Origin of the sequence: Bradyrhizobium sp. CCGUVB1N3 (genome assembly GCF_024199925.1) — a bacterium.
In the GTDB taxonomy this organism is placed as follows: Bacteria; Pseudomonadota; Alphaproteobacteria; order Rhizobiales; family Xanthobacteraceae; genus Bradyrhizobium.
Genome location: NZ_JANADR010000001.1, coordinates 7906033 through 8021375 on the forward strand (window position 1 = coordinate 7906033; position 115343 = coordinate 8021375).

Annotated in this window: 103 protein-coding genes, 11 pseudogenes and 1 other annotated feature (2 of these 115 only partly in view); of the genes and pseudogenes, 78 read left to right on the forward strand and 36 right to left on the reverse strand. The window is 58.6% G+C overall.

Features of this window, described 5'->3' with window-relative positions:
* From NLM33_RS37460 to NLM33_RS37490, 7 genes are all read right to left on the reverse strand, one after another.
* Positions 1 to 191: the 5' portion of a hypothetical protein gene (locus tag NLM33_RS37460; protein ID WP_254103446.1), read on the reverse strand. Its footprint begins 490 nt before the window's first position; 191 of the gene's 681 nt are visible here — the first part of the coding sequence; it begins with the start codon at positions 189 to 191; its stop codon lies beyond the left edge, outside the window.
* Positions 192 to 206: 15 nt separating this feature from the next.
* A complete protein-coding gene (locus tag NLM33_RS37465; protein ID WP_254103447.1) occupies positions 207 to 956 on the reverse strand; it encodes a hypothetical protein in 750 nt (249 codons plus the stop codon).
* A gap of 433 nt (positions 957 to 1389) precedes the next feature.
* A complete protein-coding gene (locus NLM33_RS37470; RefSeq protein ID WP_254103448.1) occupies positions 1390 to 1578 on the reverse strand; it encodes a hypothetical protein in 189 nt (62 codons plus the stop codon).
* Between the two features lie 243 nt (positions 1579 to 1821).
* Entirely contained in the window at positions 1822 to 3429 is a 1608-nt protein-coding gene (locus NLM33_RS37475) for an acyl-CoA carboxylase subunit beta (RefSeq protein WP_254103449.1), read from the reverse strand.
* A gap of 1 nt (position 3430) precedes the next feature.
* Entirely contained in the window at positions 3431 to 3934 is a 504-nt protein-coding gene (locus NLM33_RS37480) for an acetyl-CoA carboxylase biotin carboxyl carrier protein subunit (protein ID WP_254103450.1), read from the reverse strand.
* Position 3935: 1 nt separating this feature from the next.
* Positions 3936 to 5471: an acetyl/propionyl/methylcrotonyl-CoA carboxylase subunit alpha gene (locus NLM33_RS37485; RefSeq protein ID WP_254103451.1), complete on the reverse strand. Its 1536-nt coding sequence runs from the start codon at positions 5469 to 5471 to the stop codon at positions 3936 to 3938.
* A 571-nt stretch (positions 5472 to 6042) separates the two neighbouring features.
* Positions 6043 to 6450: a hypothetical protein gene (locus NLM33_RS37490; RefSeq protein WP_254103452.1), complete on the reverse strand. Its 408-nt coding sequence runs from the start codon at positions 6448 to 6450 to the stop codon at positions 6043 to 6045.
* Between the two features lie 626 nt (positions 6451 to 7076).
* On the opposite strand from NLM33_RS37490, the gene NLM33_RS37495 reads away from it, so the two are divergent.
* Positions 7077 to 7469 (forward strand): hypothetical protein, encoded by a 393-nt coding sequence (locus tag NLM33_RS37495; protein ID WP_254103453.1) that lies wholly within the window; start codon positions 7077 to 7079, stop codon positions 7467 to 7469.
* 388 nt (positions 7470 to 7857) lie between these two features.
* On the opposite strand, the gene NLM33_RS37500 is transcribed toward NLM33_RS37495, so the two are convergent.
* The gene (locus NLM33_RS37500) at positions 7858 to 8496 is read right to left on the reverse strand and encodes a hypothetical protein (RefSeq protein ID WP_254103454.1); all 639 of its coding nucleotides are present in this window, start codon (positions 8494 to 8496) and stop codon (positions 7858 to 7860) included.
* A gap of 760 nt (positions 8497 to 9256) precedes the next feature.
* Positions 9257 to 10150: pseudogene (locus tag NLM33_RS49885) on the reverse strand (acyltransferase family protein).
* A gap of 704 nt (positions 10151 to 10854) precedes the next feature.
* Between NLM33_RS49885 and NLM33_RS37510 the strand changes: the two are divergent.
* Together NLM33_RS37510 and NLM33_RS37515 are read left to right on the forward strand one after the other, a co-directional pair.
* Complete coding sequence (locus tag NLM33_RS37510) at positions 10855 to 16443, forward strand: trifunctional serine/threonine-protein kinase/ATP-binding protein/sensor histidine kinase (protein ID WP_254103456.1); 5589 nt, start codon at positions 10855 to 10857, stop codon at positions 16441 to 16443.
* Between the two features lie 952 nt (positions 16444 to 17395).
* A complete protein-coding gene (locus NLM33_RS37515) occupies positions 17396 to 17593 on the forward strand; it encodes a hypothetical protein (RefSeq protein ID WP_254103457.1) in 198 nt (65 codons plus the stop codon).
* A 706-nt stretch (positions 17594 to 18299) separates the two neighbouring features.
* Here the strand turns inward: NLM33_RS37515 and NLM33_RS37520 are convergent.
* On the reverse strand, positions 18300 to 18776 hold the full coding sequence (locus tag NLM33_RS37520; protein WP_254103458.1) for a hypothetical protein: 477 nt from the start codon (positions 18774 to 18776) through the stop codon (positions 18300 to 18302).
* 1258 nt (positions 18777 to 20034) lie between these two features.
* Between NLM33_RS37520 and glmS the strand changes: the two genes are divergently transcribed.
* A complete protein-coding gene (gene glmS / locus NLM33_RS37525; RefSeq protein ID WP_254103459.1) occupies positions 20035 to 21861 on the forward strand; it encodes a glutamine--fructose-6-phosphate transaminase (isomerizing) in 1827 nt (608 codons plus the stop codon).
* A 312-nt stretch (positions 21862 to 22173) separates the two neighbouring features.
* On the forward strand, positions 22174 to 23448 hold the full coding sequence (locus NLM33_RS37530) for a glycoside hydrolase family 28 protein (RefSeq protein ID WP_254103460.1): 1275 nt from the start codon (positions 22174 to 22176) through the stop codon (positions 23446 to 23448).
* Between the two features lie 272 nt (positions 23449 to 23720).
* Here NLM33_RS37530 and NLM33_RS37535 read toward each other — a convergent pair whose 3' ends face one another.
* A complete protein-coding gene (locus NLM33_RS37535; RefSeq protein ID WP_254103461.1) occupies positions 23721 to 24719 on the reverse strand; it encodes a pectinesterase family protein in 999 nt (332 codons plus the stop codon).
* A 614-nt stretch (positions 24720 to 25333) separates the two neighbouring features.
* On the opposite strand from NLM33_RS37535, the gene NLM33_RS37540 reads away from it, so the two are divergent.
* Positions 25334 to 26647, forward strand: coding sequence for an LLM class flavin-dependent oxidoreductase (locus NLM33_RS37540; protein WP_254103462.1), 1314 nt, complete (start codon positions 25334 to 25336; stop codon positions 26645 to 26647).
* 96 nt (positions 26648 to 26743) lie between these two features.
* Positions 26744 to 27100, forward strand: coding sequence for a 6-carboxytetrahydropterin synthase QueD (gene queD / locus NLM33_RS37545; RefSeq protein WP_254106091.1), 357 nt, complete (start codon positions 26744 to 26746; stop codon positions 27098 to 27100).
* Between the two features lie 652 nt (positions 27101 to 27752).
* Here the strand turns inward: queD and NLM33_RS37550 are convergent.
* On the reverse strand, positions 27753 to 28931 hold the full coding sequence (locus NLM33_RS37550; protein ID WP_254103463.1) for an aminotransferase class V-fold PLP-dependent enzyme: 1179 nt from the start codon (positions 28929 to 28931) through the stop codon (positions 27753 to 27755).
* A 313-nt stretch (positions 28932 to 29244) separates the two neighbouring features.
* Here NLM33_RS37550 and NLM33_RS37555 point away from each other — a divergent pair.
* Positions 29245 to 29532, forward strand: a pseudogene (locus NLM33_RS37555) (zincin-like metallopeptidase domain-containing protein); the annotation flags it as partial.
* 1168 nt (positions 29533 to 30700) lie between these two features.
* Here NLM33_RS37555 and NLM33_RS37560 read toward each other — a convergent pair.
* The 3 genes from NLM33_RS37560 to xopAG form a co-directional block, all read right to left on the reverse strand.
* The gene (locus NLM33_RS37560) at positions 30701 to 30883 is read right to left on the reverse strand and encodes a hypothetical protein (RefSeq protein WP_254103464.1); all 183 of its coding nucleotides are present in this window, start codon (positions 30881 to 30883) and stop codon (positions 30701 to 30703) included.
* A 507-nt stretch (positions 30884 to 31390) separates the two neighbouring features.
* A complete protein-coding gene (locus tag NLM33_RS49395) occupies positions 31391 to 31522 on the reverse strand; it encodes a hypothetical protein (RefSeq protein ID WP_256570582.1) in 132 nt (43 codons plus the stop codon).
* Positions 31523 to 31765: 243 nt separating this feature from the next.
* Entirely contained in the window at positions 31766 to 33319 is a 1554-nt protein-coding gene (gene xopAG, locus NLM33_RS37565; protein ID WP_254103465.1) for a XopAG/AvrGf1 family type III secretion system effector, read from the reverse strand.
* A gap of 602 nt (positions 33320 to 33921) precedes the next feature.
* Here xopAG and NLM33_RS37570 point away from each other — a divergent pair.
* A pseudogene (locus tag NLM33_RS37570) lies at positions 33922 to 34239 on the forward strand (IS701 family transposase); the annotation flags it as partial.
* Positions 34240 to 34957: 718 nt separating this feature from the next.
* Here NLM33_RS37570 and NLM33_RS37575 read toward each other — a convergent pair.
* The gene (locus tag NLM33_RS37575) at positions 34958 to 35263 is read right to left on the reverse strand and encodes a hypothetical protein (protein ID WP_254103466.1); all 306 of its coding nucleotides are present in this window, start codon (positions 35261 to 35263) and stop codon (positions 34958 to 34960) included.
* A gap of 928 nt (positions 35264 to 36191) precedes the next feature.
* Between NLM33_RS37575 and NLM33_RS37580 the strand changes: the two genes are divergently transcribed.
* From NLM33_RS37580 to NLM33_RS37590, 3 genes are all read left to right on the forward strand, one after another.
* A complete protein-coding gene (locus NLM33_RS37580; protein WP_371930038.1) occupies positions 36192 to 36917 on the forward strand; it encodes a hypothetical protein in 726 nt (241 codons plus the stop codon).
* Positions 36918 to 37102: 185 nt separating this feature from the next.
* A complete protein-coding gene (locus tag NLM33_RS37585; RefSeq protein WP_254103467.1) occupies positions 37103 to 37441 on the forward strand; it encodes a hypothetical protein in 339 nt (112 codons plus the stop codon).
* 231 nt (positions 37442 to 37672) lie between these two features.
* Positions 37673 to 38095 (forward strand): hypothetical protein, encoded by a 423-nt coding sequence (locus NLM33_RS37590; protein ID WP_254103468.1) that lies wholly within the window; start codon positions 37673 to 37675, stop codon positions 38093 to 38095.
* A 122-nt stretch (positions 38096 to 38217) separates the two neighbouring features.
* On the opposite strand, the gene NLM33_RS37595 is transcribed toward NLM33_RS37590, so the two are convergent.
* On the reverse strand, positions 38218 to 39465 hold the full coding sequence (locus tag NLM33_RS37595; RefSeq protein WP_254103469.1) for a sedoheptulose 7-phosphate cyclase: 1248 nt from the start codon (positions 39463 to 39465) through the stop codon (positions 38218 to 38220).
* Positions 39466 to 40288: 823 nt separating this feature from the next.
* Here NLM33_RS37595 and NLM33_RS37600 point away from each other — a divergent pair.
* Both NLM33_RS37600 and NLM33_RS37605 read left to right on the forward strand, forming a co-directional pair.
* Positions 40289 to 40684: pseudogene (locus tag NLM33_RS37600) on the forward strand (DNA methylase); the annotation flags it as partial.
* Between the two features lie 137 nt (positions 40685 to 40821).
* Positions 40822 to 41229, forward strand: a complete 408-nt coding sequence (locus NLM33_RS37605; RefSeq protein WP_254103470.1) for a cupin domain-containing protein — start codon at positions 40822 to 40824, stop codon at positions 41227 to 41229.
* Positions 41230 to 41356: 127 nt separating this feature from the next.
* Here the strand turns inward: NLM33_RS37605 and NLM33_RS37610 are convergent.
* From NLM33_RS37610 to NLM33_RS37630, 5 genes and pseudogenes are all read right to left on the reverse strand, one after another.
* Positions 41357 to 42300: pseudogene (locus NLM33_RS37610) on the reverse strand (IS630 family transposase).
* Positions 42301 to 42498: 198 nt separating this feature from the next.
* Positions 42499 to 42822 carry a hypothetical protein gene (locus tag NLM33_RS37615; protein ID WP_254103471.1) on the reverse strand — a complete coding sequence of 108 codons (324 nt, stop codon included), beginning with the start codon at positions 42820 to 42822 and terminating at the stop codon, positions 42499 to 42501.
* A gap of 868 nt (positions 42823 to 43690) precedes the next feature.
* A pseudogene (locus tag NLM33_RS37620) lies at positions 43691 to 44104 on the reverse strand (IS701 family transposase); the annotation flags it as partial.
* 419 nt (positions 44105 to 44523) lie between these two features.
* Positions 44524 to 44895 (reverse strand): annotated as a pseudogene (locus NLM33_RS37625) (Fic family protein); the annotation flags it as partial.
* Between the two features lie 21 nt (positions 44896 to 44916).
* Positions 44917 to 45759, reverse strand: a complete 843-nt coding sequence (locus NLM33_RS37630; protein WP_254103473.1) for a leucine-rich repeat domain-containing protein — start codon at positions 45757 to 45759, stop codon at positions 44917 to 44919.
* A 95-nt stretch (positions 45760 to 45854) separates the two neighbouring features.
* On the opposite strand from NLM33_RS37630, the gene NLM33_RS37635 reads away from it, so the two are divergent.
* Positions 45855 to 47086, forward strand: a protein-coding gene (locus NLM33_RS37635; RefSeq protein ID WP_254094988.1) for an IS3 family transposase whose coding sequence is annotated in 2 segments (ribosomal slippage) — positions 45855 to 46146 and positions 46146 to 47086 — 1233 coding nt in all. Because the reading frame shifts where the segments join, the coding sequence is not laid out codon by codon here.
* Positions 46139 to 46255, forward strand: a sequence feature (AL1L pseudoknot). It overlaps the preceding gene by 117 nt.
* Before the next feature lie 332 nt (positions 47087 to 47418).
* On the opposite strand, the gene NLM33_RS37640 is transcribed toward NLM33_RS37635, so the two are convergent.
* A protein-coding gene (locus NLM33_RS37640; RefSeq protein ID WP_254106093.1) for an IS5 family transposase occupies positions 47419 to 48185 on the reverse strand; the annotation gives its coding sequence in 2 pieces (ribosomal slippage) (positions 47419 to 47843 and positions 47843 to 48185; 768 coding nt in all).
* Positions 48186 to 48255: 70 nt separating this feature from the next.
* On the opposite strand from NLM33_RS37640, the gene NLM33_RS37645 reads away from it, so the two are divergent.
* The 5 genes from NLM33_RS37645 (at position 48256) to NLM33_RS37665 (ending at position 52702) form a co-directional block, all read left to right on the forward strand.
* Positions 48256 to 49385 (forward strand): IS3 family transposase gene (locus NLM33_RS37645; RefSeq protein WP_254095161.1). Its coding sequence is split into 2 segments (ribosomal slippage): positions 48256 to 48508 and positions 48508 to 49385, totalling 1131 coding nucleotides; the frame shifts between segments, so codons are not numbered across the junction.
* 745 nt (positions 49386 to 50130) lie between these two features.
* Positions 50131 to 50352 carry a hypothetical protein gene (locus tag NLM33_RS37650; RefSeq protein WP_254103474.1) on the forward strand — a complete coding sequence of 74 codons (222 nt, stop codon included), beginning with the start codon at positions 50131 to 50133 and terminating at the stop codon, positions 50350 to 50352.
* Positions 50353 to 50546: 194 nt separating this feature from the next.
* Positions 50547 to 50918 carry a hypothetical protein gene (locus tag NLM33_RS37655; protein WP_254103475.1) on the forward strand — a complete coding sequence of 124 codons (372 nt, stop codon included), beginning with the start codon at positions 50547 to 50549 and terminating at the stop codon, positions 50916 to 50918.
* A gap of 102 nt (positions 50919 to 51020) precedes the next feature.
* On the forward strand, positions 51021 to 51248 hold the full coding sequence (locus NLM33_RS37660; protein WP_254106232.1) for a hypothetical protein: 228 nt from the start codon (positions 51021 to 51023) through the stop codon (positions 51246 to 51248).
* A gap of 635 nt (positions 51249 to 51883) precedes the next feature.
* On the forward strand, positions 51884 to 52702 hold the full coding sequence (locus tag NLM33_RS37665; RefSeq protein ID WP_254103476.1) for an N-formylglutamate amidohydrolase: 819 nt from the start codon (positions 51884 to 51886) through the stop codon (positions 52700 to 52702).
* Between the two features lie 408 nt (positions 52703 to 53110).
* Here the strand turns inward: NLM33_RS37665 and NLM33_RS37670 are convergent, their stop codons facing one another.
* On the reverse strand, positions 53111 to 53395 hold the full coding sequence (locus tag NLM33_RS37670) for a hypothetical protein (protein WP_254102515.1): 285 nt from the start codon (positions 53393 to 53395) through the stop codon (positions 53111 to 53113).
* Positions 53396 to 53564: 169 nt separating this feature from the next.
* On the opposite strand from NLM33_RS37670, the gene NLM33_RS37675 reads away from it, so the two are divergent.
* Complete coding sequence (locus NLM33_RS37675; RefSeq protein ID WP_254102513.1) at positions 53565 to 54890, forward strand: transposase; 1326 nt, start codon at positions 53565 to 53567, stop codon at positions 54888 to 54890.
* A 1067-nt stretch (positions 54891 to 55957) separates the two neighbouring features.
* Here the strand turns inward: NLM33_RS37675 and NLM33_RS37680 are convergent.
* Positions 55958 to 56140: a hypothetical protein gene (locus tag NLM33_RS37680; RefSeq protein ID WP_254103477.1), complete on the reverse strand. Its 183-nt coding sequence runs from the start codon at positions 56138 to 56140 to the stop codon at positions 55958 to 55960.
* A 25-nt stretch (positions 56141 to 56165) separates the two neighbouring features.
* Here NLM33_RS37680 and NLM33_RS37685 point away from each other — a divergent pair, with 25 nt between their 5' ends.
* Positions 56166 to 57002: an SDR family NAD(P)-dependent oxidoreductase gene (locus tag NLM33_RS37685; RefSeq protein ID WP_254103478.1), complete on the forward strand. Its 837-nt coding sequence runs from the start codon at positions 56166 to 56168 to the stop codon at positions 57000 to 57002.
* A 513-nt stretch (positions 57003 to 57515) separates the two neighbouring features.
* Entirely contained in the window at positions 57516 to 57710 is a 195-nt protein-coding gene (locus NLM33_RS37690; protein ID WP_254103479.1) for a 4Fe-4S binding protein, read from the forward strand.
* Positions 57711 to 58320: 610 nt separating this feature from the next.
* Here NLM33_RS37690 and NLM33_RS37695 read toward each other — a convergent pair.
* Positions 58321 to 58758 (reverse strand): response regulator, encoded by a 438-nt coding sequence (locus NLM33_RS37695; RefSeq protein ID WP_254103480.1) that lies wholly within the window; start codon positions 58756 to 58758, stop codon positions 58321 to 58323.
* Between the two features lie 158 nt (positions 58759 to 58916).
* Between NLM33_RS37695 and NLM33_RS37700 the strand changes: the two genes are divergently transcribed.
* The 10 genes from NLM33_RS37700 to fdxB all read left to right on the forward strand — a co-directional run bounded on the left by NLM33_RS37700 (position 58917) and on the right by fdxB (position 67805).
* Positions 58917 to 59102, forward strand: a complete 186-nt coding sequence (locus tag NLM33_RS37700; protein ID WP_156944580.1) for a hypothetical protein — start codon at positions 58917 to 58919, stop codon at positions 59100 to 59102.
* Positions 59103 to 59133: 31 nt separating this feature from the next.
* Positions 59134 to 60024, forward strand: coding sequence for a nitrogenase iron protein (gene nifH / locus NLM33_RS37705; RefSeq protein WP_254103481.1), 891 nt, complete (start codon positions 59134 to 59136; stop codon positions 60022 to 60024).
* 77 nt (positions 60025 to 60101) lie between these two features.
* Positions 60102 to 61604, forward strand: coding sequence for a nitrogenase molybdenum-iron protein alpha chain (gene nifD, locus NLM33_RS37710; protein ID WP_254103482.1), 1503 nt, complete (start codon positions 60102 to 60104; stop codon positions 61602 to 61604).
* Between the two features lie 47 nt (positions 61605 to 61651).
* Positions 61652 to 63211 (forward strand): nitrogenase molybdenum-iron protein subunit beta, encoded by a 1560-nt coding sequence (nifK, locus tag NLM33_RS37715; RefSeq protein WP_254103483.1) that lies wholly within the window; start codon positions 61652 to 61654, stop codon positions 63209 to 63211.
* Between the two features lie 115 nt (positions 63212 to 63326).
* On the forward strand, positions 63327 to 64994 hold the full coding sequence (gene nifE, locus NLM33_RS37720) for a nitrogenase iron-molybdenum cofactor biosynthesis protein NifE (protein ID WP_254103484.1): 1668 nt from the start codon (positions 63327 to 63329) through the stop codon (positions 64992 to 64994).
* 23 nt (positions 64995 to 65017) lie between these two features.
* Positions 65018 to 66400 carry a nitrogenase iron-molybdenum cofactor biosynthesis protein NifN gene (gene nifN / locus NLM33_RS37725; RefSeq protein WP_254103485.1) on the forward strand — a complete coding sequence of 461 codons (1383 nt, stop codon included), beginning with the start codon at positions 65018 to 65020 and terminating at the stop codon, positions 66398 to 66400.
* Between the two features lie 22 nt (positions 66401 to 66422).
* Positions 66423 to 66818 carry a nitrogen fixation protein NifX gene (gene nifX / locus NLM33_RS37730; protein ID WP_254103486.1) on the forward strand — a complete coding sequence of 132 codons (396 nt, stop codon included), beginning with the start codon at positions 66423 to 66425 and terminating at the stop codon, positions 66816 to 66818.
* Positions 66819 to 66829: 11 nt separating this feature from the next.
* Entirely contained in the window at positions 66830 to 67300 is a 471-nt protein-coding gene (locus NLM33_RS37735) for a NifX-associated nitrogen fixation protein (protein WP_254103487.1), read from the forward strand.
* 8 nt (positions 67301 to 67308) lie between these two features.
* On the forward strand, positions 67309 to 67518 hold the full coding sequence (locus NLM33_RS37740; RefSeq protein ID WP_254103488.1) for a CCE_0567 family metalloprotein: 210 nt from the start codon (positions 67309 to 67311) through the stop codon (positions 67516 to 67518).
* A 2-nt stretch (positions 67519 to 67520) separates the two neighbouring features.
* A complete protein-coding gene (gene fdxB / locus NLM33_RS37745; RefSeq protein ID WP_254103489.1) occupies positions 67521 to 67805 on the forward strand; it encodes a ferredoxin III, nif-specific in 285 nt (94 codons plus the stop codon).
* 267 nt (positions 67806 to 68072) lie between these two features.
* Here the strand turns inward: fdxB and NLM33_RS37750 are convergent, their stop codons facing one another.
* Both NLM33_RS37750 and NLM33_RS37755 read right to left on the reverse strand, forming a co-directional pair.
* Positions 68073 to 68387, reverse strand: a complete 315-nt coding sequence (locus NLM33_RS37750) for a hypothetical protein (RefSeq protein WP_254103490.1) — start codon at positions 68385 to 68387, stop codon at positions 68073 to 68075.
* A 464-nt stretch (positions 68388 to 68851) separates the two neighbouring features.
* A complete protein-coding gene (locus NLM33_RS37755) occupies positions 68852 to 69442 on the reverse strand; it encodes a hypothetical protein (protein WP_254103491.1) in 591 nt (196 codons plus the stop codon).
* A 335-nt stretch (positions 69443 to 69777) separates the two neighbouring features.
* Between NLM33_RS37755 and NLM33_RS37760 the strand changes: the two genes are divergently transcribed.
* The 16 genes from NLM33_RS37760 to NLM33_RS37835 all read left to right on the forward strand — a co-directional run bounded on the left by NLM33_RS37760 (position 69778) and on the right by NLM33_RS37835 (position 80056).
* A complete protein-coding gene (locus NLM33_RS37760; RefSeq protein ID WP_254103492.1) occupies positions 69778 to 70098 on the forward strand; it encodes an iron-sulfur cluster assembly accessory protein in 321 nt (106 codons plus the stop codon).
* 41 nt (positions 70099 to 70139) lie between these two features.
* Positions 70140 to 70433 (forward strand): NifU family protein, encoded by a 294-nt coding sequence (locus NLM33_RS37765; protein ID WP_254103493.1) that lies wholly within the window; start codon positions 70140 to 70142, stop codon positions 70431 to 70433.
* A 12-nt stretch (positions 70434 to 70445) separates the two neighbouring features.
* Complete coding sequence (nifS, locus tag NLM33_RS37770) at positions 70446 to 71642, forward strand: cysteine desulfurase NifS (protein WP_254103494.1); 1197 nt, start codon at positions 70446 to 70448, stop codon at positions 71640 to 71642.
* Complete coding sequence (gene nifT, locus NLM33_RS37775; RefSeq protein ID WP_027527695.1) at positions 71639 to 71863, forward strand: putative nitrogen fixation protein NifT; 225 nt, start codon at positions 71639 to 71641, stop codon at positions 71861 to 71863. The genes nifS and nifT overlap by 4 nt, the downstream gene beginning before the upstream one ends.
* Positions 71860 to 72726, forward strand: a complete 867-nt coding sequence (locus NLM33_RS37780) for an SIR2 family protein (RefSeq protein ID WP_254103495.1) — start codon at positions 71860 to 71862, stop codon at positions 72724 to 72726. Before nifT ends, NLM33_RS37780 begins: the two co-directional genes overlap by 4 nt.
* A 333-nt stretch (positions 72727 to 73059) precedes the next feature.
* Positions 73060 to 74604 carry a nitrogenase cofactor biosynthesis protein NifB gene (gene nifB / locus NLM33_RS37785; RefSeq protein WP_254103496.1) on the forward strand — a complete coding sequence of 515 codons (1545 nt, stop codon included), beginning with the start codon at positions 73060 to 73062 and terminating at the stop codon, positions 74602 to 74604.
* 12 nt (positions 74605 to 74616) lie between these two features.
* Positions 74617 to 74841, forward strand: coding sequence for a 4Fe-4S binding protein (locus tag NLM33_RS37790; protein WP_254103497.1), 225 nt, complete (start codon positions 74617 to 74619; stop codon positions 74839 to 74841).
* 336 nt (positions 74842 to 75177) lie between these two features.
* Entirely contained in the window at positions 75178 to 75708 is a 531-nt protein-coding gene (locus tag NLM33_RS37795) for a hypothetical protein (RefSeq protein ID WP_254103498.1), read from the forward strand.
* Positions 75701 to 76444, forward strand: coding sequence for a 4Fe4S-binding leucine-rich repeat protein (locus NLM33_RS37800; protein WP_254106094.1), 744 nt, complete (start codon positions 75701 to 75703; stop codon positions 76442 to 76444). Before NLM33_RS37795 ends, NLM33_RS37800 begins: the two co-directional genes overlap by 8 nt.
* A gap of 26 nt (positions 76445 to 76470) precedes the next feature.
* The gene (locus NLM33_RS37805; RefSeq protein WP_254103499.1) at positions 76471 to 76791 is read left to right on the forward strand and encodes a nitrogen fixation protein NifZ; all 321 of its coding nucleotides are present in this window, start codon (positions 76471 to 76473) and stop codon (positions 76789 to 76791) included.
* Complete coding sequence (locus tag NLM33_RS37810; RefSeq protein ID WP_254103500.1) at positions 76784 to 77023, forward strand: nitrogen fixation protein NifZ; 240 nt, start codon at positions 76784 to 76786, stop codon at positions 77021 to 77023. Before NLM33_RS37805 ends, NLM33_RS37810 begins: the two co-directional genes overlap by 8 nt.
* A gap of 12 nt (positions 77024 to 77035) precedes the next feature.
* Complete coding sequence (locus NLM33_RS37815) at positions 77036 to 77389, forward strand: DUF3024 domain-containing protein (RefSeq protein ID WP_254103501.1); 354 nt, start codon at positions 77036 to 77038, stop codon at positions 77387 to 77389.
* An 11-nt stretch (positions 77390 to 77400) separates the two neighbouring features.
* Complete coding sequence (locus NLM33_RS37820; protein WP_254103502.1) at positions 77401 to 77670, forward strand: hypothetical protein; 270 nt, start codon at positions 77401 to 77403, stop codon at positions 77668 to 77670.
* Positions 77671 to 77720: 50 nt separating this feature from the next.
* A complete protein-coding gene (locus NLM33_RS37825) occupies positions 77721 to 78878 on the forward strand; it encodes a DegT/DnrJ/EryC1/StrS aminotransferase family protein (RefSeq protein WP_254106095.1) in 1158 nt (385 codons plus the stop codon).
* A gap of 428 nt (positions 78879 to 79306) precedes the next feature.
* The gene (locus tag NLM33_RS37830; protein WP_254103503.1) at positions 79307 to 79561 is read left to right on the forward strand and encodes a BolA/IbaG family iron-sulfur metabolism protein; all 255 of its coding nucleotides are present in this window, start codon (positions 79307 to 79309) and stop codon (positions 79559 to 79561) included.
* Positions 79562 to 79717: 156 nt separating this feature from the next.
* Positions 79718 to 80056 (forward strand): ferredoxin, encoded by a 339-nt coding sequence (locus NLM33_RS37835; RefSeq protein WP_254103504.1) that lies wholly within the window; start codon positions 79718 to 79720, stop codon positions 80054 to 80056.
* A 628-nt stretch (positions 80057 to 80684) separates the two neighbouring features.
* Here NLM33_RS37835 and NLM33_RS37840 read toward each other — a convergent pair.
* Both NLM33_RS37840 and NLM33_RS49890 read right to left on the reverse strand, forming a co-directional pair.
* Positions 80685 to 81098, reverse strand: a complete 414-nt coding sequence (locus NLM33_RS37840) for an ArsC/Spx/MgsR family protein (protein ID WP_254103505.1) — start codon at positions 81096 to 81098, stop codon at positions 80685 to 80687.
* Between the two features lies 1 nt (position 81099).
* Entirely contained in the window at positions 81100 to 81360 is a 261-nt protein-coding gene (locus NLM33_RS49890) for a hypothetical protein (protein WP_371930039.1), read from the reverse strand.
* A gap of 574 nt (positions 81361 to 81934) precedes the next feature.
* On the opposite strand from NLM33_RS49890, the gene nifH (NLM33_RS37850) reads away from it, so the two are divergent.
* From nifH (NLM33_RS37850) to NLM33_RS37890, 9 genes are all read left to right on the forward strand, one after another.
* Complete coding sequence (nifH, locus tag NLM33_RS37850; RefSeq protein ID WP_254103481.1) at positions 81935 to 82825, forward strand: nitrogenase iron protein; 891 nt, start codon at positions 81935 to 81937, stop codon at positions 82823 to 82825.
* Positions 82826 to 82925: 100 nt separating this feature from the next.
* On the forward strand, positions 82926 to 83615 hold the full coding sequence (locus NLM33_RS37855; RefSeq protein ID WP_254106096.1) for a nitrogen fixation protein NifQ: 690 nt from the start codon (positions 82926 to 82928) through the stop codon (positions 83613 to 83615).
* Between the two features lie 103 nt (positions 83616 to 83718).
* Positions 83719 to 84114, forward strand: coding sequence for an iron response transcriptional regulator IrrA (gene irrA / locus NLM33_RS37860; protein ID WP_254103506.1), 396 nt, complete (start codon positions 83719 to 83721; stop codon positions 84112 to 84114).
* 138 nt (positions 84115 to 84252) lie between these two features.
* Positions 84253 to 85431: a homocitrate synthase gene (gene nifV / locus NLM33_RS37865; RefSeq protein WP_254103507.1), complete on the forward strand. Its 1179-nt coding sequence runs from the start codon at positions 84253 to 84255 to the stop codon at positions 85429 to 85431.
* 141 nt (positions 85432 to 85572) lie between these two features.
* Positions 85573 to 85899: a nitrogenase stabilizing/protective protein NifW gene (gene nifW, locus NLM33_RS37870; protein ID WP_254103508.1), complete on the forward strand. Its 327-nt coding sequence runs from the start codon at positions 85573 to 85575 to the stop codon at positions 85897 to 85899.
* Positions 85900 to 86577: 678 nt separating this feature from the next.
* Positions 86578 to 87708, forward strand: a complete 1131-nt coding sequence (locus NLM33_RS37875) for an electron transfer flavoprotein subunit alpha/FixB family protein (protein WP_254103509.1) — start codon at positions 86578 to 86580, stop codon at positions 87706 to 87708.
* A complete protein-coding gene (locus NLM33_RS37880; protein WP_254103510.1) occupies positions 87705 to 89012 on the forward strand; it encodes an FAD-dependent oxidoreductase in 1308 nt (435 codons plus the stop codon). The genes NLM33_RS37875 and NLM33_RS37880 overlap by 4 nt, the downstream gene beginning before the upstream one ends.
* 38 nt (positions 89013 to 89050) lie before the next feature.
* A complete protein-coding gene (locus NLM33_RS37885; protein WP_254103511.1) occupies positions 89051 to 89347 on the forward strand; it encodes a ferredoxin family protein in 297 nt (98 codons plus the stop codon).
* A gap of 179 nt (positions 89348 to 89526) precedes the next feature.
* Positions 89527 to 90339, forward strand: coding sequence for a class I SAM-dependent methyltransferase (locus NLM33_RS37890; protein ID WP_254103512.1), 813 nt, complete (start codon positions 89527 to 89529; stop codon positions 90337 to 90339).
* A 430-nt stretch (positions 90340 to 90769) separates the two neighbouring features.
* Here NLM33_RS37890 and NLM33_RS37895 read toward each other — a convergent pair.
* Positions 90770 to 91381: pseudogene (locus NLM33_RS37895) on the reverse strand (transposase); the annotation flags it as partial.
* Between the two features lie 75 nt (positions 91382 to 91456).
* Between NLM33_RS37895 and NLM33_RS37900 the strand changes: the two are divergent.
* Entirely contained in the window at positions 91457 to 92482 is a 1026-nt protein-coding gene (locus tag NLM33_RS37900) for an IS110 family transposase (RefSeq protein ID WP_254103513.1), read from the forward strand.
* A gap of 244 nt (positions 92483 to 92726) precedes the next feature.
* Here the strand turns inward: NLM33_RS37900 and NLM33_RS37905 are convergent.
* The 3 genes and pseudogenes from NLM33_RS37905 to NLM33_RS37915 form a co-directional block, all read right to left on the reverse strand.
* Positions 92727 to 93728, reverse strand: a pseudogene (locus NLM33_RS37905) (IS66 family transposase); the annotation flags it as partial.
* A 74-nt stretch (positions 93729 to 93802) separates the two neighbouring features.
* Positions 93803 to 94147: an IS66 family insertion sequence element accessory protein TnpB gene (gene tnpB / locus NLM33_RS37910; RefSeq protein ID WP_254097333.1), complete on the reverse strand. Its 345-nt coding sequence runs from the start codon at positions 94145 to 94147 to the stop codon at positions 93803 to 93805.
* The gene (locus tag NLM33_RS37915) at positions 94144 to 94491 is read right to left on the reverse strand and encodes a transposase (protein WP_254103514.1); all 348 of its coding nucleotides are present in this window, start codon (positions 94489 to 94491) and stop codon (positions 94144 to 94146) included. Before NLM33_RS37915 ends, tnpB begins: the two co-directional genes overlap by 4 nt.
* 963 nt (positions 94492 to 95454) lie before the next feature.
* Between NLM33_RS37915 and NLM33_RS37920 the strand changes: the two genes are divergently transcribed.
* The 19 genes and pseudogenes from NLM33_RS37920 to hypE all read left to right on the forward strand — a co-directional run bounded on the left by NLM33_RS37920 (position 95455) and on the right by hypE (position 113649).
* Positions 95455 to 95940, forward strand: coding sequence for a hypothetical protein (locus NLM33_RS37920; RefSeq protein WP_254103515.1), 486 nt, complete (start codon positions 95455 to 95457; stop codon positions 95938 to 95940).
* Between the two features lie 878 nt (positions 95941 to 96818).
* Entirely contained in the window at positions 96819 to 96998 is a 180-nt protein-coding gene (locus NLM33_RS37925; protein WP_254103516.1) for a hypothetical protein, read from the forward strand.
* Between the two features lie 103 nt (positions 96999 to 97101).
* Positions 97102 to 98427, forward strand: a complete 1326-nt coding sequence (locus NLM33_RS37930; protein ID WP_254103517.1) for a DUF3422 family protein — start codon at positions 97102 to 97104, stop codon at positions 98425 to 98427.
* A 1517-nt stretch (positions 98428 to 99944) separates the two neighbouring features.
* Complete coding sequence (locus tag NLM33_RS37935) at positions 99945 to 101036, forward strand: hydrogenase small subunit (protein ID WP_254103518.1); 1092 nt, start codon at positions 99945 to 99947, stop codon at positions 101034 to 101036.
* Positions 101037 to 101058: 22 nt separating this feature from the next.
* Positions 101059 to 102849 carry a nickel-dependent hydrogenase large subunit gene (locus NLM33_RS37940; protein WP_254103519.1) on the forward strand — a complete coding sequence of 597 codons (1791 nt, stop codon included), beginning with the start codon at positions 101059 to 101061 and terminating at the stop codon, positions 102847 to 102849.
* A 14-nt stretch (positions 102850 to 102863) separates the two neighbouring features.
* A pseudogene (cybH, locus tag NLM33_RS37945) lies at positions 102864 to 103601 on the forward strand (Ni/Fe-hydrogenase, b-type cytochrome subunit); the annotation flags it as partial.
* Positions 103602 to 103616: 15 nt separating this feature from the next.
* The gene (locus tag NLM33_RS37950) at positions 103617 to 104198 is read left to right on the forward strand and encodes a HyaD/HybD family hydrogenase maturation endopeptidase (RefSeq protein ID WP_254106097.1); all 582 of its coding nucleotides are present in this window, start codon (positions 103617 to 103619) and stop codon (positions 104196 to 104198) included.
* 30 nt (positions 104199 to 104228) lie between these two features.
* Positions 104229 to 104516 (forward strand): annotated as a pseudogene (locus NLM33_RS37955) (HypC/HybG/HupF family hydrogenase formation chaperone); the annotation flags it as partial.
* Positions 104517 to 104816: 300 nt separating this feature from the next.
* Positions 104817 to 105164 carry a hydrogenase accessory protein gene (locus tag NLM33_RS37960; protein ID WP_254103520.1) on the forward strand — a complete coding sequence of 116 codons (348 nt, stop codon included), beginning with the start codon at positions 104817 to 104819 and terminating at the stop codon, positions 105162 to 105164.
* Positions 105161 to 106012, forward strand: a complete 852-nt coding sequence (locus NLM33_RS37965) for a hydrogenase expression/formation protein (protein WP_254103521.1) — start codon at positions 105161 to 105163, stop codon at positions 106010 to 106012. The genes NLM33_RS37960 and NLM33_RS37965 overlap by 4 nt, the downstream gene beginning before the upstream one ends.
* Before the next feature lie 55 nt (positions 106013 to 106067).
* Positions 106068 to 106205: a rubredoxin gene (locus NLM33_RS37970; RefSeq protein WP_254103522.1), complete on the forward strand. Its 138-nt coding sequence runs from the start codon at positions 106068 to 106070 to the stop codon at positions 106203 to 106205.
* A 94-nt stretch (positions 106206 to 106299) separates the two neighbouring features.
* Positions 106300 to 106653 carry a [NiFe]-hydrogenase assembly chaperone HybE gene (gene hybE / locus NLM33_RS37975; RefSeq protein ID WP_254106098.1) on the forward strand — a complete coding sequence of 118 codons (354 nt, stop codon included), beginning with the start codon at positions 106300 to 106302 and terminating at the stop codon, positions 106651 to 106653.
* Positions 106654 to 106666: 13 nt separating this feature from the next.
* The gene (locus NLM33_RS37980) at positions 106667 to 107746 is read left to right on the forward strand and encodes a hypothetical protein (protein ID WP_254103523.1); all 1080 of its coding nucleotides are present in this window, start codon (positions 106667 to 106669) and stop codon (positions 107744 to 107746) included.
* Positions 107739 to 108080 (forward strand): hydrogenase maturation nickel metallochaperone HypA, encoded by a 342-nt coding sequence (gene hypA, locus NLM33_RS37985; protein WP_254103524.1) that lies wholly within the window; start codon positions 107739 to 107741, stop codon positions 108078 to 108080. The genes NLM33_RS37980 and hypA overlap by 8 nt, the downstream gene beginning before the upstream one ends.
* Positions 108080 to 108979, forward strand: coding sequence for a hydrogenase nickel incorporation protein HypB (gene hypB, locus NLM33_RS37990; protein ID WP_254103525.1), 900 nt, complete (start codon positions 108080 to 108082; stop codon positions 108977 to 108979). The genes hypA and hypB overlap by 1 nt, the downstream gene beginning before the upstream one ends.
* Positions 108976 to 111237, forward strand: coding sequence for a carbamoyltransferase HypF (gene hypF / locus NLM33_RS37995; RefSeq protein ID WP_254103526.1), 2262 nt, complete (start codon positions 108976 to 108978; stop codon positions 111235 to 111237). Before hypB ends, hypF begins: the two co-directional genes overlap by 4 nt.
* Positions 111237 to 111473: a HypC/HybG/HupF family hydrogenase formation chaperone gene (locus NLM33_RS38000; protein ID WP_254103527.1), complete on the forward strand. Its 237-nt coding sequence runs from the start codon at positions 111237 to 111239 to the stop codon at positions 111471 to 111473. The genes hypF and NLM33_RS38000 overlap by 1 nt, the downstream gene beginning before the upstream one ends.
* Positions 111470 to 112612 (forward strand): hydrogenase formation protein HypD, encoded by a 1143-nt coding sequence (hypD, locus tag NLM33_RS38005; RefSeq protein WP_254103528.1) that lies wholly within the window; start codon positions 111470 to 111472, stop codon positions 112610 to 112612. The genes NLM33_RS38000 and hypD overlap by 4 nt, the downstream gene beginning before the upstream one ends.
* A complete protein-coding gene (gene hypE / locus NLM33_RS38010) occupies positions 112609 to 113649 on the forward strand; it encodes a hydrogenase expression/formation protein HypE (RefSeq protein ID WP_254103529.1) in 1041 nt (346 codons plus the stop codon). The genes hypD and hypE overlap by 4 nt, the downstream gene beginning before the upstream one ends.
* Positions 113650 to 114431: 782 nt before the next feature.
* Here the strand turns inward: hypE and NLM33_RS38015 are convergent.
* Positions 114432 to 114857, reverse strand: coding sequence for a hypothetical protein (locus NLM33_RS38015; RefSeq protein ID WP_254103530.1), 426 nt, complete (start codon positions 114855 to 114857; stop codon positions 114432 to 114434).
* On the reverse strand, positions 114814 to 115343 hold the 3' portion of the coding sequence (locus NLM33_RS38020) for a GNAT family N-acetyltransferase (protein WP_371930040.1). It continues 130 nt past the right edge of the window; only the last 530 of its 660 coding nucleotides appear in the window; its start codon lies off the right edge, out of view; the stop codon is at positions 114814 to 114816. Before NLM33_RS38020 ends, NLM33_RS38015 begins: the two co-directional genes overlap by 44 nt.

Consider the following 115343-nt stretch of genomic DNA (forward strand, 5'->3'; position numbering starts at 1 on the left):
GTCTCAGTGACAGTGGGGAGGTAGTCGAGCAGCGACGGCTCCCTCAAATTGAGGTCGAAGGAGAGCACTGTACCGTTCTTCAGCTGCAAGAACTCGCTCAAGAGCCGTGCGATCAGCGTCTTGCCGACCTGCGGGCTCGCAGAGCAGATGATGTAGACCGGGGTTACCAAAACTGCGATCCAGCGCTGCATTAAGTCCTCGATTGACTACCTCTCGCCCGCGCGGGTCACCGACTTGGCGCCGGCGAGGTCTGTCAAGTTGATGCGGTCATACTCGCTCCAGACATTGGCAAGCCAATGTCTGACGTAACCGCGCAGCACGAAAGAGTAGTCGGCGGCGTCATCGTGCGGTCCTTTGTTCGCGACAAAATTGACGAACGGGACGGAAGCGACTTCGACCTGTTCATAGGCCATCTCGTTGAGCTTCGGGATCGTTAAGTCAGTGGCGTCTTTGATGCGGCGGAAATAGGAATTGTACGTCGCTTGGTCCCATTGAAAGAACTGCGTGTCGTTGATGAAGTTCTTAACCAGGTAGTATTTTGCACCGGCCATGAAATTGCTCGTTTCGGCGATCTCGTCCAGCGAGGCGATAGACGATCCCAATACATGGAATACGGCAAAGGTGATTTGCCCCGATCGCGCGGCGTCCAAAAAACCTATATCGCGCAGCGACGCGAGCGCTGGGGACATCAGTCCTGCGCGCACGTCGATCACGCTGACGGATAGGCCGGAGTTCAGCGTGTCGAAAATCTTCATCTGGTCCGCGGTCCTCGTCATATCCACGATTTCGGTGATCGCGGGATGAAAGCGCTTGAGCGTCCCGCGCGGGGACTCGGTGTCAAATGCGCGTGTCTGCACATTATTCGCGCCGAAATAATCCAGAAGCGTCCGAGACACGGTCGTTTTTCCGACCCCTCCCTTGTCCGCGCCGATCACAATAACAACTGGCTTTACCATAGAAGTCCTCTCAAGATGCTCGTTCAATCCATGCGACCGCGAAGCGCGCGGCCTGCGTGTCTGCGGTCGTGCCTTCGACGCAATCATGGCCCAATGTGGAGTTCGTTCGATTTGTGAGAATTGACAGCCGCTACTGTTGAGGATGCGGCTGTCCATCGTCGCTCTGGAAGAGATGGCGTCCTAGTTCATGTTTGCGTTTCCATCTCCGAGTGGCTTACTGAGGCGATAGCGACTTCGCGTTGTCATACAAACCTCCGGACGAGCAGCATCATCGGACCAATCACAACCGAAAGCACGATTGCGACCGCAGCGACAGAAGTACGCTTGTCCCAACCCCTGCCTTCTCGAAGACCACGATGCGCCAACAACAACGACTTCAGGTCGCGGCTGAAGGTGCTGGAAAGAGCGGATGCGCATGGGTCGGTCCTACTAGTCAGGTGAGACGGATCGCCAGACCGGCATTCTCGAGCGCTTGTAGGATCTCACTTGCAACATGTTGAGCGCCGCCCTTGTGCTCGCCGATCTGGCTAGATGCCACGACGCCGGTGATTATGGAGTACGCTTTCTGCCGCTCGGCGAAGGTGTCTACAACATAGTCGCCGCATGCCTTGCAATCGATCACAGGACGGCCGCTCCATGGGTCATGTGATGCGGTTTGATCTCTGGCATGACATTTGGGGCATTGCATGTGTGAGGCTTTCGGCGTGCTTTGGTTTGCGCGTGATCTCTGTCGGTGAAAACAACTGTGCTTCCGGAGGAAGTGAGTTGCGCGTCGGAAGGCTCGTCCAGGTGAGTTGGAGTCATCGTTTTTGTGAAGCGTAGGTCGGGGTATCTCTTGTCCAAGTCGTCGCGCGCGCAGCGCGACCTACATTCTGAAGATGCCATAATGTGGCACTTCGATTGGAGTATTAAGCGAAGCACTCAATGCGATTGAGAGTGCGTTTCTGGTGTCTATGGGATCAAGAATGCCGTCATCCCAAAGCTCGGATGTTGCATAATAGGCACTCGATCGCTCCCGATACTCTTCCAAAAGTGGCTCTCGAATGGCCGCTAGTTCTTGGTCGGACAAACGCCCGCCGTCGCGGGCCAATTGCCTCGCCTTGACATGGGTTAGCACGCCAGCCGCTTGCTCCGCCCCCATGGCCGAAATCTGAGAGTGTGGCCAAGTAAACATAAAGCGTGGATCGAAGGCTCGACCAGCCATGGCGTATGTCCCCGCTCCATGAGAGCCGTTGCAAATCACTGTAAGTTTCGGGACCTCCGCTCCGGAGACGGCCATGATGAGCTTGGCACCGTCCTTCGTGATGCCGCGCTCTTCGTATTCCCGTCCAACCATGAAGCCGGTGGTGTTCTGCAGGAAGAGCAAAGGCGTCCGGTTGTTGTCGCAGAGTTGTATGAAGTGGGCGCCCTTCAGAACACTGTCGTTCTGCAACACGCCGTTGTTTGCGATAACCCCGATCTGGTATCCATGGAGTCGCGCGAAACCGCATACCAGGGATTGGCCATAGCGGGCCTGGTACTCGTGGAACCGGCTGCCATCAACGAGGCGCGCGATGATCTCTCGCATGTCGAACTGAGCGCGAGGATCCTTTGGAATAATGCCGTATAGTTCGGCTGGACCATAGGCGGGAGGCTCCGGAGCAGATTGAGCAATCGCTTCTTTCGTTGGACGCTTCATCTGAGCAATGATGTCCCGCGCAATGGAAATTGCATGCATCTCGGAAGTCGCGAAATAGTCACTCGTTCCCGAAACGCTCGTATGCATGCGAGCGCCACCAAGCTCTTCTGCAGATACCACCTCTCCGGTGGCGGCCTTTACGACTGGAGGTCCGCCGAGAAAGATGGCCCCGGTCCCCTGCACGATGATATTGTAATCGCTCAGCGCCGGAACGTAGGCTCCTCCCGCGGTACAGTGCCCCATTACGATGGCAACCTGCGGCACCCCCATCTTGGAGAGGACTGATTGGTTACGCAGAATTCGACCTGCGTGATAGCGATCAGCGAAGAACTCTGCCTGCAAAGGCAAGAATCCGCCGGCGCAGTCACAAAGATGAACCACCATCAGGCGGTTCTCAATTGCGATATCCAAGGCGCGTACGATCTTCTTCACCGATAGTGGATACCAAGCGCCGCCCTTCACACTGGCATCATCCGCATGAACAATGACCTCGCGACCCGCCACTATGCCGATGCCGACGATCTGCGCTGCACACGGCACCTCGCCCGCGTAGGCCTTGTGGGCAGCGAGCGTCGAAAGCTCGAGAAACGGAGTGTGGGGATCAAGCAACGCCTCGATCCGATCACGAACGAATTGCTTGTTTTGCTGCCGCAGGCGCCCGAGGTCTCGTGCCGGTCGGTCGAAGCGAGCTGAACGCTGGCGCTCCTTCAATTCGGTCGCAAGTCGTCGGTTATGGAGCTCGTTGAGGCGAAATTCTTGCGACTTGGTGTCCACCCGGGAAACAATCCGCTGCACGTCAGCGCCCTTCCTCGGAAAATGTAACCAGCGCGGAGTCTCGCTCGAAACTGTCGCCTACGCCAAAATGAATGCGCTCGACCACACCGCCCCGAGGAGCGCGTACGACGAATTCCAATTTCATGCTTTCGACCAACATCAGCGTCGCGCCTGCAGACACGACATCACCACGCGAAACCTTGGTTGCAATCACGACTCCAGGCATCGGTGCGCGAGCCACAAGATGGCTCGCCTGATCATCCAAGCAAGCGAGCGTTCGCAGTTGATCGCGATATCGTAAAATGTACGTCCTGCCGCGGATATGCAGGTAAAGCATATCGCCGTCGATTGCGAATTTGACCGGAATGGTGGCGCTCGCAATGACAAGGGTACCGCTGCCGTCAAATTCGTGTGAAAACGACACCGGCGCAAATACCTCGTCGTCCAGGTGAAGACGATAGCCGTGTTGGCTGGGTGAAAGCCATAATTCATGGTTCTCGGCATCAAGCGCAAAGGAGTGCTTCACCTCAATTTCTCCACTTGCCGATCTCTGCGTGGAGCGTGGGCACGGCGTCTGCTGAATCGCGAACGGGCCTCGTCAGGAGCGCGGCGGCCGCTAGGACGGCGGGTAGGTCGCTCGCACATTGGCCAGCCGCCACGTGCGGGTTTTCATCGAGATAGCCGGTATGAATCTGTCCGCTCAAAAACGTCTCGTCAGCGAACAGACGCGCAAGGAAATCTACGTTTGTCTCGCAGCCAAGAAGCACAAACTCGCGCATTATGCGTTCCGACGCTAATGCGGCGTCACGGCGCGTAGACGAATGTACAACGACCTTTGCGAGCATGGGATCGAAAGCCGTCGTGATCTGCTGACCTTGAACAATGCCGCTGTCGATTCGTACCCCCTCGCGCTGAGGGTACTCCAGCATGAGTATCTTTCCGGTCGTCGGAACGTAGTCGCGTTCAGGAGCTTCAGCGTATATTCTGGCCTCAATCGCGTGGCCTTTTGAGACGATATCGGACTGTGAAAGGCGAAGCGGGCGACCTGCGGCGATATGAAGTTGCTCGGCAACGAGATCGACGCCGGTGACCATCTCGGTTACAGGATGCTCAACCTGAAGCCGAGTATTCATCTCGAGGAAGTGAAATTCACTCCCATCGAAGATGAATTCGACGGTTCCAGCATTTCGATAGTTAGCACTACGAGCGATGCCGACCGCGATTTCGCAGACCTCTTTGCGCAACTCTGGCGACAAGGCAGGTGAGGGTGTCTCCTCAATGATTTTCTGGAAGCGGCGTTGCACCGAGCACTCTCGTTCGAAAAGGTGGATCACGTTTCCGAAGGAATCGCCTAGCACCTGCACTTCGATGTGGCGTGGGGTTTCGGCATATCGCTCGACATAGAGCCGGCCATCATCGAAGTAACGTAGCCCCTCACGGCGCGCGTGAGCGATCGCGTCATCAAGGGTGTCGAGATTGCGAACAATCCGCATGCCCTTGCCGCCGCCGCCAGCGGAAGGTTTGACCAGTAAAGGTAGGCCAAGGGCCTGCGCTCTGGAATGGAAGGTCTCTGGATCGTCTTCCTCGACGGCGGAAGGCGCGACGGGAAAACCACTCCGCTGAACAAAACGGCGGGCGCGAATTTTATCGCCCATCAGTTCGATGCTTTCCGAACTCGGCCCGACGAATGCAATGCCTGCCCGTTCAACAGCTCTCGCAAACTCCGCGCTCTCCGACAGAAATCCATAGCCGGGATGCAAGGCGCCGACCCTTGCTCTACAGGCGCAGGCGACGATTTGATCGGCATCGAGATAGGCCGCGATCGGGGAACAACCGTCGATGGCGATCGCGGTATCCGCCATGGAAACCGCTGGCGTGTCTGCATCGACATCGTGATAGACGATTGCGGAACGTAACCCCAATTTGCGCAACGTCTTGATGATGCGCACGGCTATCTCGCCCCTATTGGCGATCAGGACCGTATCGAAGGGTAGTGTCTGCATCGCGTATTCGTCCGAGGAGGTCGGAATTCCGACGTTCGATAGCTGTTGGTCGACGAGCAAGTGCACGCGATCGTCACGCAAAGGCGAAATAGCAGCGATGCCCTTTGGATCGGGCTCGAGCGAGGCCGACCCGGACCAATCGAAGCCGCGCCGAAGTCATTTCGAGCCTGCTTTTGCCTTTGCGCTATCATGCGTTGACATCACGTAGCGACACGGATCACTCAAGCTGGTGAACTTCGTTCGGAGACAAGCAGTGATTGCGTCCGCATCCGGTATGACGCTGCTGCAGAGCCGAAACACGTCCGGCGTGCAAGCCCTCTGCTCCTCCTCCGTTGCCGGTTTATCTCGGGCGACGGCGCGCTCGAAGGTGAGAGAGAGCATGGTCGCAAACGCAACGAAAGCTATTGCATTGCAACCGGTTCTATAGGCCCAGAGAGCGAGGGGACACAGGCTTCGAGTCAAGAGATCCTCTTTGATGGTAGATTGGCGCCGTATTGAGCGTCGTGCGCGACGGTCAACGGCTCCTGCAAGAGAGAGTTGGCTAAGGGGTCAGATCAGCGACTACCGCGACAAGGCCACGCGGCTTAACTCACGGGACGGGGCGCTGCTCTGAGCCATAGTGACGGTGACTTCAAGTGAGCTCGAATGCATCCGAAAGCGACAGATGAGGGGCAATTGCAACGCGCGTCTCGGAACGGAGGTGATCTGCACGTCGCGCATTGTCATCAAAGTGTCCCGTGTCGGACACCCTGGTGACGCGCAGGAGGGGTGCTGTATCGGACATGTCGGGTTTGTGACGATGAGCACGAACCACGATGCGAGATCGAATTGGCAAACTGAATGGATTGCTCTTGCGATGGGCGACAAAGAGGTGCGCATGCTGGGCATCGAGTTCGGAGTCCCCGCTCTCTTTCGCCTGACTTGGCCAAAAGGTGGCAAGCAATTCGAGGTCTAAAGGAATTCGGCGATCGCTTTTTCGGGCGAGAGTGTCCGGATCCTGATAGCGTCGTTCGCGGTGAACAAGAAAAGGGTGGGACATTGGCGATCCTTGGATTCCTTGGAGACGTTGGCCTCGTCGGAGACCACCATCACTTGTTCGAGATCGTACAATTTGACGCCACGTGCGATTCAAGCCCTCCGAGCGGTTGGTTTGACGAAATTGTGTGAATTCGTATGGCGGCGGCAGGCACCTCATTCGCGACAATGTTTAGCGGGCAACGCGACAAGAAAGATGGAGGGTGAAACGATCTCGCGGCTCAGCCCACCAAATCGCAAAGTTGATCGTGGCCGATCCTGAGTGATTGCGAGGCAGAAGCTGACGTCAGTCGCCAAACCGGACCACTCGTCGACAAAAGGCAAAAAAGGCCCGTTCGCCGTCCACCCACGCGGAGATGACGCGAGCGGTCAAGCAGGCAAAGACGGTGGCATGAGAAGGGGTAGCGCGTCCGAAGCGAGCCGAACAAGCAGCTGTCAGCCCAACTTCGACATGCTCTATTGCTGCGTTGCGAATTGAAAGCCCATGTCCTCAGGCTCAATAAGGAGAGCAGGGTCGCGGCTGCAGCCCACTAGATTTGGTAGGCACCAAAGGAATAGCTTGAATCTTACGTAACGTCACATTGTAGGCGTGGAGAGCAGAACATGAACGGAATATGAAAGGTATGCACCATGCATGAATGGCGCGTTTTTCAATTGAATACGCTCCCCACTTACGTGCTCGGCAGAGAGCATGGCATCGTGACGCCGGCTGCCGACTATCCTCTCGCCAATAATTGCGGCCGGTCTAAGGAAGACGAGCAAGAGCAGGCCAAAAATATATGGGCGGACTGCTTCGCACCTCAGGATCGGATCAAGTACATCCGCAAAAATCGCTCGCAGTTTGAGTTCCGCGACTACAATCAGATGACGGACGTCGTGCGGGGCCGCTGCTTCACCGGTTGCGCATGGGAGCTAGTCAACTCGCGCAATCGATTCAGGGTAAGGGCGTGGCGCGTCGTCCTATTGTTCTGCCTGGCCACATGGTTGGCCATTGTCTTCGCCGTGGTTCGAGCAGTCAGTTGAACGTTGGCACGCGAAGCCATCACAAGCAGAGGGACCTGAGCATTGGTTCGGACCGAGAAGTGTCGAGGAGCGTGCGAACATCTGCGAGTCCGGCACTCGCTGGCAATCCGTCGAGCCAAGAGTTCGTCAAACGAGGTTGTCGTCCGCCCATCGGTGCAGAGGCCGGCATGGGCGATGCGTTGGCTTATGTGAGCGCACCAGCGGTGCCGGAAATCGGTCGGTCTGGCGCGACTTCGACGATCGAGTGATGAGACCAGATATCGGCGATCTGCCGAAAGTCGCCTCGGACGCGTCGAGCCGCCCACGCTAGGGCGAAAGCAGCTCGAGTTCTCTTTTTGGAATTGTGATGACTGTTCGTGTTACAACGAGGGGCGAGGTCTATTAGTATTCAAGTGGCAGCCACAAGGGCGATAATCAACTTAACGAGAAGACCAAGTTCGATTTGAGTAAAAGATGCACGTCCTAGGATGAGTTTGGCGATGTCTGTCCGGTTGGAAGGAGTTCGCAAGCTTGGGGGTAACGCCAAGACTGCTTCATCAAAAAGCCGTCCCAGCTTCAAAAGCTGTTCCGGCTCGTACAGTGTGCCGTACTCCTGCTCGATGCGGTTCGCTTTCCCTCCTGTGACTGCACTATCAGTTTGTTCGTCAACTTTCGAGTTCATGTCGAGCTTCGCCGATACCAGCTCGTTTGTAAGTGCATTGAGGAGCCGAGTTGCTTCAAGCGCGCTCTGGTCCTCGCAGATCAGTCTTGCAATCTCTTCGATTTGTAACTCGATCCTCTGTTTAAGGTGTTGAACACGGGAATTGCAGCAACGTGAGAGCGCAGCACGCTCTCCAGGCGGCGCAGTGGAGATATGTGGGTCAGCATCAGCTTTCAGTCGAACGGGAGATGAATTGGCGAAAGCGAGAAAAGGAAGAGCGAAATATCGAAGGAGCTGCGTAAAAAAACCAAATGCCATCACCCGATATGCTTGGTTCAGGCGCTCAACTGCCCTCGATTTTCGAGATACGTACACTGTCAAAGTCATAGCTGCCTCATGCATCGTTCTGGTACACGAATCTTCTATTGCGACGCGCTGGCCTCCAGCGCGCGGGAGGATGCTGCCCGATAAGACCTGCTGATAACCGTTCGAAAGGCCTTCCTGGAGCCTTACCGTTGAACAGGTGGCGAATGAGTCCACCTGGAGCAACTGCCCTCAACAGTCGACGATTAATCCTCACGACCAGCTCCATCTCCGAGCTCAAGCGCTGCGTTGACTAGCAGCATTCATTGGGATTGGTAAAATAGATTGTTGTGATGCAGCGCATTCACCCCATGGATAGAATGAGCGAGCAATGGCGTAGTCCGGATTACGTCCGCGGCAATTGAAATGCCGTTGATGCCGCGCTACGACCACGATTCTTTCGCGCCTGGTCGAGCTTGGCGCTGCGGAGTTGCCGAACGGTGGGCCAAGGAGCGAGTGTTCTCGCGCTACGACACAGACTAGGTGAAGCAGAGGAAATGGTCGCCTTCGAATAAGTCTGACTTCGAATCGAGGGGGAGAGCTGACCGGCGGATTGAGACAGAATTTCGGCAGCAAGCCCCTCGATCACGGAATGCGGAATCCCTGCACGTTGGTCAGGGCACGATGCAATTCCGAGTAATCACTGGTCGTTCGATCGCCGCTCGTTGACGCGATGGCGCCGCGCCCTCGAAGCATAGCTGGGTCGGCAGCTTACGTTCGAGGCGCGGCGTATGGCTTTGACAAGTGGTTCTGTCGAACGTCTGGCGAAACGTGCCTTACAAGGCTAGCCGGACGCAGGGTGAGTTTTCAGCAAGCCTGAGCGTGGCGGGCGTTCCGAGAACAATTCGCGACATGAATCCAAGGTCGTGCACAATCCAGCGGATGCCTGTCGCAACCACAATGATCGTCACGCCAAGCGCAATCGCGACGGCAATTCTGGTCGGGAGATCCCAGAGTTCTCCGAACTGGACCAGGTCCATAAGACGGAAGACGCTCGCTTGGAGGAGGTAAAGGAGCAGCGTGCTCTGACCCAGGTCCATTGCGATAAAGCGAGCGACCCGACTTGAACCACAAAAGTTCCAGCATCGCAGCACAAGTCCCGCGGCGACAGCAGAGGCAGCTGCAGAGCTAACGAACATTAGCAATACTTGTTTGGCCGACTGAACATCGTCAATCAGAACGAGATTGTTGTACGCATAAGTCTCCTTGCCGCAAGCAAGAAAGCACGCGCAAGCCAGACCAAAGAGCAAGAGGAGCGAAAGAGAATTGTAGCGCACGGGGGCGCTCGTCCGCCAGTCAGAAGACCTGGCAAGCAAGAACCGAGGCAGAAGAATGGGTAAGTGTACCTGATCAGGGGGACTATCGAAAATGTGACCGGTGCGAGTGCGATCAGAACAGCAGACATGGCTATCATCCATGTCGATCGCAGATTGGCGACGATGAGAAGCCCAACGAGAACAAAGGAAGCAAAGGTTGCCCATTTTCGCAAAAGTGCGCCCGAGGAAAGATATCCGCTGATTGCCATAAAGAGAGGCATATGAAACATGTAGGTCGACTTGAAATATGCCGAATACCAATACTCATGATCTCTGTAGATGACATATTGTAATAGGTGTCCAACGATCACCGGAATAATGAGAATCCCTTTGGCAAAATCAAAACTCAGATCCCCTGTCAGCTGAGCGCGAGCTACGTTCTGTTGACGCTGTTGCTATCTGATCAGTCATCAAGCCTCTAACCGCTTCTTTCCAGCATCCGTTAACGGATTGGCCGGTTCGGTTCTGCCCTATTTCCGTTCTCAATGGAAGATGACCGCGACTCTCGATGTCGCTTTGTAGATTTCAACGCTCTTCGGATGCAGCCGGATCGACGCAATGAGTCCATTGTCGATCCGGAACGTGCGTACAATCTACAACGTTAGGTAATCGGATTCCTGGCGCACGGCTATCTGCTTCAGATGCCTAGCAATAGAACGTTCGTGGAGTCGTTAGGATTGAATTCGCGGATCGCCCATGTTCAGCAACTCTCGATCGTACCCGCCGCCATTTTGAAAGTGGTATTAGGGCCTCGTCGCGCGATTAGATTGTGCACGCTTGGCATGTCTGTTGAAGACGCGTCACTGCAACCGGCAATGCAAGCGATCATAGCCTCTTGCGGGCGGCAATCGTCTCAAGGTTGTATCTGGTAAGATGCGGTAAGTGGGGACATGCCGGGCTCCTACATTTCCCGCGGCCGCCCCACGAGGGTTCGAAGAGCGTGCCCCCGATACGGATCGCTCAGACAAGCGGAAATCTGAAACTCCCGCCAATGCGCGGAAATTGTCATGTTGCGGAATATATGGCAGGTTCTATCTAAGCGTAGTTTAATCGACCGGACGGTCGAATGTCGCAGGACCCTCTCAAGCCGCCTCAGTTCGACATGGAAAGACATGAGGATTCGGTGGTCCTTTGGGAAGACGATGATTGGGTCTTCTGCCGCGCGTGGCGTCCGAACGCCGACGGTGACCGGCAACTAGTTTTGATTGTGCGACCCACTCCAGCGCACCCTCCGCGTGCTGCGCACGACCGCCTGGCCCATGAGTATGGATTAAGGGACGGGCTCGACCGCGAATGGGCGGTGCGGCCTCTGGAGCTACTCCGCGAAGCTGGCCGAGCCACTCTGGTTCTGGAGGATCCGTCCGGTGAACCCCTGGCTCGCCTGCTGGGCGTACCTTTGGAGCTGGACTGCTTTCTGGATCTGGCCATTAGCATCACTGCAACTCTAGGTAACATTCACCGGAATGGCTTGGTGCATAAAGACGTGAAGCCAGCTCATATTCTGGTCAATTGCCCGGACGGACAGGTTCGGTTCACCGGATTTGGCCTTGCTTCGCGCCACCCGCGCGAGCGGCAGGCGAGCGAGCCGCCCGAGTTCATCGCGGGCACACTGCCCTACATGGCGCCAGAACAGACCGGGCGGATGAATCGCTCCATCGATTCTCGCAGTGACCTCTATTCACTCGGTGTCACGTTCTACGAGATGCTTACAGGCGCACTGCCGTTCGCCGCGTCAGATCCAATGGAGTGGATCCACTGTCATATCGCCAGAAAGCCAATATCACCGCGAGAGAAAGCAGAAGGCATTCCGGAGCCGGTTTCCCGAATAGTGATGAAGCTACTCGCCAAGGCTGCGGAGGATCGTTACCAAACGGCCGCCGGTGTTGAGCACGATCTGCGGCGCTGCCTCGTCGAATGGTCGAGCCGGCAACGTATCGCCCCCTTTGTGCTAGGCGAACAGGATACGCCGGATCGCCTGCTGATCCCCGAGAAGCTCTACGGGAGAGGCGCCGAGATCGGGGCGTTGCTCGCCGCGTTCAATGGCGTGGTCAAGACCGGCGCCCCGAGGTTAGTACTTGTCGCCGGTTACTCCGGCATCGGCAAGTCATCCGTTGTCCACGAGCTGCATAAAGCTCTGGTGCCCTCGCGTGGGGTCTTCGCGTCGGGCAAATTTGATCAATTCAAGCGTGACATTCCCTACTCGACGCTAGTTCAGGCATTTCAGGGTGTTGTCCGGCCTCTTCTCGGCAAAAGTGACGCCGAGCTCGCGAATTGGCGCAACGCACTCCTGGATGCGCTCGGTCCGAACGGACGATTAATGATCGACCTGATTCCCGACCTAGGGCTGATCATCGGCGAGCAGCCTGCCGTTCCGGAGCTTCCGCCCCAGCAAGCACAAACTCGCTTCCAACTGGTCTTTCGCCGGTTTGTCGGCGTCTTCGCCCGCCAACATCAGCCGTTGGTGATCTTCCTTGACGATTTGCAGTGGTTCGATGCGGCAACTCTTGACGTGCTGGAGCATCTCCTGACCGAGGCCGACCTGCAACTGCTGCTCATCGGTGCGTACCGGAGCAACGAGGTTGATTCCAGCCATCCACTGAAACGCAAGCTCGATAGCATTAGTAGCACCGGCAGGAACGTCGAGGAGATCACGCTGCTGCCGCTGACCCCCGGGCATGTCGAGCAGCTGATCGCGGATGCATTTCGCTGCGAGCCAAAGCGCGCAGCGCCACTTGCGCGGTTGGTTCACCAGAAGACTGTGGGCAATCCGTTCTTTGTCATTCAATTCGTTTCTGCTCTCTCCGCAGAGAAACTATTGAGCTTCGATCACAGCGCGGCGCGCTGGACTTGGGATCTCGAACGCATCCACGCAAAGGGATACACCGATAACGTAGTGGACCTGATGGTCGGGAAACTCACCCGCCTGCCAGCCGCAACGCAGAATGCGCTACAGCAGCTTGCCTGTTTCGGTAACACCGCCGAAACTTCGGAACTTTCAATTGTTTTCGGGACTTCAGAGGCGCGGGTACACGCGCTGCTGTGGCCAGCCATCCATCAGGGTCTAGTCGAGCGGCACGCACACACAACTTACAGTTTCATTCACGATCGAATTCAGGAGGCGGCCTACTTGTTAGTCCCGGAGGTATCGCGCGCTCCGGCTCATCTGCGGATTGGCCGGATGCTCGCCGCGCATACGCCTCCGGAGAGCCGTCGAGAGGCTATCTTCAATATCGTTAATCAACTCGATCGAGGTCTGTCCCTAATAACCTCCAGTAAGGAACGAGAGCAGCTCGCAGAGTTCAACCTGATCGCCGGCCAGCGCGCCAAAGCGTCCGCAGCTTATGCATCTGCACTCACCTACCTGATTGCCGGTATTGCGCTGCTTGCGAATGACTCGTGGCAAAATCAACGCGAGCTCACCTTCGCGCTGGAGCTGAACCGGGCCGAGTGCGAATTCCTGATCGGCGAGCTGGATGTCGCCGAGGAGCGCCTATCCGCGCTTTCCAAGCGCACTATGCATGCGGTCGAGCAAGCAAGTGTAGCATGTTTGCGCGTGGACCTGTACCTAACGCGCGGCCACAACGCGCGTGCGGTGGCGGTAGGTCTCGAGTATTTGCGCTGCGTCGGGATTGAGTGGTCGCCACGTCCAACGCAGGAGGAGGCTCAATCCGAATATCAGCTGATGTGGTCAAAGATCGCTGATGGCCAGATTGAAAAAATTGCAGATTTGCCTTTAATGAAGGACGAGACATGCCTTGCTATTTTAGCCGTCTTGACTCGGATCCTGCCTCCGGCCGCGTTTACTGACGCCAACCTGCCTACCTTGGTAATATGCCGAGCGGTGAATCTTAGCCTCGACCACGGCAACTCTGACGCTTCGTGTGCGCACTACGCTTGGCTTAACCGGGTCTTAGGTGGCCGGTTCGGTGACTATCAAGCCGCTTATCGTTTTGGTCAGCTCGCCTGCGAACTGGTCGATCGTCGTGGGTTGGTCCGTTTTCAGGCTCCGGTCTACCTGGCCGTCGGATCCACCGTGATCCCTTGGATCAGACACATCCGGGCCGGTCGCGACTTGATAACGCGGGCGTTCAAGGCGGCCACCGAAGTCGGCGATCTCGTTTATGAGGCCTATAGTCTGGCGCATTTGACCTCAAGCATGATCAGCGCGGGCGATTCTCTGAAAGACGTACAGAGCGAAATAGCGAGAAACCTCGCTACCGTTCGTAAGATGAAGTTCCGCTTTGCGGCCGACATCATCGGTCTGCAGCTCGGATTCGTTCGTATCATGCGTGGCCTCACGCGCACATTCGGCTGCTTTGATGATCACGAAATTGACGAACTGGCCGTCGAGCGGTCGCTCGAGCAAGGTCCAGAAGTAGCCGCTCTTGGAGCCATCTATTGGACCCGTAAGCTTCAGGCGCGTTTCTTTGCGGGTGACTACGTCGCCGCGATCAATGCGAGGTCAAAGGCAGAACCTCTAATATGGACCGTACCGACGGAAGGCTCAACAGCGGATTTCCACTTCTACGGTGCGCTGGCTCACTCTTGTGATTGCGACGGTGCAGTCGCGAGTGAAGAGCAAGAGCATCGAGGTATCATAGACGCCCATCACAAACAGCTTCTGGCGTGGGCGACGAATTGCCCTCAGAATTTTGAACACCGAGCTGCTTTGGTTGCGGCCGAAATGGCAAGGCTTGACAATCGCGATGTAGAAGCAATGCGGCTCTACGAACACTCCATACAATCCGCAGCGGCCGATGGTTTTCTTCACCATGAGGCGATCGCCTGCGAGCTTGCGGGGCGATTTTACGCTGCGCGTGGGTATGAGAGGATCGCAAAGACTTATCTGAGAGATGCACGGCACAACTATCTGCGTTGGGGAGCGGATGGGAAAGTGCGACAGCTCGGCGAGTTGTTTCCTTATCTGAATGAGGAGGATGACGCGCGAGCGCTGTCCGGCACGAGCATAGGAGCGCCCGTTGAAAATCTAGACCTTGCTACGGTCATCAAAGTCTCGCAGGCGGTCTCCGGTGAGATCATTCTGCAGAGGCTCATTGATAGACTCATGCGCACCGCCATTGAGCAGGCCGGTGCCGAGCGAGGTCTGCTGATCTTGCTCCGTGGCAATGAACCGCGGATCGAGGCAGAAGCCACAACCGCCAGTCAAGCGCCCGTTGTGCACATGCATGAGCAATCGGTGACCGCGGCTGCCCTCCCAGAATCGGTGCTCCACTACGTCATGCGCACCGGTGAAAACGTCATTCTCGAGAATGCTGCTGTCCAATCTTCATTTGCTAACGACCCCTATATCCGCGAACACGGGTCGCGTTCGGTTCTGTGCCTGCCCCTCATCACTCAATCCAAGCTCATCGGTCTGCTCTACCTCGAAAACAACCTGGCGCCCGGCATCTTCGCGCTGGCGCGGAGTTCGGTGCTAAAGCTGCTCGCCTCGCAAGCAGCAATAGCCCTAGAAAATAGTCGTTTGTACCGTGATGTTCAGGAACGTGAAACGAAAATCCGCCGCCTGGTCGACGCCAACATTATCGGGATCTTTATCTTTAGCGATGAGGGGGAAATTATCGAGGCCAATCATGCCTTTCTCGAGATCGTTGGATACGACCGCGAGGATCTCGTCGCAGGCCGGGTGCGCTGGAACGAGCTAACTCCGCCAGACTGGAAGGAGCGCACTGCGCGCGCCGAGACGGAGATGCGAATGACTGGAGCTGTCCAAGCTTTCGAGAAGGAGTACATCCGCAAGGATGGTACCCGCGTGCCCGTGCTGATCGGGGCAGCCGGGTTCGATGTGCGACAGGATCAAGGTGTTGCGTTTGTGGTTGATTTGACTGAACGCAAGCGGGCGGAAGCCGAAGCCTGCGAAAGCGAGCGGCGGTATCGCGAGACCCTGATCGAGCTCGCACACGCAAATCGCGTCACCACAATGGGGCAATTGACGGCCTCGATCGCGCACGAAGTCAACCAACCCATCGGTGCGGTCGTCAGCAACGCGGAGGCCGGTCTAAACTGGCTCGATGCGCAGCCGCCAAACCTGCAACGGGTCCGGCAGACATTCGGTCGGATTCTCAGCGATGCTGTGCGAGCTGGAGAGATCATCGATCGGATCCGCGCGCTTATCAGGAACGCGCCTCCACAAAAGTCCCCCTTGGCGATCAATGATGTGGTACTTGAAGTTGTAGCCCTGACCCGCGCGGAAGTGATGAATAACAGTGTCTCGGTGCAAACCCAACTCGCGGGCGCCTTGCCGCTCATTCGGGCAGATCGAGTTCAACTCCAACAGGTGATTATCAATTTGATCATCAACGCCGTCGAGGCGATGAGCGGAGCAGAGGAGGGAGCGCGGGAGCTGGTAATCAGCACTGCCAGATCTGGCTCGACTGGTATACTGATTAGCTTGCAAGATTCCGGTCCAGGATTTGATTCGAACAGTGTAGAGCGTCTGTTCGAGGTCTTCTACACCACCAAAGTCCAGGGCATGGGCATGGGACTGGCCATCTGCCGTTCAATCATCGAGGCCCACGGTGGACGCATGTGGGCGAGTGCGAAAGAGACTAGAGGCGCCGTCTTTCAGTTCACTCTGCCTGTCGAGCCGGATGATACCGATCCCGCCTTACAAACTGATGGAATACCAGCGGCATGAGACACGACGAGAGTCCCGGCAAAGGTCGGCCCGCGTAGCGATTGGTTCTGTCTCGGACAATTGCGTCCCTTGTCATGCCGCCTTCTGATGCGCGGATTTGTCGAGCCTGGCCTCCTGGCAGATCGAAACGGTCCGCAGCGCTGAAATTTCTCAGGTCGGCCGGAACTATCGAAATCGCACGGCGGCAAACTAGAGAACGATTGCGCTTCTGATCGAGGACGGGTGATCTGGGTTTAGGGCGTCGGAGAGGTCGGCCTTCAGACCCGACTTCGGAATCGAAAAACTGATCGAGCCTACAAGTTCCACAAAGAAAACCGTTAACTCCATAAGCGGTGTCCCTGCAGCCTACGTCGAATGAATACTCTTGAATTGGCGTTTCGCGCTATCTTTCGTCGTTTTGTCAATCGGAACATCATCTCCCGCTTCCTTTAAGTTGCGCTCACCGCTTCAGACATGGCGCAGGCGCAGCCTCTCTCTCGAGACGCCGTCGTAGGAATGGATGCGAACTCCATTTCGCGGCTCCGCACCAATCGCCATTCGCGAGCTGCGCGTGGAAGGCTCGTGTTTGGTCGGGTGTGCCGAGTCAGGACAATTTTGAAGTCGCGTGCTCGCTCAAGATCGTCTGAAGAGCACGCCGTATCCTGCCGTGGAAGAAGTCGCAACTGATCGCTGAAATTTTGGGGCTTGTCAGCTCCTGAACAGCTAACTGACCTATTGAGGAGTGTCCCAAAAATCTGAACGTCAATTCCTTCTACCAGACTGAGAACGACACGGACTGGCCGATGTCAATATGAACTGAAGGGGTGCCCGCTTGCTGACAGTACGCACGATTAATCTGCTGGGCTGCAGAGCTCGATACTCGGAGTCCGGGCCGAAGCTTTCACGTCTTCACTCGGTCGTTTCCCGTGGGCCAGGTTCGATGCCTTCCAGCTGCGCGGATTTGTGAGGTGCCATGGAGCGAACGAACAACAATTTCAACCTGTTCGACTTTGATGTGGAAGGATTCGCGCGGGCGTACGGTCAGCAGCCGCAGGCCGATCAGCGCTTTAGAGGCCTACGCGAAGGCTCGCAATATCAACAGAAGGCGCACGGATGCGGCTTTGAAGAAGCTTCGGGATGTCAAGGCCGGAAAGGCTGTGACAACCGATAGCTTTCGATTGGCTCCTTATGCCGTGGACGCGACCCTGATCGACATGTGGAGGGCGGCGGAAAAAAGGACACATAGGGTCGAGCCGGAGACTGTGAACCGACAGGCTAGCCGTCTTTCCAGGCTGAGTGACTGGCTGCAAACGCGAGAGAGGGGAGCCATGGCTGGCAGGTTCTTCACTCAAGGGCTCGCTCAAGACGTCAAGGAGTACAGGCAGCAAACTGGGGACGGCAAAATCGACGCCGATTTGCTCCGGCTCCAGCGATATCAACAAGTGGTCGACGCAAATCAAGCGCTGGGATTAGGTCCTCCTGAGGATGCTGCCGGGAATACAGTTCGACAGCCCAGCCCACCGCAAGATCCTCTCGCAATGCCGGCCACGCCAAGTGACGGGGCATGGGATCTCTGGAGGGAGGTCATGCAACAACCCGATTCACCATCAGCCACACAGGTCCGTGGACCGCAGCCGAGCCCAGCCCAGGATCTTTCCGCAATGCCAGAGACACCGAGCGAAGGGGCTTGGGGCGTCTGGAGGGAGTTTATGCAAGAACCCGCGTCATCATCATCCGCCGCGCGGATGCCGTCGGACATCTATGGCGATCTTGAGCCACTGGTTAATTTGAATCCTCCCACACCGTACGAATTGTACGACGATGCGCACTCTACGCCCGTACTTGGCGGGGCCAGACCGCCGTCGTTCGTTAGGCCATCAGTTCCCCAGCAGGAGGTCGGGGATACCGGGCCAATCATCGGTGAGGGTTGGCGCCACGGCTCCCAGCCGGCCTCGGACGTGGTCATCGACATCCTCCATAACATTGATCGACTGCCAAACCAGTTCGGCCCGCGGCAGGTCGAGATCCACCGAGAGCTTTACTCGGTCACGCTGGGGCCGGGAGGGCGCAACGACGTTCGTCTCATCCATCATCCGCGCGCTAGCCAGATAGATGAAGCTGGGCCATCCGTTCGGGCCACTGGGCAATCCCTTCGGCCTGTACCCGATCTTGGCTATCTCATCCGCGGTGGGTGGCAACACCGCGAACGCTTGCTTCCGAATTACCTTGCCCGAGCCTTGGAAGGCGAGGGCCTCATGCCCGCCGTCGGGCGCCCAACCTATGTCAACATCCACAGTGTGCCTTACAGGGCCGAGTTGGTACAAACGGACAGCGGCGAACGCGTTCGGATCCATCCTGAGCTTGGCTGAAGAGCGCGCTTTGACGGCCACGCATTCTAGTTTGGTAATCCTCGGCTTTAGCGAAGGAGGTGAGCCCTAGTAGCGCAAACTCGATAAGCGGCAGGCCGCAGACCTGCCCAGCTCATCCAGATAGCGCGGGCGAGGATCTGGAAACCGCGAAATCGCCACGACGGGCCCCCAAAAGGTAAGTCTTAAAGTGATCCAAAGCGTAGATGCAGCCCATCAACACAATCGATTTTACCAGTCTGATAGGATGCCGCATAAGGCAAAAGTCGGCTTGGAGAAAAGCCTTCAGTCAGATCGGAATGGTTATCGATCCTTGCTTAGATGGCCCGGAGAAACAGTCGATGTACGTCGAGCGTCAATACCAGCGCACGTCAAGTCCGGCCACGTGCTTCGGTTGGCATTCGGCCGAATTCCGTGGATCCCGTTTCGATAGAGCAGAAGAAAGCAGCACCAGATTTCGTTCGGGACGGACATCGGCCCTCTGTGGCAAAGGTTAGCGGTGAATGCCCTCGCCGCAAATGGACCGTCGGCAGCAGCCCCTCCCTCTGCCGACGGAAGCTGGCGCGATGTGTGCAGTCGCATCGCTCCTTCCGAGACTGACTTCTGCCCGGCCACCGAAAGTGGCCGGGCATCTTTTGTGTGGCGAGGACGAGTGAGCGCTTGGAAGCGGTCGTCCGCAATTCAGTTTCGCTTCATTCCGGAAGCAGCGCATTTCCTCATGGTGGGGCAGGTGCATCATGAATGACTCTCAAGACAACAGACGATCATGCAGTTCATACTGGTAAATCACAGGACGCCAAGCAGCTCGTCGACCTGCATCGAGTGTCATCGACCTCTAGGGGGCGGCTACTTGCGAGATATGTCCACGCGGCAGCCCTATTGCAGCTACGCTTGTTATCTGTGCTACCGGGAGAAGAGACTATGCGTGCCCTGGCTCGCGATTAGATGCGGCGTCCGTCAGCTCGCGCGTGATTATTTTGCTCACATCGAAACTGTCGTCTCCTTTGCTGCCGCTACATGCTGGTATTCGATCGCACTCACCGAAGCCGCACTGCGTCTTGGCGAAATGGCACTGTTGAAGCGACCTCATACGTAAGAATGCGTGGGGTTAACTGGTTCGACAGCGAATCGTAGGACAAAAGCCATCTCGCAACAATTGTTTGAGCATCTTTGGCAATCGAGCGTCGCAAGAAAGTAAAGCGACTTTGAGAATCAATTTTACTGAAGTTGAGGGATATTGATCCGCATGTGCGGGATTGTCGGCATTCTCGGGCGCGAACCGGTTGTAGAGCAATTGGTGGATTCGCTCAAGCGGCTTGAATATCGCGGCTACGACTCCGCAGGCGTTGCCACGCTCGAAGGCGACCACCTGGAGCGCCGCCGCGCCGAAGGCAAGCTGAAGAACCTCGAGGCGCGGCTGCGCGACGAGCCGCTCAAGGGGACGACCGGCATCGGTCACACTCGCTGGGCCACCCACGGCAAGCCGACCGAACATAATGCCCATCCGCACGCCACCGAGCGCGTCGCGGTGGTCCATAACGGCATCATCGAGAATTTCCGCGAGCTGCGCGAGGAGCTCGAAGCGAAGGGCGCGGTATTCCGCACCGAGACCGACACCGAGATCGTGTTGCACCTGGTCGACGATCTGCTTGCGCGTGGCAACAAGCCGGTCGAGGCGGTGAAGCTCGCGTTGAGCCGGCTGCGCGGCGCGTTCGCGCTCGGCTTCATCTTCGCAGGCGAGGGTGATTTGATGATCGGCGCCCGCAACGGTCCGCCGCTCGCGGTGGGCTATGGCGATGGCGAGATGTTCCTGGGCTCGGACGCGATCGCGCTTGGGCCGTTCACCGATACGATCAGCTATCTCGAGGACGGCGACTGGGTCGTGCTGACCCGGAGCAGCGTTGCGGTCTTCGACAAGGACGGCCGCGCCGTCCAGCGCGACAAGATCAAGCATGCGGCCTCGACCTCGCTGGTCGACAAGGCCAACTACCGCCACTTCATGGCGAAGGAAATCCACGAGCAACCCGAGGTCATCGGCCACACGCTGGCCCGCTATGTCGACATGGCATCCGAGCGGGTGTCGCTGCCGGTGAAGCTGCCGTTCGAATTCCGCGACATCCAGCGCGTCACGATCACGGCCTGCGGCACGGCGAGCTACGCCGGCTATGTCGCAAAATACTGGTTCGAGCGTATGGCGCGCCTGCCGGTCGAGGTCGACGTCGCCTCCGAGTTCCGCTACCGCGAGTCTCCCTTGCGCAAGGGCGATCTGGCGATCTTCATTTCGCAATCGGGCGAGACCGCCGATACGCTCGCCGCGCTCCGCTATGCCAAGGCCGAAGGCGTGCACACGCTCGCCGTCGTCAATGTGCCGACCTCGACGATTGCGCGCGAGAGCGAGACGGTGCTCCAGACGCTAGCCGGTCCCGAGATCGGCGTCGCATCCACAAAAGCCTTCACTTGCCAGCTCATGGTGCTCGCCTTGCTCGCGGTCGCGGCCGGCAAGGCCCGCGGCGAATTGTCCGAGGAGGACGAGACCAGGCTCGTGCACGGCCTGGTCGAGATCCCGCGCCTGATGGCAGACGCGCTCGCCACCGAATTGCAGATCGAGAAGCTCGCGCACAGGATCGCCAAGTCGCGCGACGTGCTCTATCTCGGCCGCGGCACCAGCTTCCCGCTCGCGCTCGAGGGCGCCCTGAAGCTGAAGGAGATCTCCTACATCCACGCCGAGGGTTATGCCGCCGGCGAGCTCAAGCACGGGCCGATCGCGCTCATCGACGAAACCATGCCGGTCGTCGTCATTGCGCCCCACGATCGCGTGTTCGAGAAGACCGTCTCCAACATGCAGGAAGTCGCCGCCCGCGGCGGCAACATCATTCTGATGACTGACGCCAAGGGCGCGGCCGAGGCGACGGTCGATACCCTCGTCACCATCGTCATGCCCGACATGGCGGCAGCCTTCACGCCGATGGTGTATGCCGTGCCCGTGCAACTTTTGGCCTACCACACGGCGGTGGTGATGGGCACCGACGTCGACCAGCCGCGCAATCTCGCCAAATCGGTGACTGTGGAGTAGGCGCGACAGCACGGTCATCAGTCCTCAAACTCGGCTGAAACATCATGATCGACCAGTTCATGACCGAGCAAGAGCTCCAGCAGTTCAGATTTGCTGGCAGGCGCAGCCACATGTGATCAGACTTGGCGCGCATCTTTTGTTTCTGTGTCGTGTGGATCCAGCACACTTTTGCAAAGTTGTTTTCGTCAAGCCTCTGCTGGCTTGGCTGCTTGCCGGACAGCTTTGTCTAACGAGAGCTAGAAGCAACGTGGCATTCGGCTTTCGGATGACGAGGGCGAGCATGGGTGGCGCCGCAAAACGAAGAGGTTGTTCATGTTACTCCCATTGCGCTATTGGGCGATGCTGTCCATGCTCGCCGCCGTAGGCGCCGGCGCACAAGCGAAAGATCGCCGCACGGTCGCCGAACCTGTCGCACCTGGTTATGTCTGCGCCCGCCTGGCGCCGTCGAGACAAAACGACACAGCCAGGCTGCAAGACGCCATTGCTCACTGCCCTCCTGGCTCAGCGGTTTATTTGTCCGGCGGGACGTTCCTGTCGGGCCCCCTCGAGATGAAATCCGGAGTAACGCTGTGGATCGAGCGTGACGCCACGCTTGTCGCGGTTGCCCAGAGGGAGGCCTATGACAAAGGCTTCGGAAATTGCGGTCGCATTGAAGGCAAGGGCGATGGCTGCCGGCCATTCATCAGCTTCTCCAAAACACGTGGTGGCGGCATCTATGGCGAGGGCATTATCGATGGCCAGGGCGGTGCGCTCATGGTCGGCACTACCGAGAGTTGGTGGCAGCTGGCTCGGCGCGCGCAAGCCGAGGGCGGCTATCAGAACGTCCCACGCCTGATCCAGATCGATCATGCCCATGACATCACCTTCCACGGCATCACACTGCGCAATGCGCCAAATTTCCACGTGGCGATGAACCGGGTCGAAGGTGCCACCTTTTGGGGCGTCACGATCGATACACCGGCCGACGCCCGCAATACAGATGGCATCGATCCCGGCGCCAGCCAGGATGTGACGATTACTCACTGTCAGATCCGCACTGGAGACGACAATGTGGCTATCAAAGCAGGCAATAATGGTCCCACACGCCATATTTCCATTATCGACAACTACTTTGGCTGGGGGCACGGCATGTCGATCGGCAGTGAAGTGAGCTCAGGTGTCAGCGACATACTGGTGCATGGCCTGACCCTGGATGGCACGACGTCTGGCCTGCGCATCAAGAGCGATGTCAGCCGGGGCGGTCTGGTGGAGAGGGTGACTTATGAGAATGTGTGCCTGCGCGGCAACCGATGGCCCATCTATTTTGATACACGCTATGACATCCATGCATCCGGTAATCGAATTCCGCTCTACCGAAAGATCGCCCTACGCCACGTGCGTGGCGGTGATGGTGCGCTGGTGATGCACGGGCTTGATGGAGGTCATAACCTTGAGATTGCGCTCGACGATGTGCGATTTTCCGATTCTGCGACCTGGCAGGTGGAAAATGCGGATGCGGTGGTGTCCGACGTGTGGCCGCCGTTGCGGAGTGGGCAAGCCCCACTGTCGTCGGGTGCATGGGAAGGCTGTGCAAAGGCATTCCGCTAACCACCTCCCAACGCCCAGGACGGCCCCGCGCCCCGGTAGTACTCATCGCTTCGTTGTAGCATCCGCACTTGACCGAACAAGAATAGCAGGCGCTAGGAATGTGGCTGGCGGTGTTACTCGGGGCCTAGTCGAGGGATAAGCTTGGCTGTCCTAGAATCTGACGAGGTTCGCGAAGCGGTCGCAAACCTTAATGGGTCGGATAATGCCCCGTGTGCGCGCGAGAGAACGGTGCGACGGCAGACGGATCAAATTCCACGACCGGCCCTTAGTGCCTATTTTGACAATGAGTTCGGCAGCCAGTTCGTGTCATCGGCAAAAAAAGATTTGAGGGACCATTGCCTAGCTTCATCGTCCGTCAATTGATGGGAGTAAGGCTCCCGTCCTCTGAGATTGGCGCCGATTCCGGTGGATTGGTATTCGGCATAGTAGGCTGTCATCAGTCTGTTGGTCTTGTCGCGATCCCACTCGATCCAGCCTTCCGCTATCACCGGAGCATTCATCTTGGTGGATAAGAAGATCACCGTAGCATAAGAGCGCCAAGGGCGGCCAAGAGCGATGCCACGTGCGGCGGGATCGGCGGTCAGAGTGCAATGGTCAAAAACATAGGCGCTGTCCTCCTCCGGCGAGTCTTTGCTTTGTGCGGTGTACACCACTGCCTGATTGGCTATGCCGTGCAGCTCACAACGCTGAAAATAGGCCTTGGCGTTTCCGAATATATAGTCGACATGTCCCTCGATATAGCAGTCCGAAAAATATTGCCGTGCTCTTCGGCCATTCGGCCCTTTGTTGGCGAACAGCGTGTCCTGTGCACCGAGTAGGCGGGTGTGGGTAATAACGTCCTTGTCTCCAGTAATAGCCAGCGCCACCGCCTGCGACGGCGGATTGACCGGATCTAGGGAATAGTCGTTTTGTACCGTTAGATTGTCGAGCCGGAAGTCATCGCCAGATGCGTCCATTGTGGCGGAATGAACGGTTCCACCCACTTTGATCGCGCCGTCGCCATAGACGACAACCGTGTCTTCCGGCTTCTTCCCGGTGCCTCTGATATGAACGCCAGATTTGCCGACCTTTACCTTCTCGCGATAGATGCCCGGCGCAATCAGAATGTCGCCACCGCGAGCTGGCAATGCGTCTATGGCCTCCTGGATGGAGCGATATGCCTTGTCGCCGGATGGCGAGACAAGAATGTGCTCAGCACAGGTTTTCGGGAGCTGAAAGCAGCTGGTCAGAATGGCAGTGGAAATCAGGAAATATCGCACAACGGTCCCCATTCTTTGTCGGGCCAGTTGCTCACTTGCGGCTGCAATGCTCGCCCAAACCAGCTGCGTCCAACATGTGCCCATAGAGGCAGCTCCTACCCGTCCCACACCTGGATGCATGGGGCAACTTCAATCGTGAATGACGATCGCGCCGCTTCTGCGTCGGCGTGAGGACGAATATGGAAAATTGTCCGAGCTCGACACTTGGTTTCGTCGTATCTCGCCCCGCTTTGCTTGGAGAGGCCCATGTCCGAAACACGACATTAGGGTGAGAACGTTGCGTCGGCGCGATGCAAATCGTTGCATCCTCTCTTCAATCGTGGCTTGCAGACCCCTGGCACGCAGATTGCTCGGTAGTCAAAGGGCGCCGTCACGGCGATATTGCAGTCGCTGGCGAGGGAGTTCAGATGAGGCCAGGCCAGCTGGTGCGGACCAATGCCCTTGCCAAACTCTGGCTTCCCAAGCCGGCAGTCCGGCCGTGCATGTTGCGATGAAGGTTGTGCCAGCAAATGCTGGAGCAGGAACGTGGATCGCATGGTGCCCGTGGTCGGCGATCGATGGCGCGACCATGCCGGTCGCATCCGAGAAACACGAACCGCGATGACTGCTCCGCCAGAGGAAAACAGATGAAGCTTGGAGTGTTCTATGAGCACCAACTACCGCAGCCCTGGGAAAATGGCGGCGAAAAAAAATTGTTCGACAACGCGCTGGAGCAGATCGAGCTCGCCGATCGGCTCGGATTCGATTACATGTGGCAGGTCGAGCATCACTTCCTGGAGGAATACTCCCACTCGTCCGCACCCGAAGTCTTTCTGGGTGCCGTTTCGCAGCGTACGAAGAATATCCGTATTGGCCACGGCATTTGTCTTTCGCCGCCGCACTACAATCATCCAGTGCGGGTAGCTGAGCGCCTCGCGACGCTCGATCTTATCTCTGGAGGACGCGTCGAGTGGGGGACTGGAGAATCCGCCTCGCTCATCGAGATGCATGGGTTTGGAATAGAGCCCGAGCAGAAGAGTGCGATGTGGCGAGAAGGCGTCGAACAGACCGCCAATATGATGACGATGCGGCCGTATCCGGGATACGAGGGGCGATTCTTCAAAATGCCTCCCCGCAACATCGTGCCAAAGCCGATACAGAAGCCGCACCCACCGCTCTGGATGGCTTGTTCGCGGCGCGACAGCATTTTGCGCGCCGCCCGTTATGGTGTAGGCGCGCTGGTCTTTGGGTTTGTCGAAGCGTCTCAAGCAAAACTCTGGCGGGACGAATACTATGAGACCATCAAGTCCGACGAATGTGTTCCCATCGGTCATTCGGTGAACGCTAATATTGCAACGCTCAACGGTATGATGGTTCATGAGAGTGTCGAGGAAGCGATGCGTCGCGGAATCGATGGTTTCAAGTTTTTCGGATATTCGATCGCACACTATGCGATATATGGTGAACATCGTCCTGGGCGCACGAATTTGTGGCGGCGCTTCCAAGCGGTCAAAGACGACATGAAGGAGACGCCGGGCTCGGGCAGCATCGGTCGGCCTCAGAGCGTTCGTGACCATCTCATGAGCTACGCGGATGTCGGTATCGACCAGATGATCTTCATCCAGCAATGTGGACTGAATAAGCACGAGCATATCTGCGAGGCACTCGAGCTGTTTGCCAAAGAGGTTATGCCCGCACTAAAGGAACGGGAAGACGGGCGCGTCCGACGTAAAGAAGAGGAACTGGCACCCTACGTAGAGGCGGCGCTGGCCCGCAAGCCGTTGATGCCGAAGCTGCGCGAAACGGACATCCCGAACATCGAGGCTATGGGCATCGTACTCGAGCGTCGCACCGGTAAGAACTACGCTTCGGCGGGCGGCCCCTTCGCGGATCCGACCCGCGGAGGGGCCATTCCGATGGTTTCACGGGAAACCTATGCCAAGGCAGCCAAGATCGACTGATGGCGAAGCTCACCGCGGAACTTGCCTGATTTCATGTTCGGCGCCGCTCGCATTGGCGACGGCGGATCACCACATCTGCAAGCATCTGAGCCTCCAATGAAGATATCGCACGCGTTCAAATTCGAGGCGGCTCACCGTCTCCCGAACGTGCCGGCCGCACATAGGTGCAGCCGCATGCACGGCCATTCCTATCGAATTGAAGTGCAACTCGATGGACCGGTGGATCCGATCACAGGATTCGTCGTCGATTTCTTCGACCTCGAGGAGGCCTTCGTCGAAGTGATGAATGCACTCGATCATCGATGTCTGAATGAGATCGAAGGATTGGGGAATCCCACGGCGGAAAACATTGCCATTTGGATCTGGCAAAGACTGAATCGCAAATTTCAAGGAATGTCGTGCGTTCGAGTCTATGAAACACCCGATGCTTGGGCCGAATATGACGGACGATGACAAGGGAAGCAGCCTATTTGGTCGGCCGCTGGGTTGATTAGAGCGGCTGCGATTTGGCCATGGCGCGAGCGAATAGTCAAGGAACCGGTTCGCAAAGCGCAGCGTGTGGTAGATTGTCCGCGGGCTGAGGCCCCGCTGCTTGACGAGATAGGTCTCGAAGCTGCTCAGTAATTTGGCCCGCTCCGCCTGAGCAGGTGTCAGCGGCGGGATAGCGGCCACGCCAATTTCGACCAGGTGCGCGACGAAGCGCCGAACAAGATTGTAAACCTTGATGGTGCATTTTGGGGCGGTTGGTACGCGCTGCGCCAACTCAGCAGCAAGGTTTGGTGTCAGTGAGGATGGCGCAATACCCTCAGCGTCGAGCAGGCGTCCAAAGCGACGCAGCAGGCAGCGGTAATTCGCGAGAGTATCGGGCTTATAGTTATTGGAGGAAAGACTTTCCTCGAATGATGCCAAGTACGGGTCGAAGCAGGTGGCTTGATCGGATATGTGCATTCTTGTGCTCCATGGTTTTGGAGCGACAACTTCACGTTAAATCCGTATCTGTTTTCCGACTTTTTGCTCTCCCTCCAAAGCCCATCGGCAAGAAACGACCCCATCTCAGAAGTTCACAGTGGAAAGCTGAGTTGCCAAAAGCAGCCATCACCCTCCATCAAGTGGGAATAAGGCTGGACACTATTTCCACGAAACGTTCGATCTCCTTTTCCGTGTTGAAGTAGTGCACGGAGGCGCGAACCAGCGAGGAGAGCCCCCGCCCGCCAAGATCAAGCCGGGCATAGGGCACGCCGGACACCGAGACGTTGATCTGCTGGGCTCTCAGGCGCTCGGCAATGTTCTGCGGTTCGAGACCTTGCTTCTGGAAGGTGACGATGCCGCACTTCGTCCGCCCGAGGTCATGAACGGAAACACCCGTCTCACCGCAAAGAGCATCCCGAAGCGTGGCGGCCAAGGACGACACGCGCTGTTCGATCACCGCGATGCCGATGCTCCGCGCATATCGGACAGCAGTCATGAGACCGACGCGGCCGCCGACATAGCTTTCCCAGTTCTCGAAACGCTTTGCGCCCGCCGCCAGCTCGTACTGATCATTGGTCGTCCAGTTGGCCGACAGAAGGTCGATAAATGGCGGGTCGAGTTTTTCGACAATGGCGTTACTGACATAGAGAAAGCCGGTGCCGCGCGGCCCCCGCAGAAATTTGCGGCCGGTGCCGGAAAGGATGTCGCAACCAATGGCCTTCACATCCACCTCAAGCTGGCCGACTGACTGGCATGCATCAAGCAGGTAAAGGATGTTGTGCTTCTTGGCGACTTGGCCAACTGCGGCTGCCGGGTTCACCAGCCCACCCTGTGTTGGGACATGCGTGATGGCGATAAGCTTTGTGGCGGGCCTGATCAGAGTTTCGAGCGCAGCGACATCGAGTTGTCCGCTCTCGTCGGAAGGCGCTATGTCAATCTCGATCCCACGTCTTTTGGCCTGATGCAGAAATGCCAGGAAGTTCGACGCATATTCTGAACCGTGTGTAATGACCCGGTCGCCCGATTGGAGGGGGAGAGCATAGAACGCCATATCCCACGCACGAGTGGCGTTTTCGACAAAGGCGATTTCATCCGGCCTGGCATTCAAAAGGGCCGCGAATTCGCTGTAAAATGCCTGCAAATCGTCTGCTAGGCGCCGCTCGGCTTCGTAGCCGCCCACGCCGTTTTCTAGATCCAACACGCCCTTGACCGCCTCGTAGACCTGACGAGGCATTAATGAAGCCCCCGCATTGTTAAAATGCAGCACTTGCTCGCAAGCGGGGGTATCCGCCCTCACCTTGTCGATATCGATCATGTGGCAAACTCCCTCGAAGATGACGGCACATTTAGTAGCCTACGTTTGGCTCATCAAGCCGGGAAGCTCCCGGTTGGAACAGTGCAAAGCAATTGAGCGTAATGGCTGCTTTTGCCAACAAAACTCAAAAACACGACCGTCAGCTTCCCACCCCATTTCTGCCGGGTTAGAGGCGACCGAACTCGCTGTGCGTAATAAATCCGATTATGCCGAGCTGACGAACGGCCAGAACCAGCTCTGACAGCCGCCAACGTTGGTCATCGGCATAATTCGGGTTACGGCATTATGTCCGTTATGCCGATATCGGCATAACACGCATTGGACCAAGCAGGAAAAGCGCCTCAATCGCGATTTCGGACGCAAGCGCTTTGGTGATGAAGGATACGCAATGGAAGAGTTGGTAGCGGAGCTCTGTGCGGCATTCCTCTCGGCCGATCTCAACTTCACGCCGGAGGTGAGGGAGGATCATGCGTCCTACATTTCGTCGTGGATCAAAGTCTTGAAGAGTGACAAGCGCGCGATCTTTACCGCGTCGTCGCACGCCCAGCGCGCCGCGGACTTCCTGCACGCGTTGCAGAACGAAGAATCCGCCGCAGCCTAGCGCGGGGAGAGGCCGCCGCTTGCAGAAGCGACGCCCCTGCTCGCCGCAGGCTGAAGAAACGTCTGCTTCCCGCTGAACGTCGGATGCTGATCCCGATCGAAGACGCCATTTCGTTGGCCGATGTGTGAAGAAATCATCCGAAACTACGTGTAATCGCCGATCGCTGGACGCATGAACGGACCGTTCAAATCGAAGCGCTCAGCTTATTCTCGGACAAGATAGCATTTGAAGCATCACCGCTTCGCGGCGAAGCCAAGGTCATTGCAGTTTTGCAGCGTGGCAGACCGGAATGGAGCCCGGCCCCGGGTAGGTTGCGGTTTCGTTGGCGGCCATGTTGGGGAGACTAGCTCGGAAGCTCGACTGATGGCGATGAGATCAATTCACGTGGCGAGTCTGAAGGGCCGTGCGCGCTTTCGGCGAGTCGCTGCGCGAATTCGAGCACGTTTTTGCGGCCGGCTTCATCCCCTATGCCCAGGAATGCTCGTATCAGCCGAAGGCCCTGTACCTCAAGCAAGCCGGATGAGTTCTTGTCGTTCATTAAGCGTTTGTGGAGATGGGAACTGGCAGTGAGCCCCGCATCCAGCGCGGCTATCTGCAGCCCGAGGACGCGCGGCAGCAGCAGGGTGAGGGCGAGGACAACACCTAGGTCAAAGCTTCAGCCAAGCGTGCCACCGGCATTAAAGCACTACGCAAGGCGAGGCCCGGCACTGGAGGCAAATCTGGCCGGGCCTCTATGCCGCCAATCACGTGCAGGGGCTGACTGACGATAACGAATGATTGCACGGCAGGCTGACGACGACCTTACGAAATCCTGACGGAATTAAGACGCTAGCGCGTTCAACCTGGAAACACCGGCACGACTTGGGCACGGACCGTCCGGGGCGGAGTGCTGATCATTGTTGTTCGACCTTTCCCATTTGGGAGAGCCATCATCGCTGATGCGAGTCGAATGAAACAATTGGGAGTGATGCACCGTGAGGACTGTGGGAGACGTTGACGGGTGATGGTTGGAGCGTGGCAAGTAGTTTGTTCGACGACGCTAAAGAATATTGCAAACTTGATGACGCTGGATCGAGCGGACGCCATTCCTCAGAGCACACAATCGTGACTGGTCAATCCGCGAAATGCTTCGTTGACTGTGAGATGCACGGAAATACGCTGATGCTGATCAGCGTTGATGGCCGAGACCTATTCCCAATTGCAATGCCTTCTGCCGAAGCGCACCAACAGATCTTTTCATTTGCTTCGAGATCCTCGCAACCGGAGTCTTCGCCTTCGAATGTTGCTTTAGCAGCTTTAAATCAGCAGCAGTGTAGGACTTGCGAGCCAAAATCTTTTTTGCTTTCGCCACACCATTCTCCTCTATCGGGCGGCTTACATAGCAGGTCCGATCTAACAGTCAAATCGTCTTTAAAATAATCAACCAAACCGCGATACTTGCATTCCGTCGCGCGGTCAATCGCAGCACGCCGGGAAGGGCTTCGCTGGCATCTGGGCTGAGTTCAAGGGCAACTGCGCCATCAAGTCCAGGCCGCTTCCGATGACCGATGACGAGTGCGATGTTTGGATGCGGACGCCGTGAGACGAGGCGAAGGTTGCCACGGCCTCCGCCGGTCGAGGTGCATTGAAGACATTCCAGTCATGCAATGAGACCCGCCGAGCTTGCCTGATCAACGGAGGCGCTTCGGCAACTTTGGAAGTTTGTCGGAATTGAACGGTGCTACCTGCTCGAACCGTTCAGGTGGCCGCTTATGCTAGGGCCGCTTCTCGTCGTTTAATCGCCGCACTGCCCGGAACATCGTAGTCGATCCAGACGCACGAGCCGAGTACCTCGTCGAGGAAGTTGAGCGCTGTGTCGTTATGCACGACGAGCGTCCCCGAGTCCTTCGAAGACCGCGCGCATATCGCTGGCGGGGAAGTCGGGGCGGAGTTTTCCGTTTTTCAGCGCGATCGCCTGTGCGCGCGAGAAACAGGACAGGATCTGGAACATCTTTCTCCTGATAAACCACACCGCGCGATCCGGTCGCATCCCGAACGCGTTGCAATTCGAACCCCTTCGTTGACTGATGCGTACGCCGGTCGGCACGTGCTTCTTTCGCCAAGGAAGTTGGCAAAACCCGCACGGTGGAATCGGCGTCACCTATTCTGATCCGGCGCTCAACCGGTCAAATTCACCGTACAGAGATAGTAAGTCGCCGCGAGGGGGCTGATCTACGCCCGAATTTTCATATCATCAATCTTGCCTTGAGAGATTTTTGCCACCGTAGTACTCCTCCGCCGCCTTCCGGCAGACACCTGCGTAGAACTCATCCGCATCCTCAATCGTGTAACCTGCGCCTGCGAAGCAACCGCGCGCTATTTCGTGGAGCGTGTGCCGAATTGAGCTCGTGTCGTCGTACACAGCGTTCAGGCAGGCTGCGATCACTATCACTTCTTCCTTTGAGAGGCGCGGCTGACCACTCATCAAGCGCGCGTGGTTGATGCAGGCGACCGCGTTGGCGCACGTGAATGAGTCACCCAATCCAGAGCAGTCCTCGAACCCATTGCCCTGCTCGTTCAACTTGAAGTGCGCGATGGGCAGGTATTTCATGCCCGCGATCTCCGGATGGTTCACATCCTCGACTACTGCGGGATCGTGACCCGAACGCATTTCCTGAAGGCGAGTGTCGAATTGCTGCAGCCGCTCCCCAACCAGGCTTTTATTGCGCTTCAGCGGGTTCTTGTTCGGATCTTCGAACATCAGGGTCGCATCGAGCCTCTCGGTTTCTGCTCGTGACAGGAAACCGTGTTCGGCCAGTGTCCGCATTACGACGTTCTCGGAATGTCCCCAATGCGCGTCCGCTGAATAGACCTGTCTAACGTTTAGGATGGCCTGGCCAGCAGCAAACTGGACCTCCTCGCTAAGGCCGCGGTCGTTGGCGAGCAGCGCCTCGAGCGTTTCGGTGCATCGCTTAGACGTTAGTCCCTTCTCGCCCTGCAAGGCTTCTCGCCAGTGTTGCGCGCCTTTGTTAATAAACGGGTGAGTTATCGACCTCGACGTGTAGCCGTAAGCGCCGGTCTCCTCGTTGAGCACGCCCGTCAGCGCGTATTTTTTCTTTTGATCGTACAGCGGGCTCTTCGTCAGGTCTGGATCCTTCGGTATCTGCGGCGGTTTATACTTGGCCACGCACTCGTCGTTGATGAGATGCCCCTTTATGCAGGCTAGGTTTAGAACGAGCGACTGGTGCGCCTGCGTTGTGTCCACCAGGCGGGCGACGTGCACGCGAGTCGCCGCCCGGTAGTCGATCATGGTTACGAACTGGTTGTTGCCACAGGTGCGGATTGGGTTGAGGGGACGCCCATTCAGACGCTGAGCTTCGGCGTCGGCGGCGTGATACCCTGTGTAATACTCCCTCGCGTTCGCCTGGGCTGTCCTGAGCCGTTCGTTGCTGGTGAAGCCCATTTTCCCGTCATGCAGGGAGGTGGTGGACAGGAAGAAGTCGTTGGCGACCTTGTCGTAGGCGTAGCCTGCACCCGCGAGGGCCAAACCGAACTTTACCACGCGGGCAAGAAGGCCTGGTCCGTCTCCTATTCCGCCTTCCGTCGCTCGTTCCCCTCCATACTCTCCCTCGCTGCCCTCGGGCAGTGCAGTGTTCCGCAGAGGTGGGGCTGTCGTACTCCTGGAACGAAGCGCAGCCAGTGAATGATGGGCTTCGTCGATGGCCATTCTCATACCCGCGATCTCAGCCGACCCGTCAAGGATCCTCTCCCCAAGCGCTAAAAAACCGGTAAGTTGGTTATTGCCCATTCGCATCTCGCCACTCCTGGATAATGGTTCAACAACTCACAAGCAAACACCGGGCGGCGGCGTCAGCCCACTCGAGGTACTGATTACGCTTTAAAAGAACTCGCATGCAGCAGACGGCAGTCTGCTCCGTTTGGTCCTTGTTCGGCTTCTGATAGCCGCAAAACGCTGGTCGTGTTCAAAACAGAAACGCCTTAACTGACATCTGCCTCACGGTATCAACGCCCAAACGTCTGAAACCTGACGGGTTCGTTACCCCCCTCAAAGGAGCAGCGCGGGCGTAAACGGACGTCCGCGGCGAGAGGACGCTGTTCCTGTCCGCCCGCTGACAGGAAAATTAGCGGTCACATGACTTTGCACCGAGCTCGAATGAGGAAGCACTGAGTCACATGCCCCTAACTTCCAGAGTCGACGATCGCTGAGCACGATGCCGACTAGCCACGGGAAAGAGCATCCCCCGGGCATTACCGAGTCCTGCACTCTTTGTGCCAAGGTAAGATCCGCAGTTCGCATCATGTTTGCGTCGGATTTGTCAGCTTTTCGACTTGCCCATGTCTTAGTATTACAGTTGTTTTTTCGGTAGGCTTCTGAATCTATGGGCAACCATGATTCGGAGATCGTGGACGCGGGCAGCGTCGATAGAGGAAACGCTTGCGTTGTGGGCGGCGTCGCTTCGGGAGATCAAGAAGCGGAATCGTCCGTTGTTCACGCAAGAGCGTGTTGCCACGAATGCCGGCCTGTTCCTGGAAGGCTTGCTTGGAGATGAACAACGCAAGACTGGTTGGATGCGCGCGGAAGCGGCTGGCGAGCCCGGCCCATGGCGCCAGCAGGCGATCTTGGGTCGCGGGGATTGGGACGCCGATGCCCTGCGCGACTTCGTGCGTGACTATGTCATCGAGCATTTGGCGGATGACGATGCGGTTAGGGACATCGTTCGAGTGCAAGGCGACAGCATGGCGCACCGCCGGTCTTCTCGAATCCGAAACTCGACGCTTCCACTTGTGCCGGAGGCGTATTCGATCGTGCGGCCTGCCGATAAAGGTCGAGTGGCCTGCGGTCCATCGATTTTCATGGGCCTATACGCGACAGTCATTGCAGGTTAAGCCCTGCATCCAGTCAACGCCCTGCGGTGCAAACGAAGGATCCGCATTGAGGGCTCGCTGTCGAGCAACTGAGACGGGCGTTCAGTACGCTAATCCAGAGTTTGATTCGTCATCACGGTGCACGGCCGCGCCAAACCCGCGGTTTTATTGAACAGAACGACATCCGATTGACGCCGGATTCCGCCATGGCATGCTTGTCCTGAGGGCAGAGAAAGCCTGCCTTCGGGATGTGAGAACCTCTCGGTTAGCGTAATGGTGTCACGTCACGAGCCGCCTTTCGACCCTATGGGCCGGGAGGCGGCGGAGTCTATGCCTAGCAAGGTGAGCAGGTTTCGGCGGTTGCGAGGTTCATATATCAACTCAACGCGCTGCAGGAGCCCGCTCCATCGCAGGATTTTCTATCCGACCGATGTCGGCTCGGGGTTAAAGACGAAATCTCCGTGCCGTTGGCGCATTTCCGTTTTACCCCATAAGCAGGCATCGGCTGTTTATGAGTGCACTCCCCAGATGCTCTGCAACGAGTTGCCGCAATGAAATTCTAAAACAGATGCGTGGCGTTCATGCGCGTCGTTGCAATAAGTTGATCAATCCTCCTGGACTGCGCCTCCAGTCGCTTTCGAGTTGCCCCGCTTTCGATCCGGCCAATGAGAAGCCGAATGCATGCGTTTGCGCGCTCAAGGAAGACAATGACGTCACGCAGATCGTTCGCCGTACGAATTCCTTCACTGTGGATCTTCGAAAGCAAGGATGCTGCAAGGCTCATGACTTCGGAAGCTTCCGAATGCGACCGGTCTTGTTCGGACCTGCCTGGGTCGAGTTGAGGAAAGTTCAGGATCGTAGCCATCTAGTCAATAAATCTGAATAGGTGATCCCGCGGTCATGGTTACCTTGCCGAAGGAATCAAAACAAGAGTGGATGAAAAATGACAACAGCCGCAGAGCGAGCGCAAGCAAAAACGTCGGGCTGGCACATGCGCAATGAACTCTCGCTATGAGCGTGCCGGCACTAAACGCGCTTGGCTCTGACGGACGGCTCGACCGTAAGGCGGTAGGCGATTAGCCGGGTGCCATCGAAAATCTCTAGCGTGCTATTGCAGACCGGACAGCAGTACTCGCCTTTCTCTCCGGGCTCAGACCATAGTTCGAGACGACGGAAACCAGCGCCGCACTCTGAACAAGTCACGTCGCTTTTTCTCATGACCGCGTCTCGCGCTCCAGCTTGTCACGAATCTTTAACACGCGCTTCGTTGCGAGACGAACTTGTTCTGAATCTGGCAGGTGCCCGGTCCATGGTAGCTCATGCCCTTGGGGCGCCTCGTCCGCATGCCCAGGCTCAATCTGGTGGCCACGACAGCGGTAATCCTGCATGACAGACCACAAAAACGCACGATATCGGCGCAGATGCGCGTCTAAGTTTGTCGCGAGAAAATGGGGGGCTGTCGCGGCACTTCCGCTCCGGCGCGGAAATCCCCAATACGCGGCGGCTATGTGCAAAGAGGCTCATCTCATATCAAGTTGCGATTGTACGAAACGTACAGACCCTTGAAGGGAGATAAATTCATGCGCTCTATGAAGCGCGGGTTGCCCGGTGCGTTGTGCTATACTTTCGATGCTGTCGTTCTTGAGTGCTCATAGCGTTCAGGCGCGGTGCGTGGGTCATTTTTATCTCGGCCCCTCCCATTTGGGACATGCGCATCGCGGCTGATGCGCTTTGAATGAAGTCATTGGAAGTGATGCATTTGGACAGTTGATATTTGAGTAGCGGAGATTGCGGTGTCGGATCATTTGCGAATCGCAGCCATCCCCCGTCGCCGGTATCTCGTTCTTGTGATGCTCTGGGCTGCACTCCTGCTCCCGTTTATCAGCCAAGCCAAAGCCCAATGTACGGCGCGAGACGTCCTGCAGAACCGACTGAAACTTCTGACTGCCGAGCAAGGTCGCACGCCTAAAGCTCCGATTGCATCCGCGGCCGATATCCAGACCTGGAGAACAATTGAAGTCGGTACCCTCGCGGGCTCGTTCGCTCTTGTTGGGGCATTGGATGCAGCAGGTTGCAAGATCGGCGGCCAGGCTGAGGAAATTCTCGTCCGTCCCGCCGCTACCGTTAGCGCGACCAAAACGGACGTCGAGCTGGTGGCGGTATCTGCGACAGAACTCGGCTTTGAAGGCGACACCGCGAAGCTGGCGGCAATTTATGCGCGGGCGCAGCAACTGGGCTTCCAGCTTGCAACGGCAGAAATCGGCGCGCAATTGCGGCTGCAGTATTTCGAGCAGCCCATCGGGGAATTTCGCATCATCGGAATAGAACCGGTCAGGACCTGGGGCGGCGAGCCGGTCATTCTGAACGTTGCGAATGGCGGGGCCGGGCTCATCCTCATTGGGCAAGATGGCAGAGCTGACGCCGACATACCCGCGATGTCCCGTATTGTTTTCGTGAGATCTATTAAGGCGGCGCCAACGCAAGGGATCGGCGAGGCCGCGGCAGTCGCGCATCGTTGATGCTGGCGGCGACACGAACGACCATTGCATCTGACGTATTTCAAGAAAGGTGTGCTCAATGTCCAATCGGTTAACGATCGAAGCGCCGAACTACGAAGTAGGCGGCTTGTCGATCACGACGGGCCGACTGGCGGCTATCGCACCGGCTAACGCTGAGGGCGGCTAAGATGTTCAGGAAGCTTCTTATGCCTGCGCTACTCCTCGCGGTAGGGTTCGGACAAGGTCCCGCGCATGGCCGCGATGAAGGCCAGTATGTGAACTCGCCCATGAAGGCGTGGTTTGAGAGCCTGCGCAGCAGGAAGGGCGAACAATGCTGCGCCGACGCCGACGGCAGATTTATTGCCGACGTCGATTGGGAGAGCAAGGACGGACATTACCGCGTGCGGATCGAAGGGGAGTGGATCGACGTTCCCGAGGATCGCGTGATCACCACGCCCAACCTGGTCGGTCGCACAATGGTCTGGCCCATGTATATGGACGGTCATCCGATCGTCCGCTGCTTCATGCCGGGAAGCATGACCTGAGGGAGAGATTGTGCTGACACGTCGAGGTTCTGCAGGTGTCGCATCACGCGCAATTGTGGAGTTACGGAGGAGCATATTGTGAAGCAACAAGAGGGAGGATATCCATTGCTAACAAATCCCCGATCTCGAAGAGTCAAGAACGCGCGCCAGACGCGTATTCTGGCGACGTGTGCTTGTTCTGTTGTGGCTCTGATCGGCGCAAGCGGAGCCACGATGGGCACAAGCGGGATCATGCTTCCTGAGACGATTGGACGTTACGAATGCAACGTGTTTGGTCTGCCTGACCAGGACCAAATAGGCGACCGGAACGGACATGCCCTGATCAGCCAGCAATACACGTGCCTAGGAACCTACGGCATGTTGAAGGGCGCGGTGTATAGCGCGATGGTCATCGGCGAAGCGGACGGCCCTCAAACATCCTACTTTTTCGGTGGGGGGATCCACCGAACCAGTGGCGGACTAGCGGTGACGCAACTCGTCGAATCGAAGGGCGCCGTCATGATGAAAGACGGTATACCTTCCGGCATCGCGACATCCGGACGAGTGCTCGTCAAATTCGCCTCCGGCAGCCTGACTGCACTATCGGGAAAGACGCTCAATTTCAGCAGCAAATCGACCGGCCCAAACAGGTTTCACCTGGAGTTCACGGAGTGAGTGCAGTGGCGCATCGATCCACGAGCATCATGGGAAAGCGACGATGATCGCTCTGATGAATCTACCCTGCAAGCTCCCATGCAAGATCCGTCCAAGCCGCCACGTTGACCTCAGCCGTATCCTCAGAGGCTGAGCGCGTTTCGAGCATTTTCGTGCTGATTCCTGATTGCGTCGTCCACTGGAACTCTCGCTGTTGTGTGAGACGCCTTTTGTAGATACTCAATCGTTTCTCCAATGAGAGACATCGAGAGGCAATTGGTGTCCTTTACAAAAGTGTGCCGGCCAATCCCGGTGGGCACCACTAAGTTGAGCGCGCCATCTCTGTGTTTCTTTGTGGCGTCAAACGCGCCCTCGACCAGTGATCCGTCCAGTTTTGCATGATAGATCGGCAGCCCCGCGTTAGTGAGCAGGTGAACAATGCGCAGCGCCTCCCGCTCTGTTATCAACGACAATCGCGACGCCAGAATTGCGCTGAACGCAATGTCAATTGCGACGGCGAAACCGTGATGCAGTTGGTAACCTGTCGCTGCTTCCAATGGATGGCTTAAGGTGTGACCAAAGTCGACCGCACGCTCCAATGTTACCGTCTCGAAAGGGTTCTCGCTGAGCTGAGTAAGCATTCCCGAAATCGACCGCCTCAGAACCCTCTTTGCGACGGCCTCTGGCTCTTGAAATCGCGTTCGCGTCAGATCGGTGACGGTCGCCTCAACATCCTCGAACAACGCACCATCACAAACGCACGCGAGCTTCACGATCTCGGCGATGCCCTGGAGGATGCCATCTTCGCTGAGGGTTTTAAGGAATGTCGGAATGACAGCGACCGCTTTCGGCGGATAAAAGCAACCGATGTAGCTCTTGAGGACCCCAAAGTTGACACCGCCCTTGAGTCCGATGCCCGCGTCTACCTGCCCGATTAGGGTGGTCGGAATGCGCACATGGGATATACCCCGACGCAGAAGAGACGCGGCGAGACCAACGATGTCGGAGCACACGCCACCGCCGATCGAAACAAGAACACCGCGGCGATCGATATCCGCTTCTTGGGCCTGACGACAGACAGCCATGACAGCATCAATAGATTTTGTTGTTTCTGTGCATGCCAGCACGAACACACGCGGCTCGACGTCTAGCACTGACCAACAAGCGCTGAGCTGTTGCGAATAAAGGCGATAAACGGTTGGCGTCATAACGACGAGGATACGATTGTCGTTCAGATGAGTCTTGATCCATCGCGTGAAAGAGGCTGAAGTGATATCCTCAAACAGGTCGACTCCAAAGCGGCAAGAGCGGCTCGCTTCAAGCGATAGTTCAAGCTCCGGCGCAGCGACGTCGGGATGTTCAATCGGCGAAACGGCCAGCGAAGGTTTCATGTCGATCTCCTGGTAGTCCTCTAACTTGACGATTCTTTCGGTCAGTCGCCCGTGAAATGAGCATTGTCACCAAGGGTCCTCCGATGGTGGTGCGCTCCGACAGCTGCGAGCGAAGGTGCCTTGGATGCTCCTTGAGGTGGATGTGCCGCGTGATCCGGTAAGTGCCGTCGTTCAGACAATCGGCTGTGGATCTGACAAGTTCCCGCGTGCAACCGGCACGCTTCAGTGACTGCAAGGATTGAGTTCGCGCGGATTCCTTGCATGGCTTCATGGCTTCGAATACCGCCGCGAATAGGTTGACACGATGTGAGTGTTTTCCAACCTTGATGAAAGGCTTGGCACCAGCGCCAAGCACACTTCCTGGCGCTTGTTTGTCGACACGCAGAATGGAGAGGCAGAATGGAGAGAAGGTGTCAGCCATCACTGTCGGACCTATTGTGGGACAGCAGCCGGACGCAACCCGACGGCCCCACAGCTTGCATGGTACAACGACAGGAGATCGCAGATGTTGGAGATCATTGATGCCGATCTCCAAGTCGCTTAAAATAGATTCCGTCCAATCAAGCTGCTCCTCAACGACACGCAGGCGCAACCGAACCATTTGGGTCGGCGGCTTGGCCTACGCTCTGCGACAGAACGACCAAGCGCTACGTCGTGCATAAATCCTGCTTCAGTTGATCAGGTCTCGAGAGCTTCAGCACCTGCAAGATTTGGTAGGCGGAGCCCCAAAGTGGCAAGCAAACCCGATCGCGATTGCCGCGCGCCATGGAAAGTTGTCCCCTCGGCGTCATGAGGAATTGCCCCCTCCTTGGATACCCGAGGGGGCACCGACCGCTGGCACGCCGGCGAGTTGCTCGCCGACGCGCTCAACAGCAGGGTCCCGCAGATCTTCGACACCATCAAGGAGGAGAGGAGCGAGCGGCGCGTGCTCAATGTCGCCGACACCGAGGCCGCGAAAGCAAAGCTGCAAAAGATCAAGGACGCCTTCCAGCGCTGGATCTGGTCCGATCCGGATCGCACCGATCGCCTGGCCAGGGTCTATAACGATCGCTTCAACAACATCGCGCCAAGAGCCTTCGACGGCTCCCACCTGAAGCTTCCGGGTGCCTCTGGCGCCTTTGTTCCTTATGGGCACCAGAAGCGCGGTATCTGGCGCGTTGTCTCGGCCGGATCGACGAATCTCGCCCATGCGGTCGGAGCCGGCAAGACCATGAAGATGAAACAAACCCGAACTCGATAACCGTAACACGATTCCGAGGGGTGCGGTCACTTCAAAACCGAGCCGCCGTCACGGCGACGATTGTGCCCTCGGCTTGACATCCCGTAGTATGACATATTCAACACTAAGATAAAGCGATGCGGTTTGAGAAGGTCGTCATGCCTGACCCTGATCTTTTCCCTAAGGCATTTGATCGCTGCAATTTGTTCGAACTGCCTCTCGAGCGAGAGTGCGCCCACTGCGGGGAAGGGGATGTATTTTCCCGTCGCATTGCTGTACCGGGCAATTTTGCAGGCTCGTGCAATTTTGTTGATTACGCAGAAGTTCCTCCCGGCTCGTCCATTGGACGGCATCGGCATAAGCCGAATGAGGAGGAGTTCTATCTCGTTCTTGATGGGCATGGTGAAATGTGGAGAGACGGCGATGTCTTTCCTGTCCGCGCTGGCGATCTGATCCGCAACAGCCCAGGCGGAGCGCACGGTCTGAGGAACGTTGGTTCAAAAATCATCCGTCTGTTTGTGTTCGAGCTGGCAGTAGCGCCATGATCTCGCAAGAAGATCGAACGGCGCTTGTGGCCAACGCGCAGGGAGCGGATTTATGCCTTTTGGCGCTCGCGCGGACATAAAGGCTGAAGTACGCCATGACAGGCTTTGCTTCTAGAGCGTGCTGTTTTTATACGGAAACATACCCTGAGTTTTTAAGATAGTTGGCGCACTCCTCCCTGGAGAAGAGGTCGAGGAGTTCGCCGACCTTGCGCCAAGTCGCTTCGACATCACGTGTCTGCGCGGCTCGCATCAGGTGTTTGAGCTTGGCGAAGACCTGCTCGATCGGGTTGAGGTCGGGGCTGTAGGGCGGCAGGAAGAGCAGATGCGCTCCTGCGGCGCGGATGGCGTTGCGCGCCGCCTTGCCCTTGTGACTGCCAAGATTGTCGAGGATGACGAGTTCACCCTTTGCGAGGGTCGGCGCCAGTACCTGTTCGATATAAAGGGTGAAGAGCTCGCCATTGATGGGGCCGTCGATGACCCATGGCGCGCTGATCCGGTCGTGGCGCAGCGCTGCGATGAAGGTCATGGTCTTCCAATGGCCGAAAGGCGCAGACGCCTGGAGACGTTTGCCCGCTCGGCCCCCAGCCTCGCAGCGGCGCCATGTTGGTTTTGATCCAGGTCTCATCGATAAAGACCAGGCGCGAAGCGTCGATCCTGCCCTGATGGGTCTTCCAGCGCGCCCGCTTACGCGCGATATCGGGACGGTCTTGTTCGGCCGGCAGGATCGTTTTTTTTGAAGCTCAGCCCTTCGGCGTGAACGAACGTCCACACCGCCCGCACGTCTGTCTTGATCCCGCGCGCCGCCAGTTCCTGCGTCAGCTTCCGCAAAGTGAATGGGCCGGAGCGAATGCGTTTGCGCAGCCAGTCGGCATTGGTGCCGGACAAAACCGGCTTCTTGTGACCGCCGATCTTGCCGGGAGAAATGCCTCCGGTCTCCCGCCGCAGATTTTTCCACTTCGTCACACAGGAAGGACTGATCTGAAGCGCTTCTGCGATCGAACGAACGGTCTCGCCCGCGTCAGCCCGCGCCAGAGCGCGTTCGCGAATGTCTTCCGAATAGGGTCGCGTCATCCATGCTGGCTCCGTTCCCCAGCTTGGAGGTTGAATCAGAAATCCTCGCCGCAGGGAATCCCGATTCCGGTAAAAAACAACGTGCTCTAGGTGAAATGGGCATCAACAATACTTTGACGAATCGTCAAGCGATAAGAACGTCCGCGAAATTGTTTTTGAGATACGCCCTCGGAGCGCGGCGAAAGGAGCCGCGCCGCATCAGTTCAGGCTTCGTCCGTCGCTGCGCAGGATTGACGGTAGCCATGCTCGCTCATTCACTGGGCGCCCCAGGTGGCTGCCATAGGCCTGCTTTGCGCGATCAGGCTCGCGTCCCGCATCGACGCGTAGGACGATCTTTGCGACCTCCCGCCAGTCAGCACCATGCTCGCGGGTCACTGCCGGATCATCGTTGACCGTCGCCGTGAGACCAGTGACAAGTTTTGCCTCTTCGTCCGAATAAGAGCCGAGGCGCGGATAACTCGACTTGGTCAGAGGAGAAGAAAAAGTTTCTGGAACGCTCAGTCGCATGTTGGCATTTGGCATCCTTGAATCCCTAATCGTTTGGCTGTAGGCGCCCTAGCGCTGCGTCATTAAGCGGATCTGAGGGGTCAATATCGAAAGCCCGAAGGCATTCGGGTTGGTACCGTTGTGTTTGGTTGGCATGCCCACTCTGGTTGCCGCTGACCCGCCGATTGACAAATCGTCCGATCCAGCCTTGGCGCGGCCCGGACCCATGACAAGACCAGAGATGACGCCCAGCGCCAGCTGCGCTGGCTCCATTCATCAACAGGCCCACATTCACACAGACCGTAGAATTGTCGACCTACCAAAGCTGGGCGGCGGCGATCAGGGTGAGCATGCTCCGTCTCGTCTTTTTCGTCATCATCCGCTCCATCTGTGATGGGCCGGGGCCCCATTGATCATTTCCCAGTTACTATTGAGCATAGTACCCCCAAATAAAAACGCCCAGCAAAATGCCGAGTGCTTCTATTATCGGTTGTTCAGCAGAGCGTGATGCTCAATCGTTTCTCGCCAAATGCCCTACCGCAGACGGCGCTGACAGATCCCGAAATCAGGCTTCTTGATCACTTGGTGAAAGACAGGGGTGGCGATCGCTCTCGACGAAGCCCGCTCTCGCACTATGTCGTCAAGATCGCGCGGCTTGGAGGGTACTTAGCGCGTGCCAGCGATCGGCCTCCAGGAAACACCGTGATCTGGCGCGGGTTATCGCGGCTAACCGACATCGAGCTGGGCGCGCCACGATCGGCCCCAAAATTGTGGGTAATCGAAAGCAAAGAGACCCCATCTAGCGGAGTGAGTGAGCGATCGGCTATCGGCTGCTGTGTTTGTGAGCCGATGTGAGCTTCTATGTCTGCGCCTAGTTCTGGAACTAAAACCCTCCATATGATCGATGAAAGCCGCGCCAGCAGCGTCCCTCGAAGTAGCCAAGCCCGACTTCCTGCTTGAGATCCTGATAGTCGCGTTCGATGCGCCAGCGCAATTTAGCCGTCTCTACGAGAGTCCGGAATGCCACATCCTCCGGCAATGTCGAGAGCCAGTATTTGGTAGGCTGGTCCTCGCCTTTCGGCCATTCAATCAGCAACCATTCCTCCGGCCGCTGGGTGGTTTGCCAATAATCACGGTGCGCGGCGCGGACCCGGACGCGGGCAAAGCGCGAGCTCAGCTTTTCGTTCGTTCCTTGCCGCCACGTGATGGTGCGCCAAGCTTTGGCTGGCAGGCCGATCGCGAGCGCTTTAATGGCGGCCGGCCGATGCCGACGGTTGCGGCGCATCAGTTTCGGGAGAAGGTCGCGGCCCGACCTCGGCGGCACCTCTCCGTCGGCATCCAGGTCCCCCTTCGCAAAGCCGAAAGATGGGACCGTATCGGAGCCAGAAGAGGACTCGTCAGCCCGGGCGACATCATCCCGGAATGGCGGGCGACATCGAGCGGAATCAGCAGCGACGGGATCAAACTGCTCGAACAGGACAATCGAAGCCGTTTTCAGCTCAGATTGGTTACTGGCTGAAGCCTCCTGCTCACATTGCTTGCGAGCGAAGTCGCAATCGACGGCGGCGAGCTCGCAATTAGCCGTATTGCGACAAGCCATTGGGGGCAGCTGGTTCGACAGCATACGTGTCAGGCTGCGGACCGGGGTGGGTGTGTCAGCAGCTCCCTCTATATATCGCCACTACAACAAGTTTCCTCGGCCCGCGCAGGTCATTGATTTTGTCCAGATGAAATCGCTTATCCGGCCGAAAACACGAGTTTGGCGTCGAACTCGGGCGCCGCTTCTCGAAGCGCAGCCTCCATGCCTTGAACTGTTTCTCGTACGACATCCTCAATCTGAGTTTGCCGAGCCCCTAAGAACACGGCCGGGGTGCGGCTAGCTGGTCCAATCGGCGGTGACGGCGGTAGTCCGTGCCGCAAAAGCACCCAGTCCATTGCCAAGCGAGCGGTTCGTCCGTTGCCATCCTCAAAGGGATGCAGACTGGCCAGCCGCTGATGGACCTGAGCCGCGAACTCCACCACGGCCATGGGATCACTGGATGTCAAGTCGCGCTCGTTGCCTGCGGCCCAATCGGCGAAAGCGGCCATTTCTTTGGAAAGTGTTTGAGGTGGCGGATATCTTTTGGCAGTTCAAGTATTCCCGTCTGCAGCCTGCACAACCACCTCTCGCAGAACGCCGAGGCGCGTAGCCTCGTCCGCATTTCCCAGCAATATACGATTTAGTTCAAAAATGCCTTCTTTCGTGAATGGGGAATTCTTCTTCGCCCACTCCTGCACTTTGGCTGCAGCATGCTGCCATGAAGAGGCGATTTCATGATTCTCCGCCAATGTTGCGGAAGCGGAACACCGAAGCTTGTCTATGCGGAAGCCCGCATCGGCGGATAACTCGCTTCCGACTTGACTCCACCTGCGTTTTATTTCCTCACATGTTCTAGACAAAGACAAGCGCTCCGGATGCGCTAACGCCGGAGACCGGAATACCCGGGACATGAGTGCCAGCTGTGTCCCTGTAACGTAGACAGCCAAATTTCCAAGGTTCATATCGGGAAGATTGCTCAATTCACTATTTGATGCCAAATCCAGCGTCGAAAGATTTTGAAGATTTCCCAGTGTGCTGGGTAGCAGTCGCAGCTTGCAGCCTGCCAAGCTAAGTTTCTCAAGCGCTTCGCAGTCGCCTATTTCATCTGGCAATCCACGCAATGAGTTGAATGATAGTGAAAGCGTGGTTAGGTTCTTTAACGTCCCAATACTACGAGGCAGCTCGACAATTGAGCAATTGTCCGCAATGAGCTCCGTCAAACGCGTGCACTGGGAAATTTCATTGGGCAACTGGGTGAGCGCGGCGTTCTCCGAAATATCCAAGCGGCGCAGACGACGAATCCGATTGAGCCCAGGGGGCAGCTGCGACAAATTCAGGCCACTTAAATCTACGTCCGTCCCACCTTTGTCAAAACAGCGCAGGATGTGATCCATGGCCGCTTGCCTTTGCTCGCGTGATTGCGACGCACTTGCTTCATCTGAACCGCCACGGGTTTGCCGGAGGCTCCAACTCCTGAGAGGATGGAGCCATGACAAGCAAGACGACGAACAAGTTTTCACCCGAGGTCCGGGCTCGTGCGGTTCGGATGGTTCTGGATCATGCGAGCGAGCACCCGTCGCGGTGGGCGGCCGTGACCTCGATTGCGGCCAAGATCGGCTGCACACCGCAGACGCTGCACGACTGGGTCAAGAGGGACGAAGTCGATAGCGGACACCGGGCCGGCGTTCCGACCGACATGGCCGAGAAGCTGAAGGCGCTGGAGCGGGAGAACCGTGAGCTTCGGCAGGCGAATGAGATCCTGCGCAAGGCGAGCGCGTATTTTGCGATGGCGGAGCTCGACCGCCGGTCCAAGCCATGATCGCCTTCATCGACGATCATCGTGGGGCGCATGGGGTCGAGCCGATCTGCAAGGTCTTGCCGATCGCCCCTTCGACCTACCACGCCCATGTGGCCAGGCGGCGCGATCCTGCCAGGCTGTCGGCGCGCGCCAGGCAGGACGCTACCCTGAAGATCGAGGTTCGGCGGGTGTTCGATGAGAACTTCCGGGTCTATGGCGTGCGCAAGGTCTGGCGGCAGCTCGAGCGGGAAGGCTTCGATGTTGCCCGCTGCACGGTGGCGCGACTGATGCGGGACATGGGTTTGCAAGGAGTCATCCGCGGCAAACCCGTCAAGACCACGATCAGCGACAAGGCCGCGCCATGCCCGCTGGATCACGTCAACCGCCAGTTCAGGGCGCCAAGGCCGAACGTTCTTTGGCTCTCCGACTTCACCTATGTCGCGACCTGGACCGGCTTCGTCTACGTCGCCTTCGTCATCGATGCCTACGCCCGCAGGATCGTGGGGTGGCGGGTCTCGCGCACGGCGCATGCGGGCTTCGTGCTCGATGCGCTGGAACAGGCCCTGCACGATCGCCGGCCGGTCCATCGCGGCGGGCTCGTGCACCACAGCGACAGGGGCAGCCAATACGTCTCGATCAAATACACCGAGCGTCTGGCTGAAGCTGGTATCGAACCTTCTGTCGGCAGCGTCGGGGACTCCTATGACAACGCTCTCGCCGAAACCATCAACGGCCTCTACAAGGCCGAGGTGATCCATCGGCGCGGGCCATGGCGCAGCTTCGAGTCCGTCGAGTTCGCGACGCTGGAATGGGTGGACTGGTTCAACAACCGAAGGCTCCTCGAGCCCATCGGCAACATCCCGCCGGCCGAAGCCGAGCAACGCTACTACGCCATGCTGGAACAACCCGCCATGGCGGCATAACTTAAACCAAATTGCCTCCGGCAAACCCGGGGCGGTTCAATCTGACGTCGATGGAGCACAACACAGTTTGCTGAGAAAGAATGATGATTTGTTTTTCGTGGGTGCTCGATTGCACCACGCTTGAAGTTCCGAGCGCAATGCGCCGGACGATTCCGCCTGATCCGTCTGCCGGCCAGAACTGGCTCGCGACATACTTGAGTGTACGTCGTCCTGAGCGCCCCCTGGATGTTGCATCGCTTGATCATCACCTAGCTCCATGCCTGCAATCGTTTCTGCAAAGCGAAGGGCATCTTCTGAGTCTCTCGATTCATCCGCCTCGCTAGGGTCCGGACTCAATTGAGCCAATAGGTGACTGCGGCGGCGATGAAGGCTGCACTGAGGTAATTCCTGGCGAGTTTGTCGTATCGGGTGGCGATGCGACGCCAGTCTTTGAGTCTGCACCACATACGTTCGACGCGGTTTCGCTGCTTGTAAGCGCGTTTGTCGTAAGGAATAGGGCTGCGCCTTGATGTGGTCGAGGGGATGACCGGTTCAGCTTTGCGGCCCTTGATCAGGTGGCGCAGGTGATCGGCGTCGTATCCGCGGTCGGCGATCAGGCGGCGGAAGGGACCGATAGCGCGGACCAGATCGGCGGCAACGGTGATGTCGTTGACATTGCCGGCGGTGAGCAAAAGCACCCGAGGCCGTCCTTTGGCGTCGGTCAGGCCGTGGAGCTTCGTCGTGCGCCCGCCGCGCGAGCGGCCGATACCTTGCGCGAAGTCCCCCCTTTTGCGCCAGCGGCGGAGCGGTGGGCTTTGACGTGGGTGCTGTCGATGGCGACGGTGCCGAAGATGCCGCTATGACCGGTCAGAGCCTTGAAGATGTCGTGCCAAATCCCCTGACGGCTCCAGCGATTATAGCGATTGTAGATCGTCGTGTAGGGACCATACCCCGCCGGGCAATCGCGCCAGCGACCGCCCGAACGCAGCATGTAGACGATCCCGCTGATCACCCGGCGATCGTCGACGCGACGCGCTCCACGCCGACCACGGGGCAACAACGGCTCGATCCGCCGCCATTCCGCATCGTTCAAAAGGTAGAGAGAGCTGGCTCCGCAAATTCGGACAGTAGCTTGAGTGGATTTTCTGCCTGAGAGCGGCGAGGCTTCTTGCCGCGAATCAGGAGCGAAGATGACGAAGAGGAGTCGCCGGACGCATTCTCCGGCATTCAAGGCAAAGGTGGCTTTGGCGGCCGTGAAGGGGGAGAAGACGTTGGCCGAGCTGGCGCAATTGTTTGATGTCCATCCGAACCAGATCACGACCTGGAAGACCCAACTCCTGGAAGGCGCCGCCGGAGTGTTTGGGCAGGACAACGGACCGGCCGAGGCGCCGGTCGATTTGAAGGCGTTACATGCCAAGATCGGCGAGCTTGCGTTGGAGAACGATTTTTTGTCCGGCGCGCTCACCAAGGCGGGCCTGCTGAGCGCAAAGCGATGATCGACCGCGACCATGATCTGTCTGTCGTGCGCCAGGCGAAGGTCCTGAACCTTGCCCGCAGTACGGTTTACTATGAACCTCGGCCGGTTTCGGCCGAGGACCTTGTCTTGATGCGCCGGCTCGATGAGCTGCACCTCGATTATCCCTTCGCAGGGGCGCGCATGCTGCGATCGCTGTTGCAGCGTGAGGGCATGCAGATTGGCCGCCGCCACGTCGCGACGCTGATGAAGCGCATGGGGATCGAGGCGATCTATCGCCGTCCGAACACGAGCAAGCCCGCACCGGGCCACAAGATCTACCCGTACCTATTGCGCGGATTGAAGATCGAGCGGCCGAACCAGGTCTGGGCAATGGACATCAGCTACATTCCGATGCGACGTGGATTCGTCTACCTCGCGGCGGTCGTCGATGTGTTCAGCCGACGGGTGTTGGTCCATCGCGTATCGATCACGATGGAGACGATATTCTGCGTCGAAGCGCTCCAGGAGGCGTTGGCGAAGCACGGCAGGCCCGAGATCTTCAACACGGATCAGGGTAGCCAGTTCACCAGCCTCGACTTCACCGGCGTGCTGCTGGACGCGAACATCGCCATCAGCATGGACGGCAAGGGTGCCTGGCGCGACAACGTGTTCGTCGAGCGGCTGTGGCGCACTGTCAAATACGAGGAAGTCTATCTGCGTGCTTACGACAGCGTGCTCGAGGCGCGAGCATCGATTTCCAAATATCTGGCGTTCTACAACCGAGGACGTCCTCACTCGAGCCTTGACGAACGCACGCCCGACGAGGCTTACTTCGGCGCGCAAACGATGGTGACGGCCGCATGATCGTCGCCAACGATTTTGCTGCGGCTCTGGTCGGGCTTACGCCCTCCCGACGCCACAGCAAAATCGTAAAGCCCCGCCTTCAGCATAACCCGGCAGGAATCCACTTAATTTTCGCGGGGCGCTGTCCAAACAACCGGGGCCAGCTCTGAGCGCCTTCGCCATCCCGGCCTCCAAATCATCTTCGGAGACCTTGAATCACAAACCGGGCTCAGCCGGAATCCTTATTGAGTACAGACCCTAGCGCTTATGGACTGCTCGGTTGAGGCAACGATTCGATCGTACATCAGATTCCTTCCCTATCGGCAGATTGCACGTTGTCGAGCGAGTGCCGCTCAATCCTGATATACAGATTAGCTGACCTTAACCTGACGCACAGGCGCCAAGCATGTGTCCGGCTATCACGCGACGGCTTGGTTATCGCAATGATTCAAGCGCGCGCTTCACCAACTCTGAGTGGTGATCAGCGAGGGGTACGACTGCTGGGGACGACACCATTTGACTATTGCTCAGCCGGCAGATCAGTCAAAGGGAGGCTGGACGGCCGACGGAAATCCCGGCGACGCGATCTTGCGGTACACAAGGATGGCATAACGCTGACCGTCATGGGGGCGGTGGTCTGCGGTCGGCCGATCAGGCAGGAGTCGATACAAAAGGAGCTGACCAGCCACTTTCAAAAGCTGCTCGCCTATGACCATTGCATGGTCTTTTTCACCCGACCTACGCCTACATCAAAGATGTGGAGGAAGTGATCGAATATTTGAAGGAGATGGCGGAAAAGGCGGCTCCTCCTGCATTCAAGTATAAGAATCGCGAGGACATCAAGCGGTCGGACTCGCGGCCGTCAGACTTTGTCGCCGAATACGAGCGTCCTCATGCGCCAGTCAAGGTCGTATTCCTTGTTCTAGACATGCGGCAGGAAGCGCGGCGCAAGGCTGCGAAGCTGTCGGCTGCAACCAAGTCTGGTTGAGAAACTGGGTATTCCTCCGTTGAGGCTTTCAATTACCCATAAACTGATCCGCGGATCGGCGAAATCATGAATCGAAAGAATCACTTGTGATTCCTTGCTGAGCACCTGATTCGCGAGGGGGCGCTCTATGGGGCTGACATTAAGGGATCGATCGGCAAAAGGCTGTTTGCGGTCCTTGGAAGGCGAATGTTGGATTGATCGAGAGAGTAGTGGATGCGAGTTTAGGGACGCGCGCCTCGGCGACAGATTCCGCAAACGGCTCGCGCAGATTGGAAGCGCCATTGGTTGCTGCCGCTGATTCATTCTTGCGGATGAATCGCGAGCAAGCTCTCCGGGCCCGCCAGGAGCTGGCCAGCAAAATGGCGGTCGCCGGCGAGATTCTGCGTGGCTCGCTGCTGGAGCGTACGGTCCGACACACCAAAGAATGCCCGAAATGCGCTCGCGGCGGAGGGCACCAGGTCTTCGTGCTGACGGTAAGCGACGCGGGGGGACGACTCGGCAAATCAGTGTTCGCCGCGAACGGGTTGGCGAGGTTCGCCGCTGGCTCGACAATTTTCAGAAGCTGAAGGAGGCGATCGAGACGATCAGCGAGCTCAATCACTATTTGCCGCGTCCGGAGAGAGTCGCGACAAAGCGCGGAGAGCGCGGGGGGAAGAGCTGTGATTAAGATGCGGCGTGCGCAGCTGAGCTTCGGCGACGCGCGCATCTTCCGTGGTGATACGCGCTCTGAAGGCAAGATCCTCAGCCTGTTCGAGCCATCGACAGAAATCATTCGCAAAGGCAAAGCCGGCAAGCCAAACTGCGGCGATACTGCAGCACATCGTCCGCAAGCGCGCGGATGCCGGGTGGCCGCCGCCGAGGGTGATCAGCAGATCTCCTCCCAGCGCAGCAAGTGATCGACCTGAGATAGGTTGATCGTACGATCGACCCGATAGATCGAACTTTTCCATGAAAGCGTCCTTTCCAGGTGTGGGCGTGCGAGGTCATTGACATCTCGCGTGCGAGTGCCGGTTACCGTTCTGTGTGATCTGCTCGTTGAACGCGTGCGCGATTTTGTCACGCGTCGGAACGACAGGGCGGGCAGCCTGCGGTATAGCAGCCGCGCCAAGAGCATTCCGGGTTGGCGCCGATCGGTGGACGCAGGCCAAGGGTGGTATCGACGGCTATGACGGCACAGTACGTCATGACATGTCCTCACCCTTAGCAACCGGGTCTGAGCGTGAGAGCATCTCGCAGACAAACGGGCCCTCGCATAGGTCGCAGGTGATCCTGAGTCCCGGTTTGCCCCACACGCGCGCGGGAGGATTGCAATCACAAGCATACCCGGATTTCGACACCGCCCTGCTCACCCGGCAATAGCAACGCTCTTGGGTCGACCCCAGTCGGCCCTTGCGGGCAGAAGCGGAGATCGACCAAAATGACCCTTGGTGGACTCAGCAGAAGTGAGCCCTTTTCCTGATGGGAGATATCGGATAGGTGCTCCCCATGCCGGATCTGTTGAGCGATGCAGTGGGCGAGAGGTGCGAAATTCATGACCAACACACTGGCCGTTGCGAGCGAGTTCGATCAGGAGCTGTATCGGATCGGCCAACCTACACCCGGACAATCAATTCCCGTCGTTGCGAGTCTACCACACAGCGGCACCTTCGTTCCGCCGTCAATCGCGGATAAATTCACGCCACTCCATCGAGCATGGCTCAGAAACACTGACTGGTACCTCCCGCAAGTCTACGATTTTTTGCCCGAATTGGGCGTGACGACGATCGCTGCGACGCACAGTCGATACGTCGTTGGTCTCAATCGTGATCCAGAAGGATTGCTATTTGGCTCCTTCAAGGAGGCCGTCATTTTCGATTCGATGTTCGATGGAACGCCGATCTATCAGCAGCTGCCAGATTCGAACGACCTTCCGCAGAGGCTCGCCAGCTACTATTCGCCCTATCACCAAGCACTGTCGAATATCATTGGAGGGCTGCTAGCTTCGCATAAACGGATTCTTCTCTTAGATTTGCACGCCTTTTTCGGACCTATTGAAGACGATGTCTGCATCGGTGATCTACGGGGGGTATCATGTCGGCAACGGACGACATCGCTCGTCACCGACGCCTTCGAGCGGCAGGGCTTGCGGACGGTTTGCAACGATCCGTTTTCCGGAGGTTATCTGATCAAGAGACATTTCGGCCCGTTGACGGAAGCGTTGCAGATTGAGCTGCGTTACACGACGTACATGGATTGCCGCCGTATCGACGAACCAATCCAGCCGCAGATCGATCCGACGCGGCTTCAGGGTCTCAAGCCAAAGCTTCGCGATGCATTCAAGGAGATCATTGCCTTCTGGTGCGGGAGATAGGTGAATGATCGTACTGCGCGGCCCCGAACGTCCATCTAGCTGGCCGGGTTAACGTATTGATCGTGACATTAGCCGGTGGATACGGAGCTAACACGACGCGGTCAGCCCTGACATCTTGGGGCGCGAGCAGACGGCTCAGGAGAAAAGGATGGTTGAAGCGTCAGGCGCAGGTCGTCAGGAAGAAAAGTGCGCCAGCTCGGGCACACATCGCCCGTGCATTCTGACAATGTGTCCGCTCATGAATCAAGTTGCGTGGCAAATCTGAGGCGGCCCAGTCGGTCAACGCATCGCCTCCGCGATATTCCGACTCAGAGCTAGGCGGAGCTTGAATCGCACGTTGCGTCAAGTTGTAGATCGCACCATAGGTGATACCGACCTAAGCTTGACTTTGGCCAATTTTACACTTGTTCATCTTGTACGCGGAACCCTGAACATCGGATCGTTCTCGACGATTTCATGAGCGCTCGTGAGCATGAGTTTCATGCGCCCCATATTGCCAAAGGTCGTCCAGCGCCCCTTCACGTTCGACCAGTAGAAGAGCTCGAAGCGATCGGTATCTGGAATGGGGCGCAGCCGTGCGACCGGAGTTGAAGTCCGACGGTTGATAACTAAATAACCGCCACTGCTCTTTTCTATGTCGTGATGCGTGAACTGAGCAGCAATCTGGGCAAGCGTTGGGTCGGATTTTGCCATAGCGCTCAATGTGCTCGATGGGTGCCGCGCGGGCCAGGATGAATCGGTTTGCCGACTCAATTTGTCGCAGCTGGACGAGGTTGCTGCGATTCATCGTGCCGATTCTACCGATGGGATGCAACACGCCCGCCTTCTCCCCCGCTCTTGCGATCCGCTGCCGCCGCGTTTTGTGGCCCGGCTTGCCGTCTTCACCGATCTGTTCACACGCCCCACTTGGCTGAATGTTCTGACGCTGCTCGCCGGCGTTATCCTGGCGCCCGGCCGGCGCACTGTCACGGCGGCGCTGCGCATCTTAGGGCGGGAGCGCGATCGCGATTTCTGTACTTTCCATCGCGTCCTCAACCGAGTGGCGTGGTCGTCGCGGGCCGCGGCAGGCCACCTGCTGCTCCTGCTGATCAAGGTCTTCGTGCCGGCCGGCGAGGCGGTGGTGATCGGGCTCGATGACACCATTGAGCGGCGCTGGGGGCCCAAGATCAGCGCCCGCGGCATCTATCGCGATCCGGTGCGCTCCTCCAAGGGGCACTTCGTCAAAGCCAGCGGCCTGCGCTGGCTTTCTGCCATGTTGCTGGTGCGCGTGCCGTGGGCCGATCGCGTCATGGCGCTGCCTTTCCTCACGCTGCTCGCCCCCTCCAAACGCTTCTATGACGGCAAATCGCGCTCGCCCAAGACGCTGCTCGATTGGGCCCGCCAGGCCGCCCGGCAAATCCGCCGCTGGTTGCCCGATCGATATATCGTACTGGTCGCCGACAGCGCCTTTGCGGCCATCGAATTCCTTGCCGCAGTCCGCAAGCACGTCTGCGTCGTCACCCGCCTGCGCCTCGATGCCAACCTGTTCGAATTTCCCCGACCAAAGCGCAAAGCTCGTGGCCGCCCTCCAATTCGAGGCAAGCCCCACAAAAAACTCTCTGCCATCCTCAAGGATCGCAACGTGTCCTGGACGCGTTATCGGGTCAGTCTCTGGTACGGCCGAACCAATCGCACCGTCGAGATCGCAACCGGCACTGCGCTGTGGTATCGCGGCGGTGTTCCGCCGGTGCCGATCCGCTGGCTGCTCGTCCGCGACCCAACCGGCGAACTCGACCCACAGGCTTTCCTGGCGACCGATCTCAACGCTCATCCCCGCGACATCCTCGCTTGGTTCGTCAGTCGCTGGCAGGTCGAAGTCACCTTCGAGGAAGTTCGCGCTCACCTCGGTGTCGAGACCCAGCGCCAGTGGTCGGACAAAGCCATTCTGCGCTCCACCCCGATTTTGCTCGGCCTCTACTCCATCATCACTCTATGGACCCACGACCTCGCCAAGGCACGAAAGCTGAAGCCCAGAACCGCAGCTTGGTATCCAAAAGCCACCCTGACCTTTAGCGATGCGATCGCCGCCGTTCGACGCCAAATATGGGCTCATCAGATTTCTTTCATGTCCCGGCCGCGCCGTGACAGCATAGAAATTCCGCGCCATATCTGGCACCGGATGGAGAACGCGCTCGCCTACGCCGCATAAATCGGCCAAAGTCGAGCTAAGAAGGTGGCGATTTATGACGTTCTCACAATGCATGTGGGGAAAGGAGGGTGTTGCTCTCCTCTTCATTTTACTTTCCATCTTCCTTGCTAGCTTTGGGTTCGCCTATGCCGCTCTAGAATCACGGTTTCGGCGACGTGACCAGTACAGACTGGACGTGCTTGATGCGCCCCCCAGTGTCGGCTCTCCAGACGCCTGCGACCGCGAGAGCCGATAAGGGCAGGGATGATTTCCGAGTAGCGGAAGGTTCTCTTATCGTTCAATGGCTCATGCAGTGGAGAGCGGGATGCATACATCGAATCCGCAGCTGCTCATGAGAATAACGAGCCGCAGCTCCCGCACGCGCGTATTTGAGGGCTCTCCCGCGTCCGCGTGGGCAAACGCACGAGGCAGCGTCTACACCGAGATGATGTTATGCGAGGTAGCAGCCACGAGGGGGCAACTTCGAAAATCCAAACAACTAGCCGCTCCAAGTTAGTCCACTGATCGTGAAGCTTACAAAGCGATTGGCACATTCGACGTGCATCGGGCGAAGCCGTCGTGCTGTTAAACAGAAACGTTCCAAGACGGTACTACGCGATCCGGCGTCGAATGTCCTATTAAGCGGCGCCACCGGATTAATGGTCGCAAAAGCGAGAGCGTCAATGGCACGGCGCCTTTCTTGTAGCTCGTCGTTTTGTCGTGCAAACGCAAATTCGCGGAGCTTACCAACTGACGCTACGTCCGATTCAAGTTCTATCGAAGCGCTCGCGCAAATTTTGCTTTGCTGCTGTGGAGCAGGCTATGCGCCTCAGTTTTGCCACGCTAGTCGCTTCAGTCAGAGCAGCATCATCACGGACGTACTGGTGGTGCTAGAGGCGGGACCCGGCGCATTTTACACACGGCAAAGTGCGCCGGGCGCCTCGGTTGATCGCGAGCCGCAATGCGTCGAAGTCTGAATCGATTGCGCCGAAGTGCGTTGTCGGAGAACGGCGGTGGGCTTTGGCGCGTCGTCTCGAGCTACAAACCGGCTGAAAAACCAAAGGGGCTCCTGCACGAACATGGCCTTGTCAGCCCGCATCGCCACCTGCGCCGACCTCAACACCGCACTTAATTCGAGAGGCAACGGGCTTCTGCACTGAACCGACGAAGATGTCGGTCAGGTGACGTCTGGCCGAAGGCATCGCGTCCTGCATTGCCGGCCTTGGTCCAATAATTGCTAATTCCTTGTCGTAGATGCCGAGGTTGCGCATCTAATGAAACCCTAAAGGAGCTCGGTTGCCCCTTCATGAATCAAAAGGAGACAGCGTTTCTGGCCAGACCTCTGCGCCGGATCTCGCGCTCTGTCCGTTTCACGACGATAGGTCGCACGCGCAGGCTGGCGGAAGGAAGACGCTTGTATTAACCGGCGCTTCGCGCGGCATTGGCCACGCGACGGGCAAGCTGTTTTCGGAGGCTGGCTGGCGAATCATCTCCTGTTCTCGGCGACCCTTCGATAGCCGATGTCCCTGGGAGTCGGGAGTCAATAACCATGTGCAGGTTGAGTTGAGCGATCATCGCGCGTTGCCCGGCGCGATTACCGAAATCAAGAAGCGGCTCAATGGAGAGCCGCTTCACGCGCTGATCAACAATGCGGGCATCTCCCCCAAGGCAGCGGACGGAGGCCGACTGAATTCGCTAACAACATCCATCGGAACTTGGATGAGCGTTTTTCACGTCAATTTGGTCGCGCCGATTCTGCTTTCCCAAGGTTTGTTCGAAGAGTTGAAAGTGGCATCCGGCTCGATCGTCAACGTCACCTCAATCGTTGGCACTCGTGTGCATCCTTTCGCCGGGACAGCCTATGCGACCTCCAAGGCAGCGCTTGCCTGTCTCACGCGCGAGATGGCGCATGACTACGCTCCGTTCGGGATTCGGGTCAACGCGATCGCGCCAGGCGAGATCAAGACCGACATCCTCTCGCCGGAAACCGAAGCGAAGCTGGCGCCGATCATACCGCTACATCGTGTCGGCACGCCCGATGAGGTTGCGAAGGTTATTTTCTTCCTCTGTTCAAGCGCTGCGAGCTACGTCACAGGTGCGGAAGTGCCGATCAATGGCGGACAGCACGTGTGATATTGGCGGAGAGAGCAGACGCGAAAGTACTCTTAGTCGCGCTGGCTTAAGACGAGATATCGGCTTGTCCGTCATACAATGTCAGTTCGACGGTCGCAAACGGGACAAAAATGCCAGCATAGACGACAAAATGGCTGTCGCTAGTCCGACAGCGTAAGTAGAACTTTGCACATGACCTACAGTGATTCGAAATTTGAAAGCCGGAGAAGTGTGAGGCCTTCGGACGAGGCGCCGTTGATAGCGACAGCGCTAGCTGCTGGTAGGCTTGGTGCAACTGAACACGAGATAAACCCACGTCGTCTCTCTTGGGGGCGCTGCAGATCGGCTAGACGCTCAAGACATTCGTACCTTAGTAATTTTAGCGGGCATCACGAATGCGAGGTGCCGTCTGGCTCGCGACAGCACAGGTCTCACGGATAGTGTCGGGCTATCCGATCTCTCGTGTGTGGCACGATGCTTGAAGGGGAAATGCCGAAGTCGAGCGGTATCGTTTACTCGCAGGAGTCGCTATTCATGGCTTACAAGATCGTCGCCTCGCAATGCTCGGTTTGCGGTGCATGTGAGTTCGAGTGTCCGAACGGCGCGATCAGTCTAAAGCGCGACACCTATGTGATTGATCCCAAAAAGTGCACAGAGTGCGAGGGGCGCTGCGATACGCCGCAATGCGCCGTCGTCTGTCCAGTCGAGGGCACATGCGTCCCCGCCTGACGACGTCGAAGAGAATGCTGCCCCGATAGAGTCGATCGAGAGATCGTCGGCGCATGCACACCGAATTGTCAAGCGGCGCGGCGAGCTTGCGGTAGACTGCCGGTCAGTAGCGTCGTCGCCAGCGATTAATAGATGATTGGCAGGTTCGCAGAGTGTACGCGGCATCGATCTCGACCAATCGCCATCACTTTGAGGTTCTGATATCCTGAAAGGTCGATCGGAAGATCGCACAAATCCACCGGAGAGGGAACGAACTTGCCCGAATGCCTCCATGACGGCTGGAGGCTTATTGGACCATACCGGGACAGCCCAGGCGTCGAAGACCCCAAGAGCCCGAATTCCAGGACATAATGCGCGCGAAGGTCGAAAGAGCTGGTCTCCTCCGTCGACGAGTTCGATCGGAGCATCCGGAAGGCGGCCCGAGGTGGTGATGTTGGAGGTCTGCGGCGCAAAAGCTCGCGGTCGAAGCGGGCTTCAATCCGGTGTCCTTGGTCAAACCGCCAAGGCGGAGCTCAAAAAGTAGATAAAGGTCTCATGCCGCTCGCAGAGGTCGTCTGCTTGCTGGCGCAGGTGGACTGCAATTCGTTATCCGAAGACGCGTAACAAACGCCTAATCGAACGCGACACAAATGACATGGGATGGTTCGCCGGGAAGGTCCGGTACGCCCAAGGCCGCACTGACGGCACCGCAGACAGAACTGAACGAGATTGGATTGCTGATGACCCCGTGTGCGCCCTGTTCAAGCCCGGCCTGCACCACAGGATCGGAGTTCCTTTCCGCTACGAGGAGGATCCTGGTGCTCGTGAACACTCTATTGAGTTCGTCCAGAACCGTCTCGCCTCGGTCCCGCAGGATGGCAATGCCGATCAGTACCACGGCGGGAGTCTTCGTGGACGACGACATAGCCTCATCCACCGCGGCAAAAGCATGTGTCTGATAGCGCTCGCGCAAGATGTAGTCGAGCGCGGAACGCACCACCTGCTCAGGTTCGATCAGGAAAATGGTCGGACGGTCTTCACTCGCTGAAACGTCGGTTTCGAACTGCATGGTACCCTCGGCTCGTTCATTGATGCGCGTCAAGCAAGCTCCGGACCGAAAATACGATCAGAGATGCGCGGTAGGATAACTGCCGTTTTGGCTAGTCGGTAAGACGAGCGTTGCCTTGTTTCGGACGAGCGAGAGCGACGAAACGTCGAGCCTTGCCGATGTCGGACTTGCAACAAAGCCCATCTGGACCGGTATCTATCTCCACTTACTTCGTTTTTCGTCCCGAACAGGCGCTGGCACGCTCGTTGCAAAAGTCATTACCCGAGGGCGAGGCTGTCGAGCATCGTATTCGACTGCGCCGCGATGCGGCGAGCTGGACGATGGATCACGACAGAGCGCAGTAGGCAGATCGTCAATCGGTTGATGGAGAGCAACATGGCTTCACTGAGACAAATCGCGTTTTATGGCAAGGGTGGTATCGGCAAATCGACGACCTCGCAGAACACGCTCGCCGCACTCGCCGAGATGGGTCACAAGATCCTGATCGTCGGCTGCGACCCGAAGGCGGACTCGACCCGCCTGATCCTGCACGCCAAGGCACAGGACACAATCTTGAGTCTCGCGGCAAGCGCCGGCAGCGTCGAGGACCTCGAGCTCGAGGACGTCTTGAAGGTCGGCTACAAGGATATTCGCTGCGTCGAATCCGGTGGTCCGGAGCCGGGCGTCGGGTGCGCCGGCCGGGGCGTCATCACCTCGATCAACTTCCTGGAAGAGAACGGGGCCTACGAGGACATCGATTACGTGTCATACGACGTGCTCGGCGATGTCGTCTGCGGCGGCTTTGCAATGCCGATACGTGAGAACAAGGCGCAAGAGATCTATATCGTCATGTCCGGCGAGATGATGGCGATGTATGCCGCCAACAACATTTCCAAGGGCATTCTGAAGTATGCCAATTCGGGCGGCGTGCGGCTGGGCGGCTTGATCTGCAACGAGCGCCAAACCGACAAGGAACTGGAACTGGCGGACGCGCTCGCCAAGAAGCTCGGCACCCAGCTGATCCACTTCGTGCCCCGTGACAACGTCGTCCAGCACGCCGAGCTGCGCCGCATGACGGTGCTGGAGTATGCGCCGGACTCCAAGCAGGCGGACCACTATCGCAATCTTGCGACCAAAATCCACAACAATGGCGGCAAGGGCATCATCCCGACCCCGATCAGCATGGACGAGCTTGAGGACATGCTGATGGAGCACGGCATCATGAAGCCGATCGATGAAAGCCAAGTCGGTAAGACTGCTTCCGAGCTCGCCGCGCTGTCAGCGTAATCCAGTCCGCATATTCGGCGTCTTTCTAGAAAAGCGTCGAGGCCTAAAGCGCACAGGACAATTAGAAGGATATCCGTATGAGCCTCGCATCTACCCAGAGCGTTGCAGAGATCAAGGCCCGCAATAAGGAGCTGATTGACGAAGTTTTGAAGGTCTACCCGGAGAAGACCGCCAAGCGTCGTGCAAAGCACCTTAACGTCCACGAGGCTGGTAAGTCCGACTGCGGCGTCAAATCGAATCTCAAATCAATCCCGGGCGTAATGACTATTCGAGGTTGCGCCTATGCCGGCTCGAAAGGGGTGGTGTGGGGACCGATCAAGGACATGATCCACATCAGCCACGGCCCGGTCGGCTGCGGGCAGTATTCCTGGGGATCGCGACGCAATTATTATGTCGGTACCACCGGCATCGATACCTTCGGAACCATGCAGTTCACCTCCGATTTCCAGGAAAAGGACATCGTCTTCGGCGGCGACAAGAAGCTCGCCAAGGTCATCGATGAGATCCAGGACCTGTTTCCGCTCAACCGCGGAATCAGCATCCAGTCGGAATGCCCGATCGGCCTGATCGGCGATGACATAGAGGCGGTGTCGAGGGTCAAATCAAAGGAATATAACGGCAAGACAATCGTTCCGGTACGCTGCGAAGGCTTCCGCGGGGTATCGCAGTCGCTTGGTCACCACATCGCCAACGACGCCATTCGCGACTGGGTGTTCGACAAGATCACCTCGGAGACGGAACGGCGATTCGAGCCAACGCCCTATGACGTTGCCATCATCGGCGACTACAACATCGGCGGCGACGCCTGGTCCTCTCGCATCCTTCTGGAGGAGATGGGCCTTCGGGTGATTGCGCAATGGTCGGGAGACGGCAGCCTTGCCGAGCTTGAGGCGACGCCAAAGGCGAAGCTGAACATCCTGCACTGCTATCGCTCCATGAACTACATCTCTCGCCACATGGAGGAGAAGTTTGGTATTCCGTGGTGCGAGTACAACTTCTTCGGCCCGTCCAAAATCGTAGAGTCACTGCGCAAGATCGCGAGCTTCTTCGACGACAAGATCAAGGAGGCGGCCGAGCGCGTCATCGTGAAATACCAGCCGCTGATGGACGCCGTCATCGCGAAGTACCGACCGCGCCTGGAAGGCAAGTCCGTGATGCTCTTTGTGGGTGGCCTGCGCCCTCGGCACGTGATTGGCGCTTATGAAGACCTCGGTATGGAGGTCATCGGGACCGGCTACGAGTTCGGCCACAACGACGACTATCAGCGCACCGCCCAGCATTACGTCAAGGACGGCACTTTGATTTACGACGACGTCACTGGCTACGAATTCGAGCGCTTCGTCGAGAAGATCCAGCCTGACCTCGTTGGTTCTGGCATCAAAGAGAAGTACGTGTTCCAGAAGATGGGCGTGCCGTTTCGGCAAATGCACTCCTGGGACTATTCGGGTCCTTATCATGGCTACGATGGGTTCGCGATCTTCGCCCGAGACATGGACATGGCAATCAATTCCCCGATCTGGAAGAAGACCAGGGCGCCGTGGAAGGATGCCCCGCGTCCGAGCCTGATGGCGGCGGAATAGGCGAGCCGGGCCAGACGATCGAACTCGAATCCAAAAAGGACGCCACAATGACCCAGAATGCCGAAAACGTGCTCGATCATTTCGAGCTGTTCCGAGGTCCGGAATACCAGCAGATGCTGGCCAACAAAAGAGCGCTCTTCGAGAATGCACATGACCCCGCGGAGGTTGCGCGTATCCGCGAATGGGCCAAAACCCCCGAATATCGCGAGAAAAACTTCGAGCGCGAGGAACTGACCATCAATCCGGCCAAGGCCTGCCAGCCGTTAGGTGCGGTGTTTGCCTCGGTCGGATTCGAGGGCACCTTGCCCTTCGTGCACGGCTCACAGGGCTGCGTCGCCTACTACCGAAGCCACTTGTCACGACACTTCAAGGAGCCGACCTCCTGTGTTTCCTCGTCGATGACCGAAGACGCAGCCGTATTCGGCGGCCTCAACAACATGATCGACGGGCTCGCCAACAGCTATAACATGTACAAACCGAAGATGATTTCGGTCTCGACCACCTGCATGGCGGAAGTGATCGGCGACGACCTCAACGCCTTCATCAAGACATCGAAGGAAAAGGGGTCGGTGCCGGCTAAGTTCGATGTCCCCTTTGCTCATACGCCTGCCTTCGTCGGTAGCCACGTCACCGGCTATGACAACGCCCTGAAAGGCATCATCGAGCATTTCTGGGACGGAAAATCTGGGTCTGAACCCAAGCTTGAGCGCGAGCCGAGCGACAAGATCAACTTCATCGGCGGCTTCGACGGCTATACCGTCGGCAACATCCGCGAGATAAAGCGCATTTTCGAATTGATGGGGATCAGATACACGATCCTTGCGGATAACAGTGACGTGTTCGACACACCCACCGACGGTGAGTTTCGCATGTATGATGGCGGCACGACGCTGAAAGATGCCTCGGATGCGATCCACGCCAAGGCGACCATCTCTATGCAGCAATATTGTACGGAGAAAACGCTGCCGTTCATCGAGAGTCATGGCCAGCAAGTCGTTGCGTTCAATCATCCGGTCGGCGTCAGTGCGACCGACGACTTCCTGATGACGCTGTCGCGCATTACGGGCAAGGCAATCCCAAAGGTCCTAGAACAAGAGCGCGGCCGTCTGGTCGACGCCATGGCAGACTCCAGCGCACACATTCACGGTAAGAAGTTCGCAATCTATGGCGATCCCGACCTTTGCTATGGCTTGGCGACCTTCCTGCTCGAGCTAGGTGCCGAACCGACACACGTCCTGTCAACCAACGGCAACAAGGCCTGGGAAGAGAAGATGCAGGCGCTCTTCGCCAGTTCGCAGTTCGGCAAAGACTGCCATGCCTATCCGGGTAAGGACCTCTGGCACATGCGTTCGCTGCTCTTCACCGAGCCGGTCGATTTTCTGATCGGCAACACCTATGGCAAGTACCTGGAGCGCGATACGGGCACCCCGCTGATCCGCATCGGCTTTCCGGTTTTCGATCGGCACCATCATCACCGCTATCCGGTTTGGGGTTATCAGGGGGGCATGAATGTTCTGGTGAAGATACTCGATAGGATTTTTGAGGAGATCGATAAGAACACCAACGTGGTCGGAAAAACGGACTACAGCTTCGACATCATCCGCTGATGTGGGCGTGTCTCCGCCTCATTGCGGCTTGTCGCCGTCGTGAGGTGGGGATGTTGGCGCCAGCCGGCCTATCGACCGTGCCCGAACCAGAAAACGTCCGCGGAAGGAGGCAACCGTGACTTCGCTATCGGCGACCATCCAAGGCGTCTTCAACGAGGCCAATTGCGTCGAGAACGCCAACAAATCGGCCGCTGCCCGCAAGAAGGGCTGCACCAAGCAAGCACAGCCTGGTGGAGCCGTCGGAGGTTGCGCTTTTGATGGCGCCAAGATTGCGCTGCAGCCGTTTACCGATGTCGCTCATCTGGTTCATGGCCCGATCGCGTGCGAAGGAAACTCCTGGGACAATCGCGGTTCTGCCTCCTCTGGCTCCGATCTCTGGCGCAGAAGCTTCACGACCGACATGCAAGAGATCGATGTCGTGTTCGGCGGCGAGAAGCGGCTATACAAAGCCATAAGGGAAATCATCCGGAAGTATCATCCCTCGGCGATCTTCGTCTACCAAACCTGCGTGCCGGCCATGATCGGCGACGATATCGATGCGGTCTGCAAGATCGCCACGGCGAAATGCGGCAGGCCCGTCATTCCTGTCAACGCGCCGGGATTTGTCGGTTCGAAGAACCTTGGAAATAAGCTCGCCGGCGAAGCGTTGCTGCGATACGTGATCGGCACCCAAGAACCCGATTATACGACCCCCTACGACATCAATCTCATCGGCGAATACAACCTGTCCGGCGAATTCTGGCAGGTCAAGCCGCTGTTGGACGAACTCGGGATTCGCGTCCTGTCCTGCATCTCCGGCGATGGCAGATATCGCGACGTCGCCTGCTCACATCGGGCGCGCGCGGCAATGATGGTGTGCTCGAAGTCCCTGATCAATGTCGCGAGTAAGATGAAGGAGCGATACGGCATCCCATTCTTCGAAGGATCATTCTACGGTATCCAGGACTCTAGCGAGTCGTTGCGCGAGATTGCGCGCATGCTAATCGAGCGCGGCGCTCCGGCCGAGTTGATGGAACGCACCGAGCTCACAGTCGCACGCGAGGAAGCAAAGGCGAGGGCCGCGATCGAGTTCTTCAAGCCACGTTTTGCTGGCAAAAAGGTGCTGCTCGTCACCGGGGGCGTGAAATCCTGGTCGGTCGTCGCAGCTCTGCAGGAGGCCGGACTGGAGATCGTCGGCACTTCTGTAAAAAAATCAACCATGAAGGACAAGGAGCGCATCCAAAAAGTGATGGGCCATGATGCTCACATGATCGAGGATCTGACGCCGCGTGAAATGTACAAGATGCTCAAAGAAGCAAAAGCCGACATCATGCTGTCGGGCGGCAAGTCGCAATTTGTCGCCCTGAAAACCGCGACGCCATGGCTCGATATCAATCAGGAGCGCTGCCACGCCTATATGGGCTATCTCGGCATCGTAAAGCTGATGGAAGAGATCGATAAGGCACTCTACAACCCAATATGGGATCAGCTCCGTAAGCCCGCGCCGTGGGATGATGCCGACGTCAGTTGGAAAGCCAAGTCGCTTGCGCAGGTAGAAGTGGCGACTGTCGATGTTGAGCCGAATCTGGAGCGCGTCGAAAAGGCCCGCGGCGCGAAAAGATCCTTCCGTTGCCAAAATCTTGATCTCGGTGTCACCAAGGAGAGCGTTGTCGCTCTCGGCTCGACTACGGTCGATGACATCGCTCAGCGCACCAAGGCCCCCGACGTCTGCGGCGCCAGTGAGCGGGCCATCGTGGACATGACTGCGGCGCAGCCTACTTCCACGCAGCAGGCGGCAGAGTAGGATGGTAAAGCAGGTTCCAAGCCATGGCTATCGTTACTAGTTCCAACAAGGCCTGCTCGAGCAATCCGCTCAAGATGAGCCAGCCGATCGGCGGCTCCTTTGCCTTCTTGGGGCTTCGGGGCGCAATGCCGCTCCTACACGGTTCTCAAGGCTGCACGTCCTTCGGCTTGACCCTGTTTGTCCGCCATTTCAAGGAGGCGGTGCCGCTGCAGACCACCGCGATGAGCGAGGTTGCCACGGTTCTCGGTGGCTACGAGAATGTCGAGCAAGCGATCCTCAATATCTACAACCGTACCAAGCCCGAAATTATCGGCATCAATTCGACCGGAGTCACCGAGACCAAGGGTGACGACGTCGAGGCGTTCATCCGCCTTATCCGGCAGAAGCATCCGCAGCTCGAAAAGGTGCCGCTTGTCTACGTTTCGACGCCGGATTTCAAGGACGCGTTTCAGGATGGCTGGGAAAGGACCGTGGCGCGCGTAATCGAGGTGCTTGTCGATCCTGTCGATGCGGCCGCACCGCGAGACCTCTCGCGCGTTAATGTCCTGCCTGGCTGCCACCTGACCCCCGGCGACCTTGACGAGCTACGGACGATTCTTGAGGATTTTGGGCTGAGGCCGTCCTTCCTGCCGGATATCGCCGGTTCGCTCGACGGTCACATTCCCGATGAATTCACGCCGACCACGATCGGTGGGATCGGGGTCGACGAGATCGCGACTATGGGCCAGGCGGCTTGGACGATCGCGATCGGAGCGCAGATGAGGCGCGCGGCCGAGGCCATGCAAGCCAGGACGGGCGTGCCGTTCCGGCTGTTCGAGCGGCTCTGTGGCCTCGTCCCTAGCGACGTATTCATCGCATCCGTAAGCGAGATCAGCGGCAAACCAGTGCCCCCAAAATACCGCCGGCAACGTGGCCAGCTCGCGGACGCCATGCTGGATGCGCATTTCCATATTGGCGGCCGAAAGCTCGCCATTGGGGCCGAGCCGGACCTCTTGTTCGACATTTCCAGCATGCTCTATGAGATGGGCGCACAGCTGACCGCGGCAGTGACGACAACGGCCTCTCCGGTGCTCGAACGTGTCAGGATGGGAGAGGTCGTCATCGGCGATCTTGAAGATCTGGAGGAGCTTGCCAAAACGCGCGAATGCGATCTCCTGATCTCCCATTCACACGGCCGCCAAGCGGCAGCACGGCTGAACATTCCATTCTATCGTGCCGGCTTTCCGATGTTCGATCGCCTTGGCGCAGGTCACCAGATGACCGTCGGCTATCGCGGAACGCGCGAGCTGATCTTTGACCTTGCCAATCTCATCATTACCGACCGCGAGGACAACCGCCAGCCGACGCCGGACACCTGGCGCATCACCGACAACGGCCTGCATGTCGTTCCCCCGCGGCCCAATTGAGGCGAAGAGAGGAATTACGCCGATGAAAGTCGCATTCGCCACCCAGGATCTGAAGCGCGTCGATGCCCATTTTGGCTGGGCCAAAAACATCGCCATCTATGACGTCAGGCCCGAGGGGCACAGCTTTGTCGAAGCCATCCAGTTTGACGGCGACCTCAAGGACGACGGCAACGAGGACAAGCTCGCGCCGAAGATCGAGGCTATCAAAGACTGCTCCATTCTCTATGTTGCGGCGATCGGCGGCTCCGGCGCTGCGCGCGTCGTCGCAAATAACATCCATCCCATGAAGGTGAACCAGCCTGAAGCGATCGACGATCTCTGTGTCAAGCTTGAAGCCGTATTGAAAGGCTCGCCGCCACCCTGGTTGCGTAAGGTGCTCGCCAAGGGCCAGGAACGCTCGTTTGATTTCGAGGATTGAGGTAAACGACTATGACTGAGGCGGCTGAATTGATCCAACCCGGCCTTGCGGGAGAGGCGCCCTTTGTGAAGGAGCTCGTCAAAATCTGGCGCGCCGAGGACGGCCATGGCGCTTGGGAGGACAAGAAGGACCTAGAGCTGCTCGAGCCCTATATTCTCGACAGGGAAAAGCGCCGTACCTTGCCGATCGTCGGTGACCCCGATCCGGACACGATCTGGCGGCTTGAATTGTTCTTCAACGCTGTCGCCGTGTCCATTGAGAAGGCGACCGGCGTGATGGTCTCGCCGATGCTGAAAATGCACCATGAAGGCTTTGGCCGCATAGTGCTGATCGGCGGCCGGCTCATTGTCGTGAACAAGCAGCTGCGAGACGTGCATCGTTTCGGTTTTGACAACCTCTCAAAACTTGCCACGGAAGGTGACCTGTATGTCGACCGCGGAATCGAGATGATCCGCAGGTTCCCGGAAGTTGCGAACTACTGAGGTGACGAATGAGCGATCTTGAAGCACTGAAAGCCGAGATCAAGAAGCTTTCCGCTAAGGCGACCCAGGCAAAGATGGATCTGCACGATTTCGCCGAAGAATTGCCGGTCAACTGGACCTCGGTCTTAAGTGTGGCCCAGAAGGTCCACGACGCCTTCGACGAGCTCGAGCGCAAGCGCGAGGATCTCAAAGCGCAGGAAAAGGCAGACGGATGGTAACCATGTCATTCGCAACGCGCGACGGCCGCGACTGGAAGCCGGAGTATCTGGCGTCCATCGACTCAAAGAAGTGCATAGGCTGCGGCCGCTGTTACAAGGTGTGTGGCCGCGAGGTCATGACGCTGAAGGGTATCAACGAGGACGGCGAGATGATCGACCTCGAAGACGATGACGATGAGATCGAGAAGAAGATCATGGTGCTGAACGATGACGGAGCGTGCATCGGCTGCGGCGCATGTGCCCGGGTGTGCCCGACCAACTGCCAAACCCACGTTTCAGCTGCTTGAGTTTAGCCATCGGGAACAGAGAAGCGATAAACGTCTTTGGAGATCTTCTGCATAGGGCCTAGCCTGTATAACGTCAGAAGGCATTGATATGAGTGCGTGAGTGCTCCGCCTATGCCGCTGCAGGTGTTAAAAAAGTAGTTGGCCCTGGCGCCTCTCGTCGTCATTGCCGCGCTTGTCCGCGAGAATTCGGTATGTCGCGAAAACTTGATATACCAGTGTCGCCGAGATATGACGGTCAACTCGGAGCTAAAGCCGCCCCAACTCTTGCTACTCGATACCCTGTTCGCATGCCTTCATCATCGCGGCAATCCGAAACCGCTCCTGGATGGAGATGGGGTTGGCGAGCATATCTGCCTCGGCCTTTTTGAAGGCGGCGAGGACGATCTCGGCTTCCTCGCGCGTCAGCGGGACGCGGCCAGCCATGTGGGTAGCGTCCGGTACTGCGGCCAGGATTGCTCGGCAGTACGGATGATCCTTGACCTCGATGAGCTCACCAGCTTCGAGCTTTCCGCCAAGCATGATTGCCAGCCCTAGCACCTCGAGCTTGCGGCCGTCCTGAGTGGTCTTGACGAGCGTTGCCATTTCTATTCTGCCTCCTGCGCGACGCCTACATAGTTCCCGATCCAAAGCTGCGGCAGGGCTTGTCGAGCTTCAAGTGCGGTGGCTTTTGCCGGATCACACGATCATCGGCGTCTAAGCGAGACGCGTCGGCACCGCTGAAATCCGCCACATGGAAGGTCGCCTTGGGCCGCAGCACATAGTCGGGCGGGTCCGCCGCGACGCCAGCTGGAATCTAGTCCCGTCAAACAGAACGAGAGCTCCACGTCTTCACTCTTGCTCCTTTAGCGAAGTCTGGACGTAGGATGGGCATTTTAGTCGTTGAGCCGCTCAAGCGAGCCGTTTGAGCTTGAACTGCCGCAATCTGTACGGTGGAGACTTGCATGCGAGACTTCCGCACTGTTGATCGTTCGATTGTCCGGCCTGGCGGGAGCACCACGTCAACAGCCCTGGCAATATGGGATAAGAAGAGATCTGGCGCGAGAACCTTACACCGGGCGGTTCTCGTTGCGATTCTTCACCGGCTGCATCTTGGCGAGGCCTTCTTCGTAGGAGAGTTCGGCATAAGAGGCATCGATGCTCTTGGCGGCATCGAGCAGATAATCGAGCTTGCCGGCAGTATCGAGCTTCTTGATGTCGTTCTTCTCGACCCCAGTGAGATCCATCATCTCCTTCCAAACTGTCGACTCGTCACATGGCAGTATGCGAAATGTGACGTTACCGATCTTGATGCGGTATTTCGCCAGAAGATCGATATTGTTGCAGAACATGAAGTAGGTGCCGTTCGGGCTCAAGGCGCCACCCAGTACCTTTGCGACATCGGCAAGATAGGCAAGAGAATGCAGGTAGCCAGCCAGTACCGGGATTGTGGTCTCTCCCTCGCCTGCGACCGTCAATACCTGCTCGATCGAATAGTCGGGCGGACGCTTCTCGTCGGCAACCTGAACCTGGAACCTTAGCGCGATATCGCCGCGGAAGCCGAAGCGGCCCGGCTTCGTGGTGTCGCCCTTCAGCACCGCATTAAGCAAGCGGCCTTCTTTATCAAGCCGGCCAAGAGCGGTGTTGTCGATCGACGTCATGAAATCCTCCTGGTTTGTTGTTGGCTGGCGCAGGTGTCGAACCGCGTGAGCCACGTTCGCCTCCATGCAAATTGTTTGCCGTCGGCCCGCCTACGCGGCGAAAAGCCAAAAGCAACGCCTCGTCTGCGCGGCTTTCACAGACATACCCTTGCCGGCAGCGTTACGGCACCGTGCCAAGACTGTTCCCTAGTTGCATAGCGTCGTGTCGCAAGCCCGACACGCCCTGCGACGCAAATGATCGACATTAGCAAAAGCCAAGTATTGTCGGGAGTTTGGTTGCTGGCATGGGACTTGCCAATCTCATCTCGAACTGCCGTAGCTGGTGAGGGAATGCGATGATTAGTCTGACGAAGAGCGCGGAGAATGCGGTGAAGAGCGCGATCTCAGCGGCAGCGCAGCCGGCGAAGGGCTTGCGGATAATGGTCGAAGGGGGCGGCTGCACCGGGTTCAAATACGCGATGGGGCTTGCCGATGAGCCCAAGCCCGATGAGACCGTAATCGAGCGGGGCGGCATCAAGGTGTTTGTCGACAAGAATTATCACCCGCATCTTGCCGGAACGACGATCGATTTTGTGGTGGCGCTGGAGGGCTCCGGTTTCACCTTTGACAATCCCAACGCCAAGTCGGGCTGCACATGCGGCAAGTCTTTTAGCTAGAGCGGCATTCCTGATGGGTCGCCACGGAGAGGTGTCAAAACATGCTTGTCGAGACTGAACAAACGAGACAATCGGCGGCCGCGAAACCTACCGAATGTGAGCGTATCGTCCGGGCCGTACTCGACGAAATTCGGCCGAATCTGAAGCGTGACGGCGGTGATTGCGAGCTTATTGGGATCGATGGCAACAAGATCATGATCAAGCTTACGGGCGCCTGCGTTTTCTGCAAGCTCGCCAGTGCAACACTAGAAGGCATCCAGGCGCGCCTCATCGAACGGCTTGGCAAATTCGTCCGCCTGATCCCGGTCGCGGGATCCACCAAAGCCCGACACTAAAGAAAGCATACGGTGCAGTCGATCTACCTCGACAACAACGCGACGACCCGCACGGATCCGGCCGTTGTCGCTGCGATGCTACCATTCTTCTCCGAGCAATTCGGCAATGCCTCATCCGCGCATGCAGCAGGCAGGCAAGTTGCAGAAAGCATTAGACAGGCTCGCAGGAGCGTGCAGGCATTGATCGGTGCTGCTTTTGATCACGAGATCGTCTTTACCTCGGGCGGTACCGAATCGGATAACACGGCAATCCTTTCGGCACTTGCCGTGCAGGAGCGACGCGACGAACTCGTCACCACGACCGTGGAACATCCAGCTGTGCTCTCGCTCGCAGACGAGCTCGGCCGTCGCGGCAACAAATGCCATCTAATTCCTGTTGACTGCTCCGGCCGGCTCGACATTGATGCTTATCGCCGTGCGTTGTCCCCGCGTACCGCGGTCGTCTCCGTCATGTGGGCCAATAATGAGACTGGCACGATCTTTCCGGTGGAGGTCCTCGCCAAGATGGCGCGATCTATCGGCGCACTCTTCCACACTGATGCGGTGCAGGCTGTGGGGCGAGTTCCGATCGACGTGAAGGCGACCCAGATCGACATGCTGTCGCTTTCTGGCCACAAGCTGCATGGTCCAAAAGGCGTTGGCGCGCTCTATGTGCGCAAGGACACTAAGTTCAGGCGACTGATCTTCGGCGGACCGCAAGAGCGCCGCCGACGTTCCGGCACCGAGAACGTCCCCGGTATCATCGGGCTGGGTAAGGCCGCGGAGCTTGTTGCCGTAGAGCTCGGGCAGGAGCGCAGGAAAATAGCGGCGCTGCGCGACCGGCTCGAGCAGGGTGTCATCGACTTCGGCAAGTGCGTGGTGCTCGGCGACAAGGAGAGCCGTCTGCCAAACACGTCAAACATCGCCTTCGAGCATCTCGAAGGTGAAGCAATTAACCATCATTTGAGTCGCGCCGGCGTCGCCGCGTCCCTCGGATCAGCCTGTGCGTCCGGCTCCATGGAGCCGTCTCACGTGCTTCGAGCGATGCACGTACCGTCTGCCTTGCTGCACGGCGCGATCCGCTTTTCGCTGTCTCGCGAGACCACCAGCGAGGAGATCGATCACGTCCTCATTGTGCTACGAAATATCATCGCGAAACTGAGAGAGACCCCACCTGGGCGGCCAGAGTGTGCAAAAACGACCTTTCCATCCAATGAGTCTATCAGATGAAAGTCATCATTCGTCGTTCACCTGAAACTGGTCTCTCGATCTACGTCCCCAAGAAGGACCTTGAGGAGCGGATCGTTGAATCCGAGCACGAGACGCTGTGGGGCGGCTGGATCAGAATAGCTAATGGCTGGGTGCTCGACCTGCCGCCGATGACAAGCGACACCACCTTGCCGATTACGATCAACGCAAAGAGGCGTGGCGGCGACAGAGAAGAGACGTGAACGTGCCGGCTCCGCGGATCGAGTTCGTTGGTCAGCCAGTTGCCGAAGCCATGCTCCGCAAGGTCGCGGAGGGGCTTCGTCGTGGCAATGTCGTTCCCTATCTCGGGCCCGGCTTAGTGGGATCGTCGAACACGAGCGTGCCGATGAATCCGGAGGACCTGGCGGCATTCTTCGGCACCAAGGTGACGTTGCCCAGGCGCACGAGAGGGAACGCCTGGGCCTCCGCACAGTACATCGAAAGCACGAGGCATCGCACCACCGTAACAGCGACGATGGCGGACGCATTTAGCGCGCCGATCGCGCCAGCGCAACTACAGAGGTATCTTGCAACGCTGCGGCTGCCGCTGATTGTTGACAGCTGGTACGATGGCGCGATGCGAAATGCGTTGGTGGGGCACAGCAATTGGGGCGAGATCCAGGGCATCACCCGCGCCGGTCTGCGTGAGGATCGCTGGTTTCGCTTCTACGACTCCGTAGGCCATGAAGTCGATTGCTCTCTTGCAGAAAGCTGGACAACGATCCTCTACAAGCCGCACGGCAGCGTTGCCCCGGCCAAGAATTTCCTGGTCTCCGATGCCGACTATGTTGAGGTGCTCACGGAAATCGACATACAGACGCCGATTCCTGGCGAGGTGAAGGCTCGCCGCACCGGCCGCAGCTTCCTGTTTCTGGGGTGCCGCTTTAACGACCAGCTCCTGCGCATCTATGCGCGACAGGTGTCAAAGCGCTCGTCCGACGTTCACTATGCCGTGGTCGAGCCCGACACGCTCTCCAAAAATGAGTTCCGCTTTCTGGTCGACCAAGGCCTAATGCCACTCGCAATTCCGCTTGCACGTGCCGCTGAGATCCTTCTGGCAGATTAGGGAGGCTTCTCGCGTGGGCATTTGACCAGCGCTTGGCCAGGCAGCTCTTACACCGTCTTGCTGCCACCTAACGAGCCATGTTTCCAGCAAAAAAAGGAGAAAGGAGCGGCCATAGCTTCAGTCAACATCTTCTCGCGCCGCGACGTGCCGTTTCGATCACAACGCATGTCGGCTTTCCAACACGCCGGGGCAAGAGGCACACCAAAGCGATTCCTAACTCGTTGAAAAAGATCATGAAAGTTGCGCGCCGAGCCGTGGCACGCCGATTGCTGAGCCTCAGATACCGAGAAATGTCTCAGGCTTGAAGGGAGAACTGGGTAAATGGGGACTCCAATGCATCGGGGATCATCGAGCGACGCCATTGAAGACGGCGAGATCACGCAGTCGATTGCCGAGCACAAGGGCTGTGGCAAGAGCAGCCGCAGCGGCGGAGTTAGATGCGGCTCGCCGGCAGGCCGCAGTGATCTTCCAGCCGAGACATGGGAAAAGGTGAAAAAGCACCCCTGCTACAGCGAGCACGCGCACCATCACTATGCGCGGATGCATGTCGCGGTCGCGCCAGCCTGCAACATCCAGTGCAATTACTGCAACCGCAAGTACGACTGTGCCAATGAATCGCGTCCGGGCGTGGTCAGCGAGAGGCTCACGCCTGAGCAGGCGGCCAGGAAAGTGATGGCCGTTGCCTCTACCATCCCGCAGATGACCGTGCTCGGTATCGCCGGTCCTGGCGACCCGCTCGCCAACCCCGAAAAGACTTTCAAGACCTTCGAGCTCGTGCACAAGGTTGCGCCGGATCTCAAGCTGTGCTTGTCAACCAACGGTCTCGCGCTACCCGATCACATCGACACCATTGCCAAGCTCAACGTCGAGCACGTCACGATCACGATCAATATGATCAACCCCGAGATCGGGGCAAAGATCTATCCTTGGATTTTCTACAACCACAAACGGTACACGGGCGTCCAAGCCGCAAAGATCCTCACTGATCGCCAGCTTCAGGGCCTGGAGATGCTCACTCGGCGAGGCATTCTCTGCAAGATCAACTCGGTGATGATCCCCGAAATCAACGATCAACACCTCGTCGAAGTGAGTAAGGCAGTGAAGTCGCGCGGCGCCTTCCTGCACAACATCATGCCGTTGATCTCTTCTCCCAACTACGGAACGGTTTTCGGTCTGAAGGGCCAGCGCAGCCCGACGGCACTGGAACTAAAGGCGCTGCAGGATAGCTGCGAGGGTGAGCTGCATATGATGCGCCACTGCCGGCAGTGTCGGGCCGATGCGATCGGGCTGCTAGGCGAAGACCGCAGCGCGGAGTTCACCACCGAAAAGCTCGCGACGATCGACATCAAATACGATGTCGAGAGCCGCAACGCTTATCAGGCCAAAGTCGAGAACGACCGTGCCGCCAAGGCCGCGGCCAAGCACGCTGACCTTGTGGAACTCGCAGTTAGCCTCGGCGATACGAAGGTCCTGGTGGCGGTCGCGACCAAGGGCTCGGCTCTGATAAACGAGCACTTTGGTCACGCCAAGGAGTTTCAAGTCTATGAGCTCTCCAGCGGCGGCGCCAAGTTCATTGGCCATCGTCGCGTCGATCTGTATTGCCAGGGTGGCTATGCCGAAGAGGGAAAGCTCGAGACCATCATCCGTGCCATTAACGATTGCCACGCAGTATTCATCGCCAAAATTGGCGGCTGCCCTAGGGCGGAATTGATCAAGGCCGGCGTCGAGCCCGTCGATCAATATGCTTATGAGCCTATCGATAAGTCGACGATCGCCTGGTTCAAGACCTATCTCGACAGGGTCACCAACGGTGCGATCAAACATGTCGAACGCGGCGATGCTGCGATCCGCCAAGGCGCATTGATTTCCGCGGCATGAGAGAGGAAAAGCATGCCGTTCAAGATCATCGCTTCTCAATGCACGAGCTGTTCGGCGTGCGAGCCGGAATGCCCCAATGTCGCGATCGCGGAGAAGGGCGGAACATTCATGATTGATCCTAAAAAGTGCACCGAATGCATCGGCCATTTCGACGAGCCGCAATGCGTGGCGGTCTGCCCAGTCGACAATACCTGTGTCCTCGACACCTCGCTTGCACGCTACCAGGCGCGCGGTTGAGCGAAGGAAATGACATGAACTTCTGGAACATACGGTTAGTGCGACGAGCCATCCGAATGATGCTCCAAGCCGGAGGCCGCGCCGGCTGCGACCTTTGTCTTGCAATCAGCCCAAGTGGATGTTTCGGGCTCGCCTGTGGGATCAGCCTGAAGCCGCAGGCCATTGTTGCTGAGGGCGAGCGCGATGACATAAGGCCGTTTGTTTGCCGGGAGAGACCGCCACGGCACGACGATGTGACGGCTGATTTCGTTGATAAGCCGAAGCGGACCGGGTTCGTATTGCAAGATCGCAAGCAAGTCTCTTGCGGGGACCATTGATTTCAATAGGCGACCCGCGATGCCAGCTGCTCTGTTCAGTCCGCAATCCGAGATCAACGAGGCGCTCCTCGCCAGGACTTTGCTTGGAGATGGGCTGCCCAGCGAGGCCGAGCATCACCTGTGGCAAGCAAGCCTCTCCTATCACCTTGACGAGGTCGCCGAAAGCCACCTGCGCAAGGCCGCCGGCTTGGCACCAGGGCACGCGGCAGTGATGATCGGTTTATTTCGCTTCTATTTCTATAAGGCGCGGCTCGCCGAGGCGCTTGAGGTTGCCAAGCTCTGCATAAGCAAGGCGTCGGAGATGAACAATCTCCCATCAGACTGGCGTCTTGTCCGTGCCCATGATGCCGCGTTCGGTCGATATGAAGAGATTCTGCCGCGGTTCTTTCTGTTTTCGCTGAAAGGATACGCTTATTTGCAGATGCGCCTCGGTCAAACCGAGGAAGGTCGGTTAGCCGTTCAAAAGCTTCTTGAGATCGACCCCACCGATAAGATCGGTGCCAAGGTTCTCCTACGTGTCCTCGAACGCATGGGGCAGGCGGATGAGTGAGGACATTGACGAGGCCAGAGATTGGCACGGTAATCAGATCAATTGCGCCTGCTGCGCGCATATTGCTCTGAATCGCAACGGCTGCTGTCAACTCAAGCATGCTTGCGTTAACGACCGCTATGCCCGGCGTATCGACCGTTTCTTCGAGAGGAATCCGAGCCTCGCCGACGCCTACCTCACTCACCCGCATTTTGAGGTGCGCGCGATCGCGGCGAGATTCGCCAACGTCTTCCTGCTGCCGCGGTTGCTCCACGATCACGACGAAACCGTGCGTTGGAGCGCCGTCCGTCGCCTGCCCAAGCGTTTCGCCCTGCAACTTCGCAACGACCCTCATCATGAAGTTAGGATGTGGGTCGCGACACTGCTTGAAGGTGACGAACTGCTGCCGATGGCCTCGGATGAATATTACTGCGTCCGCCATGTGGTTGCGCGGCGGATTGCGCCCTTGCTGCTCCGCGGAATGATCCGCGACGAGGACGCTGAGGTCCGTCGCGCCGTGGCGCGACGCCTCCCAGAGAAATGGTTGCTCAGCCTGGTCGACGACCGTGACGCATTGGTGCGGTTGGAGGTAGCTCAACGCCTGTCGGCGGAGTTATTGTGGCTTCTGCGCCACGACCCGGATTGGCGTATCCGGCATGAGGTCGCAAGCCGGATCGTGCCCTCCGAGTTCATAGGCCTTGTCGATGACCCATATAGCCTGGTGCGCGAAGTCGCGCGCTCGCGACTTGCCCGGTAGACGGGACAAGAACAGGGGACCACGACATGAACAATATTGTGGCTGACAGTGACATCGTCGAGCTGACGGCACCACCATTCTTCGACTTTGGCGAGAAGGTGCGGGCCAATCGCACCATCCGTAATGACGGCACCTACGCCGGCAAAGAGATCGGCGACATCCTGGCCAAGAAGGGCGAGGTCGGTTACGTCATATCGATCGGCACTTTCTTGCAGCGGTTTTACATCTACGGCGTTGAATTCATCCAAAGCGGTCACCGGGTCGGCATGAAGCGCGAGGAACTCGATCCGGTCATACCACGCGCCGAAGTCGAGGACCTGCACTTGCCGGGAGCCAACGATGATTGAAGCCAGGCTGCCAAAATTTCAGCGGGGCCAGCGCGTCAAGGCGATGTTTGACCTGACCAATGACGGATCCTTTCCCGATGCCCCAGCGGAAGGGCTCCTGGTCAGCCTCGGCGACATCGGCAAGATCGTCCAAGTTCGCCGGCACACGGAAGCGAACCTTCCGATCTATCTTGTCAAGTTCGGTGAGCACTTGGTCGTCGGTTGCCTCGAAAGAGAAATCGGCCTGGTCTAGGAAGTAGACGCGATGAACGCGGCCTTAGACATAAATCCGGACCTACCCGCGCACCCCAACGACATCGATCGCAGGCGCATCGAGCGCGCGCTGAAGTCGAGAGAGCGCTACCGTTATGTCTCAGCCAACATCACCGGAGTTGCCGGAGGCTATTTGATCGAATGCCCATGCTGCTCGCGCAATATCGACGTTAAGGGCGGCATCATTGACGTGGCCATGCTGCGCCATGACGGGGCAAGCGCCAACTGGCAGGTGTTCCGAAAAGATCACAAGCAGGGCGTCTGGAAACTGCACTCCACGCACCAGCGTTTGGCAGCAGTTACCGATCTATTGAACGCCGATCCGGAACGCGTGTTTTGGCAATAAGGACCCGTTCGATGGCTCTGGGAGCAGGCGAAATTGCAGACATCGAGCGGGCGCTCGCGTCATTCGATGATGCTTCTCAAGCCTATGCGGCGTTGCGACAGCGGTATCCGCATCTAGCCTGGATCCGCTGCGATTCTTCTGACCTTACCGAAGCGCCTTTTCACAGCGTCGGACAATTCGACATGCATTTGCTCGATAGCGCTGATCATTGTGCCCGGATCACGGATGATCCGACGCGGGCGACCGGCATTGTGCTCGCCAAGCGGGCGGCCAAGCCGTGAACGGACCCTCCCTAGGCCACGGCCTCGTTGACAAGGCGGACGAAGAGCCGATTCCAACGGGCCACAAATCCTTAATTCCGTTGTCGGATCCTGACATTACGCCAGCCGAAATCGCGGCAGTAGATCGCGTGTTGCGCTCGCCGCGGCTCTCTAACGGCCCGCTCACGGAACAATTCGAGGCGGCATTTGCCACCTATCTCGGGCGGAACTATGCCGTTGCGGTACCGAGCGGAACAATCGGCCTTCTGCTGTCTCTGAAAGCTTTCGGCATTGCCGCGGGCGACGAAGTAATCGCCTCGTCCTATTCATATCGTGAAACCGCGCACGGCATCAGCCTCGCCGGTGCGCGGCCGGTATTTGCGGACATCGACTATTGGTCCGGGACGCTCGCGCCGCAGAGCGTCGAGGAGCGCATCACGCCACAGACCCGCGCCATCCTCGCCGCCAACACTAATGGCCATCCCGCAGCCTGGTCGGTGCTGCGCGATATCGCGACAAGGCGTAATCTTCTACTGCTGGAAGACTCCACGGAGGCCGTCGCCTCACGTTATAAGGGCCAATTGGTTGGCACCTTCGGCGATGTCGCTGTGTTCGACTTCGCGCAGCCATCGCTTCTGACCTGCGGCGAAGGCGGCATAGTGGTTACCGATGATATCGACCTTGCTGTGGCACTTCGTCGTCACCGTTCGCATCGGACGGGCGAGCGTTCTTCCGTTACCGTCGGTTCGGCTGCGCCATATCAAGCCGAAATGGGCGATCTGTCCGCTGCACTGGGGATTACGCAGCTAAGGCGTATCGACGAGATCCTGGAGCGTCGCCGGCTGATTGAACAGCTTTATGCGGCGCATATGCAGTCGTTCGAAGGCATCAAACCGCCCTATGTCGGACCCGACGTGACCGAAGTGAACTGGTTCCTCTATGTTGTCCATCTCGGGACGCGTTTCACGCGCTCCAGCCGCGAGGCGATCGTCGAGGATCTCCGCGTTGAGCAGACCGAGGCTGCGGCCTACAACCATGCTCTGCACCTGCAGCGGCATTATCTCGATCTCGGCTATCGCCGCGGCGATCTGCCGGTGACGGAAAAGATCTCCGATCGCGCCGTCGCACTGCCATTTCATACGCATCTCACTGATAGCCAGATCGAATTCATTGTCGAGACCATGAAAGACGCCTCAATCAATGTAGGCGCGGGCGCGGCGATCTACTGAACAGCCGAAAAATGCAGCAGAGAAGACGATAAAAGGACCTCGCTTGTCATCCTCCCGGAAGGCAAGACCATGGGGCTCGTCACTCCGGCTTGCCGCCGAGATCGCGATCCATATGGACTACCCAGCCATGATTCGCCGAATGCTCAAGGATCTGAGGAAGCTGCCGGAATACGCGGTCGTGGTCGTACTGAGCTGCCGTGAATTTTCGAGCCAGGAATTCATCGCAGAACAAAACCCATCGCCGTTAACGCGACGATGATGTCGGTCATCGATATATATATTCTTGTTATCTTCGCGACAGTCCGCCTGCGGGATTGTCAACCAACGCGCGTCATTTCCATCCGTGTCGGCGGAAGTCTTTTCAAATGATCCTGTCGAGAGTTGGTTTGGAGCTTGCATGCAACCTGGCGAGAGCAGGAGTAAGCGACATGGTGATGGCCGGACCGGCAATTGAGGCTTTGATCCGCGAGGCGCTTCCGGAGGCGGATGTGATCGTGACCGATCTGGCGGGCACCGGACACCACTGTGGGGCACGAGTCGTCTCGCAGGCCTTTGCTGGCAAGAGCCGCATCCAACAGCATCGGATGATCTATGCTGCGTTAGGGAGCAAAACGATCGACACGTTCGACGCGCTCGTGCTCGAAACCCTCGTGCCGAACCGAATCACTTGCAAGGAAACATAATGATCGACCTAACCGAACAATGCATTAAGCACTTAAATTGTGGAGGTGACATCAGGCGGTTTTCGAAGGTGCCGATTGTCATACAACTCTATGACAAAGCAGAATCTCCCGGTGATTGCGACATCGCATTGCGGTAACAGAAGTATGAGCGGCAACATGAATGAGTTCGAACTCCCACAGCTCTACCGGCATCACGTTTTCGCCTGCCACACTCAGCGCCCTCCTGACCATCCGCACGGCAGCTGCGGGACGGCGGGTGGAGGACCGTTATGGGAACGGCTCGGCAAAGCAATCGAGGCGGGTGGGTTGACCGATATCGGCTTCACCGCAGCCGACTGTCTCGGCTTCTGCAGCTCCGGTCCTCTGATGGTCGTCTATCCTGACGGTGTCTGGTATCGTCCGAGCACTCCGGAAGATATTGACGAGATTGTCGAGTCTCATCTGAAGAATGGCCGTCGTGTCGACCACCTCGTCATTGTGCTCGCGCGGAGTTAGCGGTTCCTTGCTTTCCACTTACGGGAGACGGCGCCATCGGCCGTCTCCGGCCACTCTAAGAAGGACGCCGATGCATCGCATCGGCGATCGTGAGGGCTCTCTCTTCGCAAAATGGCGCTCAGGGGACGCTCGGCCGTCGGGCCACTGTGCGGAATGCCGCTCTCTTCCAGAACTAGGCCAGGATAGTGCAACACCGCCTACGAAGAAGACTTCACACCTGCGTCCACCACGGCATCGCCTCCGCGCGCGTGGAGGGCCCAAACAACCAAAATTTCCTTTCCAGCAAATGAACCGGCCGGCCTGAAGCCGTGGCAACAACGCCGAGAGCCTCAAGCAGCCTGTCACGAGGATAGGGTGGTTCAGCCATGGGCTACGAGCACCTGGCTGATGGATTTTGACATCCACGCGGGCAATGCAGCCTGAGCGCGGATATGCGAATATTCAATCGATAGTTGTTCAGATTCACACTCAAAGCTGGCGCCGCTTGCAAGCCGAGAAAACCCTTGGCGCTCCGGTTCGGAATCAGAGCCCGCACTTCTTGTATCCGATCGCGTGGAACTCGCCTCCGCTTAGCGCCACTTTCTCCCACATGAGGCTCGTGTGATATACCACCTGCGAAGCAAACGCATCACACCTCCGCACACCGCGGCGCCTTCTCCGTTCGCGCGCAGTTCTGAAGCTCTCGCTTCGGGCTTGAGCCCAGCAGCGACGGGACCGGCTCGCGGTCAAATCCGGCACATCTTGCGTTGTTGGCTTCGATCAGCGGCCGCCTGATCAGCAGCGGATCTTTGAGCATCAAGGCGATCGCGCTGGCGGCGTCGATCGCCGCCGGATCGACCTCGCCCGATGTCACCCGCGGCGCGGCTGGGTTGAACCAGGACCGAACCGGCGTGTTACCGAAGAATGTGCATAGATCGGACGCGGTCCAGGGTTCGGTCAGCAAGCTCTTGGCCACGACATGATGACCCGCCGCCTCCAACGCGCAAATCTGGCGCGCGTTCGTTCCGCAGCCGGGCTTCTGCCAAAACAGAACAGTAGTCATGTCAAGAGTCCCATTTCATCACGCTAAGTTGGATCGTTGGCGCCGCTTTACCGTGGCCCAAGATGGTGTTGGCCTTCTCACCCCCTCCAACGTCTGCGGTGTGATCACCGTGCCATGGCAAGCTCGTCTTCCCGCGCTCAAATGCGCTCACCTCGTCGGACGTGTCGGTAACGATGAGAATGCCGACACCTTCGAACCTTCCGGTGAGTTCGCCAATCAGGTCCGGTCCGCGGTTCTTCAGCAAAGTGACACCGAGCAACATCTGGGGCGAGTCAGTCGAAGCGCGCGGCATAGGCCTCTTCAGGCGTGGCCAGCTCGTGGGTCTCGATCTCGTCATGAAGCAGGAACTGTAACGCCGCATGGGTGATCTTTCCCTGGTCGACCTCGAACACGCGCCGCCGTTTACAGCCTTGTTTGTCTCGACGCCAAACCGCATGTCGCCTTCCTTTCAAACCGCGTCACGATGCGGAGTTGGCAAGTTTCATTCCGTTCTGAGCGGTCACAGTCGCAGCAAGATCGCACTTTCAGAGCCGCAATCCTTGTCCTGTTTCTGACAGAACAACAAAAGGTTCGGCGCAGCGCCCGTCGATTGCGTCTGTCAACCATTTTCGAGCATGGCCAGGCGCTTAAAGCACGCGCGGCGAATGGCACGCTAGTTGCTACTTGGCTAGTTGCTATTTGGATGTCGCAACTGCGAGTGAGGGCTGAGGCCACGCCGGCGCCTATGGCGAGCGCTGTTCTCTTTCCCGACGCCCGTGTGCCCACGTTTCTGAGAGAGAAATAATCTCGCGTAAGTCCAACGCGAAATCATTGGCAATCGGTTGATGGAGAGCAACATGGCTTCACTGAGACAAATCGCGTTTTATGGCAAGGGTGGTATCGGCAAATCGACGACCTCGCAGAACACGCTCGCCGCACTCGCCGAGATGGGGCACAAGATCCTGATCGTCGGCTGCGACCCGAAGGCGGACTCGACCCGCCTGATCCTGCACGCCAAGGCACAGGACACAATCTTGAGTCTCGCGGCAAGCGCCGGCAGCGTCGAGGACCTCGAGCTCGAGGACGTCTTGAAGGTCGGCTACAAGGATATTCGCTGCGTCGAATCCGGTGGTCCGGAGCCGGGCGTCGGGTGCGCCGGCCGGGGCGTCATCACCTCGATCAACTTCCTGGAAGAGAACGGGGCCTACGAGGACATCGATTACGTGTCATACGACGTGCTCGGCGATGTCGTCTGCGGCGGCTTTGCAATGCCGATACGTGAGAACAAGGCGCAAGAGATCTATATCGTCATGTCCGGCGAGATGATGGCGATGTATGCCGCCAACAACATTTCCAAGGGCATTCTGAAGTATGCCAATTCGGGCGGCGTGCGGCTGGGCGGCTTGATCTGCAACGAGCGCCAAACCGACAAGGAACTGGAACTGGCGGACGCGCTCGCCAAGAAGCTCGGCACCCAGCTGATCCACTTCGTGCCCCGTGACAACGTCGTCCAGCACGCCGAGCTGCGCCGCATGACGGTGCTGGAGTATGCGCCGGACTCCAAGCAGGCGGACCACTATCGCAATCTTGCGACCAAAATCCACAACAATGGCGGCAAGGGCATCATCCCGACCCCGATCAGCATGGACGAGCTTGAGGACATGCTGATGGAGCACGGCATCATGAAGCCGATCGATGAAAGCCAAGTCGGTAAGACTGCTTCCGAGCTCGCCGCGCTGTCAGCGTAATCCATCTTGCCGGCCTCCAAAGGAGGCGCGCATCAAGACTGATAGGATCCAACCAGTGGAGTTGTCCGTGACTGCAGCGCAAGAGGGTCCAATCGCTGGGATGTCGAATCCGCCGGGTGGGACCCCCGCTGACAGGCAGCTTGTCGGAATTGAACTCTACCATGCTCTAATTGGCTGCGATCCGGCAGACGCAGACGTAAGGGATAATGACAAGTTTGACCGGCATGTGTTCGCCTCAGTTCTTTGTGCCGCTGTAATGGATGGAGGGCCGCTTCCGGAGCGCACGGGCCTGACCGCGGAGGAACTCAATGAACTCCTGGCACAATGTTTCCCATCCGCGATGCGGACCATCACCGCGATGGAAAACTCCGGTTCAGCCAGTGACGAAGAGATCATGCTGCGCGACCTCCTGCTCGGGCAGCGATCGGCCAAGGGCGAGATCAGTCGCTGGCTCGCAGCCATGGTCGCAAGGCGTGCGATGGAAGCCAACCATTTGTGGGAAGATCTCGGACTACGCGAGCGGGCCGAGTTGACGCGCTTGTTGATGCGCCATTTTGCGCCGCTGGCGGCGCAAAACACCAAAAACATGCGCTGGAAGCGCTACTTCTATCGCAGATTGTGCGAGAACGAAGGTTTGGTGATGTGTACGACGCCGGTGTGTACGCAATGCTGCGACTTCAATCACTGTTTCGGTGAGGAGAGCGGCGAGAGCCGGATGGCGGAGCGTCGCCGCGAACATTTGCGGGAAATAGAAAGTCATGCCGGAGCCGAGGGAAATCCGCAGGTGTGAACAATCGACTATGCGCTCCGCCAGAAGCCGCGCAGGACCCCCGCATGCTGCGATGCCTGGACCCTTGCGCTTTGGCCTTGCCGGAAATTGCGCGAAAGCGTGGATGCGGCGGCTGCGCGATGCGGGCCTGCGGCCGACGCGCCGGCGCGTGCTGCTGGCTCAGCTGCTCTTTGCAAGGGATGACCGCCACGTCACTGCCGAGATGCTCTTCAGCGAGTCGATCGAAGCCAACATCAAGCTCTCGGTTGCGACCGTATACAACACGCTGAACCATTTCACGCAAGCTGGCTTGTTGCGCCGGATCACGCCCGACGGCTCAAGGTCGTTCTTTGACATCGATACCAGCATCCACCCGCATTTCTATCTCGTCGGCGAAGACATTTTGATCGACATCCCCGAAAAGCTCCAGCTCGCGCGGATGCCCGAGGCCTTACCGGACCGCGAGATCTCCCGGCTCGACATCATCGTCCACATTCGCCGTAAGCCAACCGACATCTGATATGTCCGACTTTCGACATTGTTACATTTGCGGCAACCTCAGTCGCTGCCTAGAAGTGGAGTGATTTCAGGCAGTTCGTCAACCACCGCCCTGGCACGGCTGTTGCTCACCAGTCAGCCGGAAAGATGGAATCTGCACATGGCCTTCGGTAGAACGACGCTGTTCGGCAGCTCGCAGACACGACAGATAGTCCTGAACGACACCACGTTGCGCGACGGCGAGCAGGCTCCCGGCGTGGCCTTTTCAACGGCGGAAAAGCTATCGATCGCGCGCGCGCTAGCAAAGGCCGGGATCACCGAGATCGAAGCTGGTACGCCGGCGATGGGCCATGACGAAGTCAGCGCGATCCGCGCTATTGTCGAAGCTGGCCTGGCCGCGACAATCATTGGTTGGTGCCGGATGAAATCTTCCGACGTCGATGCGGCAATCGATTCCGGCGTCTCAATGGTCAATGTCTCGATCCCATCCTCCGACGTGCAAATCGCGGCCAAGCTCGGCGCCGACCGGGTTGCCGCGCTCGAGCAGGTGAGGCGGGTCGTCGGTTACGCTCGCGACAACGGGCTCGATGTCGCAGTCGGAGGCGAAGATTCCTCGCGCGCTGACGTCAACTTCCTGATCCAGCTGATCACCGCAGCAAAAGACGCGGGCGCCCGGCGCTTTCGTGTCGCCGATACGCTCAGCGTGCTCGACCCAGACGCAGCCTTTGCGCTGGTGGCCGCGCTACGTGCCGCCACTGATCTCGAGATCGAATTCCACGGCCACGACGATCTGGGCCTCGCGACCGCTAACACGCTCGCCGCAATCAAGGCCGGCGCAACGCATGCCTCGGTGACCGTGATCGGCCTCGGCGAGCGTGCGGGCAACGCGCCTCTGGAAGAGGTCGCTGTCGCGCTCAAACAGCTCTATGGATGCGACACGGGCGTTGTGCTCCCGGACCTCGACAATGTCGCGGCAGTTGTCGCGGCCGCTGCCGTTCGCAGCGTTCCGCTCAATAAGGCGATCGTCGGTGAGCATGTCTTTACCCACGAATCCGGTATCCATGTCGATGGCCTCCTGAAGGACCAACGCAGCTATCAGGCGCTCGATCCGCGGCTGTTCGGTCGCTCTAACCGTTTTGTCGTCGGCAAACATTCAGGGCTAGCCGCGATCACGGCGCTGCTGAACGAATTGCAGGTTTCCGTGAGCGCTGAGGAAGGCAAGGCGATCCTTGCCCGCGTTCGGCAGCATGCCGTCGAGCATAAGGGCGGGGTCGCGCGCGAGACTGTGATGGCGATCTGGCGCGAAGTCCGCGAGCGCTCCATGCTCAACGGAATGTGAGGCCGCCACGTCCCGAATAGTCGCCATTTCTGTCATCGAGGAGCTCGTTAAGTCGTCACGCCAGCGGTCTGCCCCTCGTTTGACGAGCATGCGTGGCTACCCATCCTTGCACACGGTAGAAAGAAAAGATGGAGAAAACGAATGGCTGACGAAATCCTTCTGCGATTGAACAAGGCGGCCGCGGCCGAGGAGTTTTTTGACTTACTCGGCGTCAAGTACGACCCCAAAATTGTCAACGTGGCTCGGCTCCACATATTGCAGCGCATGGGGCAGTATCTCGCAGACGAAGACTTGACCGGTGCGACCGATGCAGCGGTCGCGGAACGCTGTAAGGCCGTGCTGGAGCGGGCATACACGGACTTCGTCGGCTCCTCCCCAATCGATCAACGCGTTTTCAAGGTCCTCAAAGAAGCGACCGCGCCACAAGCGAAGAAAGCGTCAAACTTGGTACAACTGGAGACGCTTTAGTCATACTCGGGTTTAAAAAGTTGTCTCAACCGTCCTGGTCGTCCCACAAGGACGGGAGTATGCAGCGTAGTTCCAGATTGCTCGGAGGCCGGTGTATTTGTGAGACCTCTGACTTGAGACGTCGTGCTTACACTCCCTTGCGGTGGCCATGTTCTTCGTGGAGGCGGCCATAGGATGCGCCTAACACCTCTGTTCGGTCTCCGACGCGCGTCGCCGTATCCTTGTCAGCTCTAGTGCTTCCGGCTGGACGAAAGTCATGTCGCCGTGGTCGTAAGCCTCTGTATTGATATCAACTTTCGATCACGCCCGCGGTTGGTACGACACTTGCTGTCTCTATTCGCAGCAAGGCCTTGGAGAAGCGCGTGCATGTCAACGTCTGCTACAAGCAAGTTGCGGCTTTCCCGCGGACTCGAGTGCCCGCCGTGAGCAAGACCGTCTTGCTTCAGAGGGCGAAGCCCAACCCCCAAGTTCTGCTTTCGCTCCTGCAATATGACCTCTGCAGCCTGCCGTCGGTGCCAACGCTTCCTTGGACCGAAGCGGCGCGGCAAAGGCAGCTGTAACCGCGATCCGGCGAGGAACGGCCGCTGTGCTGAGAGAGATGATCGTCGAACGCCAGACGAACCTGGAAGCCGATCCCGCGGCTGGGCGCTCGGCTAACAAAGTAAGGAAACCAATTCCATGAGCTCTACACCCAAAAGTCGCGCTCCGGCCGCCGCCGCTGCTGGGCGCGCTGCGACCAAGAAGGAGTTGCCCGATCGCTTTAAGGCTTACAAGCACGTCTGGGTTTTCGTCGAGCAGGAACGCGGTGTTGTGCACCCCGTGTCCTGGGAACTCATGGGTGCCGGCCGTAAGCTCGCCGATAAGCTCAAGGTTGATCTCGCTGCTGTCATCATCGGCCCGGAGGGTGAGGCGACGCAGCAGGCCGCTGCCCAGTCCTTCTGCTATGGCGCCAACCTCGCATACATGGTCGCCCACAATCTCTTGGGCGACTATCGCAACGAGTCCTACACCAAGGCCCTTACCGATGTCGTCAACACCTACAAGCCGGAGATCCTGCTATTGGGAGCCACGACGCTCGGTCGCGATCTCGCGGGCTCGGTCGCCACGACCCTGCTTACGGGGCTTACTGCGGATTGCACAGAGCTCGATGTCGATGTTGATGGATCGCTCGCTGCGACTCGGCCGACTTTCGGCGGCTCTTTACTCTGCACGATCTACACGCTGAACTACCGTCCGCAAATGGCTACGGTCCGCCCCCGCGTGATGCCGATGCCAAAGCGTGTCGCACGCCCGGTCGGCCGCATCATCACCCACCCACTCGGTCTCGTCGAAGACGACATCGTCACAAAAGTTCTCTCCTTCCTGCCCGACCGGAACTCAGCAAAATCAAATCTTGCTTATGCCGATGCGGTCGTTGCGGGCGGGCTTGGGCTCGGATCACCGGAGAACTTCCAGCTGGTACACCAGCTCGCGACCGTGCTTGGGGCCGAATACGGCAGTTCGCGACCGCTCGTGCAGAAGGGCTGGGTCACCTCTGATCGCCAGATCGGCCAGACCGGCAAGACGATCCGACCAAAACTCTATATCGCCGCCGGCATTTCGGGTGCGATCCAGCACCGCGTCGGCGTCGAAGGGGCCGATCTCATCGTTGCCATCAACACCGACAAGAACGCGCCAATTTTCGACTTCGCTCACATAGGCATCGTTACCGATGCCATACATCTGTTGCCGCCGCTCACCGACGCATTTCGCACGCGGCTGTCGCCACATTCCCGTGACCGTAAGCAGGTCGAAGGAGCCCGATCATGATCGAGGAAAAATTCGATGCCATCGTCGTTGGCGCAGGCATGGCGGGTAATGCGGCAGCGCTCACCATGGCCGAGTGCGGTATGAAGGTGTTGCAGCTCGAGCGCGGCGAGTATCCGGGCTCAAAGAACGTGCAGGGCGCGATCCTCTATGCCGACATGCTGGAGAAGCTTGTTCCCGATTTCCGTGACGACGCCCCCCTTGAGCGACACCTGGTCGAGCAGCGCTTCTGGATGATGGACGACCGCTCGCACACCGGCTTGCATTACCGCTCCGAGGACTTCAACGAGGAGAAACCGAACCGATACACCATCATCCGCGCTCAGTTCGACAAGTGGTTCTCACAAAAGGTTCGCGAAGCCGGCGCCACAGTTTTATGCGAAACGACGGTCACAGACCTGGCCCGAGACGTCCATGGCAAGGTGATCGGCATACGGACCGATCGGCGCGACGGGGAGATCCATGCTGACGTCGTCGTGCTGGCGGAGGGCGTCAATGGCGTGCTCGGTACACGCGCTGGCCTGCGCGAGCGGCCGCAGCCCGAGAAGGTTGCGCTCGCGGTCAAGGAAATGCACTTCCTGCCGCGGGAAACCATTGAATCGCGCTTCAATCTCAGGGGTGACCAAGGCGTGGTGATCGAGGCCGTAGGCACGATCTCTCGCGGCATGACCGGCATGGGCTTTATCTATGCCAACAAGGAATGCATCTCGCTGGGTATCGGCTGCTTGGTCGCCGACTTCCAGCGCACCGGCGAGACGCCTTACGGCCTGCTCGATCGCTTCAAGCGGCATCCTTCGGTCGCGCCTCTGATAGAAGGCTCCGAGGTGAAGGAATATTCTGCCCATCTGATCCCCGAGGGCGGCTTCAAGGCAATCCCGCAACTGTACGGCAAGGGCTGGGTCGTGGTCGGCGACGCCGCGCAGCTTAACAACACAATTCATCGCGAAGGATCAAACCTCGCGATGACGTCGGGCCGGATCGCGGCGGAAGCGATCCTTCAGATCAGGTCGCGGAACCAGCCGATGCTCCCGCAGAACCTGGCGCTATACAAGAAGAAGCTCGATGAATCCTTCGTGATCAAGGACCTAAGGAAGTACAAGGATATGCCAGCGCTGATGCACACCCGGTCGCAAAACTTCTTCCTGACCTATCCGCAACTCGTCTCCAAGGCTATGGAGAACTTTCTGCGTGTCGACGGCACGCCTAAAGTCGAAAAGGAGAAGCTCACACTTAAATCGTTCACCAAGGCGCGCTCGCGGAGCGGCCTGTTCGGCGACGCCTTCCGCCTCATGCGCGCGTGGCGGTGAACGGAAAAACAGCAGCGACCAACGACGGAGACCAAACGATGTCGATCGAGCAATCCATGCGTGTCGAGGACAAGCTATTCTACAACCGCTATCTCGTCGATACCGGTCGTCCCCACATCAAGGTGCGGCCGCACACCAAGCCTTCGCCGCAGCTTTTGTCGATGCTGAAGGCCTGCCCGGCGCGCTGCTATGAACTCAACGAACAGGGCCAAATAGAGGCCACTGTTGATGGCTGCGTCGAATGCGGCACTTGCCGGGTCATCTGCGAGGAGACCGGCGACATCGAATGGAGCTATCCCCGAGGCGGCTACGGCGTGTTGTTCAAATTCGGCTAAGCCAATACGGGCGTCTTTCGCAACGATCCGAAACAACGTGCAAACTTCGAGGCACCTTCCGTGGGACTAGCCGCAGGCTAGACCGCGAGAATAATCGGGTCTTCGGCCGAATGGCAGGCCCTATTAAGGATTCTGCGCATGATCGGAGCTGATATAATTCAATCATCGCAGAGGGTTTGATGACGACAGAACATCGCGCCCCCTACGTCCTGAGGGGCGGGAGGGAGGGGCGGGCGCGTCTTGCAGTGATCGCCCGTGTGCTGGCTGAGCCGACGCGCTTGCTGCTCGATCGATCCGAACCGCTCGAGGGCTGCACAGCTGTCGATGCGGGCTGTGGCGGTGGCGATGTGACGTTCGAACTGGCAAAGAGAGTCGGCCGAGCCGGCCAAGTCATAGGTCTTGACTTCGACGAAGACAAAATCGTCCTCGCGCGAGCAGAGGCGAGGCGGCGTGGCATCCACAATGTCGAATTCTGCTGCGCAAACGTCACACACCATTGGCCGGTGCATGGCGTGTCGCTGGTAAGTGTGCGGTTCGTGCTGACCCATCTCGTCGATCCTGTCGAGGCGCTCGGACAGGCCTACGAGGCGCTCCGTCCAGGGGGCATGATCGTGGTGCAGGATATCGACTGTGACGGCGAGTTCTGCGATCCGACGTCGGCTGCATTTCTGCGCAAAGGCGAACTCTTTGTTGAGGCGGTGCGGCGACGTGGCGGTGACCCCTTGATCGGCCGCAGGCTTCTCCGTCTTCTCGAAGCCGCTGGCTTCTCTGATGTTCATTCCTCAATGGTCCAGCCATACGGGCGAAATGGTGACGTCAAACGAGTTCCATTGCTGACCTTCGCGGCCATTCGCGACGCGCTGAGTCAGCTGGGGCTCGCTAGCATCGAGGAGATCGGCGGCATTACGGCCGAACTCGAAGCGTTCCTCGATAGGCCTGACACGACCGTCGGGCTGCCACGCATCTTCCATGCTTGGGGGCGAAAGCAGTGAAGCTTGAGTCTGCCGCTTGGTATCAACTCAAGCCGGTTCCGCGACCGTTCGGCAGCGCGTGGGGGCGGCGTGCCCTAAGCCGTCCTCGCCTGGGCTGCCGGCGCGAACAGTGACCACCAGCGAACGCAGACGATACGAAAGTTGCTCAGCGGTGTCTCACCACCGCACTCCACCAAACGATGTACGCCAGGACAAAGTTGTGACGACGACGATCAGCGAGGATCTTGCTGCCATGCGCAGTCATCGTAATCGCATCCACCGCTATCGCGGTTTGCTTGAAGGTTAACCGACTGACCTTGAGCGACAATATCTCGAACAACGTTTGTCCGAAGAGCGCTGTGCTTTCGACGCCCTAGTGGCAGGTAGTTTTCCCCTAGTTTTTAGAATCCCCGCATGAAGCCGGTCGAAAGTAAGCGGCAAGCTGAGGCCGTCAGGCGGCGTGGTTCCATGGCATAAGCGCGTCGATTTGGCTACTCGGCCAACCGTTGGCGATACGCCGAAGCGTTAGGGTGAGCCAGGCGAACGGATTGACGTGGTTCATCTTCGCCGTCTGCAGCAGTGTGGCGACGCTCGCCCAGGTCCGTCCGCCGCCATCACTACCAGCGAAGAGACTAATTTTTCTCGTAATTGTTTGCGGCCTGATGGCGCGTTCGACGATGTTCGAATCGAGCTCGATGCGACCATCGGTCAGGAAGCGTTCGAAGATGGCACGGCGCGAGACGGCGTAGCGGATCGCCTCGGCCAGTTTTGATTTGCTGGAGATTCGCCGCAAGGTCTGCTCCCAGAGATCGAAGAGATCTGCAACGACCGCCGCGGAGGCTTGCTGGCGCGAGGCAACGCGTGTGTCGGGGTCACGACCACGCACGGTCTTCTCGACCTGCCAGAGCTTTGCCATCCGCTCGATTGTCGTCGTTGCCACTCTCGAGCTCCCTGCAACGTGCAGCTCGTAGAACTTGCGCCTGCAGTGTGACCAGCAGCCAGCCAATGTGATGCCATCATTGCCGCGATCGGGGCGCGCCAATTTGTTATAGGCGGCATAGCCGATGGAGTGGACGCCCCCCGACGGCATCAAATGTGCCAAAGTGCGGGTGTTTAAGACCCGGTAAGGAGGACGTCCATGAACGAGATTAGCATCATTGGTTTGGATTTGGCAAAAAACGTCTTTCAGATCCACGGCGCGGGGCCAGACGGGAAGGTTGTTCTACGCAAGAAGCTCAACCGCGGCAGATTGCTCGAGTTTTTCGCCAGCTTGCCAAGCTGTGTGGTCGCGATGGAGGCCTGCGCCAGTGCTCATTACTGGGGACGGGAGATCGGCAAATTCGGTCACGATGTCCGGCTGATCAATCCCTCCTACGTGAAGCCATTCCTCAAGCGCCAGAAGAACGATGCTGCAGATGCGGAAGCGATCGCCGAAGCCGCGTCGCGCCCAACGATGCGCTTCGTCGGCGTCAAGAGCGCCGAGAAGCAGGCTTCTTCCATGGCATTCAAGGTTCGCGACCTGTTGGTTCGGCAGCGAACACAGACGATCAATGCGTTACGCGGACATCTGATGGAATACGGCTTGATCGTCGCTCAGGGTATCAGACACATCCCTCGTTTGAAGGAGCTGATGGAAACATATCACGACCTGCCCGATCTCGTCCGCGGCCTTTGCCAGGATCTCCTAAAGCATATTGAATCCCTGTCGGAGCAGATCGCAGAGCTGGAGAAGGGACTACGGGTTCGTGCCAGAGAGGACGATGTCGCCTCACGCTTGATGACCATTCCGGGCATCGGCGCAATCTGCGCCACAGCGATGGAAGCCTTAGCGCCCTCGGCGGAGACTTTTTCCAAAGGCCGTGATTTCGCGGCCTGGATTGGTCTCACGCCTAAACAGAATTCATCCGGAGGTAAGGACAGGCTCGGCCAAATCTCCAGGATGGGCCAACGAGATCTTCGACGCCTCCTTGTTCTTGGTGCAACCGCCGTGGTGCGCTGGGCAAGACGATATGGAGCGCCAGCCGGATCCTGGCTGGCGAGAATGGTTTCGAAGAAGCCCCCAAAGCTGATCGCAGTCGCTTTGGCAAACAAAATGGCGCGTATCGCTTGGGCCTTGATGGCCCACGGTGGCGTCTATCAAGCTCCGGCTTCTGGTACTGCGTAACGCAGAATCAGGGGACGCGAGACGTCGGGAATGTGGTAAGGTCTACCGGAGGATTATGGGCAAACGGTCAGAGACTGGATTGGAAGAATCATTAAGTCGATGAGTGCCAACAAGCACGCTTAGCCGAATTGGATCCGATCCACGCATTCCATAAGGGCCCGCGACGTGTCGAAGTCGCATCACGAGGCCGGACACACGTCAGCACCCGACCACATGCCTATACCGAAGTGAGATTTTGCTTGCATTTACCGGGGCGTCCACACACATCCACTTGCAGGATGCCCCGATAACCATGGAGATGCCGGACCGTGCATTCGCCGGAGCGGCTGTCTTCAAAGCGATAAGCCACCATCGGGGGACCACTGCCACCAAATGTTCGGTCATCTCGGGCATAGGCCCATAAGTAGGCCGTCTTCGTCGATCCGGAGCCGGGTGCGAGCGTCGGCAGGGTGGTTTCGTCGGCAAAGACCCGTTCGGCCTTCTTGACTTCGCTGAAGACGTAGTCGGCTACGATCTCGAGCTCGAAGCCGAGCTTGCCCATCCATTGCGCCATCAACTGGCGGTCGAGCTCGACCTTGTCGCGAGCGTAGATCGCCTCCTGCCGGTAGAGCGGCTGGCCATCGGCATATTTGGCGACGGCGATCTGGGCCAGAAGCGCTTCCGTCGGAATGCCGCCTTCAATGATATGGGCCGGGGCCGGCGCCTGGATGACGCCGTCCGCGTTCTTGAAGGCATACCTGGGACGGCGCGTGACGATCACACGGAACTTCGCCGGCACCACATCCAGACGCTCCGACACGTCCTCGCCGATCAGCACCTTCTGCTTGCCGGCATGCTCAGCCAGCTCTTCCGGCTCAATGACGGTTTCGACGCGTTCCAGATGGGGCGCAAAGCCCTTGCGCCCACGAGGTGCACGCTTGCCGTCCGCTTGCGCTCGGCCCTTGCTGACCTGGGCCTTGATCGCTGCGATGCCGGTCTCGATTTCCTCGAAGACGAAGGCCTGCTGTTCATCGTCGCCATTCGCAGAGCCGAGCTTTTCCGATCGCCGGCCGAACCGGGCGCGGTCGAAGGCCTTCAGGATCTGCGTCAGCCGCTCGATGCGCGCATCGGCATCGGCGTTGCGGGCCTTGAGATCGGCGACCTCGCTCTCAAGAGCATCAGTGCGGGCCGCCTTCCCAGCCATGGCAAGCACCATGGCCTTCAGCGTCTCTACGTCATTCGGGAGGTCGAGATCGGGCGCCGTCATTGGCTCGACCAGAGCACATTTTGCTCCGGTTCTCTCGCCCTTTCAGCTCACTGATTCACTTCGCCGCAGTGCTTTTACCCAACAATCTCCGGCGGCTTGACCGCCACGGTCCGGACCCGCTTCCAATCCATCCCATCCACCAGTGCCATCAACTGCGCCGGGCTGAGCTGTACCCGATGATGCCCGATCCGCGGCCAACAGAACTTCGCCTTTTCAAGACGTTTCAAATAGAGGCACACGCCGGAGCCATCCCACCATACGATCTTTATTCTGTCGGCTCTCTTGGCCCGGAAGACATAAAGCGCACCGTCGAACGGATCTGAGCCGGCATCGCGCACAAGCGCAACAAGGCCATCGATACCCCTGCGGAAGTCGACTGGATGGCTGGCCAGGAACACCTTCACACCAGAGGGGATCATGCCGAACGGACCGCCCGGATCACCCGCTGCAAGTGCGCCTCGTCGACATCCATGCCGGCGCGCACGACGATCTCGCCAATGGCAATCTCGATCACTGCGTCTGCCACAGAAGCCACCGCACCCTCGCAACCCGAGTGCCGCGAGCGAAAAAGCTGCTCAGCCCGAGCACCACGGCGCCAAGCGAACAGCTGCGACGGGTGGATGCCGATCCGGTGGGCGATCGCCGATACGCTCGCGCCAGGCTCCAGTGCCTCTGTCACAACTTGCGCCCTGAACTCGTCCGACCAGCGTCGGCGAAGCTGCCGCGGCGCTCCCTCAACACGCTCGGCGACCGCTTCGATCATATGGAAGGTTTTAGTTCCAGAACTAGGCGCAGACATAGAAGCTCACATCGGCTCGCAAACTCAGCAGCCGATAGCCCATCGCTCACTCACTCCGCTAGATGGGGTCTCTTTGCCGCTTACGGTCGAAACCATCTGTTCCTGTCGCATCAAAGGTCGCCACCTTGTGCCTGGCGTCGCCTAATTTCAGGCCATTCAATGCTCTTGGGATCGAAATGGGGTGCGCCAGAGACTGTATTTGCCGCAAGCCAAGTCGGTGTGCCTCTCGTTGGACTATTCGCCTTTCGCGAGCCAGGCACTCCGCAACAGGACCTTACGACATCGAGAGCCATCGAGCGTATCATCTGCGGCTCGTGATCGGCGCCCGCCTGTCATCAGAGGAGGCGCTCCTGCACATCATCACACGCTGTACGCGAAGTAGGAGTCTTCCTTGTAGTCGAACATGTGGGCCTCACGATGTGTGACTTTCACTGAGAAGCAGGATGAGGTGTCGTGATCAAAGCCGCTGTACGCCCCTGGGCCGGCCGGCATAAGCACGAACTGAGATCCCTCTCCCTGGTGGTGTAGGTTGGGTAAATCGCCGCCGACGCAACTATGGCTCATGTAATCATATCCGCTAACTCGGTCCTCCCGCACCAAGATACTGATGTGATGGGCGTCAGTCTCGTATTCGTACACCCTGATGACAAGACGCCGGAGACTATGAGCCAATGCGACCGCCGCAGCGGTCGCCCGAATGCGCGGTTTCACATTGTCTCCTTGCTGATTGGCCGTCGAAACTAGGGCGAGGGCGGCTCATGTCTAGCCCCGAAACGCGCCAAGCCCACCTGTCGATTTCGTGACTAAGAAAGCAAGCGGTGTGCCGAACCACGATCGGGGTGAGATCGCGTCCGAAGAGGGCTTGAATCGGACGTTGCGTCAAGTTGTACGTAGCGAGCAAAACCGGTTCCAGAAGACATAGCCAAAATGAGACAATCCTTCTTTGTTGCTACAGTATGTTCCGTATTCGGCTTGATTGGGATGAGTGGAGGTGCGCGCGCGGACACAATCGGGCACTACGACTGCACCATAGTCGCGACGGCTCGAGAGCCGGTCGGCGATCGGAATGAACACGACATCGTTAGCTTCCAATATACGTGTCGTGGCGTAAATGGGTTATTCAAGGACGCCATAGTCACAGCAATATCTGTCGTTGAGTGTGATAACGAGAAGGGAACCTATTTGGCTTCTTTCGGTCTTCACCGCTCGCCCGCTGGCTTCGCGGCTGAGCAGCTGTTGGAGGGCATCGGCTACATTGTCATAGAGGGCGACAAAGCTGTTGGCGTCGAATCGTACGGTAAGACGTCGTTTAAGTTTGCCTCCGGTACCTTGGCGGACCTCCCAGAAAAGACCGTGACATTCACGGCCACGCCCACCGGATTGGGTCGATTCAAGCTGGAGTTTACGGACTGAATTGCTCGTCAACTGAAGCCCTCGTTGTCCACTTGCAAATAGTGAGACGTCGCTGACTTGTCTCTGATTGCTGGCAGGCTGCAGGAGTTATGCGTGCCTGCTGGCGACGCGGGCGTCCTCGCTGACGGTCGTTCCGCGGAGTCGCTCACTTGCAGCGGCTCAGCAAGTTGTCGATCCGCACGCCATTCTGCGCGCGTCATATGGAATTGAAGGAGGGCCGGCTCAGATGCACGGCGCTCGTATTGCGCGGCCCCCTTTAGACATGAACCTGGCCAAGACCTTGGTCAGCTCTTCGACAGATCGCTGGGATATAACGGCTTCAAAGCGTTCAGCCAGTACGTCGATTGTACTGGAAACACCCCAGCCATGGCTGCCCAGTCGGCCCCTTGACCCGGCAAGTCAGGCCAAATTCGAGCAAGAGGACACGAATTGGCATGCCGCGGCTAGAGGCGCAGGTCGGTCGCTGTGGAGCGATACTCGGTCCCGCGCAAACGAGCTGATATCGAAGCAAGGCAAAGAAGTCGAAAATCTCAGATAACCAGCTGCCAAACCTAGCTGGATCGCATTGACAGCGCATAATGCGCGATTGCTCATCTGGCGTATCACAGCCGTGCCAGCGCTTGGGACAAGAGCGCCGTTCGGAGGCACGGTGCTGGCGCGTCCGGTGACTTGGGGAACCGTCAGATCCGTTTGTTCGTTACCGCGCGCGCGGCTGTCCCACCATGAACGTGCTTGACGACAATAATCCACCATTGTCGCTGGACGTGGCGGTGGACCGGAAGCGCTACACGCGTGTTCGCCTGTATCCCACTGGCCCAAATCCTGCACTGCACAAATGCGAGACGCCTGAGCTTACAGAATGGAGGCGCATGTGAAACTTGATCAACCAAAACGACGATGCAGAGGTGGCTCCACTGCTGGCGAACAACGGCCGCATTTCGCCGAAAAGGCTGTCCGGCGCGAGGCTGAGGTCATCAACGACTTTAGCAGAAGCCTCGACGCGCTCGTTCCAGATCAATTTGCAGGCGCCGATCTGGCTTGCACAAGGACTTTCCTAGGAGCCGAAGGCCACCAACCTGATCTTGATCGCTTGCCCGGGGATGCACCCGCTCGCTGGCGCCGACCATGCCACTTGCGGTGATGCGGGCTTGGGAGAACTCGATGGTCGATCAATTGGATTTAGCATCGTTCAAGCTGCACCCTGAGCGTGACGCTGTGCTCGGCGAAGTGCATGCGCGCCCGTTTACCGGTCTCGTTTCATCGCTTGGCATGGTCCGCTTCGTATTTCTCGCAAAGGGCGACGATGCCGCACGCGATCGCCGCCGGTTTATCGAGTTCTGCCGGGCGCACAAGGTGCCACCGCCGGAGGCGTCCGCGAAACATCATCAGATCGGGTTCGGACCGGTAGTGCTGCGCTGGGAGCAGCATTCGGAATTTGCTACTTTCACGTGGATCTGGAGCACTGCGAACAGTCCAGCAACTCGGCAATTCGGCGATGTCCGTGACAGCGTTCGATCACTAATCCGCGCACTATCGCAGACCGGAGAATTGCTCGCCGCGATCAAGTTGGAAGTAGAGCGGGGTGCTTCTCTAACGGAACGCGCCGAGCAGATTTTTGACAAAAGTAGTCTGGCGATGGTCCACGTCAAGGGAGGCGCAGGCGCTGTGGCCTCCGACTTCCGCGCAGACGAAAGAGGTTTTACGAGAATTCTGGTCTACGATCTCGGACTGACGCCGCACGATCTCGGCGCACTGGTACAACGTCTCCTGGAAATCGAGACCTACCGCTCGTTAGCGCTGCTTGGTCTGTCGACCGCGCTGGAGCTTGCGCCGTCGGTCGATCGGATTGATCGCCGTCTCATCGAAGTGCTCGAGGAGATGCAGGGCGCCGAAGGGCTGAAGGTCAACAACCATCTGCTTGAGGAACTGACCGCATTGGCCGTCTCCTTCGAAAGAGACGTCGCCGGCAGTCTGTTCCGTTTCGGTGCCAGCAGAGCATACAACGAGCTGGTGCAATCCCGACTGTCGATCATCGAAGGCGAAGATGTCGTGGGTTATCCGACCTGGTCGTCGTTCCTGGGCCGCCGTATGACGCCCGCGATACGAACCTGTGCGACGATGGAGGAGCGTCAGGCCAATCTATCAGAGAAGTTGGCTCGTGCCGCCGATCTGTTGCGAACACGCGTGGACGTGGAAATCGAACAACAGAATCGCGATCTTCTACACTCGATCAACGAGCGTACGAGACAGCAACTCCGGCTGCAGTCTACGGTGGAGGGGTTGTCAGTCGGGGCCATCGGATACTATGTGGTCAGCCTGTTTGCCTATCTCGCAAAGGGCGCGCAAGACGTCGGACTGCACGTAGAGCCCGCGTCCGTAACTGCGGCCTTCGTGCCGATCGCCGTCGGTGTGATCTGGCTGGTGAGCTACAACATTCGGAAACGGCACCTTAAGCCCGACGATGCACCGTTCAGGGTTCGCAAATAAGTTTTGCCAAGGACGAGAATCTTGCTGTGCGCGCGAGGCTCGGTGATGTGCATGCTTCAATCTGGTGTGGGCGCCCGGCCGCTGTGCGCCTCTGCGTGATCTGCCGTCGTGTAGGCTGACTATTCGCGTGTCTTTGTGGATAGGCTGACGTTCTGTATTGTCATAGATGCAACGGATCGTCGAGGCAATCAGACGGCTCGGCGTGGTTCCTTACGAGCACGGGACGTTTAGGTCGCGCATCGTGCTTTGTCGGAGTGTCTACAGTGTGACATTCGCTTGGTCGGAGTGATGTTCGGTTTGCTACAAAATTGTCCGAGAATGACCGAGCGAAGCGCATCCGCCCGAACAGAAATGTGCTGCCCAAAATGGCCGAAACAACCCGCTGAGACCGCTTTGATCTTGATGAAGGTCTGGCAATCGGGCGCGAACAGATACAAATTGACATCAGCTAAATTCACGCGGTTCGAGGAATTGAGAAGCTTGCAACAAATGTAAGCTCGCCTCGGCACACCACTTGCTTTGTTCAAACCAGCATCACTAGGGCCCCCTGGTGGTGTAGGGGCGGACTCGGCGCTTCTCCAGGTCCAGGCGTCGAGGCCGCCCTGCGGTACTTTCTAGGGGGCGCCGTCGGGGAACGATATCAAAGGGTATGTTGGGATGCCGACCGCTGCGGTCGCGTTCGCCCGGACTTTTGGGCGTCTTGTCATCAAGCTGTGCGCACCCGAAATCCGGCGGCATGGCAGGATCAGCGTTGCCGAGAGTTGGGACCGTGCGAGCGGTACGGGCTTGTTAGCCTTTGCGATCTCTTGGGCGAGGTCCGCTTCGCGCGATGGACCCGATCGCAGAATCTGAATCTTCCAGCCGAGGAATTCCGTCAGAGGAATAACGGAGATTGGGCTCCACGAAGCCGGAAAGCGGCGTAGCTGCGACTTATGTTAACGGCTAATGCGCCGAATCGCGGACGAGCCAATGGAAGACCCATGTGCTGGATACGATCGACGTCGAATATTCCACTCGCATCCCCACGTAATATTGGCCTATGCGACAATCGTACAGCGCTCCGCACGCCCGAGCGATGGCACCCATTATGACGACTGGATGAACATAGATCCAACCGGCTTGTAGAGCCTTTGATCTATGTGCGCACCGCTCTCACGGTCGATGCCAGAGGCTGGGCAAACTCGGTTACGATGCAGGATTCTGAATGGCCGATTGATCGGGAGCTCTGAGTTCGCCTTGCCGCTGGAGCCATTCGATCGTGCCTCGCACCTCATTACGCCGAACGCCAATCGTACCGGCAAGGCCACCTTTGCCAAAGATGGACACTGGAGAAATTCTGCGCTTCAGGCTGACAGAGAGGCGGAAGGTTAATCGTCCGGACGGCGCAGTCGGTGAAGTCATCAACCAAGGCCGCTCGTAAGCGCCAGATCCGAAATGATGGCGCTCACGCACTGAGGGTTGGCCCGCTTCTTGCTGCCCGTGCGTCCATCGATGCGTCAAAGAAGACGAGAGGGTTCATGGAGGTAGCGACGGAAACATTCTATAGCGTAATCAGGCGACAGGGCATCACGCGCCGAAGCTTTCATAAATTCTGCAGCCTGACGGCGGCGAGCCTCGGGCTTGCGCCGCTGGCGGCGAGCCGCATTGCCACCGCGCTCGAAACAGAGCCGCGAATGCCGGTGATTTGGATGCATGGGCTCGAATGCACCTGCTGCTCTGAAAGCTTCATCCGTTCCGCTCATCCCTTGGTGAAGGATGCCGTGCTGTCGATGATCTCGCTCGACTATGACGACACCATTATGGCGGCAGCCGGACATCAGGCCGAAGCGATCCTCCAAGAGACCCGCGCCAAGTACAGGGGCCGGTATGTGCTCGCGGTCGAAGGCAATCCGCCCCTGAACGAGGGCGGTATGTACTGCATCGACGGCGGCAAGCCATTCGTCGAGAAACTGAAGATGATGGCCGAGGATGCGATGGCGGTCATCGCCTGGGGGACGTGCGCCTCCTGGGGCTGCGTTCAGGCGGCCAGGCCCAATCCGACGCGGGCAACGCCCATCGACAAGGTCATAACCAACAAGCCGATCATCAAGGTGCCGGGATGTCCACCGATCGCCGAGGTCATGACCGGCATAGTCACCTTCATTATCACCTTCGGCAAGTTGCCCGAGCTCGATCGCCAGGGGCGGCCCAAGATGTTCTATTCGCAGCGCATCCACGACAAATGCTATCGGAGGCCGCATTTCGATGCAGGCCAATTCGTCGAGGAATGGGACGATGAGGCAGCGCGTAAAGGATATTGCCTGTATAAGATCGGCTGCAAGGGACCAACTGCCTACAACGCCTGTTCCACGGTGCGCTGGAACGGTGGCATCTCCTTCCCGATCCAGTCCGGCCACGGCTGCATCGGATGCTCGGAAGACGGGTTCTGGGACAAGGGCTCGTTCTACGACCGTCTCACCAACATCAAGCAGTTCGGTATCGAGAAGAATGCCGACCAGATTGGCATGGCGGTAGCGGGCGCCGTTGGAGCTGCGGTCGGCGCGCATGCCGCGGTGACGGCCGTAAAATGGCTCGCCAGCAAGCGCGAAGACGCAAATCAAGATCACTAGTCGATTTCAGGGACCGCAAGCGATGGGCATCCGGACACCCAACGGGTTCAAGCTCGAGGATTCCGGCAGGCGCATCGTTGTTGATCCGCTGACCCGCATCGAAGGTCACATGCGGGTCGAGGTCAATGTCGACTCCGACAACGTGATCCGCAATGCGGTCTCCACGGGCACGATGTGGCGCGGCATAGAGACCATCTTGAAGGGCCGCGATCCGCGCGACGCCTGGGCCTTCACCGAGCGGATCTGCGGCGTCTGTACCGGAACGCATGCGCTCACTTCAGTGCGCGGTGTCGAGAACGCGCTCGGTATCACCATTCCGGAGAACGCCAACTCGATCCGCAACATGATGCAGCTGTGCCTTCTGGTGCATGACCATCTCGTGCACTTCTATCACCTGCATGCGCTCGACTGGGTCGACGTGATCTCGGCACTCAAGGCCGATCCGAAGGCGACATCGGCGCTGGCGCAGTCGGTCTCGTCCTGGCCGTTGTCCTCGCCCGGCTATTTCAAGGATCTCCAGATCAGGCTGACGAAGTTCGTCGCATCCGGCCAGCTCGGACCGTTCAAGAACGGCTATTGGGGCCATGCCGCCTACAAACTGCCCCCCGAAGCGAACCTGATGGTGGTCGCGCATTATTTGGAAGCGCTCGATTTCCAGAAGGATATCGTCAAGATCCACGCCATCTATGGCGGCAAGAACCCGCATCCGAACTGGCTGGTCGGCGGTGTGCCCTGCGCAATCAACGTCGACGGCGCCGGCGCGGTCGGCGCCGTCAATATGGAGCGGCTCAACCTCGTCTCCTCCATCATCAACCGCTGCATCGAGTTCACCGAAAAGGTCTATCTGCCCGACATCGTTACGATTGGCTCGTTCTACAAGGACTGGCTCTATGGCGGCGGCCTCTCGGGCAAGAGTGTGATGGCCTATGGCGACATCCCGGAGACGGCTAACGACTATTCGGCCGGCAATCTGAAACTGCCGCGCGGCGTGATCATTGACGGCAATCTCAATGAAGTGCTGCCAATCGATCATGCGGACCCCGAGCAGATCCAGGAGTTCGTCATCCACTCCTGGTACAAATATGCCGATGAGTCCAAGGGCTTGCATCCCTGGGAAGGCGTCACCGAGCCGAACTATGTGCTCGGTCCCAATGCCAAGGGCACCAAGACCGACATCAAGGAACTCGACGAGGGTGGCAAGTATTCCTGGATCAAGGCGCCGCGCTGGCGCAGCAATGCGGTGGAGGTTGGGCCGCTCGCCCGTTACATCATCGGCTATGCCCAGAACAAGCCCGAGTTCAAGGAGCCGACGGAAAAGCTGCTCAAGACGCTCGGCCTGCCCCTCATCGCGCTGTTCTCCACGCTCGGCCGTACCACGGCGCGGGCGCTGGAATGCCAATGGGCGGCGCACCAGATGCGCTACTTCCAAGACAAGCTGGTCGCGCGCATCAAGGCCGGTGACTCCTCGACCGCGAATATCGACAAATGGAAGCCGGATAGCTGGCCGCAGGAAACTAAAGGCTACGGCTTCACCGAGGCCCCGCGCGGCGCGCTCGCGCACTGGATCAAGATCAAAGAAGCTAAAATCGACAACTACCAGTGCGTGGTGCCCACCACCTGGAACGGCTCGCCGCGGGATCCCAAGGGCAATATCGGCGCCTTTGAAGCCTCGTTGATGGACACGCCCATGGCGGATTTGCAACAGCCGTTGGAGATCCTGCGCACCATCCACTCCTTCGATCCGTGCCTGGCCTGTTCGACGCATGTGATGTCGCCAGACGGCCAGGAAATGGCGACGGTTAAGGTCAGGTAGGAGGAAGGAATGCCATGATGAGTGCAGTTGCGCCCCCGGGGGAAACTGAGCCGGACCTTGCTGCGGACGCGACCGATGCCGCCGGCGAGCACGCCATCGCGCGGCCCGTGTATATCTACGAAGCGCCGGTGCGAATCTGCCACTGGGTGAGTGCGTTTTCGATTTTCGTGTTGGTGGTTACCGGCTATCTGATCGGAACGCCGCTGCCGTCGTTCGCGGGCGAAGCGTCCGACAACTTCGTGATGGGCTATATCCGCTTTGCCCATTTTGCGGCAGGACAGGTGCTCGCGGTGTCCTTTCTCACCCGCATCCTATGGGCCTTCGCCGGCAACTACCATTCCCGGCAGATATTCTACATTCCGGTGCATCGTAGGCAGTTCTGGAAGGACGTCTTGCACGAGATCCGCTGCTATGCCTTCCTAGAGCGCAAGCCGAAGTTGTATCTCGGCCATAATCCGCTGGCGCAGACCGCGTTGTTCACGTGCTTCACGTTGGGCGTGGCCTTCATGATTGTCACGGGATTGGCCCTCTATTCGGAAAGCACCGGGAACGACAGCTGGCAGCACAAGCTGTTCGGCTGGGTGTTTGCGATCTGGTCGAACAGCCAGGACGTGCGCACCTGGCACCATCTGGGCATGTGGATGCTGATCATATTCCTTATGCTGCACGTCTATGCCGTCATTCGCGAAGATATTATGTCGCGCCAGAGCATCATCTCCTCGATGATCTCCGGTGTACGTCAGCATCGAGACTCGGCGAGCAGGCCGGTGCCGACATGTTTACAGCCAACGCGCATCCTGGTGCTCGGTATCGGCAACATTCTTTGGGCAGACGAAGGGTTTGGAGTGCGAGCCGTGGAAGAATTCCATCGCCGCTACGCGGTACCCGATAACGTCACCATCCTGGACGGCGGTACACAGGGGCTCCAACTTGTGAACTATCTTCGCGAATCTGACTGCCTGATCGTATTCGACGCGGTTGATTATGGCCTAGAGCCTGGACAGTTGAAGGTCGTGCGTGACGAGGACGTGCCGCGCTTCACCGGCGTTAGGAAGATGAGCCTGCATCATACCAGTTTTCAGGAGGTTATCAGTGCAACTGATCTGCTCGGACATTGCCCAAAACACCTCGTGCTGGTCGGTTGTCAGCCACTCGACCTCGAGGACTGGGGCGGGTCCCTGACACGGGCGGTGCGCAATCAGATCGATCCTGCGGTAGAACTTGCCAGCTCAATCCTAGCTGAATGGGGCGTGGAGGTGACGCCACGCATTGCACCATTGCGGGAATCCGAGTGGTTGCTCGCCAGCGGCATCGATCACCTGCACTACGAGATGAGAGCGTGGACCTGAACGGTCAGCGAACTGTCGGAGACATCGCAGATGTGTCTTGGTTTGCCCATGACGATTATCGAAACCGACGGCATCTCGGCGCTTTGCGAGTTTCGCGGCGTACGGCGGCGTGTCTCGGTGCTGTTGCTCTCCAGTCCGCCGGTCCATGCCAAGGTGCTGGTCCATGTCGATGCCGCGGTTCGACGTCTAGAGGATCAAGAAGCGCGGCTGATTGCCGATGCGATTGAAGGCATCGGCGCAGCGCTCAATGGCGAGGCTTGCGAGCGCTTCTTCTCCGACCTGATCGACCGCGAGCCGATACTGCCCGAGCATCTCCGGCTCGACCTGGCCAATGGCCATCTTCGGCACTCCAACACGAACGATACGACCAGTGCCGGGTTCATGGAAACGGTTGCGAAGCTCGAAGACGCGCCTCTGGTCCAAAGAGATGACTGTGATCCGGTCTTAACAGCGGACTTTTCATCTGAAAACGCGGCGTCGCACGCATGGGAAAATATCTGACATGGTTAGAACCGGAAGGCTTACGCCGCAGGAACGCCTGATCTGCCGCGACGCGGCCGGTCCGAGGTCGATTTCACTTGCCTTGATCGCTCTCCAGCCGAGTCCGATGAGGCAGGCGTGGTGACCGTGTTGTTGTCGGCGGCCGATCCCGAAAGACTTGCGGAGGCGACCGAGGCTGCCGTCGTTCCGCCCGAGCTGATCAATGAGTTTGTTGGGCGGCTGTGTAGCGCGGTGATCGCACGCAAGGCCGAGGGTGACCTCGCTCAGGGCTCTTTAATGCGAGGACAGCCGATGGTGATGTTGCTCGCCAAGGCGCAAACACTCGGGCTGACCGCACGAACAATGAAGGCTTGGTCGATCTATGTCGACCGTATCTCCAAGCCGATCGCCCGACTACACCGAGAGGCGGCCGCAGTCGTAGGAGCCGCTGTCCCGTACCATAAATCACAGGGTGTCGGACGATGAAGGCGGGCTTCTGGTCGAAGGCTGAAGATGCGGAGCAGCCAATCTACCGCGAGAAGAGCTTTGACGCGACTGGCGGCATCCTGACCGCAGCGGGCGCCTTGGCGAGGCTTGCGTCGCTCGACAGTGCGGAGCTGGCCAGGAACTGCCCGAGGGCGGTCAAGCTATTGTCAAAGCTCGCCATCACTATCGCCAGGCAAGAGGTCGCCGCCGCGACGCGACTGTTCAGGCTCGGCAATCTCGACGATCTCGAACGCAAGCTGATTGCCGATGTGCTCGGCGAAGGCGAAGTGGCCGGCCTCATCGCGCTGCCGGATGGATCTCTCGCGCAAATCCAGGAATCGGTGATGGCCGGGATCTGGCGCGTGCGGCTCGAGACGGATGAGGCATCCGAGTATCTCGAGGTCGGGGCCATCCCGGAAATCGTGAAGCGCGCGGCCGCCGATTTCACGACGGTAGATTTCGAGATCGGGCGGGTGCCGGAGGGCTCCATGAACGTGCTGCCGGTCCTTGCCGAAATCCGAGAGCGTGCGCTGGCCTGGCGCCCGGGCATCCTCTCGCAGATCATCAATTTTACGCTGCTGCCGATGAGTCCGGTCGACATGAGCTTCCTCCATGAGACGATCCGGAACGGGCCGATCCAACTCGTCTCGCGCGGCTACGGCACATGTCGTATGTTTGCGACCGGAATCCGCAATGTCTGGTCGGTGCAGTTCTTCAATGCGATGGACACCATCATCCTCGACACGCTCGAGATCGGCGGCGTGCCCACGGTCGCGCTCGCGGCCGACGAGGACTTCGAGGATTCCGCCGAGCGGTTGCGCGAAATCATCGAGGCCTATTTCAAATGACGGGTTTCGAGCGTCTTGACGTGCGCCAGCATATTGCCGACGGCACGCGGCTGGTATGTTGCATTCGGTCTATGATCCCGCTGACGGCGAGGGGCAGGTCGCGCCTCGCACGCGGATCGCGGCGTTGCCGCAGGACCGGCACTGTCCGGATTGCGACGCCTCGAGATCCAACTTCCTGGCGATGGAATGGTGATGGGCAAGGCGCATACCCAGCTCAGCGTGGCCAATGCCGTGGCGTGGGGCGAACGGTCGGCCGGCGCTTATCGCAAGATCGGCGATTGCGCGGTGTGCGATCTGCCGATGCGGCGGTCGGTTTCCGCCTTTTCAACGGCACCATCGTCACCTTCATAGCGACGCCCTGGTTCATGACCGTGGTGAGTCAGGCGGACGACCTCATGCAGAAGGCGTTCGAGCCCCGGCTGCCGTTGAACCTTCCCGAGGGGAATATCGAGTTCGCGCTCAGCGAAGTCGAGGCGCTTGGCCGTATCGCAACTTACTCACTGTTCTCTATGATGTTCGATTTCGCAAACATGATTTCGGTGCTGGCGACGGCAGAGGCCGCGCTCCCAGCCTTGATGCTGCCGGCTAACGCGGAGGAGGTGGTCCACCGGCACGAGCCCGGCGTGACTTTCTCATTGTGACGGAGCGGCATGCATGAGCCCGGCCTTCCGCAACGAGATCGACATCACGGTCTGGCGCGCCGGCCGCACCATCGCGGACGTTGCAATCCTGCCGCGCAGCCGACCGCCTTTGACGCGCCTGTTTGCGGGAAAGCCGGTCGCGTCGTTGCTGTCTGTCCTGCCGCGCCTATTTTCGCCGTGCTCGGCAGCCCATCAGGCGGCATTCCTGTCGGCGGTCGAGGCTGCGCACGGCAAGGTATCCTCTGCCGAGACATTGCAGCGCCGCGTCACCGCCGTGAGCGCCGAGCGTCTGACCGAGCTGTTGCGGGGGCTGTTCGTAGGTTGGCGCACGCTGGACGGCCCGAGTGCCGCCGTGGCTCGTGCCGCGATGCTGGCCACGACCGTGCTCAGCGGCGGCGAGGGGCCGTCACGGGGCGGGGCCCTGTCGCAAATCAGGACGTCGCTCAACGCGCTAGGCATCACGGGCGAGGAGCTGGCTCCGGCGCCGGGTAGCGCACTGGCCACGCATCTTGCGAGCCTCAACGGCAACGCGCTGTCGCTTTCGGTGGTCGAGCAGTCATTCTTGTCAGCGGCCGACGATCTTGACGTCGTCATGCGGATGGTGGCAGACGGCCCGGCCTTTTCCGATGCGCCCGATCTTCAGGGCCGCATTCCGGAGACCGGCGTCTGGGCGCGCCGGATTGGGCGTGAGTCGATTATTCCGCGGGACGCCGGCACTGCCGAGCGCCTGAACGCGCGGATCACTGAGATAGCCCGGCTTTGCGCCTGGCTTGAAGGTAGGACGCAAGTGCTGGAAAACGGCATCATCGGGAGCTATCGCCTCGGCGCCGGCAAAGGTGCGGCCGCTGTCGAATGCGCCCGCGGCCGGCTTTACCACGTCATTGCGCTCGATGACGACGATTGCATCGTCCGTTTCGAGTTCCTGGCCCCGACAGAATGGAACTTCCATGCGCGCGGACCGCTGGTCCGCAGGCTGCGAGGCTCTCTGCCGGCCGACGGGCGGCAGGGACAGGACGCGGTGCAAAACCTCGTCAGCTCGTTCGATCCATGCGTCGGCTTCACACTCAGCTTCCGCGAGGTCGGTCATGCATGAAATGGCGCTATGCGAAGGGATCATCGGGATCGTCGAGGAAGAAGCGCGCAAGCACGCGTTCTCCAGGGTGAAGGTGATATTCCTCGAGATCGGAGCGCTCAGTCATGCTGCGCCGGAGGCGATGACGTTCTGCTTCGAGGCGGTCGCCGCGCGGACCATCGCGCGAGGCGCGAGGCTCGAAATCGTCGAGACGCCCGCAATAGCCTGGTGCGTGGCCTGCTCGACGAGCGTCGAGATCAGGCATCGTTATGGACCGTGCCCGTCCTGCGGCAGTCATCGATTGCAGGTGACCGGCGGGGAAGAAATGCGCGTCAAGGAACTGGAGGTCGACTGATGTGTACGGTTTGCGGCTGCGGTGACAGAAAATGGGTCGTCGAGCATGCACATGATTATGATCATGATCATGGTGGACAGCATCATCACCCTCATGGACTCGGCCACGATCGCCATCACCATCATCATGGTGGGACCCATGTTGATGAGCGTGGCGACGTCGGGCTGCTCGATTGCGGTGCGAGTCCGGCTGGCCGCCGGATTGCCGGCGTGAGCCGCGATCGTATCATCCAGGTCGAACGCGACATCCTCGGCAAGAACGAAAGGCTCGCCGGCGACAACCGCGCACGCTTCCGTGCTGACGGTGTGCTCGCGTTCAACCTGGTCTCGAGCCCCGGCGCAGGCAAGACCTCGCTGTTGGTTCGCGCCGTCGTTGAATTGAAAGACAGCTTTCCGATCGGCGTGATCGAGGGCGACCAGCAGACGTCCAACGACGCCGAGCGGATCCGCGCGACCGGCGTGCCGGCCATCCAGGTCAACACCGGCAAGGGCTGCCATCTCGATGCCGCGATGGTGGGCGCGGCCTACGACCGGCTGCCTCGCCTGAACAGCGGCGTTCTTTTTATCGAGAATGTCGGCAATCTCGTCTGTCCTGCGGGATTCGATCTCGGCGAAGCCTGCAAGATCGTGGTGTTCTCGACCGCCGAGGGCGAAGACAAGCCGCTCAAATATCCCGACATGTTCGCTGCCTCGTCCCTGATGCTGATCAACAAGATCGATCTTCTCCCCGTGCTCGGTTTCGATCTCGCCAGGACTGTCGAATTCGCGCGGCGGGTTAACCCCCGGATCGAGGTGCTGACGGTGTCGGCGCGCACTGGTGAAGGATTGGCGGCATTCTATGCCTGGATCCGCAAGCAATCGAAGAAGATGAGGCCGGTCGATATGGCCACCGCGGAATGATCATGCGCGGTGAGGCCACGGCTCAGAATGGACAGCGGCTACGCCTGCATGTGCGCGGCGCCGTGCAGGGCGTCGGCTTCCGACCCTATGTCTACGGCCTCGCCGCGCGTTATCGCCTCGGCGGCTTCGTCGCTAACAATCCGCACGGCGTTGTGATCGAAGTCGAGGGCGAACGCACGTCCGATTTCGTCGCTGCACTGCCGCTTGAAAAGCCGCCGCTCGCGCGGATTGACGAGATCTCTATCCAGAGCATCGCTGCCGTCTTGAGCGACGAATTCTGCATTCGCGCCAGCGAACAGGGCAAGGTGTCGACGCGGATCGTCGCGGACGCCGCGACCTGTCCGCAGTGTCTGAGCGAGCTGTTCGATCCGAGCAGCCGCTTCCACCTTTATCCCTTCATCAATTGCACCCATTGCGGCCCGCGCTATACCATCGTCGAGCAGCTGCCCTATGATCGCTCCGCCACGGCGATGAAGCGCTTCGCCATGTGCGAGGCGTGCGCGAGCGACTATGCCGATCCCACAAGCCGGCGATTCCATGCCGAGGCGATCGCCTGTCCGCAATGTGGCCCGAGGCTCAGCCATAGTGCCGGGGAGATCGCCGCTGCGATCGCTTCGGGCAAGATCGTCGCGATCAAGGGGCTCGGCGGCTATCAGCTCGTCTGCGACGCGCGCGACGATGATGTCGTGCAGCGCCTGCGCCGACGGAAACAGCGGGACCAGAAGCCTTTTGCCGTGATGGTGGGCTCGGTCGGCGCGGTTTCGGAGATCGCCAGGGCCAGCATGGCTGAACTTGCCCTGTTGGAGTCCTCGCCGCGGCCGATCGTGTTGTTGATGTCACGCCAACGACTTGCATCCGCGATCGCACCGGAGCTGTCGCGCATCGGCGTCATGTTGCCCGTCGCTCCGCTACATCACCTCGTGTTCCATGAACTGAGTTCGAACCATCCGCGGACGGACAAAAACTGGGTGATCGTCGCTACCAGCGCCAATCCCGGCGGCGAGCCGCTTTTGATCGACAATCGGGAGGCGGCGCAGCGCCTTGGCGCCATTGCGGATCTTATTGTCACCCATGATCGCGACATCGTGACGCGCGCCGACGATTCGGTCGCGTCGGTCGTGGCAGGGCGGACGCGGTTCATTCGTCGGGCGAGGGGCTATGTTCCCGAGCCGGTCCGGCTTGCGCGGTCGCTGCCGCCCGTGCTCGCCGTCGGCGGAGCCTCGAAATCGACAGTCACGCTCACGCGTGGCAACGAGGCCTTCGTATCCCAGCACATCGGCGATCTCGATACCGCGGAAGGCATCCGCTTCTTCGAGGAAACTGTGCGGCACCTGATCGCGATACTGGATGTCGAGCCGGTCGTCGTTGCGCATGACCTGCATCCCAACATGGCATCGACCCGCTTCGCCGAGGCGAGCAGCCAGCGGCTGATCGCTGTCCAGCATCATCATGCTCATGCTGCCTCGGTCATGGCGGAGCACGGTATCGAGGAATCTACGCTCGCGCTCGTGCTCGATGGCTTCGGCTATGGCAGCGATCGCGGCAATTGGGGCGGCGAAATTCTGCTCGGTGAAGGAGCGCGCTTCCAGCGGATCGGACATCTGGCGCCGCTCAAGATGCCGGGCGGAGAGCGCGCTGCGCGCGAGCCATGGCGAATGGCGGCGAGCGTGCTGCATTCCCTGGGGCGCGGCGAGGCGATCCCGCGCCGGTTCGCGAGCCGGCCGCAGTCCGCGCGCCTCTGCGCGTTGCTCGACCAATCCGACGTGCCCGTGACGACCAGCGCCGGCCGGCTGTTCGATGCGGCGGCAGGATTGCTTGGTCTCTCCTCCGTCCAGAGCTATGAGGGCGAGGCCGCGCTGAAGCTGGAGGCGCGCGTGCGCGGCTCCCGTGTCGTAGATGATGGGTGGGTCATCGAAGACGGCGTGCTGTCAATGCATCCGCTGCTCGATCGCCTTAGCGCCGATGCGCTCGATCCGACCGAAGGAGCCGAACTCTTCCATGGCACCTTTGCCGCCGCTTGCGTTGACTGGATCGCGCGTGCGGCGCAGCAGACAGGCCTCACGCGCGTAACTTTAAGTGGCGGCTGCTTCCTCAATGCCATCCTTGCTGAAGAGATCGAGCGCGGCTGCCTCGCCGTCGGTCTCAGGCCGCTGCTTCCGCGCCAGGTGCCACCCAACGACGGTGGCCTGAGCCTCGGGCAGGCCTGGATCGCGGCCCTGCTAGTCCTCGAACACCAAGGCTCAGAAGGAATCGCCTGATGTGTCTCGCCATACCCGCTGAAGTCATGAAGCTTCTCACTGAGGATATGGCCGTGGTCTCCATCGATGGCGTCAGCAAGGAGATATCCGTAGCGCTGGTCGAGGATATCGCCATCGGCGACTACGTGATCATCCACGTCGGCTACGCTCTGGCCAAGATCGATCCGCAGGAGGCGAGGCGCACGCTCGAGCTCCTGCGCGAGCTCAGCATCGAAGGGCATCGATCCGCGCAATGAAATATGCCGACGAATTTCGCGACAAGGCGATTGCGCTGGGGCTGGCAAAGACGATCCACGCCGCGGCCGAGTCGGAAAGATCCTATCGCTTCATGGAATTCTGCGGCGGCCATACGTACGCGATCTCGCGCTTTGGCCTTGAGGACATCCTGCCGAGCAACGTGCGGATGATCCATGGCCCCGGCTGCCCGGTCTGCGTGCTGCCGGTCGGGCGAATCGATATGGCGATCCTGCTCGCCGAGCGGCCCGATGTCATCCTGTGCGTCTATGGCGACCTGATGCGTGTGCCGGCTTCGCAAGGTGCTTCCCTGCTCAAAGCAAAGGCCGGCGGTGCCGATATCCGCATGGTCTATTCCACCATCGATACGATCCGCATCGCAGAGGAGAACCCCGCCCGCGAGGTCGTGTTCTTCGCCATCGGCTTTGAGACGACGGCGCCGCCGACGGCCGTCATGGTCCGTCTGGCCGAGAAAAAGCAGCTTTCGAATTTCAGCGTGTTCTGCAACCACGTACTGACGCCGCCGGCGATGCAGAACATTCTGGAGAGCCCCGACATCGGCAATACCGGCCATGTCGCGATCGACGGTTTCGTCGGGCCGGGCCATGTCTCGACCATCATCGGCACGGCGCCTTACGAGTTTTTCGCGGAGAAGTTCGGCAAGCCGGTCGTGATCGCCGGTTTCGAGCCACTCGACATGATGCAGGCTATCCTGATGCTGGTCCGGCAAGTCAACGAGCATCGCCACGAAGTGGAAAACCAGTATCGCCGCGCGGTGACCCGCGACGGCAATCCGCGGGCCAAGGAGGAGATTTCCGACATTTTCGAGCTGCGAGATCGGTTCGAATGGCGCGGGCTCGGTGAAATTCCCTACAGCGGGCTGAAGCTGAAGCGCGCTCACGACATACACGACGCGGAGCTGCGCTTCGACATGCGCGAGCTATGCTTTGCGGACAATCGGGGCTGCGAGTGCGGCGCCATCTTGCGCGGGGTAAAGAAGCCCGTGGATTGCAAGCTTTTCGGGACGGTCTGCACGCCGGAAATGCCGGTGGGGTCCTGCATGGTCTCCTCAGAAGGCGCCTGCGCCGCGCATTGGACCTATCGCCGCTTCCGGGTTCAAGAGCAGAGGGGAGCGTCATGAGAGGCCATCAACGCAAGCTCGACATCAGGAATGGCTGCATCGACCTGTCTCACGGCTCCGGCGGCCGTGCGATGGTACAGCTGATTTCGGGGCTGTTCCACGAGGCCTTCGGCAATGAATGGCTGGCGCGCGGCAATGATCAATCGGCCTTCGACGTCTGCGCCGGTCGCATGGTGATGACGACCGATGGCTACGTCGTTTCGCCACTGTTCTTCCCGGGCGGGAATATCGGTTCGTTGGCCGTGCACGGCACGGTCAACGACATCGCAATGGCCGGGGCGAGGCCGCTTTACCTGTCGGCGAGCTTCATCATCGAGGAGGGGTTTCCCTTCTGCGACCTCGAGAGAATCGCCGATTCCATGGGCGAAGCAGCGCGATTGGCCGGCGTCCACATCATCACCGGCGACACCAAGGTGGTCGAACGCGGCAAGGCCGACGGCCTGTTCATCTCGACAGCCGGTGTCGGTGTGGTGCCCGACGGGCTCAATCTCTCCGCGGAGAACGCATGCGTCGGAGACCGCGTTCTGATCTCGGGCACGCTCGGCGATCATGGCATCGCCATCATGTCCAAGCGGCAGAACCTCGCCTTCGAAACCGAGATCGCGTCCGATTCGGCGGCGCTCCACGATCTCGTCCAGAAGATGGTTCAGGCCGGAGGCCACGGCATTCGCCTGATGCGTGACCCCACGCGCGGCGGGCTTGCCGCGACCCTGAACGAGATCGCCCAGCAATCCGACGTCGGCTTCCGCTTGCAGGAAGAGGCAATCCCGGTGAAACCGGGCGTGGCGGCGGCCTGCGAGCTCCTCGGACTCGATCCGCTTCATGTCGCCAATGAAGGCAAGCTGGTTGCGATCGTGTCGCCCGACGTCGCCAATGCCGTGCTCGCTGCCATGCGGACGCATCCGCTCGGCTGTGATGCCGCCGACATCGGCGAGGCGATCGCCGACGCGCGTCATTTCGTGCAGATGATCACCAGTTTTGGCGGCGGCAGCATCGTCGACTGGCTATCGGGCGAGCAACTGCCGCGCATCTGCTGAGGATGAGGCATACAGGATAGGACTATGGCACGTTGACCGGCGGTATGGACACGGTCGCGTGCGGCACGAAAGCATCTTGGTGGCGGCCCTTTACCACCAACATGATTGCAAATGCTACAATGAGAAGCAGGAACTGACGCATTCGACGAAGTTATCCCGGAAGCTGTATCGCAATTGTGAAGCTCATAACATCATGAGCTGAATGGGACCAAATAATATTGGCGCACAAAGGACTCGGTGATTCGTTGAACAGCTCCCAGTTATTCGATCTCTTTGCTCGCGCCGCAAGTCGGCTAGCCATCCTCAGATCGCACCGGAAAACTGCACTTGCGCCCGGAAACAGCAGGATTGTTGCGTCGAATTCGAATAATTTTTGACGTTTCAGGTAGTCGATCGGACACTTCCCCCTTGTGCAATCGAGGGCTGTATGATGCACAGCCATGACCTTGTTTCCGCTAGCCTACTGGCGCTGACCGCGACGGGCCTCGCGCTGCTCTGCTCGAGCCTGCTCGCCTTCGCCCTCATTTGAAGTCAACGTAGCCTTCGCGCCTCGCGGCTTAAGGTTGGCCCGGCAACGATGGCTAACTCTCGAAAGACTAAGAATCAAGAAAGCGCATGTTGGATCCACGGCAGACCGAGCGATCTCTGCCCGCGTGGATTTGCTGCAGTCGCAGGGCCTCTTTCATGGCCTGTGTCACCTGCGCGAACCCACCGGTGCTCTCGTAAGCCGCATGCCGGAATCGGGCGCTCCTGAAGAGATCGACAATAGTCTTTGCCGGTGATTAGATGCGGACAGGGACATTCTCGATCGTGTGGTGTTCGATGCCCTTGTCGAACACCTTGGGTCCAAAGCGGATGATTTCAATTCCGGGATGCTCGATCCTTGGCCGCCATTCGCGCGCCTTCAGGAAGGCTTCCAGGACATCCTCGTCCGACGCGGGTGTCCCGCCCAACGCGGTCTCCCTTGGATACGCATAAATCCCGCCCGAAAGCTTCCTGAGTGTGCAGCTCTCAACCGATTCCCTCAAGGTGCCGGTCGACAGATCCCGACCACGAGCCAAATCCGCCCGTCGACTGGCGTACCCCGGCTTCAAATGCCGTTTAAGTTCCTCGAGTGGCGGGCCGCGCGCTTCAGCAAGACGTTCGGCCTTGGCCCTGATCGGCTCACCGCCCGCGCCACGGACGAGGGTCCGCTCCTCCGAGAGCATGCCCGGCGGCTTCCAACGCAAGTCTTACAGCCGTTGAATCCGGGCCGGACCGGGACAGTGCGCGTTGCCGCCGAGAGTCCAATCGCGATCGCCCCTTAGCAATACCTTGCGGACGTGGGCTAGCGAGGCATTGTAGCGGCAACTTCAGGCGTGGGCCGATCTCTGCAAAGCCAGCCTTGAAGTACAATGCCAAGCTGGAGTTGCGGCTCCACATCGGCTGTTTGGGCGCCGCCAATTCAAGTTGGCCCCAGGCCTTTACCCTCCCCAGGCCTACGGCAGCCTCAATGAGACGCATCGCAACCCCTGACGATCGCTGGTCCGGCACCACGTAGAGTTCGGTGATCGTGGCGTACCTTCCGCGCGCGAAAAGAGCCGCGCTTTCCGACAACATGATGACGCCGACCGGGCGATCCTCGGCGAAAGCTAGGAATCCATAGATACGCTCTTCCATAGCAAGGAGTTCGGCTACAAGCTGGGTATCTGGTC

Bases quoted from the DNA above. Each gene is read 5' to 3' on its own strand.
- NLM33_RS37465 (WP_254103447.1), bottom strand. From the start codon at position 956: ATGGTAAAGCCAGTTGTTATTGTGATCGGCGCGGACAAGGGAGGGGTC.
- NLM33_RS37490 (WP_254103452.1), bottom strand. From the start codon at position 6,450: ATGTCCCACCCTTTTCTTGTTCACCGCGAACGACGCTATCAGGATCCG.
- NLM33_RS37495 (WP_254103453.1), top strand. From the start codon at position 7,077: ATGCATGAATGGCGCGTTTTTCAATTGAATACGCTCCCCACTTACGTG.
- NLM33_RS37500 (WP_254103454.1), bottom strand. From the start codon at position 8,496: ATGACTTTGACAGTGTACGTATCTCGAAAATCGAGGGCAGTTGAGCGC.
- NLM33_RS37510 (WP_254103456.1), top strand. From the start codon at position 10,855: ATGTCGCAGGACCCTCTCAAGCCGCCTCAGTTCGACATGGAAAGACAT.
- NLM33_RS37515 (WP_254103457.1), top strand. From the start codon at position 17,396: ATGGAGCGAACGAACAACAATTTCAACCTGTTCGACTTTGATGTGGAA.
- NLM33_RS37520 (WP_254103458.1), bottom strand. From the start codon at position 18,776: ATGGATCCGAACGCGTTCGCCGCTGTCCGTTTGTACCAACTCGGCCCT.
- glmS (WP_254103459.1), top strand. From the start codon at position 20,035: ATGTGCGGGATTGTCGGCATTCTCGGGCGCGAACCGGTTGTAGAGCAA.
- NLM33_RS37530 (WP_254103460.1), top strand. From the start codon at position 22,174: ATGTTACTCCCATTGCGCTATTGGGCGATGCTGTCCATGCTCGCCGCC.
- NLM33_RS37535 (WP_254103461.1), bottom strand. From the start codon at position 24,719: ATGGGGACCGTTGTGCGATATTTCCTGATTTCCACTGCCATTCTGACC.
- NLM33_RS37540 (WP_254103462.1), top strand. From the start codon at position 25,334: ATGAAGCTTGGAGTGTTCTATGAGCACCAACTACCGCAGCCCTGGGAA.
- queD (WP_254106091.1), top strand. From the start codon at position 26,744: ATGAAGATATCGCACGCGTTCAAATTCGAGGCGGCTCACCGTCTCCCG.
- NLM33_RS37550 (WP_254103463.1), bottom strand. From the start codon at position 28,931: ATGATCGATATCGACAAGGTGAGGGCGGATACCCCCGCTTGCGAGCAA.
- NLM33_RS49395 (WP_256570582.1), bottom strand. From the start codon at position 31,522: ATGTTCCAGATCCTGTCCTGTTTCTCGCGCGCACAGGCGATCGCGCTG.
- xopAG (WP_254103465.1), bottom strand. From the start codon at position 33,319: ATGGGCAATAACCAACTTACCGGTTTTTTAGCGCTTGGGGAGAGGATC.
- NLM33_RS37575 (WP_254103466.1), bottom strand. From the start codon at position 35,263: ATGGCTACGATCCTGAACTTTCCTCAACTCGACCCAGGCAGGTCCGAA.
- NLM33_RS37585 (WP_254103467.1), top strand. From the start codon at position 37,103: ATGCCTGCGCTACTCCTCGCGGTAGGGTTCGGACAAGGTCCCGCGCAT.
- NLM33_RS37590 (WP_254103468.1), top strand. From the start codon at position 37,673: ATGCTTCCTGAGACGATTGGACGTTACGAATGCAACGTGTTTGGTCTG.
- NLM33_RS37595 (WP_254103469.1), bottom strand. From the start codon at position 39,465: ATGAAACCTTCGCTGGCCGTTTCGCCGATTGAACATCCCGACGTCGCT.
- NLM33_RS37605 (WP_254103470.1), top strand. From the start codon at position 40,822: ATGCGGTTTGAGAAGGTCGTCATGCCTGACCCTGATCTTTTCCCTAAG.
- NLM33_RS37615 (WP_254103471.1), bottom strand. From the start codon at position 42,822: ATGCCAAATGCCAACATGCGACTGAGCGTTCCAGAAACTTTTTCTTCT.
- NLM33_RS37630 (WP_254103473.1), bottom strand. From the start codon at position 45,759: ATGGATCACATCCTGCGCTGTTTTGACAAAGGTGGGACGGACGTAGAT.
- NLM33_RS37660 (WP_254106232.1), top strand. From the start codon at position 51,021: ATGCGGCGTGCGCAGCTGAGCTTCGGCGACGCGCGCATCTTCCGTGGT.
- NLM33_RS37665 (WP_254103476.1), top strand. From the start codon at position 51,884: ATGACCAACACACTGGCCGTTGCGAGCGAGTTCGATCAGGAGCTGTAT.
- NLM33_RS37670 (WP_254102515.1), bottom strand. From the start codon at position 53,395: ATGGCAAAATCCGACCCAACGCTTGCCCAGATTGCTGCTCAGTTCACG.
- NLM33_RS37680 (WP_254103477.1), bottom strand. From the start codon at position 56,140: ATGCGCAACCTCGGCATCTACGACAAGGAATTAGCAATTATTGGACCA.
- NLM33_RS37690 (WP_254103479.1), top strand. From the start codon at position 57,516: ATGGCTTACAAGATCGTCGCCTCGCAATGCTCGGTTTGCGGTGCATGT.
- NLM33_RS37695 (WP_254103480.1), bottom strand. From the start codon at position 58,758: ATGCAGTTCGAAACCGACGTTTCAGCGAGTGAAGACCGTCCGACCATT.
- NLM33_RS37700 (WP_156944580.1), top strand. From the start codon at position 58,917: ATGTCGGACTTGCAACAAAGCCCATCTGGACCGGTATCTATCTCCACT.
- nifH (WP_254103481.1), top strand. From the start codon at position 59,134: ATGGCTTCACTGAGACAAATCGCGTTTTATGGCAAGGGTGGTATCGGC.
- nifD (WP_254103482.1), top strand. From the start codon at position 60,102: ATGAGCCTCGCATCTACCCAGAGCGTTGCAGAGATCAAGGCCCGCAAT.
- nifK (WP_254103483.1), top strand. From the start codon at position 61,652: ATGACCCAGAATGCCGAAAACGTGCTCGATCATTTCGAGCTGTTCCGA.
- nifN (WP_254103485.1), top strand. From the start codon at position 65,018: ATGGCTATCGTTACTAGTTCCAACAAGGCCTGCTCGAGCAATCCGCTC.
- nifX (WP_254103486.1), top strand. From the start codon at position 66,423: ATGAAAGTCGCATTCGCCACCCAGGATCTGAAGCGCGTCGATGCCCAT.
- NLM33_RS37735 (WP_254103487.1), top strand. From the start codon at position 66,830: ATGACTGAGGCGGCTGAATTGATCCAACCCGGCCTTGCGGGAGAGGCG.
- NLM33_RS37740 (WP_254103488.1), top strand. From the start codon at position 67,309: ATGAGCGATCTTGAAGCACTGAAAGCCGAGATCAAGAAGCTTTCCGCT.
- fdxB (WP_254103489.1), top strand. From the start codon at position 67,521: ATGTCATTCGCAACGCGCGACGGCCGCGACTGGAAGCCGGAGTATCTG.
- NLM33_RS37750 (WP_254103490.1), bottom strand. From the start codon at position 68,387: ATGGCAACGCTCGTCAAGACCACTCAGGACGGCCGCAAGCTCGAGGTG.
- NLM33_RS37755 (WP_254103491.1), bottom strand. From the start codon at position 69,442: ATGACGTCGATCGACAACACCGCTCTTGGCCGGCTTGATAAAGAAGGC.
- NLM33_RS37760 (WP_254103492.1), top strand. From the start codon at position 69,778: ATGATTAGTCTGACGAAGAGCGCGGAGAATGCGGTGAAGAGCGCGATC.
- NLM33_RS37765 (WP_254103493.1), top strand. From the start codon at position 70,140: ATGCTTGTCGAGACTGAACAAACGAGACAATCGGCGGCCGCGAAACCT.
- nifT (WP_027527695.1), top strand. From the start codon at position 71,639: ATGAAAGTCATCATTCGTCGTTCACCTGAAACTGGTCTCTCGATCTAC.
- nifB (WP_254103496.1), top strand. From the start codon at position 73,060: ATGCATCGGGGATCATCGAGCGACGCCATTGAAGACGGCGAGATCACG.
- NLM33_RS37790 (WP_254103497.1), top strand. From the start codon at position 74,617: ATGCCGTTCAAGATCATCGCTTCTCAATGCACGAGCTGTTCGGCGTGC.
- NLM33_RS37795 (WP_254103498.1), top strand. From the start codon at position 75,178: ATGCCAGCTGCTCTGTTCAGTCCGCAATCCGAGATCAACGAGGCGCTC.
- NLM33_RS37800 (WP_254106094.1), top strand. From the start codon at position 75,701: ATGAGTGAGGACATTGACGAGGCCAGAGATTGGCACGGTAATCAGATC.
- NLM33_RS37805 (WP_254103499.1), top strand. From the start codon at position 76,471: ATGAACAATATTGTGGCTGACAGTGACATCGTCGAGCTGACGGCACCA.
- NLM33_RS37810 (WP_254103500.1), top strand. From the start codon at position 76,784: ATGATTGAAGCCAGGCTGCCAAAATTTCAGCGGGGCCAGCGCGTCAAG.
- NLM33_RS37815 (WP_254103501.1), top strand. From the start codon at position 77,036: ATGAACGCGGCCTTAGACATAAATCCGGACCTACCCGCGCACCCCAAC.
- NLM33_RS37820 (WP_254103502.1), top strand. From the start codon at position 77,401: ATGGCTCTGGGAGCAGGCGAAATTGCAGACATCGAGCGGGCGCTCGCG.
- NLM33_RS37830 (WP_254103503.1), top strand. From the start codon at position 79,307: ATGGTGATGGCCGGACCGGCAATTGAGGCTTTGATCCGCGAGGCGCTT.
- NLM33_RS37835 (WP_254103504.1), top strand. From the start codon at position 79,718: ATGAATGAGTTCGAACTCCCACAGCTCTACCGGCATCACGTTTTCGCC.
- NLM33_RS37840 (WP_254103505.1), bottom strand. From the start codon at position 81,098: ATGACTACTGTTCTGTTTTGGCAGAAGCCCGGCTGCGGAACGAACGCG.
- NLM33_RS49890 (WP_371930039.1), bottom strand. From the start codon at position 81,360: ATGTTGCTCGGTGTCACTTTGCTGAAGAACCGCGGACCGGACCTGATT.
- nifH (WP_254103481.1), top strand. From the start codon at position 81,935: ATGGCTTCACTGAGACAAATCGCGTTTTATGGCAAGGGTGGTATCGGC.
- NLM33_RS37855 (WP_254106096.1), top strand. From the start codon at position 82,926: ATGTCGAATCCGCCGGGTGGGACCCCCGCTGACAGGCAGCTTGTCGGA.
- irrA (WP_254103506.1), top strand. From the start codon at position 83,719: ATGCGGCGGCTGCGCGATGCGGGCCTGCGGCCGACGCGCCGGCGCGTG.
- nifV (WP_254103507.1), top strand. From the start codon at position 84,253: ATGGCCTTCGGTAGAACGACGCTGTTCGGCAGCTCGCAGACACGACAG.
- nifW (WP_254103508.1), top strand. From the start codon at position 85,573: ATGGCTGACGAAATCCTTCTGCGATTGAACAAGGCGGCCGCGGCCGAG.
- NLM33_RS37875 (WP_254103509.1), top strand. From the start codon at position 86,578: ATGAGCTCTACACCCAAAAGTCGCGCTCCGGCCGCCGCCGCTGCTGGG.
- NLM33_RS37880 (WP_254103510.1), top strand. From the start codon at position 87,705: ATGATCGAGGAAAAATTCGATGCCATCGTCGTTGGCGCAGGCATGGCG.
- NLM33_RS37885 (WP_254103511.1), top strand. From the start codon at position 89,051: ATGTCGATCGAGCAATCCATGCGTGTCGAGGACAAGCTATTCTACAAC.
- NLM33_RS37890 (WP_254103512.1), top strand. From the start codon at position 89,527: ATGACGACAGAACATCGCGCCCCCTACGTCCTGAGGGGCGGGAGGGAG.
- NLM33_RS37900 (WP_254103513.1), top strand. From the start codon at position 91,457: ATGAACGAGATTAGCATCATTGGTTTGGATTTGGCAAAAAACGTCTTT.
- tnpB (WP_254097333.1), bottom strand. From the start codon at position 94,147: ATGATCCCCTCTGGTGTGAAGGTGTTCCTGGCCAGCCATCCAGTCGAC.
- NLM33_RS37915 (WP_254103514.1), bottom strand. From the start codon at position 94,491: ATGATCGAAGCGGTCGCCGAGCGTGTTGAGGGAGCGCCGCGGCAGCTT.
- NLM33_RS37920 (WP_254103515.1), top strand. From the start codon at position 95,455: ATGAGACAATCCTTCTTTGTTGCTACAGTATGTTCCGTATTCGGCTTG.
- NLM33_RS37930 (WP_254103517.1), top strand. From the start codon at position 97,102: ATGGTCGATCAATTGGATTTAGCATCGTTCAAGCTGCACCCTGAGCGT.
- NLM33_RS37935 (WP_254103518.1), top strand. From the start codon at position 99,945: ATGGAGGTAGCGACGGAAACATTCTATAGCGTAATCAGGCGACAGGGC.
- NLM33_RS37940 (WP_254103519.1), top strand. From the start codon at position 101,059: ATGGGCATCCGGACACCCAACGGGTTCAAGCTCGAGGATTCCGGCAGG.
- NLM33_RS37965 (WP_254103521.1), top strand. From the start codon at position 105,161: ATGAAGGCGGGCTTCTGGTCGAAGGCTGAAGATGCGGAGCAGCCAATC.
- NLM33_RS37970 (WP_254103522.1), top strand. From the start codon at position 106,068: ATGTTGCATTCGGTCTATGATCCCGCTGACGGCGAGGGGCAGGTCGCG.
- NLM33_RS37980 (WP_254103523.1), top strand. From the start codon at position 106,667: ATGAGCCCGGCCTTCCGCAACGAGATCGACATCACGGTCTGGCGCGCC.
- hypA (WP_254103524.1), top strand. From the start codon at position 107,739: ATGCATGAAATGGCGCTATGCGAAGGGATCATCGGGATCGTCGAGGAA.
- hypB (WP_254103525.1), top strand. From the start codon at position 108,080: ATGTGTACGGTTTGCGGCTGCGGTGACAGAAAATGGGTCGTCGAGCAT.
- hypF (WP_254103526.1), top strand. From the start codon at position 108,976: ATGATCATGCGCGGTGAGGCCACGGCTCAGAATGGACAGCGGCTACGC.
- NLM33_RS38000 (WP_254103527.1), top strand. From the start codon at position 111,237: ATGTGTCTCGCCATACCCGCTGAAGTCATGAAGCTTCTCACTGAGGAT.
- hypD (WP_254103528.1), top strand. From the start codon at position 111,470: ATGAAATATGCCGACGAATTTCGCGACAAGGCGATTGCGCTGGGGCTG.
- hypE (WP_254103529.1), top strand. From the start codon at position 112,609: ATGAGAGGCCATCAACGCAAGCTCGACATCAGGAATGGCTGCATCGAC.
- NLM33_RS38015 (WP_254103530.1), bottom strand. From the start codon at position 114,857: ATGCTCTCGGAGGAGCGGACCCTCGTCCGTGGCGCGGGCGGTGAGCCG.